The sequence below is a fragment of the Hydrogenophaga sp. genome (genome assembly GCF_050250835.1).
Lineage (GTDB): Bacteria > Pseudomonadota > Gammaproteobacteria > Burkholderiales > Burkholderiaceae_C > Hydrogenophaga.
Window position 1 is genome coordinate 1 of the sequence record NZ_JBFWNX010000005.1, and the last position, 112,878, is coordinate 112,878.

Below are 112,878 nucleotides of genomic sequence, written 5' to 3' on the forward strand. Positions count from 1 at the left end.
TCCCGCTCCAGATTCAAAAAGGGAAGCTCTGCTTCCCTTTTTTGTCAGAGTTTCAGTTCGGCGCTCCACGTGCCGATCCTGATGGCGCGATAGCAAAGCGGTTATGCCCCGGATTGCAAATCCGGTTAGTCCGGTTCGACTCCGGATCGCGCCTCCAGATTCCCTCCCCCGTCTTTATTTTTTGTTGCCGGTCAGCCGATCCAGGCGGGCGCGGATCTCTTCCAGGGGCTGCGGGCTGTTGATGGCCATGCTTCGTGCGCGCTCCAGTGCCAGGGCCTGGGCCACTGGCAGCAGCGATTCTTCGTCCAGCAGCGCCTTGTAGGCCTTGAGGCTTTGGGGGTCGGCCTGGAGCATGTCACGCGCCATGGCTTGTGCGAAAGGCAGCAAGTCTTCGTGCGGGACGACGTGGTTGACCAGGCCCAGGTGCTGGGCTTCTTCGGCACTGAACATGCGTGCGGTGAGCGCAAGCTCCTTGGCCTTGGCAATCCCGACTCGACTCAACAGCCGCACCGAGCCGCCCCAGCCGGGCAACAGGCCCACGCGCACATGTGTGTCGGCGAACCGTGCGCGCTCGGAGGCGATGATCAGGTCGCACGCCAGCACCACTTCAAGCCCGCCCGTGATCGCCGGGCCATTGACGGCGGCAATCACCGGCCCACGAAACTGGAGCAGGGCCGCCACTGCGTCGTGGCGATAGGCCGCTGCTGCGGGGGCGGCTGCGGCACTGTGCCATTCGTTCAGATCGAGTCCAGCCGTGAACATCTTGCCCGCGGCGGTCAGGATGAGCACATGGATGGCCGGATCCTGCTCCAGTGCCGCCACCTCGCGCTCCAGAGCCTGGCGCAGCTGGATCGACAGGGTGTTGAGCCGTTCAGGACGGTTCAAGGTGAGCACGGCCCAGCCCTCCGGCGAGCGCTCGACGGTGACACAGGCTTCTTCGCTCATCTCAGCGGCCCTGGAACACGGGCTTGCGTTTTTCAAGCTGCGCGCGAATGCCTTCCCTGGCGTCTTCGGTGGCCGAGATGCGCGCCAGCGTCAAGGCTTCGTCCTCCAGCATCGCCTCCATGGGAATGGCACTTGCGCGCAGGAAGAGGCGTTTGATCTCGCCGTAGGCCCGCGTGGGGCCCTGCGCCAGCCGCTGCGCGGTGACCAGCGCCTCGCGCGTGAGGTCGGCGTCTTCCACCACCATGTCCACGAGACCTGCGTCCAGGGCTTGCTGGCTGCTCAACACTTCGCCCAGCATCACGAAGCGCCTGGCGCGGGCCATGCCCATGCGGGCGCTCAAGGTCACGGTGCTGCCCGAGTCGCAGCTGAATCCGATGTGCGCGAAAGCCGAACCGATGCGCGCGGACTTGCCAACGATCACGATGTCTGCACCGGCCAGCAGCGCGACGCCGCCGCCCATGGCCCAGCCCTGAACCTCGGCCACGATGGGTACGGGCAACTGCCAGAGCCGCTGCAGGCCCATGTGCAGATCGGCGGTCCAGCCGCGCACGAGCGTGGGCAGCTGGTCGAGTTGGGGTCCGAAAGTCTTGAGGTCGCCGCCGAAGCTGAAGTTGGCGCCTTCAGCGCGCAGCAGCACCGCCCGCAGATGCGGCGCTTCCCAGAGATGGAGGATCGCGTCCTTGGTCTCTCTGATGAAATTGCCGTCAAAGGGATTGCCCCGGTCTGGCTGGGTCAGGCTGAGCGTGGCCAGGCCGTCGGCGGAGATTGCCACTTTTACGGCGGTGCTGGATGTCATGGTGGTCTCCTGTCGTTCTGATGGAATGAAGTGAAGTGCTCGATGGCTATCTGGTATGGTAAATTATCGTACACTAACGCAATAAAATTGACGAGACGACGGAGACCCGAATGCTGACCGGACAGGACGACCTGATCGGGCACCAGTTGCCCACCACATTCGACCAGATCGACAACAGCGATCCTGCCTGGATGGAGCGGCTCTGGTACACCGGGCACCCCATCGACTCGCTGGACATCATCTTCGACATCGGCCTGGGTTACCACCCCAACCGAAACGTGATGGATGCGTTCGCTGGCGTGGCCGTGGCGGGGCGCCAGTGGAACTTTCGCGTCTCGCGCCAGTTGCGGCCGGATCCGCTGGCCACCACCGTCGGACCGTTGAAGATCGTCGTCATCGAGGGTTTGAAGCGGCACCGCCTGGTGCTGGACGCCAACGAGTCCGGGCTGCGGTTTGACATCGAGTTCCTAGCCTCCATGAACGCGCATGAGGAAACGCCGCACTTGCGCCGCCGAGACGGACGCATTACCGAGAACATGGCGCGCGCCCAGCAACTGGGCCGCTACAGCGGATGGCTGGAGTTCGACGGCCGGCGCATCGAGATCGACCCCGATCGCTGGTACGGCCAGCGCGACCATTCATGGGGCGTGCGATCCGAGATGCGCAGCGACGAGACCTCTCCCCCGCTGACGTTCTACCCGGCCTTTCTCTACGCCTGGACCACCGTGCAATTCAAGGACCGGGGCCTGCATGTTTTCTTCAAGGAACGTGCGCCCGGCAACAAGATCTACCTGTCGGGCGAGGAAGTGTTTCCCCTGGGGACGCGCGCCAGCAGCCGCAACCAACTGGTCGATGTGTCGCACCACATGATCTGGCACGACGACCCTCACGGCCAGTCGCTGGACCGCGCGCGCCTGGACCTGGTGTTTGCCGATGGCCGTCAAAAGACCCTCGAAGTGCGCACGCTGCCGGCGAAGTATTTTCTCAAGGGCGGCCTGTATGGCGGGCTTGACGGCTGGTTCCATGGAGACGCGAAAGGCAAGCTGTACGCCGAGCACGAAGTGTGGAACCTGAACGACCCTGCGACCCGCCGCAAGGTGCGCACCCTGGCCGACCAGGTCATCGAAGTGCGCGACGGCGACGACGTGGGTTATGGCATCGTCGAATACGGCGTCGGTCAAGGCTATGCACTTTACGAGTCGGTGCAGAAGCACCCGGCGATCTGACGCCATGACAGTGAAGCTGGAACCCCACGAGGACGGCGTCTGGGTGTTGCGCCTGAGTCGGCCGCATTGCCTGAACGCGCTGGACGACGACACCGTGCATGAGTTGCATGCGGTCTTGTCAGGGCTGGTGAGGGAGCGGGCCTGTCGAGTGCTGTTGCTCACCGGCGAGGGGCGCGGCTTCTGCGCGGGCTTTGACCTTTCGCTTGCCGACAGCGCGCCGGGCATCGAAAACGGCGAGACACAGGCCTGGATGGCCCGGCAGGAACTCTTCGCCAGCGTCCTCCTGCGCCTGCGTGAGTTGCGCCAGCCGGTGATTGCCGCGGTGAACGGACCAGCGAACGGCGCCGGGCTCGGGCTCGCCTTGGGCGCCGACCTGCGCATCGCGTCGACCGCCGCAAGCTTCAACGCGGCTTTCATCAAGGTGGGCATGTCGGGTTGCGACATTGGCGTGAGCTACCTGCTGCCACGTTGCGTGGGGGTGTCGCGCGCCAACGAGATCATGCTCACGGGGCGCATGGTGAACGCCGAGGAGGCTGAACGCATCGGGCTGGTGAGCCAGGTTGCACCACCCGATGCATTGTTGGAGGTCGCCCGCGGCCTTGGGCGGGAGATCGCGGTGCACGACGACTTCGCTGTCTGGATGACCAAGCGGGGCATGTGGACGAATCTCGAGGCATCCAGCCTGCAGGCGGCGCTGGAGCTGGAAAACCGTACCCAGATACTGACTCGGACGACAGGAAAGCTCGCCGCTGCGGCTCAGGCCATGAAATCGCGCAAGCGCCCGGGCTGAGGCCGACTCGCACTCAGGGGAACTACGGATGGCGTACGTGGTACGCTAGCGTAAGATATGGCAATGTACGCATTTCTGGCGGTGCAAGGCCGCCCGGATTCCCATCTCACCCCAGTTGGAGCATTTCAATGGTTTTGACCGAGGATCAGCGCGCCTTGCTGGAGACCGCCCAGCGCTTTTCCCGTGAGCGCTTGCTGCCTCACTACCAGCAGCGCGAACGCGAGGGGGTGCTGGACCGCGCCCTGATTGCCGAAATGGGTGCGCTGGGCTTCCTGGGCATGGATCTGCCAGAGCGCTACGGCGGCCTGGGTGTGGACAGCGTGACCACCGGCCTGGTGGCGGAAGCGCTGGCCTATGGCGACTTCAACATCAGTGCGGTGCCGGTGGGCATTTCACTCAACGCGGCCATCCTGATCCGGCATGCGCAGCCGGCGGTGGTCGAAGAGTGGGTGCCGCGCATGACCCGTGGTGAGGCCATCGTGGCGATCTGCCTGACCGAGCCGCGCGGGGGCTCGGACGCGAGCAACCTGCAACTCAAAGCCCGGCGCGACGGTGACGGCTATGTGATCAGTGGAGAAAAAACCTCCATCACGTTTGCCGACCGTGCCGATGCGTACCTCGTCTTTGCGCGCACCGGCAAACCGGAGGACGGCGCGCGCGGCGTTTCGGCCTTTTTCATTCCTGCCGGTACGCCGGGCCTGTCGGCCACGCACTTTGACGATGTCGGCAGCATCATCGTGGGCCGCGGCTCGGTGTTCTTTGACGACGTGCGCGTGCCAGAGAGCCACCGCCTGGGCGATGAAGGCAAGGGTTTCACGCAGGTGATGCAGGGCTTCGACTACAGCCGTGCCCTGATAGGGCTGCAGTGCTGCGGTGCCGCGCAGGCATCGCTGGACGAGGCGTGGGCCTATGCCCGGGAGCGCGAGGCATTTGGCCGCCCGATCGGTCAGTTCCAGGGCGTGTCTTTCCCGCTCTCCGAGGGCGAGTCCCAGATCGCCGCGATCCGCCAGCTGTGCCTGCACACCCTGGCGTTGCGAGACGCCGGCCAGCCCCACACAGCCGAGGCCGCGATGTGCAAGTGGATGGGGCCTCGCCACGCGTTCGACATCATCCACCAGTGCCTGCTGACCATGGGTCACTACGGCTGGACCAAGGAAACCCCGCATCAGCAGCGCTTGCGCGATGTGATGGGCCTGGAGATCGGTGACGGCACCGCCGGCATCATGAAACTCATCATCGCGCGCGAGAAGATCGGCAAGGTCGCCGTTCAGTACTGAACGCATTTCGAGTCACGCAACGAGGAAACGCCATGGCCTACCAATCCGTCTTTCGTCCTGGCCTGTTCGATGGCCAGGTGATCATCGTCACCGGGGGCGGCAGCGGCCTGGGCCGATGCACCGCGCACGAACTCTCTGCGCTGGGTGCGCATGTGGCCATCGTCGGCCGCAACGAAGAAAAGCTTCAGAAGGTGCGCGCCGAGATCCTTGCCGACGGCGGCCGCGTAAGCACACACGTGTGTGACATCCGCGAGGAGGCCCAGGTCTGTGCCACCATTGACGCCGTGTTGTCCGGGCAGGGCCGCATTGACGGCCTGGTCAACAACGCGGGGGGGCAATACCGTGCGCCCATGCACACGATCTCGACCAAGGGTTTCGAGGCCGTGGTGCGAAACAACCTCACCGGCGGCTTCATTTTCATGCGCGAGGCCTACAACCGCTGGATGGCCGAGAACGGCGGCGCGGTGGTGAACATCATTGCGGACATCTGGAACGGCTGGCCCGACTTCGCGCACTCGGCGGCGTCGCGCGGCGGCATGCTCACGCTCACCGAGACCGCCGCGTGCGAATGGGGCGCCAGCGGCGTGCGGGTGAATGCGGTGGCGCCCGGCGGCATTGCCTCCAGCGGTTTCGACACCTACGCGCCCGAGGCGAAGGCCAAGATTCTGGAGTTTCCGCCCACGGTCCCCTTGCAACGCTTTGGCACCGAATCGGAAATCTCCGCCGCCATCGTCTTTCTGCTGTCACCTGCGGCGGCTTACATCACGGGATCATGCCTGCGCGTGGACGGCGGAACGCCCAATGCGCGAGGCACCTGGAAGCTCCAGCCGGCGCGGCGCGAGCAGCCGTTCAACGGCTTCCACCGCACCGAAACGCCTGAGCTCCTGCGTGGAGAAGGTCCACGCGCCTGAGCGCGGGACCCGGCAGATGAACGATCCCTTGCACAACGATGAGCTCCTGCGCGAGCGCATCGCCAGCTACCTCCAGAGCCAGGTGGGAGCGCCTGTTGCCATCGGAACGCTCAAGCGTTTCGCGGTCGGGTTTTCCTGGCGAACCTATCTTGTGCCCGTGAGCGGCCTGCGGGGGTATCCGCAGACGCACGAACTCATCTTGCGGCTGGGCCCCGACTACGGCCTGTTCGCGCCCTACAGCGCCATGCCCGAGTGGCTGGCCATGCGCTCGCTCGAAGGCAGTGCCGTGCCAGTGCCCAAGGCCTACTGGGCGGGAGATGAAGCGGGCGTTTTCGGCGCGCCATTTCTTTTTGGTGAACGCATGCTGGGCGACGCGGTGGTGCCGTGGGTGCCCGCCAACACCCCCCCACTGGACGAAACCTACCGCCGCTCGCTGGGCGCACAGTTCATTGACGCGCTTGCCGCGCTGCACCGCGTGGACTGGCGCGACAAGCCCATTGCCGCCATGGGCGAGGGCATCGACACCGCGAACGCCGCCCTGCGCACCGTGGCCGACTGGGAAGCGCGCATCGCACGCTGGGCCATGCGCCCCTACCCGGCAGCCGATTGGGCCGTGCGCTGGCTCAAGGACAACTGTCCCACCGCGCCGCGTGTGTCCATCGTGCACGGCGACTACCGCACCGGCAATTTCCTGGAGCGAGACGGCCACATCACCGCCATCCTGGACTGGGAGCTGGTTCATCTGGGCGATCCGCACGAAGACCTGGGCTGGGCCAGTCTGCCGATGTACATGGGTGGCAGCAAATTCATCAGCAGGCTTTGCGAACCCGAATGGTTCTACGAACGCTACAGCGAGAAGGTGGGCTTTGAAGTGTCGATGGCCTCGGTGCGCTACTACCGCGCGTTCTCGCTGCTCAAGCTGGCGGCCACCCACATGGCCGCCGCTCGCTGTTTCGAGGAAGGCCGATTCAACGACATGCGCATGCCCGCCATGGGCAGCCAGATCGGCACCTGCCTGCGGCAATTGGAAAAGACCATAGAGGCCCAGCCATGAACAACTCTTTTGCCCGGTTGATCGACGGCATGTGCTCCACGCTCCGAGGCGAAGTGCTGGAGCGCCTGGAGGACGAGTTTGCCCGTGGTCAGGTGTTTGGTGTGATCAACCTGCTCAACACGTTCAAGGTGCGCGCCGACTGGTCGCCCGAGTGGCTCACCTTGCAGATTCAGGCCCAGTGCGCGGCCCTCGATCAGGCGCGCAGCCACCTGCAGGGAGTGGCGGGTGCCCCGTTGCCACCGCAGCGCCAGGCCCCCGCGCCGGTATCGGCAGCCGAACTGCTGGCGCAGCGCGACGAAGGCAATCGCCAGGTGGGTGAGGTCATGGCCTGGGTGGCCGATCACCGGGATCGTCTTTCGTCTGACGCGGCGCAGGAGATCGAGCGAGCCCTGCGCCAGGCGATGCGCACCGAGATCGAGATCGAGCTGAAGTACTCGCCGCGCCCGCTCTTCGCCGAGATGTCCAGCGGGCGAGAGAATCAGGCGTAGATCGCCTCGATCACGTCGGCATACTTCTCGTAGATGCTCTTGCGCTTGACCTTCATGGTGGCGGTCACTTCGCCATCGTCGTGGTCAAGTTCTTTCACGAACAGGTGGAACTTGCGCACATGCTGCACCTGGGGCATCTGTGCATTGGCCGCGTCCACCTCCTTCTGCACCAGGTCCTGCACGGTCGGGTTCTCGACCAGGCTGCGGAAGTTGGTGAAGATCAGGCCTTGCTCGGTGGCCCACTTGCTCACATTTTCGAAGTCGATCTGGATCAGGGCCGCGACGAAGCGGCGACGATCGGCCACCGCGATGGCTTCCTTGACGTAGGGTGAGCACTTCATGGCATTTTCGATCTCGGAGGGCGTGATGTTCTTGCCACCAGCCGTGATCATGATGTCTTTCTTGCGGTCGATGATGCGAAGTTCGCGGCCCGCCGGGCCATCTTCCCAGCGTGCCACGTCGCCGGTGTGCAACCAGCCTTCGGCGTCGATGGCTTCCTGCGTCGCGGCGTCGTTCTTGTAGTAGCCACGGAACACCACATCGCCCCGGATGAGGATCTCGCCGTCTTCCGCGAGCTGCACCTCGATGCCGGGGTAGGGAACGCCCACGGTGCCCACGGGCGACAGGTCCGACGGTTGCATCGTCGTGGCGCCGGAGGCTTCGGTCAGGCCATAGGCCTCGCGGATCGGCAGGCCCAGGATGCGGAAGAACTTCAGGATCTCGGGGGCGATGGGGGCGCCTGAAGAAATGGCCACCTCGCACCGGCGCAGGCCGATGAAGTTGAGCAGTGCGCGCAAAACCACCACGTACCAGAGGCCCCAGCGAATTTTCTCCACCAGGTTCCACGCCGATCGCGGTCTCTGGCCCATGTCGGAGAGGTCGCGCATGGCCAGCCGGTACACCCCATGCCTGAACGCGCCTGCTTCGCGCATCTTGCTCTGGATGGAAGAGTGGAATTTTTCCCAGATGCGGGGCACGCCAAAGAAGATCTTTGGGGAGAGTTCGCGCAGGTCTTCCTGGATGGTGCGCAGGCTTTCAGCGAAATTGACCACGGCGCCAGTGGCCACGGGAATGTGGATGGAAAACATCTGCTCCGCCACATGGCAGAGCGGGAGGTAGGACACCAGGGAGCTTTGCTCGGAGCACTTGAGCACGCTGTTGAGCCCACGCGCCGCCACCCCCAGGCCTCGCCAGGACATCATGGCCGCCTTGGGCCGCCCTGTGGAGCCAGAGGTGAACACCATCAATGCGATGTCGTCCAGCAGCGGGCCTTCGAGGGCGCGGGCTGCGGCCTGGGCCTGTTGCTGTTCATACTGGCGACCCAGTTCCGAGACTTCCGCGAATTCGTGCAGGCCCGTGCGGTCGTAGTGACGCAGCCCGCGCGGGTCGATCACGACGATCGAACGCAGGTGAGGGAGCTTGTGACGGATGCCCAGCACCTTGTCGAGTTGCTCCTGGTCTTCGCAGACGACGATGGGCGCTTCCGCCAGTGCCAGCAGGTACTCCACCTCGGGCGCCGGCGAGGTGGGGTAAACGCCGGCCGTGATGGCGCCCACCATGGCAGCGCCCAGTTCGGCGTAGACCCACTCTTTGCAGTTCTCACCCAGCACCGCCAGGCATTGCCCGCGTTGCAGACCCAGCTGGAGCAGGCCGAGGCCGAACCAGCGCGACTGGCGTTCGTACTCGGACCAGGAAATGGCTTGCCAGACACCAAAGGTTTTCTGGCGCAGGGCGGTGTCGTCGGGTCGCGTTCGTGCCCAGTAGCGCAGTTGCTGCGGCAAGGGCATATCGGCGAGAACGGGTTCTTGAGCGGTCATGTTGCTTGATCAGGAAAGCCAGCGTTTGCGCCGCTTGTAATGCTTGACGTCGCGAAAACTCATGTGGGTTTCGCCATGGTCGCCGCCACCGAGGTAGAAGCGCTGCACGTCCGGGTCGTTCACCAGCTTCTCGGTCGGCCCGTTGATGACGATGCGGCCGTTTTCCATGATGTAGCCGTAGTGGGCGACCCGCAGGGCCACGTGGGCGTTTTGTTCCACCACGAGGATGGCGACGTTCTGCTCGCGGTTGATGCGGGCGATGATCTCGAAGATGTCCTTCACCACCAGGGGCGCGAGCCCGAGCGACGGTTCGTCGAGCAGGATGAGACGGGGGCGACCGATGATGGCCCGCCCGATGGCCAGCATCTGCTGCTCGCCACCCGAGAGGTAGCCCGCCACCTGTTTGCGCCGCTCGGCCAGGCGAGGGAAGTAGGTGAACACCAGGTCGATGTCCAGCGGCCCTTTGACCCGACCGGTGAGCGCGTTGCCCGCGGCGATCAGGTTTTCTTCCACGGTGAGGTCGGCGAAGATGTGGCGCCCTTCGCGCACGTGGGCCAGGCCCTGGCGGGCCAGTGAATGTGCGGCATGGCCATCAATGTTCTTGCCGTAGAAGCGGATCTGGCCAGCGGCCAGATGCCCTTTCTCGAACGGCAGGATGCCCGAGGCGGCTTTCAGCGTCGTGCTCTTGCCGGCTCCGTTGGAGCCCAGCAAGGCCACGATCTTGCCGTCGGGCACCTCGATCGAGAGGCCGCGCAGCGCCTGCACGCTGTGGTTGTAGACCACCTCGATGTTTTCGATGGCCAGTGCCGCATCCGTCATGCCTTGATCCACTCCCCTGCGGGCTCCATGGCCTTCTTGGCCGGGTTGTAGCGGATGACTCGGCCAATCTGCGTTTCATGGGCGCTCAGATCCACCGGCAGGCCGATCAGGCCGCCCGTGTCCCAGCCCTTGATCGACTCCATCGCAGCCTTCATGTTGTCCAGCGTCAGGGCCTTTTTGTCCTTGAGGCAGCGGTCGGCGATTTCGGCGAACACCATGCCGCTGAACCACGCAGAGATGTAGAACGGGGAGATGTGGGCGGTGCCGGGGCGCGCCTTGTTCAGGTAGGCGCGGATCTCGCGGATCATGGGCACGTCTTCGTCACCTGTTGCGTAGGGGCTCACGCCGGTCAGGTTCTCACCCACGGCGGCCAGGCCATCGAACGCGGGTTTGTCCAGTCCCCAGGCCGTTCCGTAGATCTCCACGTCCATGGCCGCCTCCTTCATCTGGCGGGCGAACTCCGGCATGGGCGAATTGATGTAGCCCTGGAAGACGACGATGTTGGGGCGCGCGCGGCGCAGCTTGGCAACTTCGGTGGACACGTCCACGCCCACGCCACCAGGTTTGGTGATCACCTCGGCAACGATGGGCAGGCCCAGCTTCGCCGCACGCGCCTTGGCCGCAGGAATCCCGTCGATGCCGAACTCGGCTTCGGTGTAGACGTAGGCGATGCGCGGCTTCTCCGCACCCTTCCAGGTCTTGTTCACGTGCTCCATCAGCACCTCGTGCAGGCGGCTGTAGGTAGGTCCTGGCACGAAGTTCTGCGGTGTGTTCACCGCATCGGCCACCGCCGCTGCCAGCGAGGTGGAGGAGGTCATCACGTGCTTGGAGTCCACCGCATCGCGGGTGATGGCTTTCACCAGCGGCGTGCCGTCGCAGTAGAAGAAGTTGGGTTTGTCCGAAGCCATGATCTTCTTGAAGATGGCCACCCCCTGGTCTACCTTGAAGCCACTGTCCTCCATCACGTAGCGCAGCTTTCGCCCCTGAACGCCGCCTTTTTCGTTGCGCCATGCCACGTAGTCGTTCATGCCGTAGTGCATCTGGGTGCCGGCGAACGCAAACACGCCGGTGACGGGCTGTGCCGCGCCGATGACGATGTCACCCTGCTGGGCGAGGCCAGAGGCATGGTGGGCGAGGATGGGGCTGAGGGCGGCGGCACCCATGCCTTGCACGACCTGTCGGCGATTGAGTCCATTCATGAGAGTCTCCTTGTGGTGGTTGAGAAAAAATGGCCTCAGGTCTTGAAGGGCCACAGGTGGAACAAGCGTTTGGTTCGGCGCCAGATGGCGGTGATGCCGTGGGGCTCGAACACCAGGAAGACGATGATCAGCAGCCCGAAGACCACCTGGCCCATGGGCAGCACGACCCCCGCCAGACCGGGATACCACTGCGCGCCAATGTTGGCCACCAGCCGCAGCGCTTCGGGCACGAAGGCCATGAACACCGCACCGAAGATGCTGCCCAGCACGCTGCCCAGGCCTCCCACGATGACGGCGGCGAGGTAGAAGATGGACAGCGTGAGCGTGAAATATTCGGGTGTGATGGCGCCATAGAAATAGCCCAGAACGCCGCCCGCCACGCCAGCGTAGAAGGCGCCGATGGCGAAGGCCAGCAGCTTGGTCTTGAGCAGGTTCACACCCAGGATCTCGGCCGAGATGTCGCGATCGCGCACCGCGATGAAGGCCCGTCCGATATAGGTGCGGCCCAGGTTGCGCGCCATGATGCCCATGACGAACGCGACGCCGAAGATGAGGTAGAAGTGGTCGCGGTCGCCGGTGAGCTGGTAGCCGAAAAGCTCCGCCTTGGGAATGCTGGTGCCCTGGATGCCGCCGGTCACCGGCGTCCATTCGCGGAACACGAAGGACAGGATGAAATGCGCGGCGAGGGTGGCAATGGCCAGGTAGATGCCCTTGACCCGCAAGCTGGGCAGGCCCACGATCACACCCAGCCCGGCGGCGATGCAGCCCGCAATGGGCAGGGTGATGTAGAAGGGCACGCCCAGTTTGCCCAGGTAGGCCACCGTGTAGCAGCCCACGCCGAGAAAGGCACCATGGCTGAGCGAGATCAGGCCGGTGTTGCCCGTGGTCAGGTTCAGCCCGAAGGTGGCGATGACGTGGATGCCGATGATGCAGGCGATGGCCAGCACGTAGTTGGAGCCCCACCAAGGCAGCGTGAAGAGCGAGACGGCAAACGCGGCCATCCACCAGCGCGAGGCTGGCGAGTTCCACAACCGTTCTTCGGCCTGGAAGGTTTCGAAAAAGACGCCCGTTCTCACTTCACAGCCTTTCGATGGTGCGGGTACCGAAGATGCCGTAGGGCCGAACGATCAGGATCAGCAGCACCACCACGTACGGAACGATGTCCCGCGCCTTCCCGCCCAGGTAGCCCGCTGTCAGCGACTCGGCCAGGCCGATCACCAGGCTGGCGACGATGGCGCCAAGCACACTGTCCATGCCTCCCAGGATGATGGCGGCGAAGACACCCAGTGCCGCTGCGGCCAGCGCCGGTGACAGGCCGGCGGAACTGGAGATGAGGACGCCTGCCACCGTGCCCACCGAGCCGGCGAGCATCCAGGTGAGGCGCGACGCGAAGTTGATGTTGATGCCCAGCGTGGCTGCGGTCACCGGGTCGCTGGCGGTGGCGCGCAGTGCCACGCCGGTGCGCGAGTAGCGGAAGAACAGCAGGAACGCGGTGATGAGCACCGAGGCCACCGCAAAGTTGCCCAGCACCGTGCCTGGAATCAGGATGTCGCCAATGAACAGGGGCGTGCGTGGGAGCAGGCTGGGAGGCGAGTAGGTGTCGCCGCCCCACACCGCCTCCACGCCACCATGGATGATGGCGGCCATGCCGATCGTGGCCATCATCACCGAGACGCCGGGTTGGCCCGAGAGCGGGCGCAGCACGGCGCGTTCCACCAGGATCGCAAACATGGAGATCACCGCCATTGAAATCACGAAGGACACGATGGGCGGCAGCTCGAAGGTGACGGCACAGGCGTAGTAGATGTAGGCGCCGAGCATCATGACCTCGCCCACCGCGAAGTTCACCACGCCCGTGCCCTTGTAGACCAGCACGAAGCTCAGCGCGATGAGGGCCATCACGCCGCCGCTGAGCAGGCCCAGGATGCTGTATTCGATGAATTCGATCATGGTGGTTACGCGCTGTCCGCGCCGAGGTAGGCTTCGATGACCTGGGGATGGCTTCGCACCTCGGCCGGTGTACCGGAGGCGATCACCTCGCCGAAGTTGAGCACCACCACATGGTTGGAGATGTCCATCACCATGCCCATGTCGTGCTCCACCAGCAGCACCGTCACGCCCCATTCCTCCTGCACATCCAGGATGAATCGCGCCATGTCTTCGGTTTCCTCGCGGTTCATGCCGGCGACCGGTTCGTCGAGCAGAAGCACGCGCGGTCGCATGGCCAGGGCGCGTGCGAGTTCCACGCGCTTTTGCAGGCCATACGGCAACACATCCACCGACTGGTGCCGGATGTGGTCGATCTGCAGGAAGTCGATCACCTTGCGCTCGACTTCCTCGCGCAACTTGAGTTCCTGTTCGCGCGCCGCGCGGGAGTAGGTCAGGGCGGACAGCACGCCGGTGGACATGGTGTGGTGGCCGCCGAGCTTGATGTTCTCCAGCACACTCAGGCCATGGAACAGCGCAATGTTCTGGAATGTGCGCGCCAGGCCCATGCCGGCGCGTGCGTTCACCGGGGTGCGCGTGATGTCCTGGCCACCCAGCGACACCGTGCCGCTGGTGGGCGGGTAGAAGCCTGAGATGGTGTTGAACACGCTGGTCTTGCCGGCGCCGTTCGGGCCGATCAAGGCGGTGATCTGGCCGGGTTCGGCGGAGAAAGACACGTTCCGCAGTGCGTGAATGCCGCCGAATCGCAGAGCCACATCGTTGACCGAAAGAGATAGCCCTGGACTTTCTCGTCCCTTGGAAGCGGGGGCTGCCGGGCTGGCGATCGCATGCATCAGGCGCTGTCCTCGTCGGGCCCGCGGGCCGCGTTCATATGGGTTCGTGAAGTTGCGCAATGTGAAGGTGCGCTACGGGTATATACACTACCGTACGATATGCATGAGGGTCATCGGTATTTACCCTGAACGCACCTCAGGCCCGCACGTCAGCGAAGGCCCTGGCCTGCTCCTTGAGCTTGAATTTCTGCACCTTGCCCGTGGGAGTGGCGGGCAGGCTGTCGAGCACTTCGAGCCGCTCCGGCCAGTACTGCCTGGCCACCTTGCACTGCAGCATGTGCGCCTGCACATCGCTCAGGCTGAACGTCTGTCCGGCGCGCAGCACCACGAAGGCGCAGGCGCGTTCACCGAGGCGGGCATCGGGGTAGCCGACGATCGCGGCCGACAGCACCGCCGGATGCTTGAGCAGCAACCCTTCGATCTCCACCACCGGGACGTTTTCGCCGCCCCGGATGAGCACGTCCTTGGTGCGGCCGCAGATGCGGATATAGCCTTCGTCGTCTTCCCACGCGAGGTCGCCGGAATCGAACCAGCCCTGGTCGTCGAAGGCCACGATGTCGGGTCGGTGGAGGTAGCCCAGGAACATCTGGGCGCCCCGGACCTTGAGGCGCCCCGGCTGCCCGCGCGGTACCGCCCGCCCGTCGTCGTCGGTGATGCGAATCTCCATGCCTTCGAGCGGCCGGCCATCGGTCGCGGCCGATTTCTCGGCCGCGCGCTGAGGTTCGGTGAGCGTGCCCGAGAGCACTTCGGTCATGCCCCAGAGCGAACACACGGTGATGCCGACCGCGTCTCGCGCCTTCTCCACCAGCACGGTCGGAATCGGTGCTCCGCCGCAGAGAAAGAAGCGCAGGGCGGTGGGCCCGGGTTGCCCCTGGGCGACGGCATCGCACACGTCATTGAGAAATGGCGTGGAGCCTGCGAAGTAGGTGACCTTCTCCTCGCGCATGATGGCCACGCCCTTGCGGCCTTCCCACAGGTCTTGCATGACCACGGTTCCGCCTTGTCGCAGGCCGATGAGCACCACCGCGACGTGGCCGGTCGTGTGCCCCACCGGTGTGGAGGCCAGGTACACATCGTCCGCACCGACGCCGAAGCGCTCGCTCAGGGCGCTCATGCACGCCATCAGGGTATTGCTGCTGTGCATCACGCCTTTTGGCGAACCCGTCGTGCCCGAGGTGAACATCAGGCCCGCGAGGTCATCGGGGGCCAGCGGCGAAGCGCCCTCGGGCACGACGATGCCTCTCGTGGGTGCGCCCGCCTGCAGGAGGGCTTCGAAGCCATCGGGTCCTTCGCCATCGACGACCACGGTGTGGCGCAGGGTGGGCAGGCGGGCCTGCAGGTCACGCGCCATGCGCTCGTGGTCAAACCCTCGGTAGTTTCGTGGCACCACCAACACCTTGCTCTGTGCAGCCTCCAGCATGTAGCCGAGTTCGCGCTCGCGAAAGATCGGCATCAGGGGATTGAGTGCTGCGCCCACGCGCCCGCAAGCCAGCGCGAGCACCGCGAACTCCCACCAGTTGGGCAACTGCACGGAAACCACATCTCCACGGCGCACGTCCATGCGGTGCAGTGCGGCTGCCGCACGGTTCACGCGGTCGGCCAGTTGGCGGTAAGTGAGGCGAAATGGCTGGTCGCGGTCCACTCGGTAGCCGACGACCGCCTCCTTGTCCGGGAACGTCGCGAGGTGCGTGCCCAGGAAATCGTCCATCGTCTTGTCGATCCAGAGGCCGGCGGCGCGCATGGCCTTGCCTCGGTTTTCCAGGTTGTACTGCACGGTCTCCATGGGCCTTGTTCCTGGATTGGCCTTTGCCCACACCATGCGCTTGCGATGGTCGTCCCGCCCGCCAGGGGAAGGTCAGGGCTCGGCGTTGTTGAGGTAGTCGAGCAGGTTGTGTTTCATGATGTCCAGGGTCAGCGCGGTCGCTTCCAGCTCCGCCTCGCCCAGACCGTTGAGGATGCGCTCGTTCATGCGGTGGCTGACCTTGCGCATCTTCGCAATGAGCTGCTTGCTCTGCGGCTCCAGGAAAACGCGGTTGACCCGCCGATCGGTGGCGTCCGCCTGGCGCCTCACCAGGCCGGATTTCTCCAGCCGGTCGATCAGGCCGCCAATGGCCACCTTGCCCAGGTCCAGCTCTACGGCCAGCTGCGACTGCGTCATGCCGTCTTCTCGCGAGAGGTAGGCCAGCACCCACCATTGGGAGCGGGTCACGTTCAAGGGCTTGAGGCAACGGTCGAAGGCACTGCGGCGCAGTCGGGAGACGTCGTGGATCAGGAAGCCAAGACGCAACTCCCAGTCGGTGGTGGTCGCTGGAACGGACATGTCGGTCGTCTGAGTCATGAGGAGCTCAGCCATAAAGTAAGGAAGCGTACATTCTAGGGCGCAGCGCTCTCCGAAGAACCTTCGCCCTTTGGGCTGCGGTGCGAGCTTGCTTGGGAGCGGCCCGGCGCTGCGCTCATACCGGGTCCCAGGTGAAGATGTCGCCCGAACGATCCAGCGAGAAGAAGTCGGCGCTGAGCATCGGGATGGCGGTGTCCAGCACGGATTGCGGTGTCCAGCCCTCGCTGCGGTGGGCGCTGCGGATGGGGCGGGGCTGGCTGAACAGGAAAATCTCGTTGTTGCGCACACCAAAGATCTGCCCGCTCACCTGGCGGGCTTCGTCGGCGCACAGGGCCACCACGAACGGTGCCACCTTTTCCGGCTCCAGCTTTTTCAGGCCCTCGACGCGGCGCTGCTGTTCCGGTGTTTCGGCGGGAATCGAGTCGATCATGCGCGTCCAGGCGAAAGGCGCCACCGCATTGGAGCGCACGCCGAATTTCTGCATGTCCAGCGCGATGGACTTGGAGAGGGCGGCGATGCCGAGCTTGGCGGCACTGTAGTTGGCCTGTCCGAAGTTGCCGATCAGGCCGGCAGTGGACGTCATGTGTACAAAGGCTCCGCCGGCCTGTTCCTTGAAGAATGGTGCTGCCGCCCGGCTCACATTGAAGCTGCCCTTGAGGTGTACGGCAATCACCTGGTCGAACTCGGGCTCTGACATGCGGTGGAACATCACGTCGCGCAGGATGCCCGCGTTGTTGACGACGATGTCGATTCGGCCGAAGGTGTCCACAGCGGTTTTCACCATGCGCTGCGCCTGGTTCCAGTCCGACACCGAACCTCCATCGGCCACGGCTTTTCCGCCCATGGACTCGATGGCCGCGACCACTTCGGCGGCAGGTTGCCCGGTCTCCGGCTTGCCATCCAGCGTGGCACCCAGGTCGTTGACGACAACGCTGGCGCCAGCCTCCGCCATGGCCAGCGCGATGCCACGGCCCACGCCGCGACCGCCCCCGGTGACCAGCGCCACTTTTCCTTCCAGCAGTTTCTTCATGAAGTTTCCTTTTGATGCTCGGGCTGGCGTGCCGCAGCGAAGCGTTCGAACCAGTCGAAGGCGACGGGGTTGGCGCAGGCGTCCTTGTTGACGACCTCGGCCAGCTTGCGGCCCAGAAGCAGTTTCTTGATCGGCAGTTCCTGCTTCTTCCCTGTCAGGGTGCGCGGGATCTCGGGGACTTGCAGGATGTCGTCGGGCACGAAGCGCGGCGAGAGGCCTTCGCGGATCGCCTGTCGGATGCGGGCGCGCAGGGCCTCGTCGAGCGAAGCGCCCTCGCGCAGGGTGACGAACAGCGGCATGTAGCTCGGCTGGCCCAGGTACTCGATGTCCACCACCAGGCTGTCGAGCACCTCGGGCAGCGCTTCCACGGCGCGGTAGAGCTCGCTGGTGCCCATGCGGTGACCATGGCGATTGAGCGTGGCATCGCTGCGTCCGTACACCACTGCGCCGCCGCTGGGCGTGATGCGCAACCAGTCGCCGTGCCGCCAGACACCGGGATACAGATCGAAGTAGCTGTCGGTGTAGCGGCGGTGCCCCGCGTCGCCCCAGAACATCAGCGGCATCGACGGCATGGGCTGCAGGCAGACCATCTCGCCCACGTCGTCCCACACCGGCCGGCCTTGATCGTCCCAGGCCTGGATGTCGGCGCCCAGGGCGCGCGCCTGCATCTCGCCGGGCACGGTGGGCAATTCGGGCGTGCCGGCCAGGAAGGCGCTGGCCAGATCGGTGCCACCCGAAATCACCGCCCACCAGATGTCGTCACGCACCACCTCCTGCCCCCAGCGGTAGGCCTCGGCGGGCAAAGGCGAGCCAGTCGACCCGAGGCCCCGCAACGCGCCGATGCCGGGCAACTCGCCAGGATGCAGGCCGTTCTTCATGCAGGCCGTGTAGTAGGCCGCGCCAGCACCGACGAAGGTGGCGCCGGTGTCGGAAGCGAAGCGCCAGAGGGTGTCAGTTTCCGGCAGAGAGGGGTGACCGTCGTACAGGCAGACCGTGGTGCCCAGCAGCAGCGCCGACACCTGCAGGTTCCACATCACCCAGCCCGAGCTGCTGTACCAGTGAAAGCGGTCACCGGTCTCTGCACTGGGGTCCAGGTTGAGGTGCAGATGGTGCAGCTTGAGCATCTCCAGCACCACGCCGCCGTGGCCATGCACGATGGGCTTGGGCATGCCGGTCGTGCCGCTGCTGTAGACGATCCAGAGCGGGTGCTCGAACGGCACGGGTTCGATGTGTTCCAACGGCGCGTGGCGCAGGCATTCGTCCCACACGTGGCGGTGGCCAGGCCAACTGGCGGGATTCGTGGCAGTCACCGTGGCCCCGGCCTGCGCAAGGTAGGGCACCAGCACCAGGTGCTCCACGGTCGGCAACTCCGCCAGCAACTCTTCCAGCAAGCCCTGGCGATCCACCGCTTTGCCGCCGTACACGGTGCCATCGCATCCGATCAGCACCTTGGGCTCGATCTGGCGGAACCGGTCGCGCACGGTTGCCACGCCCATGTCGGGGGCGCACAGGCTCCAGATCGCACCCAGCGAGGCGCAGGCCAGCAGGCCCACCACCGCCTGGGGAACGTTGGGCAGGTAGGCCGCCACGCGGTCACCCCGCTGCACGCCCATGGCTTGCAGCGCGCCGGCCAACGCCAGCGCCTGGCCGGCCAGCTCGTCCCAGCCAATCTCCATCGAGCGAGCCTCGCGTTGCAGCCGCTCGTTGCGAAACACGATGGCGGGGGCATGTGCCGCCCGCGCCGCCGCACTGTGACGAAACACCTGCGAACTGTAGTTGAGTTGCGCGCCCGGGAACCAGCGGGCGCCCGGCATCGCGGGCGAGGGCAAGGGGGCTGGCGCCGGGGTGGGCGAGAACAGTTCAAAGTAGTCCCAAACTGCTTGCCAGAACGCGCCCACATCGGCCACCGACCAGCGCCACAGCGCGTCGTAGCTGCCCAGGGCAAGGCCATGCCGGGCATTCACCCAGTCGCGAAACCGCTGCGAATTCGCCTTCATGTTGTCTCCGGAATCGGTGCTCTGCCATCCAGCCTTCCATCGGGAAAACCCTAGCGATCAAGCCATGGAAACGCCGGTCGATTTTGTTGTTCACTAGTGTATCATGTGGTGTAGCAAAGTTCTTAATGCATATCAAGATTACAACGGAACATGAGCACCCTACAAGAGCACGGCCTGCTCGCCACCGGCCGCTACGTGCCCCGGCTTCGGCTTGAGCGCACCGAGATCTATGCGCAGCACCGCTGGATGGCCCCTGGCCTTAAGTCGCTGGCCAGAGGACAGCGGTCCATGGCCAACTGGGATGAAGACGTGGTCACGATGGCCGTCGAAGCCGTTCGGGGTGGCGCTGGCGGTGTGCAGGGCGCATCTGCGCTGACGCTGGCGTCCACCTCGTTGCCGTTTGCCGAACGCATCAACGCTGGCATCGTGGCCAGTGCGCTGGGCATTCAGGATGAAGCGCAGGTGCGCGACGTCACCTCCAGCGCGCGCGCGGCGACCACCGAGTTGCTGGCCGCCCTGAACACGCCGGTGGCGGGCGCGGCGCCACGCTGGATCGTGGCGGCCGAACGCCGCGTGCAGCGGCCCGCCAGTGGGCTGGAGATGGTGTGTGGCGACGGGGCGGCCGCCGTTTCCGTGGGGCAGGGTGCGGTCATTGCCACGCTGGTCGGCTCGCACACGGTTCATGCCGACTTTGTGGACCACTTCCGGCAAAGCGGTGAGCGCTACGACTACGGTTGGGAAGAACGCTGGGTGCGTGAAGAGGGCTACCTGAAGATCGCGGCCGGCGCGATCCGCGAAGCCTTGCATCGCCATGGCATCGAGGCCACCGCGGTGGACCATTTCGTGATGCCCGCCGTGATGGCGCGGGTGAACGAAGCGGTGGCCAAGCGTGTGGGTGTGCGCCCCGAAGCCGTGGCACCCACGCTGGCAGACACCGTGGGGGACCTCGGGTGTGCGCAGCCCCTGGCCATGCTCGACGCGGTGCTGCGCCGCGCCGAAGCCGGCGAACTGATCGCGCTGGTGGCCTTCGGTGGCGGTTGCGATGTGCTGCTGCTGCGGCGCACCGCGCAGCCCTGCCCGGGCGCGGTACCCGACGCGGGCAAACCCGAGACCAGCTACCTCAAGTACCTCGCGTTCACCCAGCAGCTCGAACTGGAATGGGGCATGCGCGCGGAGATGGACAACAAGACCGCGCTCACCGCTGCGTGGCGGGACCATGAGCGGGTGGAGCGGTTCATGGGCGGGCGTTGCAAACAGTGCGGCACAGTGCAGTTCCCCGCCTCCCGGGTCTGCGTCAACCCGGCCTGCAACGCGCAGGACAGCCAGGAACCGGTGAGCCTGGCCGATGCACCGGCGCGCGTGCTCTCGCACACCAGCGACTTTCTGGCCTACACGCCGCATCCGCCCTTCCAGTTCGGGCACATCGACTTCGACGAGGGCGGACGCGTTCTGATGGAGTTCACCGACACCGACCAGGACGAACTCAAGCCCGGACTGGCCGTGCGCATGGTGTTCCGCATCAAGGAATACGACAGCAAGCGGGGCTTTCGCCGCTATTTCTGGAAGGCCACGCCAGTGCGTGCCGCCGCCTGAGCAGGGAGATCATCGTGGCCAGTGGAATTCGGGACAAGGTTGCCATCATCGGCATGGGGTGTTCGAAGTTTGGGGAGCGCTGGGACAGCAGCCCTGAAGACCTGGTGCTGGAGGCCTTCAACGAAGCCGTCGCCGATGCCGGCGTCGGCGTGAAGCAGATCGAAGCGGCGTGGCTGGGCGTGTGCCTGGAAGAGAACAACGTGGGCAAGACCGCCGGGCCGCTGGCGCAGGCCTTGCGACTGCCCGGCATTGCCGTGACGCGGGTGGAAAACGCCTGCGCCACCGGCAGCGAAGCCTTGCGCGGTGCCGCCTATGCCGTGGCCTCCGGTGCCTACGACATCGTGCTGGCCCTGGGTGTGGAGAAACTCAAGGACACCGGCTACGGCGGCCTGCCGGTGCGCACGCGCGGCGTGAACAACGATCTCTGGCTGCCCAACAGCACCGCCCCAGGTGCATTCGCCCAACTGGCGTCGGCCTACGCGGCCAAACACGGCGTGGACCCGCGTGATCTCAAACGGGCCATGGCGCACGTGTCCGTCAAGAGCCACGACAATGGCTCGCGCAATCCCAAGGCCCACCTGCGCAACCGCATCACTGAAGACGATGTGCTGCGAGCTGCCACCATTGCCGCGCCGCTGGGCCTGTACGACTGCTGCGGCGTGAGCGACGGCGCGGCCTGCGCGATTGTCACCACGCCCGAGATTGCGCGCGCGTTGAAGCCTGGCCAGGAACTGGTGACCATCAAGGCGCTGGACGTGTCGGTGAGCAACGGCGAAGAGGCGTCGTTCCAGCAATGGGACGGTGCCAGCATCGCCACGGCGCGGCGCGCCGCCGCCCGCGCCTACGCGGGGGCCGGTGTGAGCGACCCGCGCACACAGATTCACATGGCCGAAGTGCACGACTGTTTCTCCATCACCGAGGCGGTGCTGATGGAAGACCTGGGCTTCAGCGAGCCCGGCCGGGTGGTCCACGACATTCTCGATGGCGCCTTCGACCGTGATGGTCGCCTGCCGGTTCAGCCTGATGGCGGCCTCAAGTGCTTTGGGCACCCCATCGGCGCCTCGGGTTTGCGCATGGTCTACGAGATCTATCTGCAGCTGCTGGGCCGCGCTGGGGATCGGCAGCTCGACAGGGTGGATCTGGGCCTGGCCCAGAACCTGGGCGGCCATCCCCATCAGAATGTGTGTTCCGTGTCGATCGTGGGCCGCCACGGCGCTTGATCGCCGTCAGCGGTTCGCTACTGTTTTCATATTTCAATCAGGAGACTGTTCATGCGAGGACTGAAGGGAAAGACCGCGATCGTGACCGGTGCGGGCAGCGGCATCGGGCGAGCCATCGCCCAGCGGCTGGGAGCCGAGGGCGTCACCGTGGGTGTGTTCGACATCAACCCCGGCGGTGCCGCTGAAACGGTGAGCGCCATCACCGCCGCTGGTGGCAAGGCGGTGGCCGTCACCTGCGACATCACGGACTACGCCGCGGTCACGGCTGCCGTGGCCAGCTTCGAGGGACAGGCCGGTGCCGGCACCGACATTCTGGTCAACAACGCCGGCTGGGACACCCCCATGCCTTTCCTGAAGACCGATGAGACTTTCTGGAAGAAGGTCACCGCCATCAACTGGTTCGGTCCACTTCACATGACGCACGCCGTGGCCCAGGGCATGGCCGCGCGCAAGAGCGGTCGTATTGTCAACATTGCCTCCGATGCCGGGCGCGTGGGCTCCACCGGCGAAGTGGTGTACTCAGGCTGCAAGGGAGCCACCATTGCATTCTCCAAGGCGCTGGCGCGCGAAGTGGCGCGCAGCAACGTGACCATCAACACCGTGTGCCCTGGTCCCACCGACACGCCCGCCATGGACGCCTTCGTGGGCACCGGCGAGCAGGGCCAGAAAATCCGCGACTCGATGGTGCGCGGCGTGCCGCTGGGCCGCATTGGCGTGCCCGACGACTACCCCGGCCTGGTGGCCTTTCTGGCGAGCGACGACGCCGCTTTCATGACCGGCCAGACCATCAGCGTCTCGGGTGGTCTTTCGATGCACGGATAAGAACTGGAGACAACGATGAGCAAGACCTATAAAGACATCCTCTACGACGTGCGCGACGGTGTCGTTCACATCACCATCAACCGCCCGGACGTCTACAACGCCTTTCGCAACCAGACGCTGGAAGAGCTCATCGACGCGCTGCGCCGCGCCGATGAAGAGAAGAGCGCCAACGTCATGGTGCTCAGTGGCGCGGGCGACAAGGCCTTCTGCACCGGGGGCGACCAGAAGGTGCACCTCAGCGAAGACGGGCTGTATGGGCCGCGCGGCACCGTGGGCATGCCCATCGAGGAAATGCAGACTGCGCTGCGCGACCTGCGCAAGGTCTCCATCGCCAAGGTACAGGGCTTTGCCATTGGCGGTGGCAACGTGTTTGCCACCATCTGCGACCTCACGATCGCCAGCGAGAAGGCCACCTTTGGCCAGGTCGGCCCCAAGGTCGGCTCGGCCGATCCGGGCTGGGGCACGGCCTACCTCGCCCGCATCGTCGGCGAGAAGAAGGCGCGCGAGATCTGGTTCCTGTGTCGAAAGTACAGCGCCGTCGAGGCCGAGAAGATGGGCCTGGTGAACAAGGTGGTGCCGCACGACCAGCTCGACGCCGAAGTGGCGCAGTGGTGCAAGGAGATCAACGAAATGAGCCCGACGGCGCTGACCATCGTCAAGCGCTCCTTCGCGGCCGACACCGAGCACATCCGCGGCATCAGCTTCCTGGGCATCCAGACCGTCAAGCACTACTACCAGACCGAGGAGTCGAAGGAAGGCGTTCGCGCTTTCAACGAGCGCCGCAAACCCGACTTCAAGAAATACGCGAGCTGAGGCTTCGTCGAAGGCCACCCGTTCCCGAGGAGACACCCTTGACCGAGTTGATCCGCTCCGTGCTGGAGACCGACGGTGTGCTGCTGGCCACCATCGACATGCCCGATCGCACCATGAACGTGTTTTCGTTCGAGCTCATGGGCGCGCTGGACGCGCTCATGGACCGGGTCGAAAGCGATGAGGCGGTGCGTGCCGTCGTGCTGACCTCGGGCAAGTCCAGTTTTCTGGCCGGTGCGGATCTGGTCATGGTCAGGGGGTACTGCTCGGAAGCGCGCCGCGAATCGCACGAACACATGTTTGAGCGCTGTGGCCGCCTGGGGCGCCAGTTCGTGCGGCTGGAAGCGAGCGAAAAGCCATGGATCGCCGCCGTCAACGGCCTGGCCATGGGCGGTGGTCTGGAGCTCGCGATGGCCTGCCGCGCTCGCGTCGTGGCCGACGACGCCCGGATCCAGCTGGCGTTGCCCGAAATCCGCTGGGGGCTTTTGCCCGGCGCCGGTGGCACGCAACGCCTGCCGCGCCTCGTGGGTTTCGAGCTTGGGCTGGACCTGCTGCTGACCGGGCGCTCGCTCTCGCCGGCCGAGGCGGTGCGGGCGGGCTTGTTCGCGCACGCGGTGCCGGCCGATCGACTGCTGGAACAAGCCCGCACGATGGCACGCAACCTGATGGGACAGGCTTACGACCCCCGGCTGAAATTCGCTCATCTGGCGCAGGCCGACGTGCCTGTACACGGCGACGAGACTGCACGTGCCCTGGCGTTGCACCATGGCGTGAGCGATGACACCTTCAGCCGCTACCCCGCCTACAGCGCCATCGTCGACAGCGTGCTCAAGGGCGCGCGCCTGCCGCTGGCCGAGGCCACGGCGGTGGAGATGAACCAGTTCCTGCGCCTGATGTTCAGCCCCGTGGCCGGGCGCATGGTGCGTACCCTGTTCCTGGAGCGTTTGCGGGCCGAACGCGAGCTGGCGCCGCCCAGGGACACGCAGCTCGCCTCCATCCGGCACGGTGCATTCAGCGCCGGACGGCAAACCTGGGCGCAGGCGCTGGCGCGGGTGAAGGTGCCTTGCACGCAGGACGACGCGCTGTCCGCCGATTCCTTGGCGCTGACCGATTCGCTGGGCCACACGTACAGCGTGCGGGCACGCGTGCTGGGCGATGCCGCGCAGGCCGGGGAGGGCGAGACCGTGGTGGTGCTGGCTCCGGCCGGCGCCTACGGCCGCGTGTTGGAAATCGTGGGTCGAGCGGATGAACCGGCAGCGGCCCTGGCCGCCGCATTGGCGCAGCGCCTCTGGGCGGTGCCCTGGCGCTCCAACGGCACCACCGGCCTGCTGCAGTCGCTGGTGGGCAAAGACCTTCCCGAGCAGGCTGCGCTGGCGCTGCGCTGGGCAGCACGACCCGGTGCGGGCGATCCAGCGTTCCTGGATGTGGCGGCCTGTCTCTCGGGCGTGGCGCCCGGGTGGAGCGGCGGTCCCCTGGCCTGGCTGTGGGACGAACAGGCGCGGGTGCAACCCGCACTGGATGCTTCCGCAAGCGCCGCGTGGGAGGTGCTCAAGCCGCGTCTCGCGCAGGACTTTGCCTGATGGATCGCGGGCACATCGGCTTCACCACGGCGCCCAGCGAGGCGTTGATCGACGCCTGGCGCGTCAAGCTGTTCTGCCAGTCGATCGGCGAAGACAATCCCGTGCATTGGGACCCGCAGGCTGCGCGAGAGGCTGGCCTGCCTGGCTGCGCCGTTCCGCCCACGTTTCTCAAGGCACTCGAAGGCGAACACTTCAGCAGCGTGGCCCTCCTGAAGCTGCTGAAGGTGCCGATGAACCGCGTGCTGCATGCCGAGCAGACCTTCGACTACCTCGCGCCGGTGTCGGTCGGCGATCGTGTCTCGATCAGGCGCCGCATCAGCGACATCCAGGACAAGAAGGAGGGCGCGATCACCTTCGTGATCGTGGACACGGACTACCGCGTTGGCGATCGCGCGGTGGCCAGCAGCCGGCAATCCATCCTGGTGCGAAACCCGAACAAGGCCGCGTGATGCCTGCCGCCGAGTTCCCCGAAACGCTGGACCTGTCCTGTGGGCCGGTCACCGCCGTGGACCTGGCCCTGTTTGCTGCGGCATCGGGCGACCACAACCCATTGCACCTCGACGCCGACGTGGCACGCGCCGCCGGCTTCGAACGCCCCGTGGTGCATGGCATGCTCACCATGGCCTTCGCGGGCCGATTGATCACGAGCCATTTTGGGCCGGGTTCGCTGGTGCGGCTGCACACCCGCTTCACAGCGGCGGCAAGCCTGGGCGACACCATCAGCCTGCACGGCGAGCGCGCGGAGTTGAACAGCGGCCTCGCCCGCTACCGCGTGCAGGCCACGAACCAGAAGGGCACGGCGCTGATGAACGGCGAAGCGCTCGTTCGATCCCGCACCTCGACATGACACAGCTGCGACTGATCGAAGGCCTTCGCCCCGGCATGCGGGTGTTCCAGCCGACCATGGCCAACCAGTCGGCCTTGCTGGTTCGCGAACTGAGCGCGGACCCCGAACGGGCGGCGGGCGTCACCTTCTGCGGCGTGCAGTTCCCCGGCATTGACACCTTCGATCCGCTCGCCCTGCATCCCCAGGTTCGGCAGTGGTCGGCTTTCATGACGCCCGGTCTGCGGCCCGGTGTGCGCGAAGGTCGCGCGGCGCTGGTGTCCATGGACTACCTGGCGCTGACACGGCAACTGCTCAACGGTCCGCCCATGGACCTGGCCATTGCCCACCTGAGCGAGCCCGATGCCGATGGCTGGTGCTCCCCGGGCCTCTCCGCCGATTTCCTGCCGCTGGTGTGGCCGCGTGCGCAACGCCGTGTCGCGCACCTGAATCCGCTGATGCCTCGCCTGCCCGGAAGCTTTCGTGTGCATGTGTCCGAACTGGATGCGCAGGTCGTTTCCCCCGAACCCCTGCTGGATTTCAAGGAACCCGTCGAGGGCGAGATTGAACGGCGCATCGGCGAACACGTGGCCGGCCTGGTGCGCGATGGCGACACGTTGCAGTTCGGCATAGGCTCCGTGCCGCTCGCTTTGGCCAACGCCTTGCGCCAGCACCGTCGCCTGCGTTTCCACGGCGGCCTCATCAGTGGCGGCGTGCAGACCCTGTGGGAGGCGGGTGCGATGCACGAGCCTTCCCGCATCACCACCGGCGTGGTGCTGGGCTCGGCAGCCCTGCGCAGCTTCGTGTCGGAACTGCGCTCCTTGTGGCTCACCTCGGTGGACCACACCCATCGGCTTGCCGCGCTGGCCGACATTCCGCGCTTCATGGCGATCAACAGTGCGGTGGAGGTGGACCTGTTCGGCCAGGTGAATGCCGAGCGCATGGCCAGCGGCCTGCAGGCAGGCCCCGGTGGCTTGCCCGCCTTCGCGCTGGGCGCGCAGGCTTCGCCAGGCGGTCGCCTGCTGATCTGCCTGCCCGCCACCGCGCGTGGCGGCCAGCTCTCGCGCATCGTGCCCAGCCTGGGGGCCGGTGGCTTGTGCACCTTGCCGCGCCACATGGCCGACGTGTTCGTCACCGAGTTCGGCGTGGCCGATGTGCGCGACCTGGATGTTCATCGGAGGGCCGAAGCCCTCATCGGCATTGCGGCGCCTGAACACCGCGACACACTCGCCGATGCCTGGGCGCAGACAGGCCGGGCACTATGAGCGGCGCATCGCAGCCCCCTGAAGGTTTTCAACTCGCGCCCGTGGGCGGAGCCTTTGCCACCCACAATGGGCCGCTGTACGCTCGCTGGGCCGATCAACACCTTGTGCTGGGCTTTCGCGTCGAGCCGCGCCACACCAATCCCGGCAACCACTGCCATGGGGGCATGCTCAGCCTGTTTGCGGACATCTTCATCTCCACTGCCGCGCAGTACCAGACCGACATCCCTCGGCAGTTTCTGCCCACCATCAGCCTCGACATCGACTTCCTGGCTGGAGCGCCGCTGGGCAGCTGGGTGGAGGGCAGGGCGGAGGTCCTCAAGGTGACGCGAAACCTGATCTTCTCGCAAGGCCTCATCACCGCCGACGGCGACATCGTCGTGCGCGCCAGTGGCGTCTTCCGGCGAGGCCCGCTGTTGCCGGAAAGCGCTGCTGACACCTTCCTCAACTTGCCGGGCATGCCGGTCAAGTGAGCCATCGTCTGCCACGCGTCAGGGTGCGTTGGCAATCCGGATCAGCCGCTTGCCCCGGTTTTCGCCCCGGTAAAGGCCCGCAATGGCGTCTGGCGCCTGTTCCATGCCGTCGAGCACGTCTTCCTGATAGACGAGGCGTCCTTCGCGGATCCACTGCGCCAGGTCGCGCCGGGCCTGGGGATGGTGCTCTGCGTGGTCGAAGATCACAAAGCCGGCCATGCTCGCGCGCTTGACCAGCAGGTGGCGCTCGACCCTCGGGCCCTGCGGCCATGGATCCCAGCTCGACAACGACGCAGTGCCACAGACCACGACCCGCGCCCGGTTGGCGAGGTGGCGCATGACGGCATCGCTGATCGGCCCCGCCGTGTTGTCGAAGTAGACGTGTACGCCGCCCGCGCAGGCCTCGGCCAGCCGATCGGAGAAGTCCGCCGCCTTGTAGTCCACCGCCGCGTCGAAGCCGAACTGTTCCACGCACTGCCGCGTTTTCTCCGCGCCCCCCGCAATGCCAACCGCTCGGCAACCCATCAGGCGCGCGATCTGGCCCACGCAGGAACCCACGGCGCCAGCAGCCGTGGAGACCACCACCGTCTCACCCGGCAGGGGACGCCCCATTTCGCGCAGACCGTAGTGCGCGGTCACGCCGTTGATGCCCAGGACGCCCAGGTAGGTAGAGAGCGGGAGGTCGTTGTCGGTGATCACCTGCTCGATCGCGCTCACGTCCGCCACCGCGAAGTCCTGCCAGCCGAAAAGGCCGGTCACGCGCGTGCCGACGGGATAGTCTGGATGGTTGGAGCGGTGAATCCAGCCGGCGGTGAACGAGCGCATGACGCCCCCGATGGGAACGGGTTCCGAATAATTGGGCACCGCGCTGACCCAGCCGCGCATCGCTGGTTCCACCGACAGGAAGGCGTTGCGCACCAGCACCTGTGCCGGACCAGGCTCGGGAACGGGTCGGCTGACCAGCTCGAAGTCGCCGGCCTGAGGAATGCCGCTCGGGCGCCTGGCCAGCAAGATCTGGCGGTTCACGGGTGATGTCATGGATGTCTCCGGTTATGGTTTCTACCAACATGTGGATTGTACCTGTGTGGTAAAGTACGCAGGCGTACGATACATGTACGTACTCTACTGAAATCACAAGACGGAAGACAAGCACATGGCAGGGTTGTGGTTTGGTGAATTCACGGTCGGGCAAGCATTCGATCACGAGATCCGTCGCACGGTGACCGAGGCGGACAACATGTGGTTTTGCAACGCCACCTACAACCCGGCGGCCATTCACATCGACGCCGAGTACTGCCGAACCACCGAGTTCGGCCAACCGCTGGTCAACAGCATCTTCACCCTTGGCCTGGTGATCGGCCTTTCGGTACAGGACACCACGCTTGGCACCACGGTGGCCAACCTGGGCATGACCGACGTGGTGTTTCCCAAGCCGGTGTTTGCCGGTGACACGCTGCGCTCGCGCACCACGGTGCTGGAGACTCGGCCCAGCAAGTCACGGCCCAACGCTGGCATCGTGACCTTCCTGCACCAGGGCTTCAACCAGCATGGCGACGAGGTGGCCAGTTGCAAGCGCCAGGCGCTCATGCTCAGGCAGGTAGCGTGATGCCCCTGCGCTCTTTCCTTTTCGTGCCGGCCGACAGCGAACGCAAGCTGGCCAAAGGCTTGGCCAGTGAGGCCGATGCCCTGATCCTGGACCTTGAAGACGCCGTGGCCTGGACGAACAAGCCGCAGGCACGCCGCATGGCCAGCACCTGGCTCGAACAGCGCGCGAGCGACACCGCCGGGCCGCGCCGTTTCGTGCGCGTCAATCCGCTTGATTCCGGACTGGCGCTGGATGACCTGGCGGCCGTGGTGCAACCCGGCCTGCATGGCATCGTGCTGCCCAAGCCCACTTCGTCTGCAGACCTTCTTCGGTTGCACCACGTGCTTGAGGCGTTGGAAGCCCGGGCCGGCATGGTTGTGGGCGAGGTGTCGGTGCTGCCCGTGATCACCGAAACGCCGCAGGCCATGCTGAACATGAACACCTTCAGCGTGCCGCAGCCCCGTGTGGTGGCGGTGACCTGGGGCGCAGAGGACCTGTCGGCCGCCATTGGTGCCGTGAGCAACCGCGACGAGGACGGGCCACTGGCGCCACTTTACGTGTGGGCGCAGTCGCTGTGCCTCTGTGTGGCCGCCAGTTCCAGTGCGGTGGCCATTGACACGCTCTATGCGGACTTTCGAGATGCCGCGGGCCTGGCCGCTTCGTGCCGACAGGCGCGCCGCCGCGGATTCGGGGGTCGCATCGCAATTCACCCCGACCAGGTCGAGGTGATCAACACCGCGTTCAGCGCGACCGAAGCAGAGCTGGCGCACGCCCGCCGCGTGGTGGAAGCCTTCGAGCAGCAGCCGAACGCCGGCACCCTGAGCCTGGACGGTGTGATGTACGACATGCCTCACCTCAAGCAGGCCCGAAGGACGCTGGGCCTGCCCACCTGAAAACCCCGACAAGACACGAGACACAGGAGACAGCGGGATGGACTTTTCTGTCAGCGAAGATCATCGGGCGATCCGCGATGGCGTCAGCGCGGTGGTCAGGCGCTTTGGCGACGACTACTGGCTTGAACGCGACGAAGATGGTGAATTTCCCCGCGCGTTCCACCGCGCGATGGCCGATGCCGGCTGGCTTGGCATCACCATGCCGGTGGAATACGGTGGTGCTGGCCTGGGCGTGACCGAGGCGGTCATCATGATGCACGAGGTGGCCAGCCATGGCGGTGGCATGGCGGCCACTTCCACCGTACACATCAACCTGTTCGGTCCACATCCCATCGTGGTTTTCGGCACCGACGAACAGCGCCAGCGCTGGTTGCCGCGGCTCATTGCGGGTGAGGACCAATGCTGCTTTGGATTCACCGAGCCAGATGCGGGCCTGAACACCACGGCGATCAAGACTTTTGCTGAAAAGGTGCCCGGTGGCTACATCGTGCGCGGCCAGAAGGTCTGGACCTCCACCGCGCAGGTGGCCAACAAGATCATGCTGCTCACGCGCACGACGCGCATCGAGGACTGCAAGAAGCCCACCGATGGCATCACCATCTTCTACACCGACCTCGACCGCAGCAAGATCGAGGTGCGCAAGATTCCCAAGATGGGTCGAAAGGCGGTGGACTCCAACGCCATCTTCATCGACGGCCTTTTCATTCCTGATGAAGACCGCATTGGCGAAGAGGGCAAGGGTTTCGGCTACATCCTGCACAGCCTCAACCCCGAACGGCTGCTGATCGCCGCAGAGGCCATCGCCATCGGACAGGATGCCCTGCGCCGGGCCACTCAGTACGCGCGAGAGCGCATCGTATTTGACAGGCCGATCGGCATGAACCAGGGCATTCAGCATCCCCTGGCCGAGCGCTGGATGTCGCTGGAGGCGGCCTGGGCCATGACCATGAAGGGCGCCTGGCTCTACGACAGCCACCAGTCCTGCGGCGCCGAGGCGAACACCGCCAAATTCCTCGGCGCGCGTGCTGGCTACGACGCCTGCTTGCAGGCGGTGATGACGCATGGCGGCTTTGGCTATGCCAAGGAATACCACGTGGAACGTCTGTTGCGCGAAGTCACCATCACCCGCATTGCGCCGATCACCGAACAGCTCATCCTCTCGTTCATTGCCGAGAAGGTGCTGGACCTGCCGAAGTCCTACTGAGCGCACCCACCCACCGCGAGGCCCATCATGATCAAGAGAGAACTGTTCAACGAGGAGCACGAGGCCTTTCGCGACACTGTGAGGCGCTTCGTCGACAAGGAGATCGCTCCGCACCACGCAGAGTGGGAAGAAGACGGCGTGGTGCCGCGCAGTCTCTGGCTCAAAGCCGGCGAGGCAGGCATGCTGTGCTGCACGATCCCTGAGGAATACGGCGGCCTGGGGCTGGACTACCTCTTCGACGTCGTCGTGTTCGAGGAAATGGCCCGTTCGGGCTACACCGGCCCCGGCTTTCTCATCCACTGCGACCTGGTGGCCACGTACATCAAGTCTTTCGGATCGGAAGAGCAAAAACAACAATGGCTGCCCAGTATGGTCCGGGGCGAGGCGATCGGCTCACTGGGCATGACCGAGCCCCACGCGGGCTCAGACCTCAAGGCCATTCGCACCCGAGCGGTGCGCGATGGCGACGACTTCGTCATCTCGGGCCAGAAGGTCTTCATCTCCAACGGCCAGCTTTGCGATGTGATCGTGCTGGCCACCAAGACCGATTCCAGCGCTGGTGCCAAGGGTGTCACGCTGTTCCTGGTCGACACCAGCCTGCCAGGCTTTCGCCGCGGCAAGAACCTGCAGAAGCTGGGCATGAAGGGCCAGGACACCTCCGAGCTGTTCTTTGACGAAGTCCGCGTGCCGGCGTCGGCCATGCTGGGCAACGAAGGTGAGGGCTTTCAACTCATGATGACCAAGCTGCCGCAGGAGCGCCTGGCGCAAGCGATCCGCTCAGCCACCGTGTGCGAGACTGTCATCGACTACACCGTGGCCTACACCGCCGAGCGCAAGGCCTTCAACCAGACCATTGCCGACTTTCAGAACACCCAGTTCAAACTGGCCGAGCTCAAGACCGAGGCCGTGGTCGGACGGCAGTTCACCGACAAGTGCATCCAGCTTTTCATGCGCGACGAGCTCGACTCGGTGGATGCCGCCATGGCCAAGATGTGGCTCAGCAATCTGCATTGCAAGGTGGTCGACGAATGCCTGCAGCTGTTCGGCGGCTGGGGCTACATGTGGGAATACCCGATCGCACGCGCGTATGCTGATGCGCGGATCGTCAAGATTGCCGGCGGCTCGATCGAGGTCATGAAGCACATCATCGGCCGCCAGCTCATCGCCGACTACCGCCGAAACAACGCCTGAGCGCTGGTGGCACCACACCGCCCACGCATCACCATCGAATCCAAGAGGTCATTCATGTCTGTTCCCGACAAGCAACCTTTCCGCGCGGACGTTCTGAAGGGCAAACGCATCCTGATCACTGGTGGCGGCACCGGCTTGGGCAAGGAGCTCGCGCGCGCTTTTGTTTCCCAAGGTGCGGCGGTCTATATCTGCGGTCGCCGCGAGGCCGTGCTTGAAGCGGCGGTGGCCGAACTCATGCAGAGCGCCGCGCACGGTGGGCGTGTGGCGTATCACATCTGCGACGTGCGGGAAGCGGAACAGATCGAGGCCATGATCGACAAGATCTGGCAGGACGGCCCGTTGACGGGCCTGGTGAACAACGCCGCCGCCAACTTCATCTCACCCTCGGTGGACATCAGCCCTCGCGGCTTTGCCGCCGTTCGCTCCACAGTGATGGATGGTGCGCTGTTCGCCACGCTGGCCTGTGGGCGGCGCTGGATTGCCCAGGGTTTGCCAGGTTCGGTCGTCAGCATGCTGGTGACCTGGGTGTGGACCGGTTCGGCCTACGTGCTGCCCTCGACCATGGCCAAGACCGCCGTGCATGCCATGACCATGTCGCTCGCTGTCGAATGGGGGCGCCACAACATTCGCGTCAACGCCGTGGCACCCGGGCCTTTCCCCACGGAGAGCGCCTGGGAGAAGCTGGCCCCCATTCCCAAAGCCAATGTGGGCGCGGCGTCGGCCGACCAGGTGCCGCTGGGCCGATTTGGCCGCATGCCGGAACTGTGCAACCTGCTCACCTTCCTGCAATCCGATGGCTGCGACTACATCACCGGTGCCAACATCGCCATCGACGGTGGTCATCACCTCGCGGCGCCCAGCACCTTCGCCGAGCTGGGCAAGCTCACGCCAGAGGATTGGGCGGAGGCCAAAGGCATCGTGCGCGGCCGCGCAGAACAGGAAAAGGCGCAGCGCAGCGCCGGGTGAGCGAGAGCTCAGGCCGCCTGTCGTTCAGCGGCCTGCAGCGTGTTCACCAGCAACATGGCTCGTGTCATCGGGCCCACGCCCCCCGGCACGGGCGTGATCCAGCCAGCAACCTCCTTCACGCCTGCAAAGTCCACGTCGCCGCAGAGCCTGCCTTCGTCGTTGCGGTTCATGCCCACGTCGATCACCACTGCACCGGGTTTGACCATATCCGCCGTCAGCACGTTGCGCTTGCCCACGGCGGCGACGATCACGTCGGCCTGAAGGGTCATCGCCTTGAGGTCGCTCGTGGCACTGTGGCAGATGGTCACGGTGGCGTTTTTCTGCAGAAGCATCAGCGCCATGGGCTTGCCCACGATGTTGCTTCGACCGATCACCACCGCATGCTTGCCTTTGAGGTCGTAGTCGATGCTCTCGAGCATCTTCATGCAGCCATAGGGCGTGCAGGGCCAGAAGCCGGGTTGACCGACCATCAGCGCACCCGCGCTCGAGATGTGAAAGCCGTCCACGTCCTTGGCCGGCGATATGGTCTCGATGACCTTGTTTGCGTCCATGTGCCGCGGCAGTGGCAACTGCACGAGGATGCCGTGGACCGCTGGATCGCGGTTCAGGGCTTCGATGCGCGCGAGCAACTCGGCTTCGGCCATGTTGGCCGGGTAGCGCTCCAGCGTGGCCAGCAAGCCGGTCTCCGTGCTGTCGTTGACCTTGTGCTTCGTGTAGACCTGGCTCGCTGGATCCTCGCCCACGAGGATGATCGACAGCGCGGGCACGACGCCTCGAGCCCGAAGCGCAGCAGTGCGGCCGGCAACGTCGGCGCGGATTTTTCTGGAAAGGGCGTTGCCGTCGATCAGTTGGGCGGTCATGTCGAAGTGTGAAACAGCAGTTGAAAAAACGGAAACGCCCGCCGGGTGGAGGGCGGGCGTTGCAATGAGGGCGTGACGGGTGTGAATCAGGCCTTGGCGGGCGTCTGTCCCAACGCAATCTTGAGCAGGTCTGCCACGGTGTTCGCACCCAGCTTTTCCATGATGTTGGCGCGGTGCGCCTCCACCGTCTTGATGCTGATGCCCAGATCGTCGGCGATCTGCTTGTTCAGGCGACCCGCCACGATGCGTTCGAGCACCTGGGCTTCGCGGCTGGTGAGCTTGGAGAGCAGGGCGTCTCGACTGACCGCCTGCTGATGCGTGGCGAAGGCTTCGCGTGCGTGCTCGAGCATGCGCTCGACGAGCGCCACAAGCTGGTCTTCCTTGAACGGCTTCTGGATGAAATCGAGCGCACCCTTCTTCATGGACTCCACCGCCATGGGCACGTCGCCGTGGCCGGTGATGAAGACGATGGGCAGGGGTGACTGGCGCTCGATGAGGCGGTCCTGCAGCTCCATGCCGGTCATGCCGCCCATGCGGATGTCGGCGATCAGGCAGGCCACTTCGCGGGCATCGTAGCGGCTCAGAAAGGCTTCTGCAGATTCGAAACAGCGGACCCGGAAGTCCTTGCCTTCGAGCAGCCATTGAAGTGAGTCGCGCACCGCCTCGTCGTCATCGACCACGTAGACGCTGCCTTTCTTGGGGATCAAACTCATCTCGCTCTTTCTGTGTCCGTCAGCGGCTCTGTGGCGGGCCCAGCCGCGGCGCTGTGGTTCTGCAGCCGCGAGATCACGGGGATCCAGAAGCTGAAGCAGCAGCCCACCACCTCTTCGCCATTGTAGATGTTCTGCACCTGCATCCTGCCGTGGTGCGATTCCACGATGCTGCGGCAGAGTTTGAGGCCGATGCCCATACCCTCGCTCTTGGTGCTGTAGAAGGCTTCGTAGATGCGTTCGATCAATTCGTCGGGCACCCCGTTGCCCGAATCGCGCACCGAAAACTCAACCACGTCCTGATCGTCCAGATGCCTGGGGCCGACGCGAAGCTCCACGTACCGCTCGCCCGGCAGACGACCGGCCTGCGCAATCGCCTCGCCAGCGTTCTTGAGCAGGTTGATGAGCACCTGCTCGATCAGGATGGGGTCGACCATCAGGCTGGGCAGTCGAGCCGCCACGTAGGGCGACAGCCGAACCTGATGACGGCGCAGTTCGATTTCTGCAAGCTCGATCGCGTTGTTGACCATCTGCGCCACATCCGACAGGGTGGGGTTGGGCTCGCTGCGCTTCACGAAGGCGCGGATGCGCTGGATGATCTGACCGGCGCGCTGAGCCTGACGCGAGGTTTTGTCCAGCGCACCCAGGAGTTCGTCAGGGCTGATGCGCTGCTCCTGAAGGCGCGAGATCATGCCGTTGCAGTAGTTGGTGATGGCGGTGAGTGGCTGGTTCAGCTCATGGGCCACGCTGGAGGCCATTTCACCCATGGTGATCAGGCGGCTGGCGGTCTGTGCGCGCTCTGCCTGACGCGAGGCCTGCTCTTCGGCAAAGCGGCGCGGCGTGATGTCGCTGGCGATCACCATCTGCGCCAGCCGGCCATCGACCCAGGTCAGGTAGCGCGTGCGCACCTCCAGCCAGCGGTCGAGTTCTTCCACGAACACCTCGGCGTTCTCGGCCCCGGCGTCGGTCAGCGTTTCGGTGGGCATGCCGGCAAACGCGTCCACGGCGTCGCCGTCGTCCGGGCTGGGGGAGGGCTGGTTGCCCGCCAGATCGACGAGGTGCCGGTGGCCCAGGCCGCGTGTGCCAAACCACAGCCGGTACATCTTGTTGGCGAACAGCATTTCATCGCTGCCCAGTGGCGCTACCGACACGGCCGAGTCCAGCGATTCGAGCACCGTGGTGAAGCGCTCGTAAGACGCGGAAAGCTCCTCGCGGATGCGCTTGGGCTCGGTGATGTCGGTCATCGAGGTCATCCAGCCGGTCTGATGTCCTTTGGGGTCGATCAGTGGAGAGACGTACATCCGCGCATCAAAGATGCTGCCGTCGCGCCGACGCACCCGCACCTCGAAACCACCAGGCGTGGAGCGCCCGCGAAGCTCATCTTCGAGCCGCGCCGCCAGTTGGTCGTGGTCCTCTTCGGGCCAATAGGGAAATGGCGCCGTTCGCCCCACCAGTTCGCCTTCGGTCCAGCCCGTCATGGAGCAGAAAGCCGGATTCACGTAGGTGATGCGGCCTTGCATATCCAGCGCGCGCATGCCAGTGAGCATGGAGTTTTCCATGGCACGGCGAAAGTTGGTCTCGGCCATCAGTGCTTGCTGCGCCTGTACACGGCGCCGCGTGTGCCGCCAGGTGCCCAGCAGCATCCATACGGTCAGCGCGCTCAGCGCACCGATCACCCAGAAGAAGCCGCTGCCCACGATGTCTTGCGATGTGCGGTATCCCTGGGCCTTGAGAATCAAGCCATTTCCCACCGGCGAAACCGGCACCGCGTGCTCCAGCGGCGGATTGGACCAAGGCAACAGACGCAGCACGGATTCGGGCGTCTGAAGACTGCCGGCGAGCACGCGGTCCCGGTCGTCCACCAGCGCCACCGCGTACCGCGCCATGATCTCTGGCGGAATGCCGAAGCGCATCAGGCCGTCGATCGAATATTCGCCCATGATCGTGCCGGAAAAGCGCCCTTGCTCGCTCAGTGGGACGTGCAGCATCAACCTGGCGTTTCGAGCGTCGTCACCGAAGGGCCGGGAATACACCGGTTGCCGCAGGTCGCGAGCGAGCTCGAAAGTGCCGTCGGTCTCGCCTGCAGACAGCGAGCTGCCCACTGCACGGGTGAGTGCCACGGGCGCGCTGGGAGAGGCGTAGCTGGCCTGCACATTGCGCCGGCTGTCCACCCAGCTGATGGCCAGCATCTCGGGGAACTGGCTGACCAGCGATTCGACCTGGAACTCGAACTCCTCGCTCTCGATTTCCTTGTTGCTCACCTCGCGCGCCAGGCGCATGAGCTGCTCCTGCCTTTCCAGCAGCCTCAGGCGCAGGCGTTGCTGCGCGTACTCCACGTCCCGCGTGACGGCTTCCTGCTCGCGCTCGAGTTCTTCATAGCGCAGGTAGGTGATGGCGACGACGATGGCCGAGAGGAACAGCAGCACAGCCAGCAAGGGTCCGAGCGTGGCGAAGCGGTCCTGGCGAGAGGGCGGAAGGCGACGCCACCAGCGTTTCCACCACGCTGCCTGTGCAGGCGGCTTGTTCGTGGTAGTCGGCGACGGTAGCGGCTTCATGGAGGGCTCGAGTCTACGTGAGAGGACCTGGAACACCACACCACGTTCATGGACAATTGTCATTATATGAAATGTTGAAGCACATATTGAAATTGAAAACCTTTTGTGGAAAAATCCGTGACACTGCGGAGAGACCTCCGTAAGCTCGATTGAAACCAACAGGAGACAAGCATGTCAGCGAACGACGCTCTCAAGGGCCAAGGTGCCGGGGATGTGGACGCCCAGGAAACCCGTGAATGGATGCAGGCCCTGGCCGCCGTGATTGAGCGCGAAGGCCCCGAGCGGGCGCACTTTCTGCTTGAGCAACTTTTGGAAGAGGCCCGCCAGCACAGCATCGACCTGCCGTTCTCGGCCACGACCGGCTACGTCAACACGATCGAGCCCGACCAGGAGGAGCGTTGCCCCGGCAACATCGAGATCGAGGAGCGTCTGCGGGCCTACATGCGCTGGAACGCCATGGCCATGGTCGTCAAGGCCAACCGGCACAACCCGGAGGACGGTGGCGACCTCGGCGGCCACATTGGCTCCTTTGCCTCGCTGGCCCACATGTTTGGCGCCGGCTTCAACCATTTCTGGCACGCCGAGAGCGAGAACCATGGCGGAGACTGCCTCTACATCCAGGGTCACGTATCGCCTGGTGTGTATGCCCGTGCCTACCTGGAAGGGCGCCTGACTGAAGAACAGTTGATCAATTTCCGCCAGGAGGTGGACGGCAAGGGTCTTTCGAGCTACCCGCACCCCAAGCTCATGCCCGAGTTCTGGCAGTTTCCCACCGTCTCCATGGGCCTGGGCCCGCTGATGGCCATCTACCAGGCGCGCTTCCTGAAATACCTGCACGCACGTGGCATTGCCAACACTGAGAACCGCAAGGTCTGGGTGTTCTGCGGCGACGGCGAGATGGACGAAGTCGAATCCCTCGGTGCCATCAGCCTGGCCGCTCGTGAGAACCTGGACAACCTGATCTTCGTGGTGAACTGCAACCTGCAGCGCCTGGACGGCCCGGTTCGTGGCAATGGCAAGATCATCCAGGAGCTCGAAGGTGAATTCCGGGGTTCCGGCTGGAACGTCATCAAGCTCCTGTGGGGCAGCGAGTGGGATTCCCTGCTGGCGCGCGACAAGGACGGCGCCTTGCGCAAGATCATGATGGACACGGTCGACGGCGACTACCAGTCCTTCAAAGCCAACGACGGTGCCTACGTGCGCAAACACTTCTTTGGCCGCGATCCCAAGACGCTGGAGATGGTGGCGCACCTGAGCGACAACGACATCTGGAACCTCAAGCGTGGTGGCCACGATCCACAGAAGGTCTACGCCGCTTACCACAAGGCCGTGAACCACAAGGGCCAGCCCACCGTGCTGCTGATCAAGACGGTCAAGGGCTTTGGCATGGGCAAGTCGGGTGAAGGCAAGAACACGGTCCACCAGACCAAGAAGCTCACCGACGAGGACATCAAGATCTTCCGCGATCGCTTCAACCTCCCGATTCCGGACAGCGAGCTGCCCAAGATTCCGTTTTACAAACCGGCCGAAGACACGCCGGAGATGAAATACCTGCACGAGCGCCGCAAGGCGCTGGGCGGCTATTTGCCCAAGCGTCGCGTGAAGGCCGATGAAAGCTTCACCGTGCCTTCTCTGGACACCTTCAAGGCGGTGCTCGAGCCCACGGCCGAAGGCCGCGAGATTTCCACCACCCAGGCATACGTGCGCTTCCTCACCCAGTTGCTGCGTGACCAGGCGCTGGGCCCGCGTGTGGTGCCCATCCTGGTGGACGAAGCGCGCACCTTTGGCATGGAAGGACTGTTCCGCCAGATTGGCATCTACAACCCGCACGGTCAGCAATACACCCCGGTCGACAAGGACCAGGTGATGTACTACAAGGAAGACAAGGCCGGCCAGATCCTGCAGGAAGGCATCAACGAAGCGGGCGGCATGAGCAGCTGGATTGCGGCGGCCACCAGCTACAGCACCAGCAACCGCATCATGGTGCCCTTCTACGTGTACTACTCCATGTTCGGCTTCCAGCGCATCGGCGACCTGGCCTGGGCGGCGGGCGACATGCAGGCGCGTGGCTTCCTGCTCGGGGGCACCTCGGGTCGCACCACGCTCAACGGCGAGGGCTTGCAGCACGAAGATGGACACAGCCACATCCTGGCCGGCACCATTCCGAACTGCATCAGCTACGACCCGACCTTTGCGCACGAGGTCGGCGTGATCCTTCACCATGGCCTGAAGCGCATGGTGGAGAAACAGGACAACGTTTTCTACTACCTGACGCTGCTCAACGAGAATTACGCGATGCCCGGCCTTCAGCCCGGCACGGAAGAGCAGATCATCAAGGGCATGTACTACTGCAAGCAGGCGCCGGCGCTGAAGAAAAACGCGCCGAGCGTGCAGTTGCTGGGCAGCGGCACCATCCTGCGCGAGAGCATCGCCGCACAGGAGCTGCTCGAGAAGGACTGGGGCGTGAGTGCTGGCGTGTGGAGCTGCCCCAGCTTCAACGAACTGGCCCGCGATGGCCAGGACGCCGACCGCTGGAACCTGCTGCATCCCACCGAGACGCCGCGCGTGCCTTTCGTGGCGCAGCAACTCAGCGCGATCAGCGGTCCGGTGGTGGCCTCGACCGACTACATGAAGAACTACGCCGAGCAGATTCGCCCCTTCATTCCAAAGGACCGCACCTACAAGGTGCTGGGTACCGACGGCTTTGGCCGCAGTGATTTCCGCAGCAAGCTGCGCGAGCACTTCGAGATCAACCGCCACTACATCGTGGTAGCCGCGCTCAAGGCGTTGAGCGAAGAGGGCAAGGTGCCTGCGGCCAAGGTCGCCGAGGCGATCAAGAAATACGGCATCCAGACCGACAAAGTGAACCCGCTCAACGCCTAACCCGGAGACAAGAACATGGCACTGATTGATGTGAAGGTCCCGGACATTGGGGATTTCGACGAGGTGGCGGTCATCGAGCTGCTGGTGAAGGTGGGTGACACGGTCAAGGCCGAGCAGTCCCTGATCACGGTGGAGTCCGACAAGGCGTCGATGGAGATCCCGTCGAGCACGGGGGGTGTGGTCAAGGAAATCAAAGTGGCGCTGGGCGACAAGGTGAAGGAAGGCTCGGTGGTGCTCGTGGTCGAAGCGGCGGGTGAAGCTGCTGCCGCACCGGCGCCAGCAGCGCCCCTTACTTCCGTTCAGGCTGAGCCGGTCGAAGCTCCTGCCCAGGTGCAGGCGAGCCCTTCGACAGGCTCAGGGCGAACGGAGGTTGCGGCTGCTGGCCCGGTCGAGGTGCGCGTGCCCGATATTGGCGACTTCAAGGATGTTGCAGTCATTGAGGTGCTGGTCAAACCAGGCGACAAGATCGCGGTCGAGCAAAGCATGATCACGGTGGAGTCCGACAAGGCTTCGATGGAGATTCCATCTTCGGCCGCTGGCGTGCTGAAGGAACTCAAGGTCAAGGTCGGCGACACGGTCAACATCGGAGATCTGCTGGCGGTGCTCGAAGGCGTCGTGGCGGCGCCTTCTGCATCCGTTCGGGCTGAGCTTGCCGAAGCCCCGGCCAAGGTGCAATCCAGCCCTTCGAAGGGCTCAGGGCGAACGGAGGCGGCGCCTGCCGCTGCCGCACACAACCCGGCCGCAGCCACCACCGTGGGCCTGCCCCATGCCTCCCCCTCGGTGCGCAAGTTCGCACGCGAACTCGGCGTGCCGCTCGAAGAGGTGAAGGGCAGCGGCCCCAAGGGCCGCATCACACAGGAAGATGTTCAGGGCTTCACCAAGGCCGTCATGTCGGGTACGGCGCAAACCAAGGCGCAGGCCGCCAAGGCCCCTATGGGTGGTGGAGGCGACGGCGCAGGTCTGGGCCTCATCCCCTGGCCCAAGGTCGATTTCGCCAAATTCGGTCCGATCGAACGCAAAGAGATGGGTCGCATCAAGAAGATCAGCGGCGCCAATCTGTTGCGCAACGCGGTCATGATCCCCGCGGTCACCAACCACGACGACGCCGACATCACAGACCTCGAAGCCTTCCGGGTCTCGACCAACAAGGAAAACGAGAAGAGCGGTATCAAGGTCACCATGCTGGCCTTCCTGATCAAGGCTTGCGTGGCCTCGCTCAAGAAGTTCCCCGAGTTCAACAGCTCGATCGACGGTGACTCGCTGATCTACAAGCAGTACTGGCACATCGGCTTTGCCGCCGATACGCCCAACGGCTTGATGGTTCCGGTGATCAAGGACGCCGACAAAAAGGGCGTGCTGCAGATCAGCCAGGAAATGGGCGAACTGGCCAAGAAGGCGCGTGAGGGCAAGCTGAGCCCGGCTGAAATGAGCGGCGCCACCTTCACCATCTCCAGCCTGGGCGGCATCGGCGGGCGCTATTTCACGCCCATCATCAATGCGCCCGAGGTGGCCATTCTCGGCGTGTGCAAGAGCCAGATGGAGCCGGTGTGGGATGGCAAGGCCTTCCAGCCACGCTTGATGCTGCCGCTTTCACTGACCTGGGATCATCGGGTGATCGACGGCGCCGCCGCGGCGCGCTTCAACGCTTACCTCGGCCAGATCCTCGGCGATTTCCGTCGTGTTCTTCTCTAAGGAATGACGATGGCACTGATTGAAATTCAAGTCCCCGACATCGGCGACTTCGACGAAGTGGCCGTGATCGAGTTGCTGGTGAAACCTGGCGACACCGTGAAGGCCGAGCAATCGCTCATCACCGTCGAGTCCGACAAGGCGTCGATGGAGATTCCGTCCTCGCAGGCCGGGGTGGTCAGGGAACTCAAGGTCCAGTTGGGCGACAAGGTCAGGCAGGGCAGTGTGGTGTTGACGCTGGAGTCGGCAGGTGCCTCACCAGCAGCGCCTGCGCCAACTTCCGTGCGCCCTGAACCCGCCCATCGGCAAGCTCAGGACGATCGGGGATCAGGGGCTTCGACGGGCTCAGCCCGAACGGAGGTGGTCGCTGGTTCCAGCTTTGCAGGAACGGCCGACCTCGATTGCGACGTGCTCGTGCTCGGCGGCGGTCCTGGCGGGTACAGCGCGGCCTTCCGCGCCGCCGATCTGGGCCTCAAGGTTGTGCTGGTCGAGCGCTACGCCACGCTGGGCGGCGTCTGCCTGAACGTAGGCTGCATTCCTTCCAAGGCTTTGCTGCACGTGGCCGCCGTGATGGATGAAGTGAGCCACATGGCCGCGCTTGGCGTGTCCTTCGGCGACCCCGTGCTCGACATCGACAAGCTGCGTGGCCACAAGGAAAAGGTGATTGGCAAGCTCACGGGCGGTCTTGCGGCCATGGCCAAGATGCGCAAGGTGACCACCGTGCGTGGCTATGGTGCTTTCGTCGGAGCCAACCATCTGGAGGTGGAGGAAACCACGGGCAACGCGCAGGACAAGACCGGCAAAAAGCAGGTGATCGCGTTCAAGAAGGCGATCATCGCCGCCGGTTCGCAAGCGGTGCGCCTGCCTTTCATGCCCGAGGATCCCCGCGTGGTCGACAGCACTGGCGCACTCGCGCTCAAGGAAGTGCCCAAGCGCATGCTGATCCTGGGCGGCGGCATCATTGGGCTGGAGATGGGCACGGTCTACAGCACGCTGGGCGCACGCCTGGACGTGGTGGAGATGCTCGATGGCCTGATGCAGGGTGCCGACCGCGACCTGGTGAAGATCTGGCAGAAGATGAACGCCAAGCGCTTCGACAACATCATGCTCAAGACCAAGACGGTTTCGGCCAAGGCCACGCCGCAGGGTATCGAGGTGACGTTTGCCGCTGCAGAGGAGGGCGGCACTGCCCCTGCACCGCAGACCTACGACCTGGTGTTGCAGGCGGTGGGCCGCAGCCCCAACGGCAAGAAGATTGCGGCCGACAAAGCCGGCGTGGCCGTGACCGATCGGGGTTTCATCAACGTCGACATCCAGATGCGCACGAACGTGCCCCACATCTTCGCCATCGGTGACATCGTGGGCCAGCCCATGCTGGCGCACAAGGCGGTGCACGAGGCGCACGTGGCTGCCGAGGTGATTGCCGGTGAGTTGCAGGGCAACCCGGAGCTGGCGAGCGCCGCGTTCAATGCGCGCGTCATCCCCAGCGTGGCCTACACCGACCCGGAAGTGGCCTGGGTGGGTCTGACCGAGGACCAGGCCAAGGCTCAGGGCATCAAGGTGAAGAAGGGCTTGTTCCCCTGGACCGCCTCAGGCCGTGCCATTGCCAACGGGCGAGACGAGGGCGTGACCAAGCTGCTGTTTGACGATTCGCCCGAGGCGCACGGCCACGGCAAGATCCTGGGCGGTGGCATGGTGGGCACGCATGCGGGTGACATGATTGGCGAGATTGCGCTGGCCATCGAAATGGGGGCCGATGCCGTGGACATCGGCAAGACGATCCATCCGCACCCGACGCTGGGTGAGAGCATCGGCATGGCCGCCGAGATCGCACACGGCTCGTGCACCGACGTACCGCCGCAGCGCAAGTAAACGAGGACATGCCCCAATGAACAAACCCGGCCATGGCCGGGTTTGTTCATTGGGGGCGTGCGGTCTCAGCGCTGGTCCGGGGCGGCCAGAGGCACGCGGCGCGCGCCGTTGAAGCGCTTGCTCCAGTAGGACACGCGCATGTCCTCCACCCGCACCTGCGCGCCGGCGCGTGGCGAGTGGATGAACTTGCCTTCGCCCATGTAGATGCCCACGTGGCTGAAAGCGCGCCTCATGGTGTTGAAGAAGACGAGATCGCCCGGCTTGAGGTCGCTGCGGTCGATTTCCTGGGTGGCCGCAGCCTGTTCGTCTGAGCGGCGCGGCAGCACCTTGCCCATCGACTGTTCGTAGACGGCACGCACGAAACCACTGCAATCAAAGCCGGTTTGTGTGTTGTTGCCGCCGTAACGGTAAGGAATGTCCAGGAAGGCGAGGGCGTTGATCACCAGGCTGGAAGCCTGTTCGCTCACGGTGTCCCGGGTTTGCTGGATCTGTTCGCCCATGCGCGACATCAAGCCCTTTTCGACCAGCAGGCCGTCGATGTCGTTGAAGCTGGTGCCTCCCGGCGAGGCGTGGGCCACGGCCGAGAAGCTCAGGATCAGGACGGGAAGCCAGCGGGTCATGTCGTGCAGCGTAGACGGGCCAGCGTTCGAAGTCAAGTTAGAAGTTTCCAGCAAGCCGTTGATTTGCCTGACATTTTGGATGCTTTCCCCCGCATCGACTCGCCACCCGGTCTTGCTGGGCCGACCAAGGGATGCGTCGGCGCTGCGAGAATGCCGCACCCCTACCTGATTCGAAAGAAAGAAAAAGATGCTGCTGGACGCCTCCGAATCCCAACTGGTGCTGGTGGATTACCAGGCCCGCCTGATGCCGGCGATCTTCGATGGCCCGGAAGTGGTGGCCAATGCCCTGCGCCTGGCCCGCCTGGCCAAGCTGCTGGATGTGCCCGCCTTCGGCACCGAGCAGAACCCCGACAAGCTCGGTTCCAATCTTCCTGAACTGCGCGAGCTTTGCAGCAAGACGTTGTCCAAGATGCACTTCAGCGCGGTGGCCGACGGTCTGGCCGACTGGCTTCGCCCACCCGTTCGACCAGGTGGCGGAAATGCACGCAGCCTGCCCAGGCACCTGCAGAAAGCAGCAGCTGCGCCTGCCGCAGATCGGTCGACGATCGTGCTCGCCGGCTGTGAGGCCCATGTGTGTCTGCTGCAGACCGCGCTGGAAATCATCGAACAGGAATTTGATGTCTGGGTCGTGACCGATGCGTGCAGCTCGCGCACCGAACGCAATCGGGACGCTGCCTTCGACCGCCTCGCTGGGGCGGGCGCCGAACTGGTCACCACGGAAATGGTCGCCTTCGAGTGGCTCCGCAGCGCGCAACACCCGGCCTTTCGCGATGTTCAAGCCTTGATCAAGTAAGCCCGCCAAGGGGCGCATCGTCAGCCTATCGAAAGGCTGGCTCTCATAATTATGAATTCAGTTTGACCCGCCGCCCAGCATCCACCCGCAGGAGACCACCATGAAGCAACCCCACGGCTACGCCGAGTTCTACCGTCGCTCGATGGAAGACCGAGACGCGTTCTGGACCGAGCAGGCCGCACTGGTGGACTGGAAGAAGCCCTTTGATCGAGTCTGCAACCACGACAACCCGCCGTTCGCGCGCTGGTTCGAGGGCGGCCAGATCAACCTGTGCCACAACGCGGTGGACCGGCACCTGGAGGAACGGGCCGATCAGAACGCGCTGATCTTTGTGTCCACCGAGACCGATATCGAGCGCACGTACAGCTTTCGGGAGCTGCACGCCGAGGTGCAGCACATGGCAGCGGTCCTGCTGGACCAGGGCGTGAAAAAGGGCGACCGGGTATTGATCTACATGCCCATGATTCCTGAAGCAGCGTTTGCCATGCTGGCATGTGCGCGCATCGGTGCCATTCACTCGGTCGTGTTCGGTGGTTTCGCCAGCCATTCACTGGCCAACCGCATCGAGGATGCTTCGCCGGTGGCCATCGTCAGTGCCGATGCGGGATCGCGTGGCGGCAAGGTGGTGGAGTACAAGCCGCTGCTCGACGAAGCCATTCGACTCTCCAGCCACAAACCGAACTCAGTGATTCTGGTCAATCGCGGGCTCGCCAACTTGAGCCTTGTGCCGGGGCGCGACCACGACTACGCCGCGTTGCGCGAACGGCAGCTTGGTGCGCAGGTGCCCTGCGAATGGCTGGATTCCACCGACATCAGCTACACCATCTATACCAGCGGAACGACTGGCAAGCCCAAGGGCGTGCAGCGCGACACCGGTGGCTACGCCGTGGCGCTGGCCGCGAGCATGAAACACATATTCATGGGCGAGCCGGGAGAAACCTACTTTTCCACCAGCGACATCGGCTGGGTCGTGGGCCACAGCTACATCGTCTACGGCCCGTTGATCGCGGGCATGGCCACCATCATGTACGAGGGGCTTCCCATCCGTCCAGATGGCGGCATATGGTGGAGCCTGATCGAGAAGTACAAGGTCTCGGTGATGTTCAGTGCTCCCACCGCCGTGCGGGTGCTGAAGAAGCAGGACCCGGCCTACCTGAAGAAATACGACCTCTCCAGCCTCAAGGCACTGTTCCTGGCCGGCGAGCCGCTGGATGAACCCACCGCCCGCTGGATCAGCGACGGCCTGCGCGTGCCCATCATCGACAACTATTGGCAGACTGAGAGCGGCTGGCCGATCCTGACGATTGCCAATGGCGTCGAGAAGAAGCCCAGCAAGTTCGGCAGTCCGGGCGTGGTCATGTATGGGTACGGCGTGAAGCTTCTGCACGAAAACACCGGCGAGGAACTCACCGCCCCGAACGAAAAGGGGGTGGTCGTGATCGAGGGCCCCACGCCCCCGGGTTTCATGCAGACGGTCTGGCGCGACGATGCGCGATTCGTCAACACCTACTGGAAAAGCATCCCGGGCAAGCTGGTCTACAGCACTTTCGACTGGGGCATTCGCGACGAGGACGGCTACTTCTACATCCTGGGCCGCACCGACGACGTGATCAACGTCGCCGGCCACCGCCTCGGGACGCGGGAGATCGAAGAGAGCATATCCAGCCACGCCAATGTCGCCGAGGTGGCCGTGGTGGGGGTGGCCGACACGCTCAAAGGCCAGGTGGCCATGGCCTTTGTGGTGGCCAAGGACGCCTCTGCACTGGCGGGTGAAGCCGCGCGCCTCAAGCTGGAGGGCGAGATCATGAAGGTGGTGGACGAGCAACTCGGCGCTGTGGCCCGTCCAGCTCGCGTGCGTTTCGTGACTGTTCTGCCCAAGACGCGCAGCGGCAAGCTGTTGCGTCGCGCCATCCAGGCCGTATGCGAGGGGCGCGACCCGGGCGACCTGACCACCATGGACGACCCTGCCGCCTTGCAGCAGATCAAGGACTTGCTGGCCTGAGGACTGAGCGCGCGCCTGTGGCGGGTGGCCCTTTGAGGTCTTTATAAGTATGATTCATGCTTATATAGACACTAGCGAAGATCGCCATGGACCAAATGATCGAGACCCCAGGGCAGGTGGAAAAGGTGCGGGTGTTCGAGCTGGCCGCCGAGCTGTTCGGGGTGCTGGCCACGCCCATGCGCCTGCGCATCCTCAGTGCGTTGTGTGATCGTGAGAAGTCCGTCTCGCAGCTGTTGCAGGAGATCGACACGACCCAGCCCAATCTGTCGCAGCACCTGAATCTTCTTTACCGCGCCGGCGTGCTGGCCAAGCGCAAGGAAGGCACGCAGGTGATCTACCGCGTGCAGAGCGAGAAGGCCGTCACCCTGTGCCGCACGGTCTGCACGCAGATCGCCATTGAAATGGACGAGCCCAGTTCGGTGCCGGCGTCCGAGCGGCTCTCGCCTCGCGTTGCATCCTGACGCACATTTGAAACAAACAAAGCGCATTCTTCTCCCTTGTTCTTCGCCAAGGTGGCACAATCCTTGGTTGCAGTCAGGTCCTTCCACAGTCACTGTCGCATCCGCCTAACGGTTCAGCCGTGCCGCGGGAGGTTTTCTTAACCAGCTAATGTTTCCCGAAGGGAAACGGAGGTCAGCGGATTCATGAGCGATACCCCATCGAACGGGGGCAACGTTTACGTTGCCTACAAAGGCAACTCGTATCTCTTCGGCGGCAACGCGCCGTACGTGGAAGAGATGTACGAGAACTACCTCGAAAATCCGGGCAGCGTGCCCGACAACTGGCGCGGCTACTTCGACGCGCTGCAACATGTCCCCGCTGTTGACGGCTCCGATGCTCGCGACGTCCCTCACCAGCCGGTCATCAATGCTTTCGCCGAACGCGCCAAGCAGGGCGGCACCAAAGTCGTCGTGGCGACAGGCGCCGATTCCGACCTGGGACGCAAGCGCGTCGCCGTCCAGCAGCTCATTGCCGCTTACCGCAACGTCGGTGCCCGCTGGGCCGATCTCGATCCCCTGAAACGCGCCGAGCGCGACCACATCCCGGAACTCGAACTCTCGTTCTACGGCTTTTCAGACGCCGACCTCGAGACCGTGTTCAACACCAGCAACACGTTCTTCGGCAAGGAAACCATGTCCTTGCGCGAACTGCTGAACGCGCTGCGTGAAACGTACTGCGGCTCCATCGGTGCCGAGTACATGTACATCACCGACCAGAGCCAGAAGCGCTGGTGGCAGGAGCGCCTGGAGGTCACGCGCTCCAAGCCCGCCTTCAACGCAGAAAAAAAGAAACACATCCTTGACAGGCTCACCGCTGCAGAGGGCCTGGAACGCTTTCTGCACACCAAATACGTGGGTCAGAAGCGTTTCTCGCTTGAGGGTGGCGAGAGCTTCATTGCGTCCATGGACGAACTGATCCGCCAGGCGGGTCAGGTTGGCATCCAGGAGATCGTGATCGGCATGGCGCACCGTGGCCGCCTCAATGTGCTCGTCAACACCCTGGGCAAGATGCCCAAGGACCTGTTTGCCGAGTTCGATCACACCGCACCCGAGGAACTGCCGGCCGGTGACGTGAAGTACCACCAGGGTTTCAGCTCGGACGTGACCACCCCTGGCGGTCCGGTGCATCTGTCGCTTGCCTTCAACCCCTCGCACCTGGAGATTGTCAACCCGGTGGTCGAAGGCTCGGTGCGCGCCCGCATGGACCGCCGTGGCGACCCGTTGGGCAAGCAGGTGCTGCCGGTGCTTGTGCATGGCGATGCCGCCTTTGCCGGGCAGGGCGTGGTCATGGAGACCCTGGCGCTGGCCGAGACCCGTGGCTACACCACTGGTGGGACGGTACACCTGGTCATCAACAACCAGATCGGCTTCACCACCTCCGACCCGCGCGACAGCCGCTCGACGCTGTACTGCTCGGACGTCGTGAAGATGATCGAGTCGCCGGTGCTGCACGTCAACGGCGACGACCCCGAAGCCGTGGTGTACGCCACCCAGCTCGCGCTGGAGTTCCGCATGGCCTTCCAGAAGGATGTGGTGGTCGACATCGTGTGCTTCCGCAAGCTCGGCCACAACGAGCAGGACACGCCCAGCCTGACCCAGCCGCTGATGTACAAGAAAATCGCGGCTCACCCCGGCACCCGCAAGCTGTACGCCGACAAACTGGCCGCTCAGGGCCTGGGTGAAACGCTCGGCGATGACATGGTGAAGGCCTACCGCGCCGCGCTTGACGCAGGGCGTCACACCGTGGATCCGGTGCTGACCAACTTCAAGAGCAAGTTTGCGGTGGACTGGAGCCCCTACCTGGGCAAGAAGTGGACCGACAACGCCGACTCCGCCATCCCCATGGCTGAGTGGAAACGCCTGTCGGATCGCCTCACGACCATTCCCGACAACGTGACCCCGCACCAGCTCGTCAAAAAGGTCTATGCCGACCGTGCAGCCATGGGCCGCGGCGAAATCCCGGTGGACTGGGGCATGGGCGAACACATGGCTTTTGCCTCGCTGGTGGCCAGCGGTTTCCCGGTGCGGCTTTCGGGTGAAGACTGCGGCCGCGGTACCTTCACGCACCGCCACGCCGTGATTCACGACCAGAACCGCGAGAAGTACGACGAAGGCATCTACGTGCCGCTGCAGAACGTGGCCGACAACCAGGCACCGTTCGTGGTGATCGACTCCATCCTCTCCGAGGAAGCTGTGCTGGGCTTCGAGTACGGCTATGCGTCGAACGATCCCAACACGCTGGTGATCTGGGAAGCGCAGTTCGGCGACTTCGTCAATGGCGCGCAGGTGGTGATCGACCAGTTCATCGCCTCGGGTGAAGTCAAGTGGGGCCGCGTCAACGGCATCACCCTGATGCTGCCGCACGGCTACGAAGGCCAGGGTCCGGAGCACAGTTCGGCTCGACTGGAGCGGTTCATGCAATTGGCGGCCGACACCAACATGCAGGTGGTGCAGCCAACCACGGCCAGCCAGATCTTCCATGTGCTGCGCCGTCAAATGATTCGCGGGCTGCGCAAGCCGCTGATCATCTTCACGCCCAAGTCGCTGCTGCGCAACAAGGACGCCACCTCGCCGCTGTCCGAATTCACCAAGGGCGGTTTTCAGACCGTCATTCCCGAGCACGATGCCGACGTCATCAAGAAGGCCGAGAAGGTCAAGCGCGTGATCTGCTGCTCCGGCAAGGTGTACTACGACCTGGTGAAGAAGCGCGAGGAGCGCGGCTCGGACGATGTCGCCATCCTGCGCGTGGAGCAGCTCTATCCTTTCCCGCACAAGGTGTTCGGTGCCGAGATGCGAAAGTACCCCAACGCCACCGACGTGGTCTGGTGCCAGGACGAGCCACAGAACCAGGGCGCCTGGTTCTTCGTGCAGCACTACATCCACGAGAACATGCTCGAAGGCCAGAAGCTCGGTTACGCCGGCCGCGCGGCGTCTGCCTCTCCTGCGGTGGGATATGCCCACCTGCACCAGGAGCAGCAAAAGACGCTGATCGAAGCCGCGTTCGGCAAGCTCAAGGGCTTCATCCTCACCAAGTGACGTGCAACGCACAACCCAGGAAAAGAAATGGCAATCGTAGAAGTCAAAGTCCCGCAACTCTCCGAATCGGTGGCCGAGGCCACCCTGTTGACTTGGAAGAAAAAGGCTGGTGAGTCCGTCGCTATCGACGAAATCCTGATCGAAATCGAAACCGACAAGGTGGTGCTTGAAGTGCCTGCCCCCGCCGCCGGAGTGCTGGTCGAGCTGGTGCAGGCCGATGGCGCCACCGTCGCGGCCGAGCAGCTGATCGCGCGCATCGACACCGAGGCGGTGGCGGGTGCTGCGGCTCCGGCTGCCGCACCAGCGCCTTCGGCTCCAGCCGCAGCGCCCGCAGCCGCTGCGCTCTCGCAGTCGAAGGCCGGCGTGGCCATGCCCGCAGCCTCCAAGCTCATGGCCGACAACAACCTGGCCTCTGGTTCGGTGCCTGGCACCGGCAAGGACGGTCGCGTGACCAAGGGCGACGTGCTCTCCGCCGTGGCCGGTGGTGCAACCGCCACTCCCGCGCCCAAGGCGGTGGCCGCGCCCGTGGCCATTCCCACTGGCGCGCCGGCCAGGGTGCTGCCCCAGGTGCCAGTGGTGGCACCCGACCTGGGCGACCGCCCGGAGGAGCGCGTGGCCATGACCCGCCTGCGCGCCCGTGTGGCCGAGCGTTTGCTGCAGTCGCAATCGACCAACGCGATCCTGACCACGTTCAACGAAGTGAACATGGCCCCGGTGATGGAGATGCGCAAGAAGTTCCAGGAAAAGTTCGAAAAGGAACATGGCGTGAAGCTCGGCTTCATGAGCTTCTTCGTCAAGGCGGCAGTGCATGCGCTCAAGAAGTACCCGATCATCAACGCCTCGGTGGACGGCAACGACATCGTCTACCACGGCTACTTCGACATCGGCATTGCCGTGGGCTCGCCCCGAGGTCTGGTGGTGCCCATCCTGCGCAATGCCGACCAGATGAGCTTTGCCGATATCGAGAAGAAGATCGCCGAATTCGGCCAGAAGGCCAAGGACGGCAAGATTGGCCTGGACGACCTCACCGGTGGCACCTTCTCCATCTCAAACGGTGGCACGTTCGGTTCCATGCTGTCCACGCCCATCATCAACCCTCCGCAGTCGGCCATCCTGGGCGTGCACGCCACCAAGGACAGGCCGGTGGTGGAGAACGGTCAGATCGTGATCCGCCCGATCAATTACCTGGCCATGTCCTACGACCACCGCATCATTGATGGTCGCGAGGCTGTGCTGGGTCTGGTCGCCATGAAAGAGGCGCTGGAAGACCCCGCCAGGATCCTGTTCGACATCTGATCGGCAAGCCTTCCCGCCAACGCCCCGACAGGGGCGTTGGCCCATTGAATTCAGGAAAACAACATGTCCCAAGCATTTGACGTCGTCGTGATCGGCGGCGGCCCCGGTGGTTACATCGCCGCCATTCGCGCCGCCCAGCTCGGCTTCAAGGTGGCCTGCATCGACGAATGGAAAAACGCCGCCGGTGGCCCCGCCCCGGGCGGCACCTGCACCAACGTGGGCTGCATTCCCAGCAAGGCCCTGCTGCAGTCGTCCGAGCATTTCGACCACGCCAACCACCACTTTGCCGACCACGGCATCAGCGCGAGCAACGTCAAGATCGACGTCACGAAAATGCTTGCTCGCAAGGATTCGGTGGTCAAGCAGAACAACGACGGCATCCTCTACCTGTTCAAGAAGAACAAGGTCACGTTCTTCCATGGCCGGGGATCGTTCGTGAAGGCGGTGGAGGCAGGTTACGAGATCCAGGTGGCCGGTGCTGCCGCAGAACTCATCACGGGGCAGCAGGTCATCGTGGCCACCGGCTCCAACGCGCGAGCACTGCCGGGTGTGCCGTTCGACGAAGAGACCGTGCTGTCCAATGACGGCGCATTGCGCGTCGGTGCCGTGCCCAGGAAGCTGGTGTTGATCGGCTCTGGCGTGATTGGCCTGGAAATGGGTTCGGTCTGGCGCCGACTCGGCTCGGACGTGACCATCCTTGAAGGCCTGCCTACGTTCCTGGGGGCTGTGGACCAGCAGATCGCCAAGGAAGCCAAGAAGGCGTTCGACAAGCAGGGCCTGAAGATTGAACTCGGCGTGAAAGTGGGCGAAGTCAAGGCCGGGAAAAAGGGTGTGAGCGTGGCCTACACCAACGCCAAGGGCGAAGAGCAGGCCGTCGATGCCGACAAGCTCATCGTTTCCATCGGCCGTGTCCCCAACACCATCGGCCTCAACGCCGAGGCCGTGGGCCTGCAGCTCGACGAGCGCGGTGCCATCCTGGTGGACGACGATTGCCGCACCAACCTCAAGGGCGTGTGGGCCGTGGGTGACGTGGTGCGGGGGCCCATGCTTGCGCACAAAGCCGAGGAAGAGGGTGTGGCCGTCGCCGAACGCATTGCTGGCCAGCATGGACACGTCAACTTCAACACCATTCCATGGGTGATCTACACCAGTCCTGAAATTGCATGGGTCGGCCGCACGGAGCAACAGCTCAAAGCCGATGGTGTGGCTTACAAGGCCGGCACCTTCCCGTTCCTGGCCAATGGCCGCGCACGCGCGCTGGGTGATACCACAGGCATGGTGAAGTTCCTCGCCGACGCTACCACCGACGAAATCCTGGGCGTCCACATCGTGGGGCCCATGGCATCGGAGCTGATCGCCGAGGCCGTCGTGGCCATGGAGTTCAAGGCCAGCGCCGAAGACATCGCGCGAATCTGTCATGCGCATCCCTCGCTCTCGGAGGCGACCAAGGAAGCCGCCCTGGCGGTGGACAAGCGCACGCTGAACTTCTGACCCGGCGATCTTGAGCGTCCGCAGCACCTACGAGGCCGTGCTCCGGGAGCGCGGCTACACGTCCGACCCGGCGCAGGAGCGCGCGGTGGATGCGCTGGAGCGGTGCGCGGCAGAGTGGGCGACGTACAAGCAGCGCCGCTCCAACTCGCTCAAGAAGCTCTTCGTCAACCCGGAGATTCCGCGCGGCGTCTACATGCACGGTGGGGTGGGGCGCGGCAAGAGTTTCCTCATGGAGTGCTTCTTCGAAGCGGTTCCGCTCAAACGCAAGACACGCCTGCACTTCCATGAGTTCATGCGCGAGGTGCACCGGGAGCTGCGCGAACTCCAGGGCACCGTCAACCCGCTGGACGAACTGGGCTCGCGCATCGCCAAGCGCTACAAGCTGATCTGCTTTGACGAGTTCCATGTGGCGGATGTGACCGACGCCATGATCCTGCACCGTCTGCTGGATGCGCTGTTCAAGGCCGGTGTGGGCTTCGTCACCACCTCCAACTTCCACCCCGACCATCTCTACCCAGACGGTCTGCACCGAGACCGCATCCTGCCAGCCATTGCGCTGCTCAAGGAGCGGCTTGAAGTCATCAGCGTGGACAACGGTACCGACTACCGCCAGCGCACGCTCACGCACATCCAGCTCTACCACTGCCCGCTGGGTCCACAGGCCGATGCGGCGATGGAGGCGACCTTCGCGCAACTGGCCGAGGTCGGTGATCAGGACCCGGTCATGCACATCGAGGAGCGCCAGATCCATGCCTTGCGCCGCGCCGGTGGCGTGATCTGGTTCGACTTTCGAACCCTGTGCGGTGGCCCCCGCTCGCAAAACGACTACCTGGAGATCGCCACGCAGTTCCACACGTTGATGCTCTCCAACGTGCCGCAGATGTCGGTGCGGCAGGCCTCGGAGGCGCGTCGCTTCACCTGGCTGGTGGACGTGCTGTACGACCGACGGGTCAAGTTCGTGATGTCAGCCGCCGTGCCGCCCGAGGAACTCTACCTGGAAGGTCCCATGTCGCACGAATTCCCGCGCACGGTTTCGCGCTTGGGCGAAATGCAGTCGGCGGAATTTCTGGCGCTGGAGCACCGGCTGGTGGACACCGGACTGACCTGAGCACTAACCCAGGGGCTCGAGCTTCACGATGGTGAGCGACAGGTTGTCGCCCATGCCCTTGGCGCGCGTGCGCGCCTTCTGGATCAGGAACTCGCAGGCTTCGCGCGGTGACAGCATGGCGATGGTGCTGGAGAGCTCTTCCGGGGTGAAGTAGTGCCAAACACCGTCGCTGCACGCCATGAGCGCATCGCCCGGGTGCAGTTGCGGCACGACGTGAATGTCCACCGGTGGATCGTTTTCGGTCCCCAGGCATCCCATGAGGATGTTGGCGTGCGGATGGTCAAGCGCTTCCTCTTCGCTGATCTCGCCCTGGTTCACCAGTGTCTGCACGTAGGAATGATCCATCGTGCGGAAGATCATTTTGCCGTTGCGGAAGTGGTAGATGCGCGAATCGCCCGCATGCACCCAATGGCTGTCGCCTCCGGGATTGATGAGGAACGCGGCGATGGTGCTGTGAGGCTCCTGTTCGGCCGACACGGCGGTCAGCTTGATCACCAGGTGCGACTCCTCGACGATCTGGCGCAGCAGGGAACCGGCGTCGTCGGTCTCGGGGTCGTAGCGCTCGAACAACTGGCGCGCGGTGAGCATCACCTGGTCCGAGGCCTTGCGCCCCCCGCTGCGCCCACCCATCCCGTCGGCCAGCACGGCCAGCATGCAGCTGCCGTGGCGCGGATGGTGCAGCAGGCAGACCTGATCCTGCTGGTAGTCGCGGTCGCCCCGGTGGATGCCGGTGGATGCCTGGATGCGGTAGCCTTTGGACATGTGGCGTTGAAACGGTCGGTAGGGTGTGCAGAAGAAAAAGTGATCGCCGGCGATGGCGCAAGCGCGTCCAGCCTATCATCAAACGCGTGACAACTGGCGCCGCTGGACAGCGCCAATGCGCCGCCTGTGACTTTGTCCACCGTGGACGATGCGTGGCGCCGACGGAGGCACTCTGAACACACTGGAAACCGGGGTCGCGGCGGCGTTTGCCGCCGATGGCGCGCTGAGTCGTGCCGGGCTCGGGCTGCGCGCACGGCCCGGGCAGCGCGACATGGCGCTGGCGGTGGCTCGCGCCATCGAGGCGGGTGAGCACCTGGCAGTGGAAGCCGGCACGGGCGTGGGCAAAACCTTCGCCTACCTGGTGCCCCTGCTGCTCAGCGGGCAACGCGCCCTCCTGTCCACCGCGACCCTGGCCTTGCAAGACCAGCTCTTCACGCGCGACATTCCCGCCGTGGTCAACGCGTTGGGCGTGCCGGTGCGTGTGGCTTTGCTCAAGGGGCGATCCAGCTACGTGTGCCTTCATCGGCTGGAACAGGCGCTGCATGGACCTGCGGCCCGAGGACTGCGCGACCCCGCCGTGGCGGCCTCCCTGTCACGGGTGATGGCATGGGCCCGGCATTCGCGCAGCGGTGATCTCGGCGAGCTCGATGGCCTGGACGAACGCTCGCCCTTGCGGCCGATGATCACCTCGACGCGTGAAAACTGCCTGGGCGCCGCCTGTGCGCGCCTGCGTGATTGCCATGTCCATCGAGCGCGCGGCGAAGCCCTGCAGGCCGATTGGGTGGTGATCAACCACCATCTCTTTTTTGCCGATCAGCTCATGCGTGAAACGGGTGTAGCCACCTTGCTGCCCACGACCGGTGTGATCGTCTTCGACGAAGCCCATCAGCTCAACGACACGGGCATTGGCTTTCTGGGCCGGGCCATCGGGTCTGCTCCGTTGCGCGAACTTGCGCACGACCTGGCCTTGCAGGGGCCGCAATGGGCGCGCGGCCAGCGGCCCTGGGCCCATCTCGCCCTCAGCCTGGAGCAGGCCGGAAAGGCATTCCTGAGTATGCCGCGCGTGGCCTCACAGCGCAGCCGCTGGCCGGGCTCGTCGCCCGAGGGCGTGGATGCGGCGCGTTGGACCGATGCGGTGACCAGCCTGGAGGTGGCGCTGGCGGCCATCGTGCAGGCACTGCAGGCCACCGCCCAAGCCAGTGCCGAACTGGAAAGGCTGTACCAGCGAGCGCAGGCCATGCGAGGGCTGTGGCGCGAGCTCCTCACGGGCCAGGCCGAAGGGCAGGGTGTGCGTTGGGTGGAGTGGAGCGAAGGGCGTTCCTGGCGAGTGGTTCGCTCTCCATCCGACAGCTCGACCGTGTTTCGCGCGCTGCTGGGACCGGATGCGCCAGGTGGGCAAAGCTGGATTTTTTCTTCCGCCACGCTGGGCACCGAAGAGAAGCTGGACTGGTTCACCGGCGGCCTTGGTCTGACGGACCTACCCGCCTTGCGGGCCCTGCAGGTTCCCAGCCCGTTCGATCATGCGGTGCAAGCCGCGCTGTATGTGCCCGAAGATCTGCCGGAGCCGAGCGATGAAACCCACACGCCGGCGCTGGCCGAAGCCGTGGCGCGCTGGGCCTCTCGCCTGGGTGGCCGCACCCTGGTGCTCACCACCACCTTGCGTGCGGCAGATCGCATGGCTGCGCGTCTGGCGGAGTTGATTGCGCAGGGCGGTTGCGCGCCATTGCAGGTGCTGGCGCAGGGGCGTGGATCCCGGCGGGCCTTGCTCGATCGTTTTCGCACAGCGAGGGAGCCCTCGGTGCTGGTGGCTTCGGCATCGTTCTGGGAAGGCGTGGACTTGCCAGGCGATGCACTGCAACTGCTCGTGATCGACAAGCTGCCGTTTCCTCCGCCCGATGATCCCCTGATGGAAGCACGGGCGCGCCAACTGGCAGCGCGCGGGTTGAATGCCTTTACCGATGGTTTCCTGCCCGAGGCTGCCATGGCCCTCAAGCAGGGCGCCGGTCGTTTGATCCGGGCGGAATCAGACCGGGGGGTGCTGGTGATTGGAGATCGTCGGCTGCTCAGTCGCTCTTACGGCAACCGCCTGTTGGCGGCCTTGCCGGTCATGCGCCGGCTGTGGGACGAGACCGAGATGGCCGAGGCGCTCGATGCGCTGGTGCTTACCAGAGCTTCCACCATGGGTTGTCCGCCGACTTGAAGCCCTTGCTCAGGTACTCGCTGCGAGGGTAGCTGGCCTGCATCACGCGCCGCGCATCGTCGCGCAGCTGGGTCATGCCCAGCGCATCGTAGGACTGCACGATGATGAACAGAGCTTCTTCCAGCGCAGGTGCGTCGGTGTAGTCGGTCAGGGCGGACTGCGCGCGGTTGATGGCGGCCACATAGGCGCCGCGGGTGTGGTAATACCGCGCCACGTGTACCTCGTATTGCGCCAGCGAATTCACGATGTAGGTCATGCGCAGACGGGCGTCCGGGCTGTAGCGCGAGTCGGGAAAGCGGCTGGCGAGTTCGCGGAATGCCTCGAACGACTCTTTGGCCGCCTTCTGGTCCCGCTCGGACAGGTCCTGCCGTGCCAGCGAACCGAACAGGCCGAGGTTGTCGTTGAAGCTGACCAGGCCCTTGAGGTAGAGCGCGTAGTCCATGGCCGGGCTGGTGGGATGGAGCTTCTGGAAACGGTCCAGAGCGGCCAGAGCCTGCGCCTGTTCGCCGGCCTTGTAGTGCGTGTAGGCCTTGTCGAGCTGGGCTTGCTGCGCCAGCGGCGTGCCCGCTGCGCGTCCTTCGAGTTTCTCCAGCAGTGTCACGGCCTTCTCGTAGTTGCCGGCCGAACGCTCTTCGTTGGCTTCGCTGTAGATGCGATTGGGGCTCCAGCCGGCCGTCTCGTCCACGGGCTTCGTGCTGCACGCCGACAACACCAGCGCCGCTGCCAACACACAGGAGGACACAGCCGATAATCTGAAACTAAGCATCAAGGATGCACCTTTACAACGGGACAATGGGTTTGGCAACGCAAATTATATCGGCGGGGGATGTGCCTGAAGGTTCGCCACAGGGGCTTGTTGACGAGCTCGCTCCTGAAGTGGAGACCCGCGTCTGCGACGTGCCCGCCGACATGCACGGCTGGCGCATCGACCGCGCCCTGGCGGCGCTGATCCCCGAGTTCTCGCGTTCCTACCTCCAGCAACTCATGGCCAACGGCGCCGTCGTGCTTCGGGAAGCGCCGCTGCGCAAGCCCGCAGCGCGCATTGCCGCAGGGGACCGGCTGATGGTGGAGCTTCGCCCCACTCAGCAGGCGCAAGCGTTCGTGCCTCAGCCGATGGCACTGGACGTGGTTTTCGAAGACGCCGACCTGCTGGTCATCGACAAGCCGACAGGCCTGGTGGTGCATCCCGCCGCCGGAAACTGGAACGGCACCTTGCTCAACGGTCTGCTCGCCTACCACCCCGGCGCAGCCAGCCTGCCTCGCGCCGGCATCGTGCACCGACTGGACAAGGACACCTCGGGCCTCATGCTCGTGGGCAAGAGCCGGCAGGCCATGGAGGCCCTCGTGCGCGCCATTGCCGCCCGCGACGTGAACCGCCAATACCTCGCCCTCGCGCACGGTCGCTGGCAGGGTTTCCTGGAACGGGGTGTTGACCAACCCATCGGTCGCGACGTGAACAACCGCTTGCGAATGGCGGTGGTGCGGGCGGACAGTGGCAATGGGAAATCGGCGCAGACCACGGTGCGCCTGATCGACGGATCGGACCAGGCGTGCCTGGTGGCCTGCAAGCTCCACACCGGTCGAACCCATCAGATTCGTGTGCATATGGCCTGGATGGGGCATCCCCTGGTGGGCGACACGTTGTATGGGGGGCGGGTCCAGTGGGGCATGAACCATCAGGCGTTGCACGCAGCGCGTCTGCGGCTGCGGCACCCGATCTCCGGTGCCGCCCTCGACTTCCGGAGCACTCCGCCCCTGGACATGCGCTCTGCCATGGCCGAATGTGGCCTCCGCTACAATGAAGATCGAGTGGCCAGCGGTTTTCTGGATTGATCGCCGCCCCCGCCGCAGACCTCGCGGCGGCGCTGGCTCTCCTGATCCCACAAACCCATTGGCGTTGCCCGATTCGGCAACTGGTTGTCCCCCGTCGATCCGAGACCCCGGTCACCGTGGCCACCGTGATCGCAGCGGACCCGACGCCTTCCTGTACCGTCCCGGCGGCTAGCCGGTTTTTGACCGACCGACACCATGAACACCACGGATGCCAAGCGCGTCCTCGAGACGGCCTTGATCTGCGCACCCCAGCCGCTGTCGGTGCGCGAACTCGGCACGCTGTTCGATGACGAAGTTTCTGCCGACACGCTCAAGTCGTTGCTGGCCGATCTGCAGCTCGAGTGGACCGGGCGCGGGGTGGAGCTGGTCAAGGTGGCCACGGGCTGGCGTTTCCAGAGCCGGCCCGAATTGCGTCCCTTCCTCGATCGCCTGCATCCCGAGAAACCACCGCGCTACAGCCGCGCCACCATGGAAACGCTGGCCATCATTGCCTATCGCCAGCCCGTCACGCGGGGCGACATGGAAGACATCCGGGGTGTGACCATCAACTCGCTGATCATCAAACAGCTTGAGGACAGAGGCTGGATCGAAGTGATCGGGCATCGGGAGACGGTGGGTCGCCCTGCGCTGTTCGCCACCACCCGCCAGTTCCTCGACGACCTCGGCCTTGCCTCGCTGGATCAGTTGCCGCCGCTCGAAGGCAGTGATGTCCAGGAGTCTGCCCTGGATCGGCTGGATTTCGACACACTCTCGGCCAGCTTGCAACCCGACCTCCACGACGCGTCCGAGCCCGCAGACCTGGCGTCTGACGCCGCCACTCCCGCCAGCGATCCGCCGGCGCAGGAAAACTCCTTACAGGAACCCCATGAACCCGGCGAATCCCCACTCCCTGCCACCTGATCCCGACGCCGAGGCGGGCCGGGAGGCCGGTGCCGAAGCCGTTGCACCCTCGCCGCTGAACGCGCCAGTGCCAGCCGCCGACAAGTCTGCTGCTGCACACGCCTCCGGGCTGGAGGCGCTGCGCTTTGACGACGTTGTCAGTGGAGCCTTTGATGCCGAGCAGGAACAGGATCTGCCCCTGCCCACCAAACGGGTGCTCAGCGCCCAGCCCGAATCGCCCAAGTTGCACAAGGTGCTGGCTCAGGCGGGCATGGGCTCGCGGCTGGAGATGGAGCAGCTCATCCTGGAGGGGCGCATCTCGGTCAATGGCGAGCCGGCCCACATCGGCCAGCGCATCCAGTTCGGAGACACCATCAAGGTCAATGGCAAGCCAGTGCGCGTACGCATGACGCCTCCACCACCGCGCGTGCTGGCTTACCACAAGCCGGCGGGCGAGGTGGTCTCCCACGACGATCCCCAGAACCGTCCCACAGTGTTCCGGCGTTTGCCACGCCTCCTGCAGGGCAAGTGGCAGTCGGTTGGACGGCTCGATCTCAACACCGAAGGCCTTTTGTTGCTCACGAGTTCGGGCGAGCTGGCCAATCGGCTGATGCACCCTCGCTTCGGTTTGCAGCGCGAGTACGCCGTGCGCGTGCTCGGGGCCCTGTCCAACGAAGAAAAGCAGCGCCTGCTCGATGGCGTGCGCCTTGATGACGGCATGGCCCAGTTTGCCTCCATCGAGGACGGTGGCGGCGAGGGCGCGAACTGCTGGTACCGCGTCACGATCGGCGAAGGCCGCAACCGTGAGGTGCGCCGCATGTTCGAGGCTGTCGGCCATGCCGTGAGCCGCCTCATCCGCATTCGTTACGGGGCCATGATGCTGCCGCGGGGTCTCAAGCGCGGCGCCTGGGTCGAGCTCGACGACCGTGACATTGGGCGTCTCACGGCTGCGGCAGGCATGCCGGAGGGCGACGACAGCGCCGCAAAGCGACCGCGTACGCCCGGACGGCATCCGACGCAGCAGCCGATGCGCCGGAGTCAGGCCACGCGCGGCCAGGGAAAACCGCCGGGCAGCCGGTCGGAAGGCCCAGGTTTTGATGATCGGCGTTCCGGCGGCTACGGCATGGGTGGAGCCCCCGCAGGGCAGGGTGGCAAGGGCAAGGGTCGAGGAGGCAAGGTCGCCGGCAAGGGCCAGGGTGCCGGCCAGGCGCAGCCTGATCCCATGAAGACCTCCTTCGGCTACATCGGCCAGGACGCCCTGCAACGACGTCGCGAGCAGAACGCCGGCCGAGGAGGGCCTCCTCCCGGAGGGCGCCGTCGTGGTGGGGGTGGCGGGGGCGGTCGCTCCGGTGGCCGCTGAGCTCCGCAACTGGCCCACCCCACTGGCCCGACCGAGGTAGAATCATGGGCTTTGCGAGGTGTCTCTTACCTCGGTTGATTGACCCAACAACTTCAGGATTTCCATGGCCATCGAACGCACCCTCTCGATCATCAAGCCCGACGCCGTCGCCAAAAACGTCATCGGCCAGATTTACGCCCGCTTCGAAGCCGCCGGCCTGAAGGTTGTGGCCGCCCGTATGGCTCACCTCTCGCGTGGTGAAGCCGAAGCCTTCTACGCCGTGCACAAGGCCCGTCCCTTCTTCAAGGACCTGGTCGACTTCATGATCTCCGGCCCGGTGATGATTCAGGTGCTTGAAGGCGAAGGCGCCATTGTCAAGAATCGCGACCTGATGGGGGCCACCGACCCCAAGAAGGCAGCCGCCGGTACCATCCGCGCCGACTTCGCCGACAGCATCGACGCCAATGCCGTGCATGGCTCCGACGCGCCCGAGACCGCCGCCGCAGAAGTGGCATTCTTCTTTGCCGGTCTCAACGTCTACTCGCGTTGATCATGTCATGACGGCCAACCTGCTCGACTTCGATCTTGAGGGTTTGGCCGCCTTTTGCGAGCAGCTGGGCGAGAAGCGCTTTCGCGCGGTCCAGTTGTTTCGCTGGATTCATCAGAAGGGCGCGGCGGATTTCGCCGACATGACCGACCTCGCCCGCAGCCTGCGCGAGAAACTGCCCGGCATCTGCACCATCGCCGATCTCCCGGTCCTGTCACGCCAGGAGTCCACCGACGGCACCATCAAGTGGCTGTTCGACGTGGGTGACGGCAACGCCGTGGAAACGGTCTTCATCCCTGAAGACGACCGAGGCACGCTGTGCATTTCCTCCCAGGCGGGCTGTGCCGTCGGTTGCCGCTTCTGTTCCACTGGCCACCAGGGTTTTTCGCGCAACCTCACCACTGGCGAAATGGTTGCGCAGCTCTGGCATGCCGAACGCTTCCTGCGCCGCCACCTGAAGACCGCCGAACGGGTCATTTCCAACGTGGTCATGATGGGCATGGGGGAGCCTCTGCAAAACTACGGCGCCCTCGTACCTGCATTGCGCGTCATGCTCGACGACCATGGCTACGGTCTCTCCCGTCGGCGCGTGACCGTGTCCACCTCTGGCGTGGTGCCCATGATCGAGCGGCTGGCTCAGGATTGTCCAGTGGCGCTGGCGGTTTCGCTGCACGCGCCCAATGATGCGCTGCGCGACGACCTTGTGCCGCTCAACCGCAAGTACCCCATCGCCGAATTGCTCGACGCCTGCCTGGGCTACCTGCCTGCCGCACCGCGCGACTTCGTCACCTTTGAATACTGCATGCTCGATGGTGTGAACGACCAGCCCGAGCATGCCCGCCAGTTGCTGGCTTTGATCCAGGGACATGGCACACGCGGTGTTCCGTGCAAAATCAATCTGATTCCCTTCAATCCGTTTCCCGATTCAGGTCTGACGTGTTCGCCGCGTCCCGTGGTGCTGCGATTCGGCCAGATCCTTAACGAAGGAGGGGTGGTGACCACCGTGCGCAAGACCCGGGGTGACGATATCGACGCGGCGTGCGGTCAACTGGCAGGCGACGTGCTGGACCGCACCAACGCTGCCAGCCGTCTGGCACAGCGTCGAGAGTCAACGGCTACACCCATTCGCATCGTCCGCAAGGAAAGGCAGGCATGACCCAAGCGCTCCGCATCTCCGACCCGAGTTCCCGTTCCTGGTTGCCCTGGCCGCTTGCTCTGCTGCTCGCGCTCACTATGTTCGCCCTGCTGTCCGGATGTGCTCAGAACCCCGGCGCAGCGGGCATGTCGGGGCCTTCCGTGGGCCGAACGGCCGAACCGCTCACGGAATCCGATGAGCCCGAGGCTCGAAAACGGGCGCGAATCCGCCTGGAACTCGCTGCGGGTTATTTCGAACAAGGGCAGACCACGGTGGCGCTTGACGAGATCAAGCTCTCGCTGGCCGCCGACCCGACCTACGCGTCGGCCTACATGCTGCGTGGCCTGGTGTATTCGCGCATGAACGAGATTCCGCTGGCCGAGGAAAGCTTCCGTCGGGCCCAGCAGCTCAATCCGCGAGATCCCGATGTGCTGCACCACTACGGCCTGTTTGCCTGCCAGCAAGGGCGCTATGCGCAGGCGATCGAGCTGTTCCAGCAAGCGATGGCCAGTCCGGTGTACGGCGGACAGGCCAAGACCTTGATGGCCAAGGGAGTGTGTCAGGTGCGCGCCGGCCAGCTGGCCGAAGCCGAAGGCAGCCTGGCGCGTGCCTATGAGCTTGACGCGGGGAATCCCATTACCGCCTACAACCTGGCCGCGCTGCAGTTTCGACGCGGCGAGAACGAGAAGGCGCAGTTCACCATTCGCCGATTGAACAACTCCGATCTGGCGAACGCAGAAACCTTGTGGTTGGGCATCAAGGTCGAGCGCCGGGTGGGCAACACCGAGGCCATGCGCCAGCTTGCCCAGCAACTGGGTCGCCGCTACCCCGATTCCCGCGAATGGGCGTCCTACCAGCGGGGGGCCTTCGATGAATGACGCCCTGACCGCGCCGGAAGCGGCGAGCCGACCCGTGCTGCTGCGTGCCGCCCGCGAAGCGGCCGGCTTGCACATCGCCGCGCTGGCGGCTGCGCTGAAAGTGCCGGTGCGCAAGCTCGAGGCGCTCGAAGCAGGGCGCTACGACGAATTGCCCGACCTCACGTTCGCGCGTGCCCTGGCGTCCAGCGCCTGTCGCCAGCTCAAGGTTGACCCCGCACCCATCCTGGAGCAGATTCCTCAAGGCGTGGCGCCCGAACTGGGTGATTCACGTCATGCAATCAATGCGCCTTTCAAACCAGCCAGCGATCCTGCGCCGGTCAATCCCCTGTCCTGGCTCTCCCGCCCAGCGATGCTCGCCGCCATCGTGCTGTTGCTTGGGGCCCTGGTCATCGTGTTTTTGCCGCGCGCCCAGGAGCCTCCTGCCGCTGCGGTGGGCGCCGACACCGTGGTTTCACCGGTGGAGCCGGTGGCCGCTGCGGAGCCGGTTGCCGCACCGCTGCCGCAGGAGCCCGCTGTGGCACCTGGCATCCCATCCGAGGCAGTGGCTGCTGCCACGCCAGCGGCTGACGCAACGCCCGCACCCGCTGCGCCGGCCACACCGAATGCCGCCGCAGCGCCCGCGACCACAGAGCCTGCCGCAGCGGGCAGCTTGTTGACGATCGCTGCCACCGGCGAGTCGTGGGTGGAGGTCACCAACGGATCGGGCAACGTGGTCATCCAACGCATGCTTCAGGCGGGTGATGCCGTGGATTTCTCCAGTGCCCCCCCGTATTCCGTGGTGCTTGGGCGTGCCGAGTCGGCCCGGGTCACGGTGCGTGGCCGGCCATTCGACGTGAACGCCATCGCCCGCAACAACGTGGCGCGATTCGAGGTGAAGTGACCATGGACGACGTTGTTCGATCTGTCGGCGCCTGCGAACCCATCCCGCTGTCCCTTGCTCAGCCCCGACGTTCGCGGCAGGGTGTGGTGGCCTGGGGGGCCAACCGAGTGACGGTTGGTGGCAATGCGCCGGTGCGCGTGCAGTCCATGACCAACACCGACACCGCCGATGCAGTGGGTACCGCGATCCAGGTCAAAGAACTGGCATTGGCGGGTTCAGAGTTGGTGCGCATCACCGTCAACAACGACGAGTCGGCCAGGGCGGTTCCCTATATCCGTGAACAACTCGACCGCATGGGTGTCGAAGTTCCTCTCGTTGGTGATTTTCATTACAACGGCCATCGGCTGCTGAGCGACCACCCGGCCTGTGCCGAGGCGCTGTCCAAGTACCGCATCAACCCAGGCAACGTGGGACGAGGCGACAAAGGCGATCGCCAGTTCGCACAGATGGTCGAGATCGCTGCGCGTCACGACAAGGCGGTGCGCATCGGTGTGAACTGGGGCAGCCTCGACCAGGACCTGCTTGCACGACTGATGGATGAGAACGCCAGCCGCTCCGAACCGTGGGACGCGCGCCAGGTGATGTACGAGGCGCTGATCACCTCGGCCATCGAATCGGCCAGGCGCGCAGAGCGCATCGGGCTCAACGGCAACAACATCTTCCTTTCCTGCAAAGTCAGCGCGGTGCAGGACCTGATCGCCGTGTACCAGGCGCTGGCGCAACGTTGCGATTACGCGCTGCACCTGGGCCTGACCGAGGCCGGCATGGGCACCAAAGGCACCGTCGCCTCCACGGCGGCGCTCGCGGTGCTGCTGCAGCAGGGCATTGGCGACACCATCCGCGTTTCGCTCACTCCGCAGCCGGGTGAAGCGCGCACGCAGGAGGTGGTGGTCGCCCTGGAGATCCTGCAAGCTCTGGGCATGCGATCCTTCGTGCCTTCGGTCACCGCCTGTCCGGGGTGCGGCCGCACGACCAGCACCACCTTTCAGGAACTGGCCAAACAGATTGACGACTACCTCCGTGCTTCCATGCCGGTGTGGCGCGCACGTTATCCAGGCGTGGAGGGCCTCAAGGTGGCGGTGATGGGATGCATCGTCAACGGACCGGGCGAAAGCAAACACGCTGACATCGGCATCAGCCTGCCGGGCACGGGTGAGGCCCCGGCAGCGCCGATCTTCATTGACGGGCAGAAGGCCATGACCCTGCGTGGCGAGGGCATCGCCCGCGAATTTCAGACCATCGTCGAAAACTACATCGAGAAGCGGTTCGGCACGACTGCCTGAACCGGTCCAAGCACATGGCAGAGAAACTGAGCGCCGTCAAAGGCATGAACGACATCGCCCCTCCCGCGTCTGCGCACTGGGAGTGGCTCGAAGACACCCTTCGGGGCCTCATGCGCCGCTACGGCTATCGCAACCTGCGTACGCCCATCGTGGAGCCCACGGCCCTTTTCGTTCGTGGCCTGGGGGAGGTGACCGACATCGTCGAGAAGGAGATGTATTCCTTCGAAGACCGGCTCAATGGCGAGCAGCTCACGCTGCGGCCCGAGAACACCGCTGGCGTGGTGCGCGCCGCGCTGGAGCACTCGATGCTGTACGACGGCCCCAAGCGGATCTACTACATGGGTCCCATGTTCCGCCATGAGCGGCCGCAGCGAGGGCGCTATCGCCAGTTCCACCAGTTTGGGGCGGAGGCCCTGGGATTTGCCGGGCCCGATGTGGATGCCGAGCTCATCGTGCTGGCCTGTGACCTTTGGGCCGAGCTTGGTCTCGAAGGCGTCGAGCTGGAAATCAACAGCCTGGGCCAACCCCCGGAGCGGCTGGCTCATCGCCAGGCCCTCATCGCCTACCTCGAGGTGCATGCGGATGAGCTCGACGAGGAGGCCAAGCGGCGCCTGTACAGCAACCCGTTGCGCATCCTGGACACCAAGAACCCCACCATGCAGGCGCTGGTCAATGCCGCGCCTCGCCTGATGGATCATCTGGGCGCCGAGTCGCTCGATCACTTCAACCGCCTGCGCGGCCTGCTGGATGCGCATGGCATTGCCTACCGCATCAATCCTCGTTTGGTGCGCGGCATGGACTACTACAACCTCTCGGTTTTCGAGTTCGTCACCACCCAGCTGGGTTCGCAGGGCACTGTGTGTGCGGGCGGCCGTTACGACGGCCTGTTTGAACAGATCGGTGGCAAGTCTGCACCCGCCGTGGGCTGGGCGCTTGGCATGGAGCGGATCCTGGAGCTGCTCAAGGAGCAGGATCGGCTGCCGGCGCAGCCTGTCCCGGACGCCTATGCGGTGGTGCCCAATGTGGCCCGCGTGCCCGAGGTGATGCCGGTGCTGCGCGCACTGCGCCGCCATGGCGTGTGCGTGCAGATGCATGCGGGTGGATCCGAAGGCATGGGCAGCATGAAGTCGCAGTTCAAGAAGGCCGATGCCAGCGGTGCGCGCCACGCGCTCATCTTTGGCGAGCAGGAGATGCTGCAAGGTCAGGTGGCGCTCAAGTCTTTGCGAGGGCCGCGCATCGAAGGGCAGGGCGCCTCGTCCGAGGCGGCCCAGAGCCTGCTGCCTTTGGCGTCGGTGGCCGAGTGGGCTGCACGCCTTCGTCAGCCCTGACGTCCATCCTCTGGGTGGCTCGCCCGCCCGCCTACAATGCTCCGTTGCGCATTCGGCGCACGACCCGCAGCTCGATATCCACCATGGCCAAACACCTCGACCTCGAAGAGCAGGAACAGCTCGACCAGATCAAACATTTCTGGACCCGTTACGGCAACCTCATCAGCTGGGTGTTGATCGTCGTGTTCGGCGCGTTCGCGGCCTGGAACGGTTGGAACTGGTGGCAGCGCAATCAGGCAGTCAAGGCGGCGGCACTGTACGACGAAGTCGATCGCGCTGCAGTGGCCAAGGACGCGCAGCGCATGGAGCGCGCGCTGGCCGACATGCAGGCCAACTTTGGCGGCACCACTTTTGCCAGCCAGGCGGCCCTGCTCGCAAGCAAGACCCTCTTTGACGCCGGGCAAGCCGACAAGGCGCGTGCGGCACTGACCTGGGCGGCCGAGAAATCGGGCGACGCCTCTTACCAAGCCGTGGCGCGTCTGAGGCTGGCCGCACTCGACCTGGAGGCGCAAGCCTTTGATCAGGCACTCAAGACACTCGAAGCCCCTGTCCCCAAGTCGTTCGAACCACTGGTGGCCGACCGCCGAGGCGACATCTTCATGGCTCAAGGCAAGCCCGACGAAGCCCGTGGGCAATACCAGAATGCCTGGAAGGCCCTGGGAGAGCGTACCGAATACCGCCGCCTGGTCGAGGTGAAGCTCGCCGCACTGGGCGTGAACGTATCCAGCCTGACCTCCACTGCGCCCTGAACCCCTGAACGCCATGCAGACCTGCCCGAACTTTCGCTTCCAACCCCTGGGGCGCCACACGATGGCCGTGTGGGGCCTCACCTTGACCGTTCTGCTGGCGGCCTGTTCCTCGGGTCCTGAAAAGCCCAGGCCGACCGAGCTGGCGCCCGTTGCGGCGCTGATGGGCACCAGCGTGGCCTGGTCTGCCCAGGTGGGGGCGGGACATGCGTCGCTCGTGCCCCGTGTGGCGTCGGATCGTGTGTTCGTGGCCAGCGAGTCGGGCACGGTCGCTGCGCTCGATGCAGCCAACGGTCGGGACGTCTGGCGCCTGAACCTCTCCACCCGCATCGCCGCGGGCGTGGGCTCCGATGGCCAGACCGCTGCCGTCGTCACACGGGAAAACGAACTCGTGGCGGTTGCCGATGGGCGCGAACTCTGGCGCGTGCGCCTGCCGGCGCGCGCTTTTACCGCCCCCCTGGTCGCGGGAAAGCGTGTCTTTGTGCTCACCGCCGACCGCACCGTGATCGCATTTGATGGCGCCAATGGCGCGCGCCTCTGGAGCCAGACCCGTCCGGCCGAACCGCTGGTGCTCAGCCAGAGCGGCGTGCTGCTGGCTGTGGGCGACATGCTGGTGGCCGGGCTTTCAGGGCGGCTTGTCGGACTGAATCCGCTGAATGGCGTGATCCGCTGGGAGGCCCCCGTGGCCACCTCACGCGGTACCAACGAGGTGGAGCGGCTGGTCGACATCGTCGGTCCCGCCAGCCGCATCGGCAGCAGCGTCTGCGTGCGTGCCTATGGTGCGGCAGTGGGCTGTGTCGACGCGACTCGTGGAACCTTGACCTGGACCCGAACCTCACGTGGAATCACGGGCTTGCACGGCGACGACCGGCTGGTGTTTGGCGCTGAAACCGATGGCAAGTTCCAGGCCTGGCAGCGAGGCACCGGCGAACCCGCCTGGAGCGTGGACCGCCTCAAGTACCGCGATCTGAGCGCGCCGCTGGCGTTGGGTCGTGTGGTGGCCGTGGGCGACGGAGCGGGCCTGGTGCACCTGATTTCACGCGAAGACGGCAGCGAGATGACGCGCCTGACAACCGATGGTTCGCCCATCCTGTCGGCTCCCGTGCTGGCAGGCAATGCGCTGGTGGTGCAGACGCGCAATGGCGGCGTCTACGCCTGGCGCCCCCAGTGAAGCCCGTCATCGCCCTGGTGGGTCGCCCGAATGTGGGCAAGTCCACCCTGTTCAACCGCCTCACCGGCACGCGCGATGCGATCGTGGCGGACTTTGCAGGCCTCACCCGCGATCGCCACTACGGCAACGGCCGACTCGGGCGGCGCGAGTACATCGTCATTGATACCGGCGGCTTCGAACCCGAGGCCAGCGAGGGTATCTACAAGGAAATGGCCAAGCAGACCCGCCAGGCCGTGGCCGAGTCCGACGTGGTGATCTTTGTGGTGGATGCGCGCGCCGGCATCAGCGCGCAGGACCACGAGATTGCCCAGTACCTGCGCCGCCTGGGCAAACCAACCGTGCTGGTGGCCAACAAGGCGGAGGGCATGACCCAGGGCCTTCAATTGGTGGAGTTCTTCGAGCTGGGCCTGGGTGAGGTGCTGCCGGCTTCCAGCGCACACGGCCAGGGCATTCGCTCCGTGCTGGAGACCGCGCTCGAGCGCATCCAAGGCCTGCCGCCAGAAGACGAAGATGAACCTGAAGCAGAGGCTGGCGTGATCCGCCTGGCCGTGGCCGGCCGTCCCAACGTGGGCAAGTCCACCCTGATCAATGCCTGGCTGGGTGAGGAACGCCTGGTCGCCTTCGATCTTCCCGGCACCACCCGCGATGCCATCGCCGTGCCCTTCGAGCGCGGTGGACAGAAGTTCGAGCTCATCGACACCGCCGGCATCCGTCGCAAGGGCAAAGTGTTCGAGGCGATCGAGAAGTTCTCGGTGGTCAAGACGCTGCAGGCGATCGAGAACGCTCACGTCGTGTTGTTGCTGCTCGATGCGACCCTGGGTGTGACCGATCAGGACGCGCACATCGCAGGCTACATCCTGGAGAGTGGCCGCGCCGTGGTGCTGGCCATCAACAAATGGGACGCGGTCGACGCCTACCAGCGCGAACAGATCGAGCGCCAGGTCGAAACCCGCCTGGCCTTCCTCAAGTTCGCCTCGATGCATCTGATTTCAGCGAAGAAGCGCCAGGGCCTTGGCCCAGTCTGGAAATCCATAGCCCAGGCGCATGCCTCGGCCATGCGCAAAATGTCCACCCCGGTGCTCACACGTCTGTTGCTCGAAGCGGTGGCCTTCCAGGCGCCCACGCGCAGTGGCATGTTCCGGCCCAAGATGCGCTACGCCCACCAGGGTGGCATGAATCCGCCAGTGATCGTGATTCATGGCAATTCACTGGAGCACGTGCCCGACGCCTACCGCCGCTTTCTCGAAGGGCGCTTCCGCAAGGCCTTTGACCTGGTGGGCACGCCCCTGCGGATCGAGTTCAAGACCTCGGCCAATCCCTTCAAGGAATAAGAATTTCCGGTTACCTGAGGTTCTCCGCCGGTGCTGTGGTAAGGTCCGCTCTTCATTAACTTTCGTTGAACACGGAGCATATCGTGAGCAATAACAAAGGCCAGCTCTTGCAAGACCCTTTTCTGAACCAGCTTCGCCGGGAGCATGTGCCCGTGTCGATTTATCTGGTCAATGGCATCAAGCTGCAGGGTCAGATCGAGTCCTTCGACCAGTACGTCGTGCTCCTGCGCAACACGGTCACGCAGATGGTCTACAAGCACGCCATTTCCACCATCGTTCCGGGTCGCCCCGTGCAGTTCTCGGCGGTCGGCGCGGACGATTCCGCCCCCTGATTCAGAACCTGAATCACACGGAGTCCGCGCAGCAAACCTGCCGGACCCGCAACGCCCTGCGCGTTGCTGCCCCAACGATTTGAACCCACCCGTCCCCTCCCCAACGTCCACACCATCGGTCATTCTGGTGGGTGTGGACTTTGGTGTTCCCCATTTTGACGCTGGCCTCGAAGAGCTGGGCTTGCTGGCTCAGACCGCAGGCTATCGGGTGGCAGAGCGCGTGACCTGCAAGCGCCGGGCACCCGATCCGGCGTTGTTCGTCGGTTCGGGCAAGGCCGAAGAAATCAAGATGCTGGCTCAGGCCGCCGGCGCTGCCGAAGTGCTGTTTGATCAGTCCTTGAGCCCGGCACAACAGCGCAATCTGGAGCGTCACCTCGGCCTGCCGGTGAACGACCGCACCTTGCTGATTCTTGAAATCTTTGCCCAGCGCGCCCGCAGCCACGAGGGCAAGCTGCAAGTTGAATTGGCCCGACTGCAATACCTCTCCACCCGTCTGGTGCGGCGCTGGTCGCACCTGGAACGCCAGAGCGGCGGCATCGGCATGCGCGGTGGTCCGGGCGAGACCCAGATCGAGCTGGACCGCCGGATGATCAGCGAGGCGATCAAGCGCACCAAAGATCGACTGGAAAAGGTCAAGAAACAACGCGCCACCCAGCGCCGCCAGCGGGAGCGCCGCGACACGTACTCCATTTCGCTTGTGGGCTACACAAACGCCGGCAAGTCTTCCCTTTTCAACGCTCTGGTCAAGGCGCGCGCCTATGCCGCCGACCAGCTCTTCGCGACACTGGATACGACCACCCGGCAGCTCTACCTGGGCGAAGCCCATCGCTCGGTCTCCCTGTCGGACACGGTCGGGTTCATCCGCGACCTGCCGCACGGCCTGGTCGACGCATTTGCCGCCACGCTGCAGGAAGCCGCCGACGCCGACTTGCTGCTGCACGTGGTCGACGCATCCAACCCAGCACACCCCGAACAGATCGCCTCGGTCATGGGCGTGCTCAAAGATATCGGAGCCGACCATGTGCCGCAGATCCTCGTTTTCAACAAGCTGGATGCCGTGGAACACGCCAATGCGCCGCGCGCTCTGAGCGACGCCATGGAACTGGAAGGGCAGTCGGTCCCTCGAATCCACGTCAGTGCCCACACCGCAGAGGGCTTGCCGGCCTTGCGAGCACTGCTTGCCGAGCGAGTGCTGGCGCAGACAGAAGATCCAGGCCACATGACCCCCGGGGCTTCACCTGAAATCGGCAACCCGGTCTCCTGATTGGGCACAATGTGATTGTTTTGTTCCTTGCACCGAAAAGAGTTGGCAACCCATGGATGTGAATCTGCAATCCCCCGCACACGGCGCAGACGCCTCTGCGCAGCCCTTCCGCCGTCGGGGGTGGCGACGCTGGCTGGGCATGTTCAACCTGAACGATCCACGCTGGGGTCGAGGCGATGACGCATCCCGCCCTGAAGGTTCGAAGGACGGGCAGGAGCCAGGGCGCGATGACGATTCGCGCCCGCCGCAACGTCCGCCGCGCGGACAGGGCCCCAACCAGGGTCCTCCCGACCTTGACGAACTCTGGCGCGATTTCAACCGCAAGCTCGGTGGTCTGCTGGGCAACAAGGGCGGACGTGGCGGCGGCACAGGCGGGGGCAACGGCTCTGGCGGAGGCATGCCGGGCTTCACGCCCAATCCCAAGACCACCGGCATCGGCGCCGGCCTGATCGTAGGTGTGGCGGTTCTGATCTGGCTGGGCACCGGTTTCTTCATCGTGCAGGAAGGCCAGCAGGCCGTCATCACGCAGTTCGGCAAGTACCACAGTTCGGTGGGCGCGGGTTTCAATTGGCGCTTGCCCTACCCGATCCAGCGCCACGAAACCGTGTTCGTGACCCAGATCCGCTCGGTCGACGTGGGGCGAGACAACGTGGTGCCCGCCACCGGTCTGCGTGAGTCGGCCATGCTCACCGAAGACGAGAACATCGTCGAGATCAAGTTTGCCGTGCAGTACCGCCTCAACGATGCGCGCGCCTTCCTGTTCGAGAGCCGCGACCCTGACGCCTCTGTCGTCAAGGTCGCCGAGACCGCGGTGCGCGAAGTCGTCGGCAAGATGAAGATGGATGCCGCATTGGCCGAAGAGCGCGACCAGATCGCACCGCGCGTGCGCGCCCTCATGCAGAACATCCTCGACCGCTACAAGGTCGGTATCGAAGTGGTTGGCATCAACCTGCAGCAAGGCGGCGTGCGGCCGCCAGAGCAGGTGCAGGCGTCCTTCGACGACGTGCTCAAGGCCGGCCAGGAGCGCGAGCGGGCCAAGAACGAGGCTCAGGCCTACGCAAACGACGTGGTGCCACGCGCGCGAGGCGCCGCCTCCCGCCTGACCGAGGAAGCCGAAGGCTACCGCGCACGCATCGTGGCCCAGGCCGAAGGTGATTCGCAACGTTTCCGCTCGGTGCTGACCGAATACCAGAAGGCGCCCCAGGTGACGCGCGAGCGCATGTACACGGACGCCATGCAGGAGATCTACTCCAATGTGACCAAGGTGCTGGTGGATTCCAAGTCGGGATCCAACCTGCTGTACCTGCCGCTGGACAAGCTCATGCAGATGACCGCCCAGACTGGTGTGGCCACCACACCTGCGACGACCGTTCCGGCGCCCAGCGCTGGCACCACCTCCACGCCCGCTAGCCGCAGCCTCGACAACACCGCGCGCTCGCGTGAGCGCGAAGTCCGCTGAGCCGCCCCACGCGACCCGAGAGCACTCACATGAACAAACTGGGTTTCATCCTTACTTCTCTCATCGTGGCCCTGGCGATTGCCAGTTCCATGCTGTTCGTGGTCGACCAGCGCCAGTTCGGTGTGGTTTTCCAGCTTGGGCAGATCAAACAGGTGGTCACTGAGCCGGGCCTTAACTTCAAGCTGCCCCCACCGTTCCAGAACGTGTCGTATATCGACAAGCGTCTGCTCACGCTGGAGAGCACCGACACCGAGCCAACGCTGACTGCCGAGAAGCAGCGCGTGGTGATCGACTGGTATGTGCGCTGGCGCATCAGTGAGCCGCAGGAATACATCCGCAACGTTGGCATCACCGAGCGTGCGGGCGCCTTGCAGCTCAACCGGGTTGTTCGCAACTCTTTCCAGCAAGAAGTGAACAAGCGCACCGTGAATGAGCTGCTCTCCACGCGGCGAGAAGAACTCATGGCCGACGTCAAGCGCGAAGTGCTGGCCGCCGTTCGTGGTGCAGACAAGCCTTGGGGCATGGACGTGGTGGACGTGCGCATCACGCGCGTGGACTATGCAGAGAGCATCACGGCTTCGGTCTACCAGCGCATGGAAGCTGAACGCAAGCGCGTGGCCAACGAGTTGCGTTCCACCGGCTTTGCCGAGGGCGAGAAGATTCGTGCCGACGCCGACCGGCAGCGCGAGGTGATCGTCTCCGAAGCCTACCGGGCCGCGCAGCTCATCAAGGGCGAGGGCGATGCCAAGGCCGCCGCAGCGTTTTCGGATGCCTTTGGCCGTGACCCGGCTTTTGCCCAGTTTTACCGCAGCCTCGACGCCTACAAGGCCAGCTTTGCCGGCAAGGGCGATGTGCTGGTGGTGGACCCATCGTCCGATTTCTTCAAGGCCTTGCGCAGCAGCAACCTCGCACCCGCCAACCGCTGAGCGCGGGCGGGCCCGGGGCTCCGTTCCCACGCGGCGCCTCCTTGATCCACCGGATCGGTCATGTCTGAACTGTTCTGGCCCGTGCTGGCCCTGGTGCTGATCGTCGAGGGCGTGCTCCCGCTTCTGGCACCCGGTCTGTGGCGTCGCATGTTCTCGGAATTGCTGCGAATGCGAGACGGGCAACTCCGATTCTTTGGTCTCATGAGCATCATTGGCGGTGCTTTGCTCTGGTGGCTGCTCGGCTGATTTCACGCCGGACCCAGGTACCGGGGCCGGTAAAATCACGTTTTTAACAGCTCCTGAAAATGCCCATGTCTGCCTGGGTCCTCCCGGATCACATCGCCGATGTCCTGCCTTCCGAGGCTCGCCACATCGAAGAACTTCGCAGGAGTTTGCTCGACACCGCTCGTGGCTACGGCTACGAGCTGGTGATGCCGCCACTGCTGGAGCACCTGGAATCGTTGCTCACCGGAACCGGCGAAGCCCTCGACCTGCAGACCTTCAAACTGGTTGACCAGCTGTCCGGGCGCACGCTCGGCCTGCGTGCGGACAGCACGCCGCAGGTGGCGCGCATCGACGCCCACCTGCTCAATCGCCAGGGGGTGGCGCGGCTGTGCTACTGCGGCCCGGTGGTGCACACCCGCACCGACCGCCCCTTTGCAAGCCGCGAGCCACTGCAGTTTGGAGCGGAAATTTATGGTCACGCGGGTCAGGAGGCAGACCTCGAAGCCATCGAACTCGCGCAGGCCTGCCTGCGCAGCGCAGGCGTTCAGGGCCTGCAGCTCGACATGGCCGATGTCCGCGTGATCGACGCCGTGCTCGCACCGGTGACACTCAACGCGGCCGACGAAGCGCGCATCCATGCCGCGCTCAACGCCAAGGACGCCGCCGGGCTCGAAGCCTTGGCGAGTGGACTGCCCGATCGCGTGCGCCATGACCTTTGCGCGCTGCCGCGCCTCTTCGGTGGAGTGGATGTGCTGGATGAAGCCCAGCGCATCCTGCAGCCTTCCGAGGCCCTGCACACGGCGCTCCAAGGCCTGCGCTGGCTGGCCTCGCATGCCACGGGCCTGAAGGTCTCGATCGACCTGGCTGATCTTCGTGGCTACGCGTATTACACCGGCATGCGCTTTGCGCTTTTTGCCCACCAGGCGGAAGGTGGAGCAGGGCAGTCGCTCGAGCTCGCGCGCGGCGGCCGCTACGACGAGGTAGGTGCGGTGTTTGGCCGCAACCGCCCTGCCGTGGGTTTCAGCCTCGACCTGAAAGAGTTGGTGGCTGCAGTGGCGCCGCGTCCCCTCAAGGCCGCCATCCGTGCGCCCTGGGGTATGGATGGCGGCCTGCGAGAGGCCATTGCCAAGCTTCGCCGCGAAGGTCACACCGTGGTGTGCGTGCTCCCCGGACACGAACACGAAGTCGACGAATTCCACTGCGACCGCGAACTGGTCGCCGACGCTCGCCAACGCGGGCAATGGTCAGTGCAACACATTCAAACGGAAACCAGCAAATGACGAACAGCAACAGCGCCGTGACCCCAGGGCGCAATGTGGTGGTGGTGGGCACCCAGTGGGGTGACGAGGGCAAGGGCAAGCTGGTCGACTGGCTCACCGAAACCGCCACCGGTGTGGTGCGTTTCCAGGGCGGTCACAACGCCGGTCACACCCTGGTCATCAACGGTGTGAAGACCGCACTGCACCTCATTCCCAGCGGCATCATGCGCGCTGGCGTGAAGTGCTATATCGGCAACGGCGTGGTGCTCTCGGTGGGCAAGCTGTTCGAGGAAATTGCCGGGTTGGAGAAAGCCGGGGTGGAGGTGCGCTCGCGCCTGCGTGTGAGCGAAGGCTGCCCCCTCATCCTGCCGTTCCACGCTGCCATAGACATCGCGCGCGAGGCCGCCAAGGTCAAGGCCGGCTCCGAGAAGATCGGCACCACCGGCCGAGGCATCGGTCCGGCCTACGAAGACAAGATCGCGCGCCGAGCGCTTCGCGTGCAGGACCTGAAATACCCCGAGCGTTTCGCCGCCAAACTGCGCGAGCTGCTCGACCTTCACAACCACCTGCTCACCACCTGGCTGCATTCGGCCGACATGGCCTGGGACGAGAAGATCGCCGCGTACATGAAAGATGGCGCGATCCAGTTCGAGCCGGTGTATGCCGAGGCCATGCGACAGGCCGAGCTGCTAAAGCCCATGATTGCCGACGTCTCGCGCGAACTCAACGAAGCGCACCGCTCCGGCGCCAACCTGCTGTTTGAAGGCGCCCAGGGCACGCTGCTCGATATCGACCACGGTACCTATCCCTTTGTCACTTCCAGCAACTGCGTTGCCGGCAACGCTGCGGCCGGATCGGGCGTAGGCCCCGGCCTGCTGCACTACGTGCTGGGCATCACCAAGGCCTATTGCACCCGCGTGGGTGGCGGACCGTTCCCCACCGAACTGGAATGGGAAAAGGAAGGCACGCCCGGCTGGCACATGGCCACGGTGGGGGCCGAGAAGGGCGTGACCACCGGCCGCAGCCGCCGTTGCGGCTGGTTCGATGCGGCGCTGCTCAAACGCTCGGCGCAGGTCAATGGCCTGACGGGCCTGTGCATCACCAAGCTGGATGTGCTCGATGGCCTGGAGGAGTTGAAGTTGTGCACCGGTTACCGGCTTGACGATGAGGTGATCGACATCCTGCCCATGGGAGCCGAGGACATTGCGCGTTGCGAGCCGATCTACGAAACCTTGCCGGGCTGGAGCGAGACTTCCGTGGGCGTCACTTCCCACGAGAATCTGCCGCTGAATGCGCAGCGCTACCTCAAGCGCATTGAAGAAACCACCGGCGTGCCGATCCATGTGGTCTCGACCAGTCCTGATCGTGACCACACCATCCTGCTCGTCAATCCTTATCATGGCTGAGCGTTTCGCTTGCTTCCCGGACCCCACGTTCGTGCAAAATCCCCTTCCAGCCCCACTCCCGGAGTCCGCATGCTGACCGAAGACGGCAAACACCTCTACGTTTCCTACGATGAGTACCACAACCTGATCGAAAAGCTCGCACTCAAGGTCTACCAGTCCGGCTGGGAGTTCGACACCATCCTGTGCCTGGCGCGGGGCGGCATGCGCCCCGGCGACATCCTTTCCCGCATCTTCGACAAGCCGCTGGCCATCATGTCCACCAGCTCCTACCGAGCTGCTGCCGGCACGCAGCAGGGCAACCTCGACATCGCTCGATACATCACCACGCCCAAGGGCGAGATCGCGGGTCGTGTCTTGCTGGTGGATGACCTGGCCGACTCGGGTCACACGCTCAAGGCCGTGATCGACCTGCTCAAAAACAACTACAAGCCCATCACCGAGATGCGCAGCGCGGTGATCTGGACCAAACAGCTTTCGGCCTTTACGCCCGACTATTCGGTGGAATTCCTACCCACCAACCCCTGGATCCACCAGCCGTTCGAGGGCTACGACAGCATGCGTCCGGCTCAACTCCTCGAAAAGTGGAAGCTCTAGTGGCTGTTTCCACCCCATTCGCACTTGGAAAAATTGTGTGAACAGTCCCTAGTCCAAGTGGCCCCCATGTTCCGCCGCTGCGCGGGTCGCTGCCCCCCCGGGGAACGCTTGTCGCCTTGGGTCGGCCCGCCGGCAAAACATTCATGAACGACGACCTCTCCACCCGCCTGATCCACCACCCGTACAAGCCCCCCGAGGGTTTCGAGGCCGTGGCGCCGGGCGTTCACAAGGCGTCCACCGTCCTCTTTCCCAACGTTCAGGCCCTGCGCACCTACGACTGGAAAGACAAGAGCGGCTACACCTACGGCCTGCACGGAACGCCTACCACCTTCACGCTCGAAGAACGCCTGGCCACGCTGGAGGGCGGCACGCATTGCCTGCTCGCGCCCAGCGGGCTGGCCGCGATGACGCTGGTGGACATGGCTCTGCTGCGAAGCGGCGACGAGCTGCTGATTCCGGACAACGCCTACGATCCCGGCAAGACGTTCGCCGGCGCGGAGCTCGCCGCATGGGGCATCACGCACCGCTTCTACGACGCCATGGACCCCGGAGATCTGGCGAGAAAGATCGGTCCGGCCACTCGCCTGGTGTGGCTGGAAGCGGCCGGTTCCATCACGCTGGAGTACCCGGACATTCCCGCCCTGGTCGAGCAGGTGCGCCGGGCCAACGCCGTGCGCGACCCCGCGCAGGCGATCGTGACCGCGCTGGACAACACCTGGGGAGCGGGGATTGCCTTCAACGCCTTCGATCTGGGTGTGGATGTTTCGGTACACGCCCTCACCAAGTACCCCAGCGGCGGTGCTGACGTGCTCATGGGCTCGGTCATCACCCGCGAACTGGCTTTGCACCGCAAGATCTTGCTGACCCGCATGCGCCTGGGGTTGGGCGTGGGCGCCAACGACGTCGAGCTCGTGCTGCGCGGCCTGCCCAGCATGGCCCTGCGCTACCACGCGCAAGACGCCAGCACACGCGAACTGGCCCGCTGGATGCAGCAGCAGAGCGGGGTGGTGCAAGTCTTGCACCCATCGCTGCCCGGCTCGCCTGGTCACCAGGTATGGCAACGCGATGCTCGCGCGGCGGCATGCCTCTTCAGCGCGGTGTTCGACCCGGCCATATCACAGACCCGCATCGACGCTTTCTGCGACCGCCTGCGCGTGTTTCGCCTTGGCTGGAGCTGGGCTGGCCCCATCAGCCTGTGCGCACCCTATCGGATGACGTCCTCGCGGCAACTGGCCTGGCCGCACGCCGGCGGTCTGGTACGCTTTGCCGTGGGGTTGGAAGCTTTGCATGACTTGCGCGCGGACCTGGCGCAGGCGCTGGAGGCCTTGCAGGCCTGACCCCTTTCCTCACCACAGACCCGAAAGATCGAATTGGCTACTCCCAACTACGGATACGAAAAACGCCAGCGCGAGCTTGCCAAGAAAAAGAAGAAAGAGGAGAAGCTCAAGGCCAAGGCAGCCGGCCGTCGGCACGATGACAGCGACGCGCCCCAGAGCGACGACGCTGGTGCGCCCGATGTGCCCGGGGATGCGCCTGCTGCGGGCGAGGGCTCCGGCAGCGCGGACTGAGTCCCGTCCTTCCCGCACTGCGCATGCGCTCAGGCGTGTGCGGTCGCGGGTGTTTCGCTGGCAATGAGCGCCCTGGCCGCTTCTGCCAGCGCCTGCGGTGAGCGGTCGCGCAACTCGCAGGGCAGGGCCCGCGCGAATTGGCTGAAGTTGCGTGCGATCGACTGACCGTACGTGGGGTCGTAGTGCAGGCGCAGCAAATCGAGCACCACGCCGGGTACCTGCCCGTCATGCACCTGTGCCACCCAGCGCGACACCGTCTCCTTGCCACGCAGTTCCGTCAACGCCTGCAGACGTTCACTGAAGGCCTCGGGGTCCTTCACGAAGAAATCGTAGTCCTCCAGCAGCAGGGCCACTCGCTCCTCGTCACCCAGCCGAAGGTCGATGCAGGGGCTGGCGCGCATGGCGTCCATCAGCGCGTCGGGCACGCGCACATTGCCCACTTTTTTGCTCTCGCTCTCCACGTACACCACGCGCGTCGGATCAAAGGTGCGCAGCGCGTCCCAGATCAGCGTGTCGAAGCGCTTCTGGCTGGGTTGCGCCTGTCCCGGAATGTGGCCTAGCACCGAACTGCGGTGGCAGGCCAGTGCTTCCAGGTCAAGCACTTGAGCCCCCTGCGCCGCCAGTGCATGCAACAAACGTGTCTTGCCACTGCCCGTGGGACCGCAGACCACCCGGTAGGCAAGGCCGCGCGGCAGGTCCGCAAGGTCCTGCACCAAAGCCGCGCGCCAGGCCTTGTAGCCGCCTTCCAGAAGCGTGACGTGAAAGCCGATGGCACTCAGTATGGTGGCGAGCGCACCACTGCGGTTGCCGCCGCGCCAGCAATACAGCAGCGGTTTCCATTCACGTGGCTTGTCGAGCACTTCGCGGTCGATGTGGGCGGCGATGTTCCGCGCCGAGATCGCCGCGCCGCGTTTGCGGGCCTCGAACGGGCTGACCTGCTTGTACATGGTGCCCACGGCGATGCGTTCGGCGTTGTTCAGCGTGGGCCAGTTGATGGCGCCCGGCACGTGGTCGAGCGCAAATTCGTCCTCGGTTCGCGCGTCAATGATGGCGTCGAATTCGGCCAGGCGATGGGTGGCCAGTGCGGCATTCAGGGTGTGGACGGGCATGGTGCCGCGATTATCCGCGTGGCAACAGCTTGCGAAGCTCTGGCCAGACGTTGTCGCGCATGAGCGGCTGCGCCTGTTCATTGGGATGGATGCGGTCACTCTGGAACAGGGCCGTGGGGTCCTGGGTGTCGGCCACGCCCTTGAGGAAGAAGGGCACCAGCGCGGCCTTCTCGGCCTGGGCCACCGTGGTGAACACCTGCCGAAACTCCTGCGCATATTTCGCGCCGTAGTTCGGTGGCATCTCCATGCCCAGCAGCAAGACCTTGGCGCCCGCCTCGCGCGATGAGCGAGCCATGGCGGCCAGGTTGTCACGCGTCATGTGATTGGGCAGGCCGCGCAGGGCGTCATTGCCTCCGAGCTCAATCACCACGACGGCTGGCTTGTGCTGCCTGAGCAAAGCCGCCAGGCGCGAGCGCCCACCCGAGGTGGTGTCGCCGCTGATGCTGGCATTCACCACGCGGGCCTGAACTTTCTCCCGCTTCAGGCGCTCTTCCAGCAGGGCCACCCAGCCCGTGCCGCGCTTGAGCCCATATTCCGCGCTCAGCGAGTCACCCACCACCAGAATCGCGGGCGCGGGTGCCTGAGCTAAGGTGGGAGCCGCCCACCCGGCAAGGGCCAGCACGTTAAAGTGACGACGTTTCAACTTGAGAATTCCTTCCATGGCCGATTCGATGATTGCGGTGCAGCACGTGTTCAAGACGGTGACCGACTCCACCGGTACCCTGACGATTCTGCGTGATATTGATTTCACCCTGAACAAAGGGGAAACCGCCGCCATCGTGGGAGCCTCGGGCTCGGGCAAGAGCACCCTGCTGTCGATCATTGCGGGGTTGGATACGCCCAGCACGGGAACGGTTCACATTGATGGTGTCGATCTCTTCGCCATGGACGAGGACCAGCGCGCCGCGCTGCGTTCGCAGAAGGTGGGGTTCGTGTTCCAGAGCTTCCAGTTGCTGGGCAACCTGACGGCGCTGGAAAACGTGATGCTGCCCCTGGAGCTGGCCGGGCGGCGCGATGCCCGCGCCACTGCCACGCAGATGCTGCAGCGAGTGGGCCTGGGCGAGCGGCTCTCCAGCTACCCCAAGGTACTCTCGGGTGGCGAGCAGCAACGCGTGGCGCTGGCGCGGGCCTTCGTGGTGCAGCCGTCGGTGCTGCTGGCCGACGAGCCCACGGGCAGCCTGGATTTCGCCACCGGCGGCAAAATCATGGAGTTGATGTTCGACCTCAACCGCGAACAGGGCACCACACTGGTGCTCGTCACACACGACCGCGCCATCGCCCGGCGCTGCGAGCGCCGCATCACCATCGAGGCCGGGCAGGTGTTGGCAGAGGCGCTGGTCTGACGAACCGTCAGCGCGATCCACGCAGTTGCCGAACGTCCAGGGCGCTCACCGGCGCAGCCAGATTGCCCCATTGCGTGCGTGCGTAGGTCAGCACGTCGGCAATGTCCTGTTCGCTGAGTTCCAGCACGAAGGGCGGCATGCCGAAAGGGCGCGGGTGGCCGGCGGTGGAAGGGCCAAAGCCGCCCTGGAGCACGGTCTGCAAGGCATTGGCGGGTGAGGCCATGAGCAGCGTGCGGTTGCCCGCCAGGGGTGGGTAGAGTCCAACCCCTTCGCCCTGTGGGCCGTGGCACTGCGCGCAGTGCTGTTCGTAGCGTTCCCCCCCGACGCGAAGGGCGCGTTCATCGGGTGCGTCGGTCGGTGGCGGCGCTGCCACCTGTTGGCGAGGCAACTGCTGCAGGTGGATTGCCATGGCGCGCAGGTCCTCCGGCGTCCAGTGCTGCGTGCTGTGCTGCACCACTTCGGCCATGGGTCCGCTGACACTGGCGCTGCCGGTGCGGCCGTCGCGAAACAAGGCCACGATGGCCTCGAGCGTCCAGTCCTGCACGCCCGCTTCCGCCGGGTCGAGCAGCGATGGTGCGTACCAGTTCTGCAGCGGAATCAGGCCGCCGGCAAGATCGAGCATGTCTCGGTTGCCGCTCAGTGCGTTGCGCGACACGTGGCAGGCGCTGCAATGGCCCAGACCGTTGACGAGGTAGGCGCCACGCCGCACCTCGTCAACCGCCACTGCGTCGTTCGCCGCAGCGGCTGCATCGCCCTGAACGAAGTACAGTGCGCGCCAGACCCGCAAGGCGAGTTGCGTGTTGTAGGGCCAGCGCAGCTCGTCGGCTGGCACGGGAGCATCCGACGGTGGCAGGTTGCTCAGGTAGGCGAACAGCGCGTCGCTGTCCGCGCGGGCGATGCGCGTCGTGTTGTTGAAGGGGAACACCGGGTTGAGCCATCGGCCATCTCGTGACTGGCCATGGTGCAATGCCCGCCAGAAATCATCGGCATTCCACCCGCCCAGCCCTGCTGCGCTGGGGGTGAGGTTGGCGCCAAAGACCTTGCCATACGGGGTGTCGATGGCGCGGCCGCCTGCGAAAGGCGTGCCACCGCGCGCGGTATGGCAACCCTGGCAGTTGCCTTGCACGGCCAGGTAACGGCCACGTTCGATGGTGGTGGTGTCGGGCATCGCCAAAGGGTTGACCGGGGTGATGGCGATGGGCGCAGCGGGCCAGGCCAGCCAGACGCCCACGGCGACCATCGCCAGGGCGGTGATGCCCGTCCGCAGCGAAAACAGTGAGCGCGGCTTCATCGCTGCGCTCCGGGGGGCAGAGCGCTGCCGCAATGCATGGGCAGCGGCGAGGCATCGGGCCGCACAGCATGGGCCTGGGCCGGTACCGGCCGGGAAGCCAGCCAGGCGCTCACGGCGGCAATGTCTTCAGGCGCCAGGCGCTTGGCGACGTCGGCCATGCAATCGGGCGCATGGGCCTGGCGCAGGCCGGTGCGCCAGGCGCCGAGCTGGGCGTTGAGGTAGTCGCGCGGCAGACCCAGCAGACCGGGCGTGGCCGGCAACACGCCGGTGAGCGCCGCGCCGTGGCAGGCCGCACAGGCTGGCAGCTGGCGCGAGGCATCGCCCCGCAGCGCGAGTTGCTCGCCGCGCTGTCGCTGCGCCGGGGTTGCCTGCACGGGCGTTGGTGCCGGGTAGGGCACGTCCAGTGCGGCGAAATATTCGGCAATCTCCAGCAGGTAGGCCTCGCTCAGCGGGTCGACCATCTGCGTCATGAGCGGGTATGCGCGATGGCCATCGCGGAAATTCAACAACTGGTTGTAGAGGTAGCCGGCGGGTTTGCCGGCCAGGCGCGGGTAGTAGCCATCGGCGGCGGCGCGTCCTTGCGGACCATGGCAGGCGGTGCAGGCGATCAGGCGCTGCGCCATGGTGTCTTCGAATGAGAGGGAAGCGGCCGGTTGGGACATCACCCAGCCTGCAGCCAGGACCAAGGCCCGCCAGCCTGGGAAGCGAAATTGGAATTGCATGTTGCGTCGATCATGTCAAAGCCTGATCTGATGCGCAATGTTCAGATATATTGAAAATTCACCATATCAGATGCCATGAACCCTCCCCGTGTTGCCCGCTACCAGCAATTGGCCGAAGAACTCGCCGATGGCATCCGTGCCGGCCTGTTCCGTCCGGGCGAGCGTCTCCCGTCGGTGCGGCAGACCTGTGCGCAACGCGGTGTGAGTCCGTCCACGGTCTTCCAGGCCTATGGGCAACTGGAATCGCAGGGCCTGGTGGAGGCGCGGGCCCGCTCGGGTTTCTATGTGCGGGCGGGCCGGCGCGCGCCGCGTGCCGTGCCGATGGCGGCCCGCCCGCGCGACGAGGCCACCCCGGTGGCGGTGAGCGAACTCGTGTATGCGCTGCTGGACTCCACCCGCGACGCAGACGTGATCCCGCTCGGATCGGCATTTCCAGCGGCGCACCTGTTTCCTTTCGACGCGCTCGCGCGCAGCGGCGCGCGGGCCATGCGCCGGCTACCGGCGGCGCGCATCACCGGCGCACTGACAGCGGGCGACGCGGGGCTGCGGCAGGCGCTGCGGCGGCGCTATGCCTTGCATGGCGTGCCCCTGGGCGAAGACGAGCCCATCATCACCAACGGTGCCATGGAAGCGCTGAACCTGTGTCTGCAGGCGGTGACGAAGCCGGGCGATCTGGTGGTCGTGGAATCACCCACCTTCTACGCCGCGCTGCATGCGCTGGAGCGATTGCACCTCAAGGCCGTGGAGGTGGCCACCGACCCGCGCGAGGGCGTGGATCTGGACGCGCTGGCCGCGTTGCTGGCGCGTCAGCCCGTGGCCGCCTGCTGGTTCATGCCCAGTTTCCAGAATCCATTGGGCGCGCTCATGTCTGCGGCGCGCAAGCAGGCGCTGGTGGAACTGCTGGCCCGCCATCGTGTGCCGCTGATCGAGGACGACGTCTATGGCGAGCTGCATGCAGGCACACGGCGCCCACCGCCGGCCAAGGCGTTTGATCGGGAGGGTTGGGTGCTGCACTGCTCGTCGTTCTCCAAGTGCCTGGCCCCGGGTTACCGCGTCGGCTGGGCTGCCGCAGGGCGGTTTGCGCCCGCGGTGGAGCGGCTGAAGATGATGAGCTCGCTCGCCACCGCTCTGCCGCCGCAACTGGCCCTGGCCGACTACCTGGCGCAAGGCGGATACGACCGACACCTGCGCGGCCTGCGTGAGGCACTCGCTACGCAGCAGCAGCGGGCCTTGCGTCTGGTGGAGCGGCATTTCCCGACCGGCACCCGCGTCACACGCCCACTCGGTGGCTACTTCCTTTGGATGGAGCTGCCCCCCACGGTGGACGCGCTCGCCTTGCACCACCGCGCACGCGAACACGCCATCAGCACCGCACCCGGCGTGCTGTTTTCCGCCGACCGGCGTTTTACCCACCACCTGCGCCTGAACGTGGGCTACCCGGGCGATGCACGCTTCGATGGCGCCTTGCGCCTACTGGGTGAAATGGCCAACGGCACTTGAGCACGGATAATCCGGGCATGTCATCCCCCAAAGTGCTGTTCGGCTTTCACGCCGTGGGCGTGCGCCTGAAGACCGCGCCGCAATCCATCATCGAAATCTATTTCGAGCCCACGCGGCGCGACGCGCGCATGCGCCAGTTTCTGGACAAGGTGCGCGAGGCCAATGTGCGCCTGATCGAAGCCGACGGCCTGCGCATCGCCAAGCTGGCCGGTAGCCATGGCCACCAGGGGGTGGCCGCTCGCGTGGAGGCTGTGGACCAGGCGCGATCGCTCGACGACCTGCTGGAGCAGCTTGAACCCACCGGCGTTGCACCCTTGCTGCTGGTGCTCGACGGCATCACCGATCCGCACAACCTCGGCGCCTGCCTGCGCGTGGCCGATGGTGCCGGCGCCCACGCCGTGATCGCCCCCAAGGACCACGCCGCCGGCATCAACGCCACGGTGGCCAAGGTGGCCAGCGGCGCGGCAGAGACCATGCCGTACTTCATGGTGACCAACCTCGCCCGCACGCTTGGCGAGCTCAAGGAGCGCAACATCTGGGTCATCGGCACCAGCGACGATGCGCCCAGGACGCTCTACCAGGTCGACCTCAAGGGGCCGGTGGCACTGGTGCTCGGTGCCGAAGGCGCGGGCATGCGGCAGCTCACACGCAAGACCTGCGACGAGTTGGTGAGCATTCCCATGGCGGGTGCTGTGGAGAGCCTGAACGTGTCGGTGGCCAGTGGCGTGTGCCTGTACGAGGCGCTGCGGCAGAGAAGCTGAACCGTTCTGGCGTCGGAGGCCGCGTTTCGAGCCCATCCGCAGTGCTTGTGGCGCTGGAACGCCCATCGGAATGGAAGAGTCGTTGCGCGTGCGTGAGGCCAAGGGTTTGGGCGCTGGTGAAAGGCCGTCGACGATCGGAAAATTCGGGCATGACCTACCTGTATCTCGCCATTGCCATCGCCGCCGAAACCATCGCCACCAGCGCGTTGAAGCTGTCCGACAACTTCAGCCGCCTCGTGCCCAGTCTCGTCACCGTGCTGGGCTATGTCATCGCCTTCTATTTTCTGTCGCTGGTGCTGCGCACCATGTCCACAGGGGTGGCGTACGCCATCTGGTCGGGGGTGGGCATCGTGCTCATTTCGCTCATCGGCTGGCTCTGGATGGGGCAGACGCTGAGCGTGCCGACGATGTTCGGGATGGGACTGATCATCGCGGGCGTCGTGATCGTCAACCTGTCTTCCACCGCGCACTGAGTACGGCCACAATGGCCGCTCGCCCACCATACGGAGACACCTATGCCGATCGCCACCCTCGACCTCTGGCACGACCTGGTGCAGACCCGCAATGCCAGAGGCCTGCGCGACCTGCTTGCCGAGGATGTGATTTTCCATTCACCGGTCGTGCACACGCCACAGCCTGGCAAGGCAGTGACCACGCAGTACCTGGCGGCGGCATTTCAGGTGTTCTTCAATGCCTCCTTCCGTTATGTGCGGGAGGTGGTGGGGCCACGCGACGCGGTGCTGGAATTCCAGGTGGAAATCGACGGCATCACCGTCAATGGCGTGGACATGATTCGCTGGAACGATGAAGGCCGCATCGTCGACTTCAAGGTGATGATTCGTCCGCTCAAGGCGATCAACCTGATCCACCAGAAAATGGCGGCCATGCTGCAGGCGAACCAGTAGCCTTTGTCGCGGTCCGGGCGGTCCGGGCGGTCAGACCAGACCCAGGGCGCCGAGCACCGCGCCTGCGCCAATCATCCAAAGCAAGTGCAGCTTCGTGCGCCACACCAGCAGGGTGGCCACTGCTGTGAGCAGCCACAGCCGCCAGTCGCGAGCGGGGTGGTCGTGTGAACCTGTGAGCAGCCAGCCCGTGGCGATCAGCAAGGCAATGACGATGGGCGCCATGCCGGTCTTGAAGGCGCGCACGGCGCGCAGTTCGCGGTTCTGGTGCGCCCAGCGCGTGGCGGTGTAAGTGAGCACTGAAGACGGCAGCAGGATGGCCACCATCGTCACCAGCACGCCGAAAAAGGCCAACGCCCAGGCGACGCCACCGGCCGCGGGGCCACCGCCAGCGTTGAGCCCGACGTTCCAGCCCAGCAGAGCGACGAAGAGCACATTGGGCCCGGGAGCCGCCTGCGAGAGCGCAATGGACGAGGTGAACTGCGAATCGCTGAGCCAGCCGTTCTGGTAGACGAGGTAGCGGTGCATGTCTGGCGCGGTGGTGATGGCTCCACCCACGCCCAGCAGCGACAGCGAAGCGAAATGCGTGAACAGATCGAGCCAGTTGGCGGCGGTGGGTGCCATCATCCCCTGGACTCCTTCTGGCGGTCGGCATCCACGTCGGACAGCACGCGATAGGCCCAGACACAAGCGCCGCCACCGATGCCCAGCAACACCCACAGCAGCGGCCAGCGCAACAGCGCAATGGCCACGAAGGTGAGGGTGGCCAGACCGATGCACACGGCGAGTCCCATGGCGTTTTTGTCGAGCGCGCTGATGAGCTTGATGCCGGTGGCGGTGATGAGGCCGGCGGCCACGGCGCCCATGCCTCGCAACGCGTTCTGAGCCATGGGGTTGTCCGCCACGTTGCCGTAGAGCACGGCCAGCAGCAGCACCGCGACCATGGGAGCGGCCAGCATGCCGGCGAGCGCGGCGAGAGCGCCCGGCAGGCCGAAGTAGCGTCCTCCGATCATCATGGAGAGGTTGACCACGTTGGGCCCCGGCATGATCTGCGCCACGGCCCAGTCCTCCACGAATTGCTCCCGCGTCATCCAGCGTTTTTTCTCCACCAGCTCGCGTTGCACCACGGCAAGCACGCCGCCAAATCCCTGCAGGGCCAGCCAGGTGAACGAGAGAAAGAGGTCGGTTTTCGAGGAGGGCTGCTGCTGTTCCGGGGCGATGGGGGGCTGGGGCTCGGGCATGGTGGCGCTGATTATCGGCGCCACCAGTCGGCCACGTCGTCTCAAAGGTTCAGCGCCCAGGTCTCGCCCACCAGATCTTGTCCATACCCTCGGTAAGGCTCGCTGTGCTCCAGCACGAAACCGCGCCGGGCGTAGATGGCGCGTGCGGCAGTCAGGTTGCTGTTGGTCCACAGCACCATGCGGCGGTAGCCCTTGGCGCGGGCAAAGGCCAGGCACTCATCCGTGAGGCGTGCGCCCAGCCCCAGGCCGCGGGCAGCGGGGCTGAGGATGAGCAGGCGCAGTTGCGCCTCGGTCTCGCTCTTGCGCACCACGAACACGGCGCCCACGCGTTCGCCATTGAGTTCGGCGATCCAGCCGCGTTCGTACACAGGGTCGTGCTGGCGGATCATGCCGGCCACGATTTCGGCGACCAGCGCCTCGAACTCGTTGTTCCAGCCGTACTCGCGTGCGTAGATTTCACCGTGTTGCTGCACCACCCAACCCATGTCCCCTGGGCGTGGGTCGCGCAGCACGGCGGTGTGGGAAGACGGCGCGCCTTGAGACTCCAGCAGGCCCTGGGCTCGGGCGAGTGACGACACCAGCGCGTCGCGCTGCGCCGCTGGCAGCGGGGCCAAGAGGCGGGCGGCTTCTTCACGCGAACGCTGCTGAAGAGGTTCGAACACGGCACGGCCCTCCGGCGTGAGGCTCAGGGCGAGTTGCCTGGCGTCCACCGTGGAGCGTGATCGCGCCACCCACCCGGCTGCGCCAAAGCGTCGCAGGATGCGGCTGAGGTAGCCCGCGTCCAGCAGCAACCGGCGCTTGAGTTCGCTGGCGGTGCAGGGCGCATGGTGCGCCAGCTCATAGAGCACCCGTACCTCGGTGAGCGAGAAATCGCTGCCGAGGTACGGGTCGAGCAGGCCGGTGCGCTGGGTGTAGAAGCGGTTGAAGGCGCGCAGGGCGCGAACTTGCAGGGGATCCACCGGGGCGGTCGTTTCGGGCGGGGTCATGGCCCACATTTTCATCCATATGGTTGACTATGGCAACTATATGGATGTCGTTAGCAATGAAATCAGACCGACATGCCGCCCGACACCTCGATCACCGCGCCATTGACATAGCTGGCCTCGTCGCTGGCCAGGAAAGCGTAGACGTTGGCAATTTCCTCAGGCTGGCCCAGGCGGCGCAGTGGCACCCGGTGCTCCATCTCGGCGATCACTTTGTCGGGGATCGTGGAGAGGATGGGGGTGGTGATGAAGCCGGGCGCCACCGCATTCACACGCACGCCCTTGGGCCCGAGTTCGCGGCTCCAGGTCTTGGTGAAGCCAATCACGCCGAACTTGCTGGCCGCGTAATTGGTCTGCCCGAAGTTCCCGTAGATGCCCACCACCGAGGACGCATTGAGGATCACGCCGCTGCCTTGCCGGGTCATGCCGTCGGCCACCGCCTGCGCGCAATGGAACACGCCCCGCAGGTTGACGTCGATCACGCGATCGAACTGCTCCAGCGTCATCTTCTGCAGGCGGGCGTCCTGCGTGATGCCGGCGTTGTTCACCAGCACGTCGATGCGGCCCAGGCGCTGCTGCACCCGTGCCACGACGTCGTCCACCATGGCGCGCTGGGTCACGTCCATCACGAAACCCATCGCCTGCACGCCCAGGCCTTCGCACTGCTTCACCGCTGCATCCACCCCTGCCTGCTTCACGTCGCAGACCACCACGGTAGATCCTTCCTGGGCGAACTTGCGTGCGGTGGCCAGGCCGATGCCCTGTGCCGCGCCCGTGATCAGGCTGACTTTTGCTTCGAGTCGTTTCATGTTTTTTGTTTTCAGTACACGGGTTGGTGCATGCGGATGGCGTCCTTGTCGGCCTGAGTGAGTTCAAAGCCCTTGCCGTAGGTGGCGGCCAGACTCGCGCAACGCTGCTCGAATGCCTCGATGCCGGTGCCGTAGATGAACTGCATGGCGCCTCCCGTCCAGGCTGGAAAGCCAATGCCAAACAGCGAGCCGATGTTGGCATCGTGCACGCTGGTGAGCACGCCCTCGGACAGGCAGCGCGCGGTCTCCACCGCCTGGCGGTAGAGGAGCCGATCTTTGATGTCCTGCAGATTCCAGGTGAGCGTGGGTTTCTCAAAACGTGCCTTGAGCTCGGGCCAGAGGTGCTTTTTCTGGCCGCTGGGGTACTCGTAGAAGCCGCCGCCGCCGGCGCGGCCGGGGCGCTTGAATTCCTTGACCATGCGCTCCACCAGCCGCTCGCCGGGCGAGGCCTCGTAGGTCCGGCCTTCGCGTGCGAAGTCGGTGCGCGTCTGGTCCAGCACATGCACCGAGAGCGAGAGCGCGGTTTCGTCCAGCACAGCCAGCGGCCCCACCGGCATGCCCACCTGCATGGCTGCGTTCTCGATCACCGGCGCGGGAATGCCTTCGCCCAGCATGGCGGCACCTTCCATGACGAAGGTGCCAAAGGTGCGGCTGGTGTAGAAGCCGCGCGAGTCGTTCACCACGATGGGCAGCTTGCCCAGCGCCTGCACGTAGTCATAGGCGCGGGCCACGGTCTCGTCGTCGGTCTGCTTGCCTCGGATGATCTCCACCAGCTTCATCTTGTCGACCGGGCTGAAGAAATGAATGCCCACGAAGCGCTGCGGCCTGTTGCTGGCTTTCGCCAGGCCCGAGATCGGCAGCGTGGAGGTGTTGCTGGCGAAGAAGCCGCCAGCGGCCAGCATGGGCTCTGCTTCGCGGGTCACGGCGGCCTTGAGTTCGCGGTTCTCGAACACGGCTTCGATGATGAGGTCGCAACCTTTGAGATCGGCGACGTACTGGGTGGCCGTGATCCGATCGAGCACCGCCTTCTGCTCGAACGGGCTCATCTGGCCCTTTTCCACGCGCGGGTCGGTGATCTTCAGGCTGTACGCCTTGCCACGCTGCGCGTTCTCCAGGCTCACGTCTTCCAGCACGGTGGTGATGCCTCGGCTGGCCTGCACGTGGGCGATGCCCGCGCCCATCATGCCGGCACCCAGAATGCCCACGCGTCGCGGAACGTATCGCTGGATGCCCTTGGGGCGCGAATGCCCGCTGCGGATCGCGTTCATGTTGAAGAAGAACGTGTTGATCATGTTCTTCGCCACCGGGCTCACGATGAGCCGCGCCAGGTATCGGCTTTCGATGCGCAGCGCGGTGTCGTAGTCGACCAGTGCGCCCTCGACCATGGCCGCCAGCGCCGCTTCGGGGGCGGGGTAGAGGCCGCGCGTCTTTTGCTTGAGCATGGCAGGCGCCACTGCAAGCATTGCAGCGATCTTCGGGTTGGCGGGCGTGCCGCCGGGCATCTTGTAATCCTTGGCGTCCCAGGGGTGGCGTGGCCTGGGATTGGCCGCGATCCAGGCCAGTGCGGCGCTGCGCAACGCGGCTTGCACGTCGCCTTCGGCCGATACGAGCTCGTGTACCAGGCCGAGGTCGAGTGCCTCGCGCGGGTTGAACAGTTTGCTCTCCAGGATGTAAGGCTGTGCGCCGACGATGCCGAGCAGGCGCGTCATCTTGGTGATGCCTGTGGCGCCGGGGATCAGGCCCAGCGTGATCTCCGGCAGGCCGAGCTGGATCTTCGGATTGTCGACAGCGATGCGGTAGTGCCCCACCAGCGCCACCTCCCACCCGCCGCCGAGTGCCGCACCATTGATGCAGCTCACCACCGGCACGCCGAGGGTCTCCAATGTCCGGAAGTTCTTCTTGGTCTGCTCGATCTCGGTGAACACGCGCGATGCGTCGCTGGCCTTCAGGCGCATGGTCCCCTTGAGGTCGGCACCGGCGAAGAACGTGGATTTGGCCGAGGCCAGAATGATCCCCTTGATGTTGGCCGCATCGCGCATCACCTGCGCCGTGGCCTCGGTCAGGTCGAGCTGCCAGTCGGCGCACATGGTGTTCACCGGCGAGTCGGGCTCGTCAAAGGTGAGGGTGGCGATGCTGTCGGCGAGTTCGTAGCGGATGGTTTTCATGGAGTTTGAGTCTCTGAGTTCACCGTTCGCCCTGAACTTGTCGAAGGGCAGGCGCGTTGCTTCGCATGAAGGCTTCGACAGGCTCAGCCCGAACGGGCTGGGTTGGTGTTCCGATCATCCTGAGCTTGTCGAAGGGCAGGCTCAGCCCGAACGGGCTGGGTTGGTGTTCCGGTCATCCTGAGCTTGTCGAAGGGCAGAGGCGCTGTCCGAACGGCAGTGGGTTAGACGCGCTCGACGATCGTGGCGATGCCCATGCCACCGCCAACGCAGAGCGTGGCCAGGCCGTAGCGCAACTGCCTGCGGTGCAGCTCGTCCACCAGCGTGCCCAGGATCATGGCGCCGGTGGCTCCCAGCGGATGGCCCAGCGCGATGGCTCCACCGTTCACGTTCACCTTCTCGTGCGGCACGCCCATCTCCTTCATGAATTTCATGGGCACGGCTGCAAAGGCTTCGTTCACTTCAAACAGGTCGATCTGGTCGATGGTCAGGCCCGCCTTGGCCAGCGCCTTGCGGGCCGCCGGCATGGGGCCGGTGAGCATGATGGTCGGGTCCGCACCCGAGAGCGCCACCGATACGATGCGCGCGCGCGGCGTGAGGTTGTGGGTCTTGCCTGCGGCCTCGCTGCCGATCAGCATGGCGGTGGCGCCGTCCACGATGCCCGAGGAGTTGCCTGCGTGGTGCACATGGTGAATGCGCTCGACCTGTGGGTAGCGCTGCATGGCCACCGCGTCAAAGCCCATGCCGCCGAGTTGATCGAACGCCGGTTTGAGCGAACCCAGTCCTTCCAGCGTGGTGTGTGGCTTGATGAACTCGTCTTCTTCCAGAATGGTCTGGCCGAGGAAGTCGGTGACAGGTACCACCGAGCCTCTGAAGTGACCGGCCGCGCGCGCGGCAGAGGCGCGCTTCTGGGATTCGAGTGCGAAGGCGTCCACGTCCTCTCGGCTGAAGCCTTCAAGCGTGGCGATCAGATCCGCGCCGATACCCTGCGGCACGAACAAGGTGTCGCTGTTGGTCTGCGGGTCCTGCGCCCAGGCGCCGCCGTCGGAGCCGATGGGCACTCGGCTCATGCTCTCCACGCCGCCGGCCACCACCAGGTCCTCCCAGCCGCTCTTGACTTTCATGGCTGCCAGGTTCACCGCTTCCAGACCGGAAGCGCAGAAGCGGTTGAGTTGCACGCCGGAACAACGCCAGTCCCAGCCGGCCTTGAGCGCGGCCACCTTGGCGATCACGGAACCCTGTTCGCCGATCGGCGAGACCACGCCCATGACGACGTCGTCCACCGCACCGGTGTCGAAACCGTTGCGCTGCTGCAGCCGGGCCAAAACCCCGGCGAGCAGATCGACCGGCTTGACCTCGTGAAGGCTGCCGTCTTTCTTGCCCTTGCCGCGCGGCGTGCGCACGGCATCGAAAACGAAGGCTTCGCTCATGGTGTCTCCTGGGGGAATGCGGATACCGCGAACGAGTATAGACTTTCGCCAAGCAACTGCTTTGTAAAATTCCCCGACACAGTCTGATAGGTGACACCGCCATGATCGACCGCACGCTATTCAACGCCGACCACGAGGCCTTCCGCGACAGTTTCCGCAAGTTCGTGGACAAGGAAATCGCGCCGCACCACGAGGCATGGGAGGAGCAGGGCTACGTGGACCGAGGGGTGTGGCGCAAAGCCGGCGAGAACGGTTTTCTCTGCATGACGCTGCCCGAAGCCTACGGTGGCTCAGGGGTCGACAAGCTCTATTCGGTGGTGCAGATGGAGGAGATCGCGCGCACCGGCTTCTCTGGCATCGGCTTTGGCCTGCACAGCGAGATCGTGGCACCGTACATCCTTCACTACGGCACGGAAGATCAAAAGAAAAAGTACCTGCCCCCGCTCGCCAGTGGCGAGATGGTGGGCGCCATCGCCATGAGCGAGCCCGCGGCCGGCAGCGACCTGCAGGGTGTGAAGTCCACCGCCATTCGGCAAGCCGACGGCAGCTACCTGCTCAATGGCAGCAAGACCTTCATCACCAACGGCTGGCACGCCGACCTGGTGATCGTGGTCGCCAAGACCGACCCCGCCGCAGGCGCCAAGGGCACCAGCCTGCTGCTGGTGGAGCGCGGCATGGCAGGCTTCGAGAAGGGCAAGCGCCTGAAGAAGCTGGGCATGAAGGCGCAGGACACCTCCGAACTCTTCTTCGACAACGTGAAGGTGCCGTCAGAGAACCTGCTCGGTGGACCAGCCATGGAGGGACGCGGCTTCATCTGCCTCATGGAGCAACTGCCCTGGGAGCGCTTGCAGATCGCCATTGGTGCGGTGGCAGCGGCGCAGGCGGCGATCGACTGGACGGTGCAGTACACCCAAGACCGCAAAGTCTTTGGCCAGAGCGTGGCGCAATTTCAGAACACGCGCTACACGCTCGCCGAGTTGCAGACCGAGGTGCAGGTGGCGCGTGTGTTTGTGGACAAATGCTGCGAACTCCTCGGTGGCGACAAGCTCGACACCGCCACGGCGAGCATGGCCAAGTACTGGTGCTCTGACCTGCAGTGCAAGGTGATGGACGAGTGCCTGCAACTTCACGGCGGCTATGGCTACATGTGGGAGTACCCGATCACCCGTGCCTACGCAGACGCACGGGTGCAGCGCATCTATGGCGGCACCAACGAAATCATGAAAGAGGTGATCTCGCGCGGCATGGGGCTGGGCAGCCGCTGACCGCGCATTGAGCTCCGGATCGCGAGAGGGCTTGTTTGCCAACGGCGATCGCCCGCAGGGCATCGGGCCCAGTCGCAACTTTTTACAGAAAAGCCGTCAGATTTCGATGCTGCTGGCCAGCACCACGCCTTCAGGTGCCTCGTGGTCCGCCAGCAGCCAGGCGCGACTGGGGTGGCTGCTGGCGTCCTGAAGCAGCTCACGCAGGAAACGGATGGAGGGCGCGTCCAGTGCGGCGAAGGGCTGGTCGATCAGCGTGAGCGGCGTGCCCGCAGACAACGCGGCCGTGAGCCAGACCTTGCGCCGGCTGCCCGTGGAGAGCATGTACATGGGTTTGCCCAGGTGAGGCCGCAGGCCAAAGCCGTCCACCAGCTCGTTCAGTGTCTCTTTGTCGAACCCTGGATAGTGGTGGCTCAGGCTTTCCAGGTAACCGCCGGCGGCCAGGGCATCGTGCGCTTCGGTTTGTGGGTCGATCCAGAACACGCGGTGGCGGTAGGCGTCGTGCTGGCTGCGCAACGTCACGCCCTGCACGATCAGCTCACCCGCCTCGGGCGCCAGCGCGCCGGCAATCAGGGCGAGCAGGGTGCTCTTGCCGCTGCCGTCGTCACCCCGCACCAGATTCACGCCGGGCGGAAGATCGAAGGACAGGCCGTCAAACAGGAGCCGGCCGGGCCAACTGAATCGCAGGTGACGCACCTGCAACACCGGGTCAATGGGATCGACATTCAAGTCAGTGCTCCAGGAGGTTGAGAGACGAATCGCCAGAAGTGCCCCCCTGCAGTGACCGCGAGGGACGGCTGTGCCGGCCCAAGCTGCTGTTCCCCTTCCCTTCGGGTTGCGGCCAAAAAGGCCTTGCGCGGTGTTGCGAAGCCTTGCCGGGGGAAAACCCCGGCTGCGTTTCGCGCCTTGCGCATGGCCTTTTTGATCCGCAACGCATCTTTGAAAAATAGTGTGAACAGGCCTTAGTACCCGATCGAGTAGCGCAGCCCCTGGTGGTTGAGCACGGCACTGCGCTGACCGATGGTCTCCAGCCTCAGGCCGGGAGCGATCTCCTGGCCTTCCTGCACCACCTTGCCATTGACGATGAGCATGCGCACGGCGGCGTCTTTGGAGTAGGTGGCGCCGCTCACGTTGACGGCGGGCAGTTGGGCACGTGCTTCGGGCGAGAGTTCAGCGAAGCTGCGCACCGGCGCCGTGGAAGCCGGTTCGGCGGGACCCTGCGCGGTTGAAGCGTTCGCTGCGGGCGCAGGCGCCTTCGCAGTGGCCGTCGCATTTTTGGGTGGAGCAACCGGCTCGGCACGTGGCGGCGCGAGGATGGGCAACACCGGTTCAGGCCGTGCGGCCACGGGCGGTGGGTTGATCACGGTGGGTGCCGGTTCCTGCGAGGTGGGCGCTGGCGGGGCTATTGGAGCGGTGGGCATGGATTCCACCGAGGGTGGTTGCCACCACCACAGTGCCAGCACCACGCACAGGCCCATGCCCACTGCCAGCACCACATGCCAGGGGCGCCAGCGCCGCGTCTGCACGGGCTTTCGGCTGGCCGGTGGGACCCGCTGGCTGTTGAGGCCGGGCACATGGCCGCGCTCGCGCTCGGCGTCGGCGCGTTGGAGTGCATCGAGGATGTAGGACATATCGGGCAGATGAACTCAGGAACCCGGCGCGGACAGGCGCGGCTCGTCCACACCGCTGGCCTGGTTCACCTGCATGAAGGTGATAGGCCCGGCCAGCCCTGCGGCGTCGATGCCATTGACGCGCTGGAAAGCCTGGATGCGGGCGGTGAGATTGTTGGACGTGGGCGGTACCTTGCCGATCGCCTGCAGGCCAGCAATGCGACTGCCCAGCCATTCCCCTGCCGCACCAGTGCGCCCGTCCACCAGGCGCCCTTTCTGGCCAGGCGGCGTGCGCCACAAAGTGACAAAGTCGCCGCGCCAGACATCGGCCAGCGCGGTCAGCGGCATCAGCCAGCGCTGCCCCCGCGCCTGCAGCGTGACCGCGTCGCCGGTCAGTGAGGTCACAAGCGCCAGCCCAGTCCCTTCGGGCAGCCGCAAGGTGACGATGCCAGGCCGGTCGAGCTGGTGCAATCCACTCAAGGTGAGGCGGTCGGTGCGGTAGCACTGGAGTTCCGCGCGCTGGGCAATGGCGCAGGGCTCGCCAGATTCCAGTTCCTGCCCCCAAAGCGGGCCGAGCTCTCGCAGCGCCTGCGCTTCAGCGGTGTGGAGATCGGCCACCGGGGGCGGCCCGCTGGGCAGGGCGGCAGGTGCGGTGGCGGGTGGAGGATCTGCGGGCGCCTGTGCCGCCACCGGCGCGCTGGCCGCCGGAGCGGCAGGCACCGCTTGGGCTTGCGCGGGCGGCTGGGCCGAGAGCGCTGCGCCAGGGCGGGTGTGTGGCTGGTTCCAGAACCAGAAGGCGGCACCCGCGAGCACCACCCCGGCCAGCAGGCCTGCGCCCAGCAGGCCCACGGTCGAGGTTCGCGCCGGGGCACGTGCGGCGCGGCGGCGCACCACGGGCGCCGGCGCATCGGACTCGAAGACCTCGCGGGCCGCCTTGTCCACCACCACACGGTCCACGCGCGGCTGGTGCGTGGCATAGGCGCCGAGCAGGGCGCGGTCGCAAAGCAGGTTGATGCGGCGCGGCACGCCGCGTGCAATCTCGTGGATGCGCTGGATGGCCTGGCTGGAGAAGGGCAAGGGACCGCGCAGGCCTGCAACCTGCATGCGGTGCTGGATGTACTGCAGCGTCTCGGCTTCGTTGAGCGCGCCCAGGTGAAAGCGTGCAATCACGCGCTGGGCGAGTTGTTCGAGCTCGGGTCGCGCCAGCACGGAGCGCAGCTCGGGCTGGCCGATCAGGATGATCTGCAGCAGCTTGCGTTCGCTCGTCTCAAGGTTGGTCAGCAGGCGGAGCTGTTCCAGCACATGGGGCGTGAGGTTCTGTGCCTCGTCAATGATGAGCACGTTGCGCTCGCCGTTCGCATGGCTCTTGAGCAGGTACTCGTTGAGCGGGTCGAGGTAGTCCTTGATGGTGGCTGGGCCAATGCCCTCGTGCCGCACCTCGACGTTGAACTCGTGGCAGATGGTCTTGAGCAGGTCGCCAACGGTCAGCTTGGGGTTGAAGATGTACGCCACCCGGCAACGCTCGGGGATCTGCTCCAGGAAGCAGCGACAGATGGTGGTCTTGCCGGCACCAATCTCGCCACTGAGCAGCACGAAGCCGCCGCCGCCCCGGATGCCGTAGAGCAGGTGCGCCAAGGCCTCGCGGTGGCGCTCGCTCATGAAGAGGTAGCGCGGGTCCGGCGCGATGGAAAACGGGTCCTGCTTCAGCCCGAAAAATTCGGCGTACATCCCCAGAGCATAACGGCGCACCCTGGGGTGGGCAACGCCGGGCGGCCAGCGAGCCGCCCCAGCGCAGCGGGAAATGCGGGTCAGGCCGCCAGTGCCATGGCGTGCTGCTTGTTGCCCTGCGCCTTGCTGGTGGAAGTCACCGTGCACTCGATGTCGCCCGAAAGCTGGCCACCTTCCTCGATAACCACCTTGCCGTAGCGGATCTTGCCGGTGACCTTGCCGGTGGCGTAGATCACCAGCTTCTGCCGCACAGTGAGATTGCCGTCGAAGGTGCCGCGGATTTCGGCAATGTCGATCTCCACCGAGCCCTTGAACGCACCCTGTTGTGCGATCTGGATCACGCGCGAGTCCATGGTCGCCTCGACCAGCCCCTCGACCACCAGCGTGTCGCAATCCGTGATCTCCACGCCTTTGAGCTTGATGTTGGGACCCACGGTGAGCTTGCTGCCGCCTTCGGGCACCTTGGAGGCCTCCGGGGCGGAAAGGGGCAGGTCCAGGTCGGGCGTGGTGGTGGTGTTCGGCTGCGTCGCGGTCTGTGCCTGGGCGCTCGACGGCTGGGTGGCGGGTTGGCCGTAACGTTGTGTGGCCATGCCCGTGTTGAGGGACTTGGGTTGTTCGGTTTCGCGCTTGCCAAAATGCAGTGCCATGCCAGCTCCTTCTAAAAGTGAAGCGGTCATGCTAAGCGGGGTGCGTCTTACATTCAGAGCGGTACCGTAAGAGGGGTAACGAGATGAACCGTACATGCGGTTTCATTTTCCCGCAGCATCCCTCTTGCGCCTGGCGGCCAAACCAGACCACTTCCGGGTTGTGGCGCGAAATGCCATCGAATGCCGTGACCTTGGTCTGCGCCCGCTCCAGGCCCCTGGTGAGCACCCCATCCCCATGCCTTGCCGTTGCTGCGCGGTCTCGCCTCGTTGGCCATTCCCTGGCGGCGACAGTGCCGTTTCCATTGCTGTTGAAATAAAGTTGCGTGCGCAACCATTTATCTCTATAGTTGCGAGCGCAACCAGATTGAACACAATGAAAAATGCGCTTCCCTCCACCATTCCCGTGCTCATTGCCGGCGGTGGCCCGGTGGGCCTGACGCTCTCGGCACTGTTGTCCAGCCAGGGCATTGCCAATCTCGTGATCGAGGCCGACGACGGGTATTGCAGTGGCAGCCGCGCCATCTGCATGTCGCGCCGCTCGCAGGAAATTCTGGGCTGGGTGGGGGCCGACCGGCCCTTGGTCGAGAAGGGGCTGAGCTGGGTGGGCGGTCGCAGCCACTGGCGCAACACCGAAGTGCTGCATTTTGAAATGCCCAGCGAACCCACTCAGCGCTTTGCGCCCATGGTGAATATCCAGCAGTTCTACGTGGAAGAGTTCGCCCACCGCGCCGCCCAGGCGCAAGGCGGCAGCGCCCAGGTGAACTGGGCCAGCCGCGTGAGCGCGGTGCGACCGCGCGCCGACGGCGTGGCAATCGACGTGGACACGCCCGAGGGCATGCAGACCGTGAGCGCCCAATGGCTGGTGGCCTGTGACGGAGGGCGCAGCACCGTGCGCGAGCAACTTGGCTTGCAACTCGAAGGCACGCAGTACGAAGGCCGTTACGTGATCGTCGATATCGTTCAGAAGACGCAACGCGAGGTGGAGCGCCTGGCGTGGTTCGATCCGCCGTCCAACCCCGGCTCCACCATCCTCATGCACCGTCAGCCCGACGACGTCTGGCGCATCGACTACCAGATTCGCGACGATGAAGACCCGCTGGAAGCGGTGAAGCCCGAGAACGTGTTGCCGCGAGTGCAGAGTCACCTGGACATGATCGGCGAGACCGAGCCGTGGGAGCCGCTGTGGATTTCGATCTACAACGCCAAATGCCTCACGTTGCCCAGCTACCGGCAGGGCCGCGTGCTCTTTGCCGGCGACGCGGCCCATCTGGTGCCGATCTTCGGTGTGCGCGGACTCAATTCCGGGCTGGACGATGCAGGCAACCTGGCCTGGAAACTCGCGCGCGTGGTCCAGGGCCGATCTCCCGATGCCTTGCTCGACTCCTATTCGGTCGAGCGCGTCCACGCCACGCGGGAAAACATCGCGTACGGCGCCAAGAGCACCGAATTCATGGCGCCGCCCAACTTCGCCTACCGCCTCATGCGCGAGGCCACGCTGCGTCTGGCGGTGAGCGATGCCCGGGTGCGTTCGCTGATCAACCCGCGCCAGTCTTCTCCCATCACGTACGTGGGCTCGCCCCTGAACGCGACACAGCCGCAGACGTGGGTCAACGAGCAGGCGGCGCCGGGCGCACCCGCACCCGAAGCCTTGTTGCAAGGACCCCAGGGGGCCTTTCACCTGAGCAGCCGTTTCGGCCACCATTTCGTGGTGCTGGCTTTCGGCGGCGATCCGCAACGGTCGCTGCCCGATCTGGAGGTGCTCGCCATCACGCCGGCGATGGACGTGCGGAATCAGGCCTGGCAGCGCTTCGGCCTGCGTGAACCCGACCAGCCCGCGCTGGTGCTGGTGCGACCGGATGGCTATGTGATGGGCCGCTGGCACGGTCTGGACCCGGCGCCGCTGCGCGCCACCTTGAACGAAAAGAGGGTGCTCGCATGACCGATTCCGACCTGGACCAGAGCTACAGCGCCGTGTGCGAGGCATTGACGCGGGTGGGTGAGGCGGGCACGCCAATGTTCCTTTCCATGTTGTGCCTCTCGCTCATGAGCCGTTTCGAGCGCGCAGACCAGGTGTTGCCGCTGATCCAGAATGCGCTGGCACAAAGCGACGGGGCAGGACGATGAGCGCGGAACTGCCGCCGTTGCAGGATTTCCTCACCTACCGCCTGCACCAGCTCAACAAGCTCACCGACCGCCACAGCAGTGAGGCCTACGCGACCGAACTGGGACTGGGCGCGGGCGAGGCGCGGTGCCTGGCCGCCATCGGGCAGTTCGCGCCACTTTCGGTGAACGACCTGGCTGCACGCGCCAACCTCGACAAGGCGCAGGCCAGCCGTGCGGCACAGATGCTGGTGGCGCGCGATCTGGTGCAGAAGGCGCCCTGCGACACCGATGCGCGTGGCGTGGTGCTCACGCCCACGCGAAGCGGCAAGCTGCTTTACAAGCGCGTGATGCGGTTGATCTCGCAACGCAACGCCGACATCTTTGGTTGCCTTTCCGCCGATGAGCAGCGACAGCTTGAAACTTTTTTTGACCGCTTGATTGCGCACGCGCGGCGCCAGAGCGTCGAGTCGTGAGGGCCAGGGGTAGCCCTTAAAGCCCCGGAAAAGAGGGTGGCCCGGTAAAATGACCGGTTTTCCACCCACCCGCGCTCCGGGTCTGTGCCAGCCCCATGAACGCCCCTCTCGACGTTTCCTTCTTCGCGCGAGCCGCCAAGCCGATCACCAGCTACCGCCCGTACTGGGCCAAGCGGTTTGGCGTGGCGCCATTCCTGCCGATGAGCCGCGCAGAAATGGAGCAGCTTGGCTGGGACAGTTGCGACATCGTCCTGGTGACGGGAGACGCCTATGTGGACCACCCCAGCTTCGGCATGGCGGTGGTGGGGAGGGTGCTGGAGGCACAGGGTTTTCGAGTGGGCATCATCGCCCAACCCGACTGGACCAGTGCAGAGGCCTTCAAGGCTCTGGGCAAGCCCAACCTGTTCTGGGGCGTGACAGCGGGGAACATGGACTCCATGATCAACCGCTACACCGCGGACCGCAAGATCCGCAGCGACGATGCCTACACGCCGGGCGACGTGGGCGGCAAGCGGCCAGACCGCGCTGCCATCGTCTACAGCCAGCGCTGCCGAGAAGCCTTCAAGGACGTGCCCATCGTGCTTGGCGGCATCGAAGGCAGCCTGCGCCGCATCGCTCACTACGACTACTGGAGCGACAAGGTGCGCCGCAGCGTGGTGGTGGACAGCAAGTGCGATCTCCTGCTCTATGGCAACGCCGAGCGCGCCCTGGTCGAGGTGGCGCACCGCCTTGCCGCGCGCGAGCCCATAGAGCAGATCACCGATGTGCGCGGCACGGCCTTCGTGCGCCGGCCGGGCGACCCGACCGCTGCGGGCTGGATCGAGATCGACTCGAGCGAGGTGGATGTGCCTGGGCGCATCGAGAGCCACATCAATCCCTACCTGACGACCAGCGAGCAGGCACAGGCGCAAGGCAGCTCCTGCTCGAAAGAAGACCCCCCCGATCGCCCTGAGCCTGCCCTTCGACAAGCTCAGGACGATCGGGATTCTGGGGCTTCGACAGGCGCAGCCCGAACGGGGATGGGTGCGGCCATTCAGACACTGAAGTTCGTGCCCAACCCGGCTTTGCAAGGCAAGCGCAAACCGCCCGCCCGCGACCGGTCGGTGATCCGCCTGCCCAGCTACGAACAAGTCAAGAGCGACGCCGTGCTCTACGCCCACGCCAACCGCGTGCTGCACGTCGAAGCCAACCCGGGCAATGCGCGCGCGCTGGTGCAGGCCCACGGCGAAGGCGCGACCGCGCGCGACGTGTGGATCAATCCGCCGCCGATTCCGTTGACCACCGCCGAGATGGACCATGTGTTCGACCTGCCATACGCCCGCAGCCCGCACCCGGTGTACGCCGACGAACATGGCAAGCACGACGGCTCCACCAAGATCCCTGCCTGGGAGATGATCCGCTTCAGCGTGAACATCATGCGCGGGTGCTTCGGCGGCTGCACTTTTTGTTCCATCACCGAGCATGAGGGTCGCATCATCCAGAGCCGCTCGGAAGAATCCATCATCAAGGAAGTGGAAGACATCCGCGACAAGGTAGAGGGCTTCACCGGTGTGGTGTCCGACCTTGGCGGCCCCACGGCCAACATGTACCGGCTGGGCTGCAAGTCGCCCGAGATCGAGGCCGCCTGCCGCAAGCCGAGCTGCGTCTACCCCGGCATCTGCTCCAATCTGCACACCGATCACGGTCCGTTGATCAAGATCTACAAGCGGGCGCGGGAGCTGCGGGGCATCAAGAAGGTGCTGATCGGGTCCGGACTGCGCTACGACCTGGCGATCAAGAGTCCCGAGTACGTGAAAGAACTGGTACAGCACCACGTGGGTGGCTATCTCAAGATCGCACCCGAGCACACCGAAGGAGGTCCGCTCTCCAAGATGATGAAGCCGGGCATTGGCAGCTACGACAAATTCAAGCAACTCTTCGAGAAGTTCAGCGAAGAGGCCGGCAAGAAGCAGTACCTCATTCCCTACTTCATCGCCGCCCACCCGGGCACCAGTGACGAGGACATGATGAACCTGGCGGTGTGGTTGAAGAAGAACGGCTTCCGGGCCGACCAGGTGCAGACCTTCTACCCCAGCCCCATGGCCACGGCCACGGCCATGTACCACACCAGCCTGAACCCGCTCAAAGGCATTCACCGAGATGATCGCGGCGAGCGCGTGGACATCGTGCGTGGGGACAAGCGACGCCGCCTGCACAAGGCTTTCCTGCGCTACCACGACCCGAACAATTGGCCACTGCTGCGCGAGGCGCTCAAGAGCATGGGCCGCTCCGACCTCATCGGCAACGGCAAGCACCACCTCATTCCCACGTTCCAGCCGCTGACCGACGGCAGCTACCAGAGCGCGCGCCGCAAGAACAGCACGCCAGTGGACGGCACGCCGTCGAAGGGGCGGTTGCTCACGCAGCACACGGGTCTGCCGCCTCGCGCCACGGGTGCGGGCCGACCGGGGTCGCCGGTGGGTGCGGGCAAACGCAAGCCTCGCTGAAGCGAGGGTCAGGCTCCGGCCGGACCCATGAACAGTGGCCAGCAGATCCAGGCCAGCAGCGCGGCGAAGTTCAGGGCCACGGTGCCCCAATACATCAGTTGAAAACGCATCTTGGCGGTCTTGTGCCGCAGGATGTGCTGTGCGAACCAGCCACCGGGCCAGCCGCCGGCCAGGCCCAGTCCGTGCAGCCAGTCTTCAGGCACGCGCTGACTCTCGGTGATGGCCGCGTCCTTGTCGCGCCAGTACATGTAGAAGGTGGTCAGGTTGATGATGACCACAGCGGTAAGGACCACCCAGGGGAAGCGTCCGAACCCGATCCCGATCAGCCACAGCAGAAGCCAGAGTCCGATCAGGCCCAGGCCGATCCAGAGGGGCAGTTCTTCGCGGCGCTTCTCGTGCGGTGTGCGCGAGCGGCGGGCGGGCGCCGCCTTGGGCAGTATCTCTGCCTCGGCAGCCAGGGGCAGGGGAGCGGCGTCCAGCGTCGAGGCCACCGCGTTGCGCAGTGGCTCCACCGACAGCGCCCGGGGCCCCTTGCCGCCCACGTGGATCTCCTCGAACGTCACCTCCATGCCTTCGGCGGGCGGGTTGTGTCCGCTGAAGTCACGGGTGTGGAAGAAGACGTCGGCGGCGGTGTCGGGGCTGCGAATGAAGCCAAACGCGCGCTCGCGGTCCCAGCGCATCACGGTTCCCTGTTTTCTCATGGCGGTTTTTCGAAGTCGATCAAGCAATGGGCCAAAAGGTCGGTGGTTTCCATGGGATCCATCGTGGCGCAAATGCACCAAAAGGAGTTTTCGCCATGGCATCCTCCAGCACCGCATTCTCATCGGTCAAGCTGCCTGCAGGGCTGATTCAGCAAGCCCGTGAGGCGGCGCAACCACAACGCCGGTCGGTTGCAGGCCCGATCGGGTATTGGGCCACGCTCGGGCGCATCGCCGAGAAGTCCGGCCTCACGGTTCAGGAAGCCCGCGAAGCCATCTCTTGCGACGACGCCGCGGCCCGTCAGGCGATTGCACCCGAGTTGGTCGACGCGATCGTCCGGGTGGCTGACGCTGGCGCCGGGCGCTGCTCAAGCGTCTTTATCGGATGGCCTGCGTGCTTCCCGCGCGATGCGTTCCGCCTTGGCCTTCTTCACATCCCACAGCTGCCAGAGGCCGAAAGCCAGCACGACCAGGAAGATGCCGAGTTCCATCCAGATGGCCATGGGGGGGCGCCTTGTTTGGGTTGAAGCGCCGCATGTTGCCCGAAGGCGTTCGGCGTTGCAATACAGTCCGGTATGTCCGACGAATCCCAGATTGAAATTCCACCATCCTTCATGGCGCTCTACCTGGCGCCGGGCGGGCAGAAACCGTCACTCCCGCGCGCCGAACTGGCCGCTCGCTATGAGTTGTGTGAAGACCTGGCGCAGATGCTCACCGACACCGCCCGCAACATGGAGTTCAGCCTGGGCATCACGGCAGCCGATGTGCTGGCGCGATGCCTGCAAGGCCTGCGGGTGGAGCCGGCGGTGGTCACGGTGGCCGAGTCCACATGGGTGATCACGCGCCTGGCCGAATTGTTGAACAAGCCCTAGCCGATGTCGAAGGCGTGGAAGCCGAAAGCGCCCCGGCGCCGATCTTCGAAATAGTGCTCCAGCGTTTCCTTGACGGTGCGAAACGCGATCTCGTCCCAGGGAATCTGTTCTTCGGTGAATAGCCGGGCCTCGATCGTTTCGTGGCCGGGATTGAAGCGGTCGCTGAGCAGGCGGGCTCGGTAGTAGATATGGACCTGGCCCACGCGGGCCACGTTCATGAGCGTGAAGATATCGCCCAGCTCGAACTGGGCGCCGGCCTCTTCGTCGGTTTCACGCGATGCGCCTTCGGCGGTGGTCTCGCCCAGCTCCATGAAGCCGGCAGGCAGCGTCCATTTTCCCCAGCGCGGCTCGATGTTGCGCTTGCACAGCAGCACGTACTGACCCGCATCGCCCCACACTGGCACCGTACCCACCACGTTGAGCGGGTTGTCGTAGTGCACGGTGAGGCACGCGGGGCACACGGCGCGTGGCCGGGTGTCGCCGTCGTCGGGCAGCCGCAGTTGCACGGCGGTGCCGCAGTTGCGACAGTGTTTGGCGGGAGTGCGGAGCATTGCGGCAGTTTAGGGGGACAAAAAAATGCCGGGCTTTCGGCCCGGCATTTCACTGACGAAAGCGATCAGGCCTTCTTGCCGTGCTTGGCGATCAAGGCCTTGGCGGTGTCCAGCAGTTCTTTGCCGTTGAAGCCGCGCTTGTCCATGTCCTGCACCCATTCCACTTCCACGAGGCGCGCCTTGCGCTTGAATTCCTGCGCTTCCGCTGCGGGAATCGTGTAGATGCTGTTGCCCTGCTTCACGGCCTGTTCGCGGCCCGGGCCGTCACCGGCCTGCTGCACCTTGCCCAGCCAGCCGGACGTTTCCAGGCCGGAGTTCTTGTCGATCACGGCCTTGAGGTCTGCCGGCAACGAGGCGTATTTGTTGCGGTTCATCGCCATCACGAAGGTGGTGGTGTAGAGCGCGCCGCCCGCAGGGTCGAATTCGCTGTGGAACTTGGTGAGTTCGTGGACCTTCACCGACGGCACCACTTCCCATGGAATCACGCAGCCGTCGATCACACCCTTGGAAAGCGCATCGGGGATCTGCGGCAGCGGCATGCCCACTGGCGTGGCGCCCAGGTAGCCCAGCATCTTGGTGATCTGGCGGGTCGGGCCGCGCACCTTGGAACCGCGCAGGTCCTCGGCCGTCTTGATCTGCTTGCTGCGCATGTGGAACATGCCCGGGCCATGCACCTGCAGGGCGATGGGATGCGTGTCTTTAAATTCGTCCTTGGCAACCGTCTGCACGTATTCCCAGTAAGCCTTCGACGTGGCTTCGGCGTTGTTCATCATGAACGGCAGCTCGAAGGCCTCGATGCGGGGGAAGCGGCCCGGCGTGTTGCCTGGCAGCGTCCAGACGATGTCGACCACGCCGTCGCGCGCCTGGTCGTACAGCTGGGCCGGCGAACCGCCCAGCTGCATGGCCGGATAGCCCTCGAACTTGATGCGACCGCCCGAGTCTTTCTCGACCTTGTCCATCCAGGCCTTGTGCATGTTGAGCCACACATTGGATTGCGGGGCCATGAAGGTGTGGAACTTGAGCGTGACGCTTTGCTGCGCCAGGCCCGCAAAGGCGGGTGCGCCGAGGGCCACGGCGGCGCCGGACTGGAGCAGGGTTCTGCGTTGGATCATGGGAAGGTTCTCCTGGGTGCTGTGAAAAAATGGAGCAAGGATACGCCGGAGCGCAGGGATTCTTGAGAGGTCTAACCCTCAGTCTGGGGGGTGGACGACCTCAGGCGACCTTCACCGAAATCGGTGTGAGGCCATCGACGCCGCCGGTCATGGTGTCGCCACGCACCACGGCGGCCACGCCTTCGGGCGTGCCTGTGTAGATAAGGTCGCCGGGCTTGAGTTCCCACGCTTGCGACAGGTGCTCGATGGTCTCTGCCACGTTCCAGATCAGTTTGGCCACGTTGCTGCGCTGGCGGTCCGTGCCGTTCACCTGCACCCAGATGGCGGCGTGATTCACGTCGCCCGCTTGCGCTGCCAGGGTGATGGGACCGATGGGCGCCGACTGGTCATAAGCCTTGCCGATGCACCAGGGACGGCCCTGCTTCTTCATGTCGGTCTGCAGGTCGCGGCGCGTCATGTCCAGCCCCACGGCGTATCCGTAGATGTGGCTGGCGGCATCGGCGGCCTTGATGTTCCTGCCACCCACGCCAATGGCGACCACCAGCTCGATCTCGTGGTGCAGGTTGGCGGTGAGCGTGGGATACGGGATGGTGGCGGTCTGGCCAGGCTCCGCCACCACGATCGCGTCGGCGGGCTTGAGAAAAAAGAAGGGCGGCTCGCGGCCGGTGAAGCCCATCTCCTTGGCATGTTCTTCGTAGTTGCGGCCCACGCAGTAGATGCGGTGCACGGCGAAGCGCTCGGCGCGGCCCTGCACGGGCACGCTGACGACGGCGGGAGGGGCGAAGGCGTAGGTGGGTTCGGTCATGGTGGGCGGGCAAGGAAGCGAGGGAAGTCAGTGTACTCAGTGTTGCGTGGCGGGCAGCCGCACCACCAGGCCATCGAGCTCCGGCAACAGCCGGATCTGGCACGACAGGCGGCTTTCTGGCCGCACCGGGCTGGAGGCGAAGTCCAGCATGTCGACCTCGTCGGGCACGGGTGGCGGCAGCCGGTGCGCCCACTCGGGCGCCACCATCACGTGGCAGGTGGCGCAGGTCAGCGAGCCGCCGCAGTCGGCTTCAATGCCGGCCACGTTGGCGTCCACGGCAGCCTTCATGAGACTCTGGCCGGGTTCGGCCTGGATGTCCTGCACACGCTCGTCGGCGTGGATGAATCGAATCGTGATCATGGGGCAGATTCAGGTTCGGCTGAAATACTCTCGGCGTTCGAAATCGGTCTTGTCTTCGGCCAGTGCGTGGCGGTCGATCTCGCTCTGCTTGATGCGACTGTAGTACCGCACGAAGCCCTCGCCCAGGCCTGCGCACAGCGCGGCGCTGGCCTGCAGCGCGGTGAGGCCTTCTGACAGCGAGGTGGGAATTTTCTCGCCGCCTTCTGCATAGGGCGTTTCGCTGGCTGGCGGAGCGCACAGGCCGCGTGCGAGGCCGTCGAGCCCGGCGTGGATCTGTGCGGCCATGTAGAGGTAGGGGTTGGCGCTGGGTTCACCCACACGGTTCTCGATGCGGGTGGCTCCGTCACCCGCCGCGCCCACCACGCGCAGCATGGCACCCCGGTTGTCCTGGCCCCACAGCACCGCTTGCGGTGCGAGTGCATTGGGCCGAAAGCGGGCGAAGCCGTTGATGGTGGGCGTACAGAGCACCGTCATGCCGCGCGCGTGGGCCAGCAGGCCCGCGAGCCAGTGCGCGCCTGTCTTGGAGAGCGTGTGGGTGGCGTCGGCTGGGGTGGAGCCTGTTGCAGGTGTTTCGCGCACAAAGGCGTTGCGCCCTGTCTCCAGATCCACCAGCGACTGGTGCAGGTGCCAGCCGCTGGACATGATGTTCGGAAAGGGCGGACGGCACATGAAAGTGGCGTGGTAGCCCGCGCGTCGCAGCGCCTGGCGCACGCCATTGCGGAACAGCACCATCTGGTCAGCGGCGGTGAGCGCGTCGGTGGCGTCGAACACCGCTTCCACCTGGCTCGGGCCGAGTTCGATCTCCAGTGATTGCAATGGCAGGCCCAGTGCCTGTGCGGTGCGTTGCACGATGCGCAGCGGTGCGTCGGCCAGATCGGCCATGGCCTCGGCCTGCAGGTTGTAGCCGGGGTGGATCATCTCCACCGTCGGCGGCAGACCGGGCCAGGCGGCGAGTTCGGGGTCAAGCTGGGGCCCGGCGTCGGTGATGCGGTAGATGTGAAACTCCACCTCAAGCCCGGTCTTCAGGCCGAAGCCCACCTGCCGCAGGCGGCCCAGCGCGTTCTGCAGCACGCGCCGCGTGTCCAGCGGCACCGGTGTGCCGTCGGCGTACCAGGGCTGGCAGCGCAGCCAGCCCGTGCGGTCCAGCCAGGGCAGGGCGGTGAAGCTCTCCGGGTCGGGCAGCAGCATGAGGTTGGCCGCCCCCGCGAAGCCGGGCAGATCGTCGCCCGCCCCGGGATCGAACACTTTCCAGGCGGTGCGGTCGGCCGTGTCCTTGAGCATGAGCGTGCCCACCATGCCCACGCCGTCGCGCAGCGCGCGCAGGGCCGCAGATGCCGTGAGCGTCTTGCCGCGCAACATGCCATGTGCATCGCACCAGCCAAATCTCACCAGCTCGATACCGCTGTTCGCCATAAGCCTTGCCAGGCGCTGGCAGCTTTCTTCGCGCGCGGCGGTGTGAATGCCGCTGCGTTCGGCGAAATGCGTCATCCAGCGTTCTCCGTGTGCCCTGTCCCTGTGTTTTTCGTTCGCCCTGAGCTTGTGCTTTCTGTTTGCCCTGGGCTTGTGCTCTCCGTTCGCCCTGAGCTTGTCGAAGGGCTCGCTAGCACCTGGGGATGGGCTTCGACAGGCTCAGCCCGAACGGAAGGTGGCTCAGCCCGAACGGAAGAAGTCTCAGCCCGAACGGAAGGTGGCTCAGCCCGAACCGAAGGTGGCTCATCGCGAACGGAAGGTGGCTCAGTCGGAACGGAAGAAGCCTCAGCCTGCAAAGAAGGTGGCTCTGCCCGAACAGAAGATGACTCTGCCCGAACAGAAGAAGTCTCAGCCTGAACGGGTGCGGTGTGCCAGGGTGCGTTCTCGCGTCTGGCGCGAATGCTGTCCAGCCACCATGCCTGCCAACTCCTGGCGGGGGCGATGCCGTCGACCGTGTCGGGGCCATGAATCGCTTCATGCAGGGAGGCATCGGCGATACCGGGGGGCGTGCCGCCTTGTTCCACGGTGTCGATGGCCTGCTGCAGCAGGCGCCGGTTGGCCATGATGACGCGGTCGGTGGTGCCCAGATGTTCTCGGGTGCGGTCCTGGATGGCTCCCATGCTTTCGCAGGCCCACTGGTCGTGCACGTTGATGTCGTCTTCGCCCATGCCGAGGTAGGTGCGTGTCTGCTGTTCCTCGGCGTTGAAGCCCCAGTGGTTGTGGCGCCCCGATTTCGGGAGGTAGTCGGGCAGCGTGACCGCTTGCAGGCGCTGGTTTCGCATGGCGTCCTTGTCGACCGGGCCGTCGAAGCTGGTGAAGAATGCGTACCAATAGTTGTGCGTGTCGTCCACCGGTACATGCATCTGCGTGATGGTCATGGTTTCCGACAGCGGAATCACGAAGGTCTGCGGGAAGACGGCGTTGGTGATGCGCACATGGGTGAGCTCGTCCGTCATGGGGCGCAGCGCGGTGAGCTGCAGGCCATAGGGCCGGGGTTCAAAGGAAATCTGCGGCTGGCCGAATTCGCGCATCACACGCGTCATGGGCCAGCGCTGGCCGCCCACGTCGCCCGCACTGGCGCCCCGGAACTGTTTGCCGTAGCTGTCTTCCAGCGAGGCGTCATTGAAAAAGCGGTGCAGGTAGGAGGCATGCGCCGGGTCAATACCCACCTCGAACGATTGCAGCCAGTTGCAATGCCACAGGCCTTTGAACGCAAAGGTGTGGGAGCCGGGTGCGGAAAAGCAGTCCAGGGCGGGCAGCGGAGGTGGCGTCTGGCCCTCTGGGCCAAGCCAGGCAAAGAGAACGCCACTGGCCACTTGCAGCGGGTAGCTGCGCTGGCGGATGCGGGTGCAAAGGGTGCTGCCCGCAGGTTCTGCGGGCGTTTCGATGCACTGGCCCTTGGTGTCGAACTTCCAGCCGTGAAAAGGACATCGCAAGCCATCGCCCTCGTTGCGGCCAAAGGTCAGGTCGGCGCCGCGGTGCGGGCAGTCTCGATCGAGCAGCCCGTACTGGTCTTTCGCATCCCGGAACAGCACGAAGTCCTGCCCCAGGAGGCGCACTGCTTTCACCGGGCGCACCGCCATGCGGGGGTCCAGCACGGGATCGAATTCGTCGAGCAAAGCGACGGGTTGCCAGTAGCGGCGTAGCATTTCACCGCCGGGGGTGCCAGGGCCGACCTGGGTGAGGCGTTGGTTGAGTTCGGCTTTCATGTTCAGGGCTCCAGTGCGGTGCGATTGCAAAACGGTATCCCGTTTCTAAAATTCAGTGTACAGTTTGCGCCATGAGCTTGCAAGAAACCG

Annotated in this window: 104 protein-coding genes, 1 tRNA gene and 2 pseudogenes (1 of these 107 only partly in view); 67 read left to right on the forward strand and 40 right to left on the reverse strand. The window is 65.0% G+C overall.

Annotated features, from left to right (window positions below):
* The first annotated feature begins 83 nt into the window (after positions 1-83).
* A tRNA-Cys gene (locus AB7F11_RS08325) sits at positions 84-157 on the forward strand.
* A 17-nt stretch (positions 158-174) separates the two neighbouring features.
* Here AB7F11_RS08325 and AB7F11_RS08330 read toward each other — a convergent pair.
* Together AB7F11_RS08330 and AB7F11_RS08335 are read right to left on the reverse strand one after the other, a co-directional pair.
* On the reverse strand, positions 175-945 hold the full coding sequence (locus tag AB7F11_RS08330; protein ID WP_428289988.1) for an enoyl-CoA hydratase: 771 nt from the start codon (positions 943-945) through the stop codon (positions 175-177).
* 1 nt (position 946) lies between these two features.
* Positions 947-1,741, reverse strand: a complete 795-nt coding sequence (locus AB7F11_RS08335; protein WP_428289989.1) for an enoyl-CoA hydratase/isomerase family protein — start codon at positions 1,739-1,741, stop codon at positions 947-949.
* Positions 1,742-1,851: 110 nt separating this feature from the next.
* Here AB7F11_RS08335 and AB7F11_RS08340 point away from each other — a divergent pair, with 110 nt between their 5' ends.
* From AB7F11_RS08340 to AB7F11_RS08365, 6 genes are all read left to right on the forward strand, one after another.
* Entirely contained in the window at positions 1,852-2,967 is a 1,116-nt protein-coding gene (locus tag AB7F11_RS08340) for a hypothetical protein (RefSeq protein WP_428289990.1), read from the forward strand.
* Between the two features lie 4 nt (positions 2,968-2,971).
* Positions 2,972-3,757 (forward strand): enoyl-CoA hydratase/isomerase family protein, encoded by a 786-nt coding sequence (locus AB7F11_RS08345; RefSeq protein ID WP_428289991.1) that lies wholly within the window; start codon positions 2,972-2,974, stop codon positions 3,755-3,757.
* Between the two features lie 128 nt (positions 3,758-3,885).
* Positions 3,886-5,034 (forward strand): acyl-CoA dehydrogenase family protein, encoded by a 1,149-nt coding sequence (locus AB7F11_RS08350; protein ID WP_428289992.1) that lies wholly within the window; start codon positions 3,886-3,888, stop codon positions 5,032-5,034.
* Positions 5,035-5,066: 32 nt separating this feature from the next.
* Entirely contained in the window at positions 5,067-5,945 is an 879-nt protein-coding gene (locus tag AB7F11_RS08355) for an SDR family oxidoreductase (RefSeq protein ID WP_428289993.1), read from the forward strand.
* A gap of 16 nt (positions 5,946-5,961) precedes the next feature.
* On the forward strand, positions 5,962-6,999 hold the full coding sequence (locus tag AB7F11_RS08360) for a phosphotransferase family protein (protein WP_428289994.1): 1,038 nt from the start codon (positions 5,962-5,964) through the stop codon (positions 6,997-6,999).
* Complete coding sequence (locus AB7F11_RS08365; RefSeq protein ID WP_428289995.1) at positions 6,996-7,487, forward strand: hypothetical protein; 492 nt, start codon at positions 6,996-6,998, stop codon at positions 7,485-7,487. The genes AB7F11_RS08360 and AB7F11_RS08365 overlap by 4 nt, the downstream gene beginning before the upstream one ends.
* Here AB7F11_RS08365 and AB7F11_RS08370 read toward each other — a convergent pair.
* The 10 genes and pseudogenes from AB7F11_RS08370 to AB7F11_RS08415 all read right to left on the reverse strand — a co-directional run.
* Positions 7,478-9,304 (reverse strand): AMP-dependent synthetase/ligase, encoded by a 1,827-nt coding sequence (locus AB7F11_RS08370; protein WP_428289996.1) that lies wholly within the window; start codon positions 9,302-9,304, stop codon positions 7,478-7,480. The genes AB7F11_RS08365 and AB7F11_RS08370 overlap by 10 nt on opposite strands.
* 9 nt (positions 9,305-9,313) lie before the next feature.
* Positions 9,314-10,123 (reverse strand): ABC transporter ATP-binding protein, encoded by an 810-nt coding sequence (locus AB7F11_RS08375; RefSeq protein ID WP_428289997.1) that lies wholly within the window; start codon positions 10,121-10,123, stop codon positions 9,314-9,316.
* On the reverse strand, positions 10,120-11,322 hold the full coding sequence (locus tag AB7F11_RS08380; protein WP_428289998.1) for an ABC transporter substrate-binding protein: 1,203 nt from the start codon (positions 11,320-11,322) through the stop codon (positions 10,120-10,122). Before AB7F11_RS08380 ends, AB7F11_RS08375 begins: the two co-directional genes overlap by 4 nt.
* A gap of 35 nt (positions 11,323-11,357) precedes the next feature.
* On the reverse strand, positions 11,358-12,398 hold the full coding sequence (locus AB7F11_RS08385) for a branched-chain amino acid ABC transporter permease (RefSeq protein WP_428289999.1): 1,041 nt from the start codon (positions 12,396-12,398) through the stop codon (positions 11,358-11,360).
* 1 nt (position 12,399) lies between these two features.
* Positions 12,400-13,272 (reverse strand): branched-chain amino acid ABC transporter permease, encoded by an 873-nt coding sequence (locus tag AB7F11_RS08390; protein WP_428290000.1) that lies wholly within the window; start codon positions 13,270-13,272, stop codon positions 12,400-12,402.
* A 5-nt stretch (positions 13,273-13,277) separates the two neighbouring features.
* Positions 13,278-14,102 carry an ABC transporter ATP-binding protein gene (locus AB7F11_RS08395; protein WP_428290001.1) on the reverse strand — a complete coding sequence of 275 codons (825 nt, stop codon included), beginning with the start codon at positions 14,100-14,102 and terminating at the stop codon, positions 13,278-13,280.
* Positions 14,103-14,238: 136 nt separating this feature from the next.
* Positions 14,239-15,885, reverse strand: coding sequence for an AMP-binding protein (locus AB7F11_RS08400; RefSeq protein WP_428299923.1), 1,647 nt, complete (start codon positions 15,883-15,885; stop codon positions 14,239-14,241).
* Positions 15,886-15,957: 72 nt separating this feature from the next.
* Positions 15,958-16,440, reverse strand: a complete 483-nt coding sequence (locus tag AB7F11_RS08405; protein ID WP_428290003.1) for a MarR family winged helix-turn-helix transcriptional regulator — start codon at positions 16,438-16,440, stop codon at positions 15,958-15,960.
* A 115-nt stretch (positions 16,441-16,555) separates the two neighbouring features.
* Positions 16,556-17,461 carry an SDR family NAD(P)-dependent oxidoreductase gene (locus tag AB7F11_RS08410; RefSeq protein ID WP_428290023.1) on the reverse strand — a complete coding sequence of 302 codons (906 nt, stop codon included), beginning with the start codon at positions 17,459-17,461 and terminating at the stop codon, positions 16,556-16,558.
* A 5-nt stretch (positions 17,462-17,466) separates the two neighbouring features.
* Positions 17,467-19,476 (reverse strand): annotated as a pseudogene (locus tag AB7F11_RS08415) (acetoacetate--CoA ligase); the annotation flags it as partial.
* 141 nt (positions 19,477-19,617) lie between these two features.
* On the opposite strand from AB7F11_RS08415, the gene AB7F11_RS08420 reads away from it, so the two are divergent.
* The 9 genes from AB7F11_RS08420 to AB7F11_RS08460 are packed head-to-tail and all read left to right on the forward strand — an operon-like array spanning position 19,618 to position 28,050.
* Positions 19,618-21,060: a 3-oxoacyl-[acyl-carrier-protein] synthase III C-terminal domain-containing protein gene (locus tag AB7F11_RS08420; RefSeq protein WP_428290004.1), complete on the forward strand. Its 1,443-nt coding sequence runs from the start codon at positions 19,618-19,620 to the stop codon at positions 21,058-21,060.
* 14 nt (positions 21,061-21,074) lie between these two features.
* On the forward strand, positions 21,075-22,280 hold the full coding sequence (locus AB7F11_RS08425) for an acetyl-CoA acetyltransferase (RefSeq protein WP_428290005.1): 1,206 nt from the start codon (positions 21,075-21,077) through the stop codon (positions 22,278-22,280).
* A gap of 51 nt (positions 22,281-22,331) precedes the next feature.
* Positions 22,332-23,102: an SDR family oxidoreductase gene (locus AB7F11_RS08430; RefSeq protein ID WP_428290006.1), complete on the forward strand. Its 771-nt coding sequence runs from the start codon at positions 22,332-22,334 to the stop codon at positions 23,100-23,102.
* 15 nt (positions 23,103-23,117) lie between these two features.
* A complete protein-coding gene (locus AB7F11_RS08435) occupies positions 23,118-23,915 on the forward strand; it encodes an enoyl-CoA hydratase-related protein (protein WP_428290007.1) in 798 nt (265 codons plus the stop codon).
* 38 nt (positions 23,916-23,953) lie between these two features.
* Positions 23,954-25,492: an enoyl-CoA hydratase/isomerase family protein gene (locus tag AB7F11_RS08440; protein ID WP_428290008.1), complete on the forward strand. Its 1,539-nt coding sequence runs from the start codon at positions 23,954-23,956 to the stop codon at positions 25,490-25,492.
* On the forward strand, positions 25,492-25,941 hold the full coding sequence (locus AB7F11_RS08445; protein WP_428290009.1) for an FAS1-like dehydratase domain-containing protein: 450 nt from the start codon (positions 25,492-25,494) through the stop codon (positions 25,939-25,941). Before AB7F11_RS08440 ends, AB7F11_RS08445 begins: the two co-directional genes overlap by 1 nt.
* Positions 25,941-26,339: a MaoC family dehydratase gene (locus AB7F11_RS08450; protein WP_428290010.1), complete on the forward strand. Its 399-nt coding sequence runs from the start codon at positions 25,941-25,943 to the stop codon at positions 26,337-26,339. Before AB7F11_RS08445 ends, AB7F11_RS08450 begins: the two co-directional genes overlap by 1 nt.
* Entirely contained in the window at positions 26,336-27,580 is a 1,245-nt protein-coding gene (locus AB7F11_RS08455) for an acetyl-CoA hydrolase/transferase family protein (RefSeq protein WP_428290011.1), read from the forward strand. The genes AB7F11_RS08450 and AB7F11_RS08455 overlap by 4 nt, the downstream gene beginning before the upstream one ends.
* Positions 27,577-28,050: a PaaI family thioesterase gene (locus AB7F11_RS08460; protein WP_428290012.1), complete on the forward strand. Its 474-nt coding sequence runs from the start codon at positions 27,577-27,579 to the stop codon at positions 28,048-28,050. The genes AB7F11_RS08455 and AB7F11_RS08460 overlap by 4 nt, the downstream gene beginning before the upstream one ends.
* Positions 28,051-28,068: 18 nt before the next feature.
* On the opposite strand, the gene AB7F11_RS08465 is transcribed toward AB7F11_RS08460, so the two are convergent.
* The gene (locus AB7F11_RS08465; RefSeq protein ID WP_428290013.1) at positions 28,069-29,088 is read right to left on the reverse strand and encodes an NADP-dependent oxidoreductase; all 1,020 of its coding nucleotides are present in this window, start codon (positions 29,086-29,088) and stop codon (positions 28,069-28,071) included.
* 115 nt (positions 29,089-29,203) lie between these two features.
* Between AB7F11_RS08465 and AB7F11_RS08470 the strand changes: the two genes are divergently transcribed.
* The 5 genes from AB7F11_RS08470 to AB7F11_RS08490 are packed head-to-tail and all read left to right on the forward strand — an operon-like array spanning position 29,204 to position 33,889.
* Complete coding sequence (locus AB7F11_RS08470) at positions 29,204-29,656, forward strand: MaoC family dehydratase (RefSeq protein ID WP_428290014.1); 453 nt, start codon at positions 29,204-29,206, stop codon at positions 29,654-29,656.
* Positions 29,656-30,528 (forward strand): HpcH/HpaI aldolase/citrate lyase family protein, encoded by an 873-nt coding sequence (locus AB7F11_RS08475; RefSeq protein ID WP_428290015.1) that lies wholly within the window; start codon positions 29,656-29,658, stop codon positions 30,526-30,528. The genes AB7F11_RS08470 and AB7F11_RS08475 overlap by 1 nt, the downstream gene beginning before the upstream one ends.
* 37 nt (positions 30,529-30,565) lie before the next feature.
* Positions 30,566-31,732 (forward strand): acyl-CoA dehydrogenase family protein, encoded by a 1,167-nt coding sequence (locus AB7F11_RS08480; RefSeq protein WP_428290016.1) that lies wholly within the window; start codon positions 30,566-30,568, stop codon positions 31,730-31,732.
* Positions 31,733-31,759: 27 nt separating this feature from the next.
* Positions 31,760-32,923 carry an acyl-CoA dehydrogenase family protein gene (locus AB7F11_RS08485; protein ID WP_428290017.1) on the forward strand — a complete coding sequence of 388 codons (1,164 nt, stop codon included), beginning with the start codon at positions 31,760-31,762 and terminating at the stop codon, positions 32,921-32,923.
* 54 nt (positions 32,924-32,977) lie between these two features.
* Positions 32,978-33,889, forward strand: a complete 912-nt coding sequence (locus tag AB7F11_RS08490; protein WP_428290018.1) for an SDR family oxidoreductase — start codon at positions 32,978-32,980, stop codon at positions 33,887-33,889.
* Positions 33,890-33,897: 8 nt separating this feature from the next.
* Here the strand turns inward: AB7F11_RS08490 and folD are convergent, their stop codons facing one another.
* The 3 genes from folD to AB7F11_RS08505 form a co-directional block, all read right to left on the reverse strand.
* Positions 33,898-34,749 (reverse strand): bifunctional methylenetetrahydrofolate dehydrogenase/methenyltetrahydrofolate cyclohydrolase FolD, encoded by an 852-nt coding sequence (gene folD / locus AB7F11_RS08495; RefSeq protein WP_428290019.1) that lies wholly within the window; start codon positions 34,747-34,749, stop codon positions 33,898-33,900.
* A gap of 86 nt (positions 34,750-34,835) precedes the next feature.
* Complete coding sequence (locus AB7F11_RS08500) at positions 34,836-35,462, reverse strand: response regulator transcription factor (RefSeq protein ID WP_086123488.1); 627 nt, start codon at positions 35,460-35,462, stop codon at positions 34,836-34,838.
* On the reverse strand, positions 35,459-38,014 hold the full coding sequence (locus AB7F11_RS08505) for a PAS domain-containing sensor histidine kinase (RefSeq protein WP_428290020.1): 2,556 nt from the start codon (positions 38,012-38,014) through the stop codon (positions 35,459-35,461). Before AB7F11_RS08505 ends, AB7F11_RS08500 begins: the two co-directional genes overlap by 4 nt.
* A gap of 171 nt (positions 38,015-38,185) precedes the next feature.
* On the opposite strand from AB7F11_RS08505, the gene aceE reads away from it, so the two are divergent.
* From aceE to lpdA (AB7F11_RS08520), 3 genes are read left to right on the forward strand one after another with little or no spacing between them, the layout of a single operon-like run.
* Positions 38,186-40,897, forward strand: coding sequence for a pyruvate dehydrogenase (acetyl-transferring), homodimeric type (gene aceE / locus AB7F11_RS08510; RefSeq protein WP_428290021.1), 2,712 nt, complete (start codon positions 38,186-38,188; stop codon positions 40,895-40,897).
* A 15-nt stretch (positions 40,898-40,912) separates the two neighbouring features.
* Positions 40,913-42,589 (forward strand): dihydrolipoyllysine-residue acetyltransferase, encoded by a 1,677-nt coding sequence (gene aceF, locus AB7F11_RS08515; protein WP_428299924.1) that lies wholly within the window; start codon positions 40,913-40,915, stop codon positions 42,587-42,589.
* A 9-nt stretch (positions 42,590-42,598) separates the two neighbouring features.
* Positions 42,599-44,458, forward strand: coding sequence for a dihydrolipoyl dehydrogenase (gene lpdA, locus AB7F11_RS08520; RefSeq protein ID WP_428291575.1), 1,860 nt, complete (start codon positions 42,599-42,601; stop codon positions 44,456-44,458).
* 65 nt (positions 44,459-44,523) lie between these two features.
* Here the strand turns inward: lpdA (AB7F11_RS08520) and AB7F11_RS08525 are convergent, their stop codons facing one another.
* The gene (locus AB7F11_RS08525) at positions 44,524-45,078 is read right to left on the reverse strand and encodes a C40 family peptidase (RefSeq protein ID WP_428291574.1); all 555 of its coding nucleotides are present in this window, start codon (positions 45,076-45,078) and stop codon (positions 44,524-44,526) included.
* Between the two features lie 187 nt (positions 45,079-45,265).
* Between AB7F11_RS08525 and AB7F11_RS08530 the strand changes: the two genes are divergently transcribed.
* From AB7F11_RS08530 to zapE, 7 genes are all read left to right on the forward strand, one after another.
* A complete protein-coding gene (locus tag AB7F11_RS08530) occupies positions 45,266-45,871 on the forward strand; it encodes an isochorismatase family protein (protein ID WP_428291573.1) in 606 nt (201 codons plus the stop codon).
* A 100-nt stretch (positions 45,872-45,971) separates the two neighbouring features.
* The gene (locus AB7F11_RS08535; protein ID WP_428291572.1) at positions 45,972-47,873 is read left to right on the forward strand and encodes a propionate--CoA ligase; all 1,902 of its coding nucleotides are present in this window, start codon (positions 45,972-45,974) and stop codon (positions 47,871-47,873) included.
* Positions 47,874-47,959: 86 nt separating this feature from the next.
* Complete coding sequence (locus AB7F11_RS08540) at positions 47,960-48,334, forward strand: ArsR/SmtB family transcription factor (protein ID WP_428291571.1); 375 nt, start codon at positions 47,960-47,962, stop codon at positions 48,332-48,334.
* A gap of 183 nt (positions 48,335-48,517) precedes the next feature.
* On the forward strand, positions 48,518-51,409 hold the full coding sequence (locus AB7F11_RS08545; protein WP_428291570.1) for a 2-oxoglutarate dehydrogenase E1 component: 2,892 nt from the start codon (positions 48,518-48,520) through the stop codon (positions 51,407-51,409).
* A gap of 27 nt (positions 51,410-51,436) precedes the next feature.
* Positions 51,437-52,705 (forward strand): 2-oxoglutarate dehydrogenase complex dihydrolipoyllysine-residue succinyltransferase, encoded by a 1,269-nt coding sequence (gene odhB, locus AB7F11_RS08550; RefSeq protein WP_428291569.1) that lies wholly within the window; start codon positions 51,437-51,439, stop codon positions 52,703-52,705.
* Between the two features lie 63 nt (positions 52,706-52,768).
* A complete protein-coding gene (gene lpdA, locus AB7F11_RS08555) occupies positions 52,769-54,196 on the forward strand; it encodes a dihydrolipoyl dehydrogenase (RefSeq protein WP_428291568.1) in 1,428 nt (475 codons plus the stop codon).
* 10 nt (positions 54,197-54,206) lie between these two features.
* Positions 54,207-55,304: a cell division protein ZapE gene (gene zapE / locus AB7F11_RS08560; protein ID WP_428299925.1), complete on the forward strand. Its 1,098-nt coding sequence runs from the start codon at positions 54,207-54,209 to the stop codon at positions 55,302-55,304.
* A gap of 3 nt (positions 55,305-55,307) precedes the next feature.
* Here zapE and AB7F11_RS08565 read toward each other — a convergent pair whose 3' ends face one another.
* Positions 55,308-56,066, reverse strand: a complete 759-nt coding sequence (locus AB7F11_RS08565) for a PP2C family protein-serine/threonine phosphatase (RefSeq protein WP_428289800.1) — start codon at positions 56,064-56,066, stop codon at positions 55,308-55,310.
* A 148-nt stretch (positions 56,067-56,214) separates the two neighbouring features.
* Here AB7F11_RS08565 and AB7F11_RS08570 point away from each other — a divergent pair, with 148 nt between their 5' ends.
* Positions 56,215-58,266, forward strand: coding sequence for an ATP-dependent DNA helicase (locus AB7F11_RS08570; RefSeq protein WP_428289799.1), 2,052 nt, complete (start codon positions 56,215-56,217; stop codon positions 58,264-58,266).
* Here the strand turns inward: AB7F11_RS08570 and AB7F11_RS08575 are convergent.
* Positions 58,229-59,032, reverse strand: a complete 804-nt coding sequence (locus AB7F11_RS08575; protein ID WP_428289798.1) for an outer membrane protein assembly factor BamD — start codon at positions 59,030-59,032, stop codon at positions 58,229-58,231. The genes AB7F11_RS08570 and AB7F11_RS08575 overlap by 38 nt on opposite strands.
* A 110-nt stretch (positions 59,033-59,142) precedes the next feature.
* On the opposite strand from AB7F11_RS08575, the gene AB7F11_RS08580 reads away from it, so the two are divergent.
* The 22 genes from AB7F11_RS08580 (at position 59,143) to AB7F11_RS08685 (ending at position 80,649) form a co-directional block, all read left to right on the forward strand.
* Complete coding sequence (locus AB7F11_RS08580) at positions 59,143-60,099, forward strand: RluA family pseudouridine synthase (protein ID WP_428289797.1); 957 nt, start codon at positions 59,143-59,145, stop codon at positions 60,097-60,099.
* Positions 60,100-60,294: 195 nt separating this feature from the next.
* Positions 60,295-60,999, forward strand: a complete 705-nt coding sequence (scpB, locus tag AB7F11_RS08585) for an SMC-Scp complex subunit ScpB (protein WP_428289796.1) — start codon at positions 60,295-60,297, stop codon at positions 60,997-60,999.
* Positions 60,965-62,338, forward strand: coding sequence for a pseudouridine synthase (locus tag AB7F11_RS08590; RefSeq protein WP_428289795.1), 1,374 nt, complete (start codon positions 60,965-60,967; stop codon positions 62,336-62,338). The genes scpB and AB7F11_RS08590 overlap by 35 nt, the downstream gene beginning before the upstream one ends.
* Before the next feature lie 103 nt (positions 62,339-62,441).
* Positions 62,442-62,867: a nucleoside-diphosphate kinase gene (gene ndk, locus AB7F11_RS08595; RefSeq protein ID WP_428289794.1), complete on the forward strand. Its 426-nt coding sequence runs from the start codon at positions 62,442-62,444 to the stop codon at positions 62,865-62,867.
* A gap of 7 nt (positions 62,868-62,874) precedes the next feature.
* A complete protein-coding gene (rlmN, locus tag AB7F11_RS08600; RefSeq protein WP_428289793.1) occupies positions 62,875-64,020 on the forward strand; it encodes a 23S rRNA (adenine(2503)-C(2))-methyltransferase RlmN in 1,146 nt (381 codons plus the stop codon).
* A complete protein-coding gene (gene pilW, locus AB7F11_RS08605) occupies positions 64,017-64,877 on the forward strand; it encodes a type IV pilus biogenesis/stability protein PilW (protein WP_428299926.1) in 861 nt (286 codons plus the stop codon). The genes rlmN and pilW overlap by 4 nt, the downstream gene beginning before the upstream one ends.
* On the forward strand, positions 64,870-65,757 hold the full coding sequence (locus tag AB7F11_RS08610; protein WP_428289791.1) for a helix-turn-helix domain-containing protein: 888 nt from the start codon (positions 64,870-64,872) through the stop codon (positions 65,755-65,757). Before pilW ends, AB7F11_RS08610 begins: the two co-directional genes overlap by 8 nt.
* 2 nt (positions 65,758-65,759) lie before the next feature.
* Positions 65,760-67,040: a flavodoxin-dependent (E)-4-hydroxy-3-methylbut-2-enyl-diphosphate synthase gene (gene ispG / locus AB7F11_RS08615; RefSeq protein WP_428289790.1), complete on the forward strand. Its 1,281-nt coding sequence runs from the start codon at positions 65,760-65,762 to the stop codon at positions 67,038-67,040.
* 14 nt (positions 67,041-67,054) lie between these two features.
* Positions 67,055-68,368 carry a histidine--tRNA ligase gene (gene hisS, locus AB7F11_RS08620; RefSeq protein WP_428289789.1) on the forward strand — a complete coding sequence of 438 codons (1,314 nt, stop codon included), beginning with the start codon at positions 67,055-67,057 and terminating at the stop codon, positions 68,366-68,368.
* 83 nt (positions 68,369-68,451) lie between these two features.
* On the forward strand, positions 68,452-69,117 hold the full coding sequence (locus tag AB7F11_RS08625; protein ID WP_428289788.1) for a YfgM family protein: 666 nt from the start codon (positions 68,452-68,454) through the stop codon (positions 69,115-69,117).
* Positions 69,118-69,130: 13 nt separating this feature from the next.
* A complete protein-coding gene (gene bamB / locus AB7F11_RS08630; RefSeq protein ID WP_428289787.1) occupies positions 69,131-70,285 on the forward strand; it encodes an outer membrane protein assembly factor BamB in 1,155 nt (384 codons plus the stop codon).
* Complete coding sequence (gene der / locus AB7F11_RS08635; RefSeq protein ID WP_428289786.1) at positions 70,282-71,616, forward strand: ribosome biogenesis GTPase Der; 1,335 nt, start codon at positions 70,282-70,284, stop codon at positions 71,614-71,616. Before bamB ends, der begins: the two co-directional genes overlap by 4 nt.
* A gap of 83 nt (positions 71,617-71,699) precedes the next feature.
* On the forward strand, positions 71,700-71,948 hold the full coding sequence (hfq, locus tag AB7F11_RS08640; protein WP_428299927.1) for an RNA chaperone Hfq: 249 nt from the start codon (positions 71,700-71,702) through the stop codon (positions 71,946-71,948).
* Positions 71,949-72,075: 127 nt separating this feature from the next.
* Positions 72,076-73,212, forward strand: a complete 1,137-nt coding sequence (hflX, locus tag AB7F11_RS08645; protein ID WP_428289804.1) for a GTPase HflX — start codon at positions 72,076-72,078, stop codon at positions 73,210-73,212.
* Between the two features lie 139 nt (positions 73,213-73,351).
* Positions 73,352-74,671 (forward strand): FtsH protease activity modulator HflK, encoded by a 1,320-nt coding sequence (hflK, locus tag AB7F11_RS08650; RefSeq protein ID WP_428289803.1) that lies wholly within the window; start codon positions 73,352-73,354, stop codon positions 74,669-74,671.
* 29 nt (positions 74,672-74,700) lie between these two features.
* Positions 74,701-75,597 (forward strand): protease modulator HflC, encoded by an 897-nt coding sequence (gene hflC, locus AB7F11_RS08655; protein ID WP_428289784.1) that lies wholly within the window; start codon positions 74,701-74,703, stop codon positions 75,595-75,597.
* A 60-nt stretch (positions 75,598-75,657) separates the two neighbouring features.
* The gene (locus tag AB7F11_RS08660; RefSeq protein WP_428289783.1) at positions 75,658-75,843 is read left to right on the forward strand and encodes a DUF2065 domain-containing protein; all 186 of its coding nucleotides are present in this window, start codon (positions 75,658-75,660) and stop codon (positions 75,841-75,843) included.
* 65 nt (positions 75,844-75,908) lie between these two features.
* Positions 75,909-77,102 carry an ATP phosphoribosyltransferase regulatory subunit gene (locus AB7F11_RS08665; RefSeq protein ID WP_428289782.1) on the forward strand — a complete coding sequence of 398 codons (1,194 nt, stop codon included), beginning with the start codon at positions 75,909-75,911 and terminating at the stop codon, positions 77,100-77,102.
* Entirely contained in the window at positions 77,099-78,487 is a 1,389-nt protein-coding gene (locus tag AB7F11_RS08670) for an adenylosuccinate synthase (RefSeq protein ID WP_428289781.1), read from the forward strand. The genes AB7F11_RS08665 and AB7F11_RS08670 overlap by 4 nt, the downstream gene beginning before the upstream one ends.
* A 69-nt stretch (positions 78,488-78,556) precedes the next feature.
* Entirely contained in the window at positions 78,557-79,081 is a 525-nt protein-coding gene (locus tag AB7F11_RS08675; RefSeq protein ID WP_428289780.1) for a phosphoribosyltransferase, read from the forward strand.
* Between the two features lie 143 nt (positions 79,082-79,224).
* A complete protein-coding gene (locus AB7F11_RS08680; protein ID WP_428289779.1) occupies positions 79,225-80,418 on the forward strand; it encodes a PLP-dependent transferase in 1,194 nt (397 codons plus the stop codon).
* A gap of 33 nt (positions 80,419-80,451) precedes the next feature.
* Positions 80,452-80,649, forward strand: coding sequence for a hypothetical protein (locus tag AB7F11_RS08685; protein WP_428289778.1), 198 nt, complete (start codon positions 80,452-80,454; stop codon positions 80,647-80,649).
* Between the two features lie 29 nt (positions 80,650-80,678).
* On the opposite strand, the gene mnmH is transcribed toward AB7F11_RS08685, so the two are convergent.
* On the reverse strand, positions 80,679-81,758 hold the full coding sequence (gene mnmH, locus AB7F11_RS08690) for a tRNA 2-selenouridine(34) synthase MnmH (RefSeq protein ID WP_428289777.1): 1,080 nt from the start codon (positions 81,756-81,758) through the stop codon (positions 80,679-80,681).
* A gap of 10 nt (positions 81,759-81,768) precedes the next feature.
* Positions 81,769-82,419 carry an arylesterase gene (locus AB7F11_RS08695; protein WP_428289776.1) on the reverse strand — a complete coding sequence of 217 codons (651 nt, stop codon included), beginning with the start codon at positions 82,417-82,419 and terminating at the stop codon, positions 81,769-81,771.
* Here AB7F11_RS08695 and AB7F11_RS08700 point away from each other — a divergent pair.
* Positions 82,418-83,101, forward strand: a complete 684-nt coding sequence (locus tag AB7F11_RS08700) for an ABC transporter ATP-binding protein (protein ID WP_428289775.1) — start codon at positions 82,418-82,420, stop codon at positions 83,099-83,101. The two genes, AB7F11_RS08695 and AB7F11_RS08700, sit on opposite strands and share 2 nt — an antisense overlap.
* Before the next feature lie 7 nt (positions 83,102-83,108).
* Here AB7F11_RS08700 and AB7F11_RS08705 read toward each other — a convergent pair whose 3' ends face one another.
* Complete coding sequence (locus tag AB7F11_RS08705) at positions 83,109-84,392, reverse strand: c-type cytochrome (RefSeq protein WP_428289774.1); 1,284 nt, start codon at positions 84,390-84,392, stop codon at positions 83,109-83,111.
* Positions 84,389-85,114, reverse strand: coding sequence for a c-type cytochrome (locus AB7F11_RS08710; protein WP_428289773.1), 726 nt, complete (start codon positions 85,112-85,114; stop codon positions 84,389-84,391). Before AB7F11_RS08710 ends, AB7F11_RS08705 begins: the two co-directional genes overlap by 4 nt.
* A gap of 75 nt (positions 85,115-85,189) precedes the next feature.
* Here AB7F11_RS08710 and AB7F11_RS08715 point away from each other — a divergent pair, with 75 nt between their 5' ends.
* The 4 genes from AB7F11_RS08715 to AB7F11_RS08730 all read left to right on the forward strand — a co-directional run bounded on the left by AB7F11_RS08715 (position 85,190) and on the right by AB7F11_RS08730 (position 88,280).
* Positions 85,190-86,614, forward strand: coding sequence for a PLP-dependent aminotransferase family protein (locus tag AB7F11_RS08715; protein WP_428289772.1), 1,425 nt, complete (start codon positions 85,190-85,192; stop codon positions 86,612-86,614).
* Positions 86,615-86,631: 17 nt separating this feature from the next.
* The gene (gene rlmB, locus AB7F11_RS08720; protein WP_428289771.1) at positions 86,632-87,375 is read left to right on the forward strand and encodes a 23S rRNA (guanosine(2251)-2'-O)-methyltransferase RlmB; all 744 of its coding nucleotides are present in this window, start codon (positions 86,632-86,634) and stop codon (positions 87,373-87,375) included.
* A gap of 149 nt (positions 87,376-87,524) precedes the next feature.
* A complete protein-coding gene (locus AB7F11_RS08725) occupies positions 87,525-87,848 on the forward strand; it encodes a DMT family transporter (protein ID WP_428289770.1) in 324 nt (107 codons plus the stop codon).
* Positions 87,849-87,890: 42 nt separating this feature from the next.
* Entirely contained in the window at positions 87,891-88,280 is a 390-nt protein-coding gene (locus AB7F11_RS08730; RefSeq protein WP_428289769.1) for a nuclear transport factor 2 family protein, read from the forward strand.
* Positions 88,281-88,310: 30 nt separating this feature from the next.
* On the opposite strand, the gene AB7F11_RS08735 is transcribed toward AB7F11_RS08730, so the two are convergent.
* From AB7F11_RS08735 to AB7F11_RS08760, 6 genes are all read right to left on the reverse strand, one after another.
* Positions 88,311-88,904, reverse strand: a complete 594-nt coding sequence (locus AB7F11_RS08735) for a chromate transporter (protein WP_428289768.1) — start codon at positions 88,902-88,904, stop codon at positions 88,311-88,313.
* Positions 88,901-89,518, reverse strand: coding sequence for a chromate transporter (locus AB7F11_RS08740; RefSeq protein WP_428289767.1), 618 nt, complete (start codon positions 89,516-89,518; stop codon positions 88,901-88,903). The genes AB7F11_RS08735 and AB7F11_RS08740 overlap by 4 nt, the downstream gene beginning before the upstream one ends.
* Positions 89,519-89,559: 41 nt before the next feature.
* On the reverse strand, positions 89,560-90,504 hold the full coding sequence (locus AB7F11_RS08745; protein WP_428289766.1) for a bifunctional helix-turn-helix transcriptional regulator/GNAT family N-acetyltransferase: 945 nt from the start codon (positions 90,502-90,504) through the stop codon (positions 89,560-89,562).
* A 62-nt stretch (positions 90,505-90,566) separates the two neighbouring features.
* Positions 90,567-91,310 (reverse strand): 3-oxoacyl-ACP reductase FabG, encoded by a 744-nt coding sequence (fabG, locus tag AB7F11_RS08750; RefSeq protein ID WP_428289765.1) that lies wholly within the window; start codon positions 91,308-91,310, stop codon positions 90,567-90,569.
* An 11-nt stretch (positions 91,311-91,321) separates the two neighbouring features.
* A complete protein-coding gene (locus tag AB7F11_RS08755) occupies positions 91,322-93,475 on the reverse strand; it encodes a 3-hydroxyacyl-CoA dehydrogenase NAD-binding domain-containing protein (protein WP_428289764.1) in 2,154 nt (717 codons plus the stop codon).
* Between the two features lie 221 nt (positions 93,476-93,696).
* Complete coding sequence (locus AB7F11_RS08760; RefSeq protein WP_428289763.1) at positions 93,697-94,902, reverse strand: acetyl-CoA C-acetyltransferase; 1,206 nt, start codon at positions 94,900-94,902, stop codon at positions 93,697-93,699.
* A gap of 101 nt (positions 94,903-95,003) precedes the next feature.
* Between AB7F11_RS08760 and AB7F11_RS08765 the strand changes: the two genes are divergently transcribed.
* Positions 95,004-96,167 (forward strand): acyl-CoA dehydrogenase family protein, encoded by a 1,164-nt coding sequence (locus AB7F11_RS08765; RefSeq protein ID WP_428289762.1) that lies wholly within the window; start codon positions 95,004-95,006, stop codon positions 96,165-96,167.
* Between the two features lie 96 nt (positions 96,168-96,263).
* On the opposite strand, the gene AB7F11_RS08770 is transcribed toward AB7F11_RS08765, so the two are convergent.
* From AB7F11_RS08770 to AB7F11_RS08785, 4 genes are all read right to left on the reverse strand, one after another.
* Positions 96,264-96,893, reverse strand: coding sequence for an ABC transporter ATP-binding protein (locus AB7F11_RS08770; RefSeq protein WP_428289761.1), 630 nt, complete (start codon positions 96,891-96,893; stop codon positions 96,264-96,266).
* A gap of 233 nt (positions 96,894-97,126) precedes the next feature.
* Positions 97,127-97,795, reverse strand: coding sequence for a general secretion pathway protein GspB (locus AB7F11_RS08775; protein ID WP_428289760.1), 669 nt, complete (start codon positions 97,793-97,795; stop codon positions 97,127-97,129).
* 15 nt (positions 97,796-97,810) lie between these two features.
* Positions 97,811-99,502 carry an ExeA family protein gene (locus AB7F11_RS08780; RefSeq protein WP_428289759.1) on the reverse strand — a complete coding sequence of 564 codons (1,692 nt, stop codon included), beginning with the start codon at positions 99,500-99,502 and terminating at the stop codon, positions 97,811-97,813.
* An 80-nt stretch (positions 99,503-99,582) separates the two neighbouring features.
* A complete protein-coding gene (locus tag AB7F11_RS08785) occupies positions 99,583-100,149 on the reverse strand; it encodes a bactofilin family protein (RefSeq protein WP_428289758.1) in 567 nt (188 codons plus the stop codon).
* A 373-nt stretch (positions 100,150-100,522) separates the two neighbouring features.
* On the opposite strand from AB7F11_RS08785, the gene AB7F11_RS08790 reads away from it, so the two are divergent.
* The 4 genes from AB7F11_RS08790 (at position 100,523) to AB7F11_RS08805 (ending at position 105,211) form a co-directional block, all read left to right on the forward strand.
* Entirely contained in the window at positions 100,523-102,088 is a 1,566-nt protein-coding gene (locus AB7F11_RS08790; RefSeq protein WP_428289757.1) for an FAD-dependent monooxygenase, read from the forward strand.
* Positions 102,085-102,273, forward strand: coding sequence for a hypothetical protein (locus AB7F11_RS08795; RefSeq protein ID WP_428289756.1), 189 nt, complete (start codon positions 102,085-102,087; stop codon positions 102,271-102,273). Before AB7F11_RS08790 ends, AB7F11_RS08795 begins: the two co-directional genes overlap by 4 nt.
* Positions 102,270-102,725, forward strand: coding sequence for a MarR family winged helix-turn-helix transcriptional regulator (locus tag AB7F11_RS08800; protein WP_428289755.1), 456 nt, complete (start codon positions 102,270-102,272; stop codon positions 102,723-102,725). Before AB7F11_RS08795 ends, AB7F11_RS08800 begins: the two co-directional genes overlap by 4 nt.
* Positions 102,726-102,820: 95 nt before the next feature.
* Positions 102,821-105,211: a YgiQ family radical SAM protein gene (locus tag AB7F11_RS08805; protein ID WP_428289754.1), complete on the forward strand. Its 2,391-nt coding sequence runs from the start codon at positions 102,821-102,823 to the stop codon at positions 105,209-105,211.
* 8 nt (positions 105,212-105,219) lie between these two features.
* Here the strand turns inward: AB7F11_RS08805 and AB7F11_RS08810 are convergent, their stop codons facing one another.
* A complete protein-coding gene (locus tag AB7F11_RS08810) occupies positions 105,220-105,912 on the reverse strand; it encodes a DUF1294 domain-containing protein (protein ID WP_428289753.1) in 693 nt (230 codons plus the stop codon).
* A 95-nt stretch (positions 105,913-106,007) separates the two neighbouring features.
* On the opposite strand from AB7F11_RS08810, the gene AB7F11_RS08815 reads away from it, so the two are divergent.
* Together AB7F11_RS08815 and AB7F11_RS08820 are read left to right on the forward strand one after the other, a co-directional pair.
* Positions 106,008-106,436 (forward strand): TA system antitoxin ParD family protein, encoded by a 429-nt coding sequence (locus AB7F11_RS08815; RefSeq protein WP_428289752.1) that lies wholly within the window; start codon positions 106,008-106,010, stop codon positions 106,434-106,436.
* A gap of 48 nt (positions 106,437-106,484) precedes the next feature.
* Complete coding sequence (locus tag AB7F11_RS08820) at positions 106,485-106,781, forward strand: ATPase with chaperone activity (RefSeq protein ID WP_428289751.1); 297 nt, start codon at positions 106,485-106,487, stop codon at positions 106,779-106,781.
* Here the strand turns inward: AB7F11_RS08820 and AB7F11_RS08825 are convergent.
* From AB7F11_RS08825 to AB7F11_RS08850, 6 genes and pseudogenes are all read right to left on the reverse strand, one after another.
* The gene (locus AB7F11_RS08825; RefSeq protein WP_428289750.1) at positions 106,778-107,332 is read right to left on the reverse strand and encodes an NUDIX hydrolase; all 555 of its coding nucleotides are present in this window, start codon (positions 107,330-107,332) and stop codon (positions 106,778-106,780) included. The genes AB7F11_RS08820 and AB7F11_RS08825 overlap by 4 nt on opposite strands.
* Positions 107,333-107,397: 65 nt before the next feature.
* Positions 107,398-108,444, reverse strand: coding sequence for a TRAP transporter substrate-binding protein (locus AB7F11_RS08830; protein ID WP_428289749.1), 1,047 nt, complete (start codon positions 108,442-108,444; stop codon positions 107,398-107,400).
* 100 nt (positions 108,445-108,544) lie between these two features.
* A complete protein-coding gene (locus tag AB7F11_RS08835) occupies positions 108,545-109,249 on the reverse strand; it encodes a fumarylacetoacetate hydrolase family protein (protein ID WP_428289748.1) in 705 nt (234 codons plus the stop codon).
* 36 nt (positions 109,250-109,285) lie between these two features.
* Positions 109,286-109,609, reverse strand: a complete 324-nt coding sequence (locus AB7F11_RS08840; protein ID WP_428289747.1) for a 2Fe-2S iron-sulfur cluster-binding protein — start codon at positions 109,607-109,609, stop codon at positions 109,286-109,288.
* 9 nt (positions 109,610-109,618) lie between these two features.
* Positions 109,619-111,097 (reverse strand): glutamine synthetase family protein, encoded by a 1,479-nt coding sequence (locus AB7F11_RS08845; protein WP_428289746.1) that lies wholly within the window; start codon positions 111,095-111,097, stop codon positions 109,619-109,621.
* Positions 111,098-111,450: 353 nt separating this feature from the next.
* Positions 111,451-112,788 (reverse strand): annotated as a pseudogene (locus tag AB7F11_RS08850) (Rieske 2Fe-2S domain-containing protein); the annotation flags it as partial.
* Positions 112,789-112,859: 71 nt separating this feature from the next.
* Between AB7F11_RS08850 and AB7F11_RS08855 the strand changes: the two are divergent.
* Positions 112,860-112,878, forward strand: the 5' end (the start) of a protein-coding gene (locus AB7F11_RS08855) for a GntR family transcriptional regulator (RefSeq protein WP_428289745.1). Its footprint extends 701 nt past the window's final position; only the first 19 of its 720 coding nucleotides appear in the window; it begins with the start codon at positions 112,860-112,862; the stop codon falls past the right edge of the window.

Bases quoted from the DNA above. Each gene is read 5' to 3' on its own strand.
- AB7F11_RS08330 (WP_428289988.1), bottom strand. From the start codon at position 945: ATGAGCGAAGAAGCCTGTGTCACCGTCGAGCGCTCGCCGGAGGGCTGG.
- AB7F11_RS08335 (WP_428289989.1), bottom strand. From the start codon at position 1,741: ATGACATCCAGCACCGCCGTAAAAGTGGCAATCTCCGCCGACGGCCTG.
- AB7F11_RS08340 (WP_428289990.1), top strand. From the start codon at position 1,852: ATGCTGACCGGACAGGACGACCTGATCGGGCACCAGTTGCCCACCACA.
- AB7F11_RS08345 (WP_428289991.1), top strand. From the start codon at position 2,972: ATGACAGTGAAGCTGGAACCCCACGAGGACGGCGTCTGGGTGTTGCGC.
- AB7F11_RS08350 (WP_428289992.1), top strand. From the start codon at position 3,886: ATGGTTTTGACCGAGGATCAGCGCGCCTTGCTGGAGACCGCCCAGCGC.
- AB7F11_RS08355 (WP_428289993.1), top strand. From the start codon at position 5,067: ATGGCCTACCAATCCGTCTTTCGTCCTGGCCTGTTCGATGGCCAGGTG.
- AB7F11_RS08360 (WP_428289994.1), top strand. From the start codon at position 5,962: ATGAACGATCCCTTGCACAACGATGAGCTCCTGCGCGAGCGCATCGCC.
- AB7F11_RS08365 (WP_428289995.1), top strand. From the start codon at position 6,996: ATGAACAACTCTTTTGCCCGGTTGATCGACGGCATGTGCTCCACGCTC.
- AB7F11_RS08370 (WP_428289996.1), bottom strand. From the start codon at position 9,304: ATGACCGCTCAAGAACCCGTTCTCGCCGATATGCCCTTGCCGCAGCAA.
- AB7F11_RS08375 (WP_428289997.1), bottom strand. From the start codon at position 10,123: ATGACGGATGCGGCACTGGCCATCGAAAACATCGAGGTGGTCTACAAC.
- AB7F11_RS08380 (WP_428289998.1), bottom strand. From the start codon at position 11,322: ATGAATGGACTCAATCGCCGACAGGTCGTGCAAGGCATGGGTGCCGCC.
- AB7F11_RS08390 (WP_428290000.1), bottom strand. From the start codon at position 13,272: ATGATCGAATTCATCGAATACAGCATCCTGGGCCTGCTCAGCGGCGGC.
- AB7F11_RS08395 (WP_428290001.1), bottom strand. From the start codon at position 14,102: ATGCATGCGATCGCCAGCCCGGCAGCCCCCGCTTCCAAGGGACGAGAA.
- AB7F11_RS08400 (WP_428299923.1), bottom strand. From the start codon at position 15,885: ATGGAGACCGTGCAGTACAACCTGGAAAACCGAGGCAAGGCCATGCGC.
- AB7F11_RS08405 (WP_428290003.1), bottom strand. From the start codon at position 16,440: ATGACTCAGACGACCGACATGTCCGTTCCAGCGACCACCACCGACTGG.
- AB7F11_RS08420 (WP_428290004.1), top strand. From the start codon at position 19,618: ATGAGCACCCTACAAGAGCACGGCCTGCTCGCCACCGGCCGCTACGTG.
- AB7F11_RS08430 (WP_428290006.1), top strand. From the start codon at position 22,332: ATGCGAGGACTGAAGGGAAAGACCGCGATCGTGACCGGTGCGGGCAGC.
- AB7F11_RS08435 (WP_428290007.1), top strand. From the start codon at position 23,118: ATGAGCAAGACCTATAAAGACATCCTCTACGACGTGCGCGACGGTGTC.
- AB7F11_RS08445 (WP_428290009.1), top strand. From the start codon at position 25,492: ATGGATCGCGGGCACATCGGCTTCACCACGGCGCCCAGCGAGGCGTTG.
- AB7F11_RS08450 (WP_428290010.1), top strand. From the start codon at position 25,941: ATGCCTGCCGCCGAGTTCCCCGAAACGCTGGACCTGTCCTGTGGGCCG.
- AB7F11_RS08455 (WP_428290011.1), top strand. From the start codon at position 26,336: ATGACACAGCTGCGACTGATCGAAGGCCTTCGCCCCGGCATGCGGGTG.
- AB7F11_RS08460 (WP_428290012.1), top strand. From the start codon at position 27,577: ATGAGCGGCGCATCGCAGCCCCCTGAAGGTTTTCAACTCGCGCCCGTG.
- AB7F11_RS08465 (WP_428290013.1), bottom strand. From the start codon at position 29,088: ATGACATCACCCGTGAACCGCCAGATCTTGCTGGCCAGGCGCCCGAGC.
- AB7F11_RS08470 (WP_428290014.1), top strand. From the start codon at position 29,204: ATGGCAGGGTTGTGGTTTGGTGAATTCACGGTCGGGCAAGCATTCGAT.
- AB7F11_RS08475 (WP_428290015.1), top strand. From the start codon at position 29,656: ATGCCCCTGCGCTCTTTCCTTTTCGTGCCGGCCGACAGCGAACGCAAG.
- AB7F11_RS08480 (WP_428290016.1), top strand. From the start codon at position 30,566: ATGGACTTTTCTGTCAGCGAAGATCATCGGGCGATCCGCGATGGCGTC.
- AB7F11_RS08485 (WP_428290017.1), top strand. From the start codon at position 31,760: ATGATCAAGAGAGAACTGTTCAACGAGGAGCACGAGGCCTTTCGCGAC.
- AB7F11_RS08490 (WP_428290018.1), top strand. From the start codon at position 32,978: ATGTCTGTTCCCGACAAGCAACCTTTCCGCGCGGACGTTCTGAAGGGC.
- folD (WP_428290019.1), bottom strand. From the start codon at position 34,749: ATGACCGCCCAACTGATCGACGGCAACGCCCTTTCCAGAAAAATCCGC.
- AB7F11_RS08500 (WP_086123488.1), bottom strand. From the start codon at position 35,462: ATGAGTTTGATCCCCAAGAAAGGCAGCGTCTACGTGGTCGATGACGAC.
- AB7F11_RS08505 (WP_428290020.1), bottom strand. From the start codon at position 38,014: ATGAAGCCGCTACCGTCGCCGACTACCACGAACAAGCCGCCTGCACAG.
- aceE (WP_428290021.1), top strand. From the start codon at position 38,186: ATGTCAGCGAACGACGCTCTCAAGGGCCAAGGTGCCGGGGATGTGGAC.
- aceF (WP_428299924.1), top strand. From the start codon at position 40,913: ATGGCACTGATTGATGTGAAGGTCCCGGACATTGGGGATTTCGACGAG.
- lpdA (WP_428291575.1), top strand. From the start codon at position 42,599: ATGGCACTGATTGAAATTCAAGTCCCCGACATCGGCGACTTCGACGAA.
- AB7F11_RS08525 (WP_428291574.1), bottom strand. From the start codon at position 45,078: ATGACCCGCTGGCTTCCCGTCCTGATCCTGAGCTTCTCGGCCGTGGCC.
- AB7F11_RS08530 (WP_428291573.1), top strand. From the start codon at position 45,266: ATGCTGCTGGACGCCTCCGAATCCCAACTGGTGCTGGTGGATTACCAG.
- AB7F11_RS08535 (WP_428291572.1), top strand. From the start codon at position 45,972: ATGAAGCAACCCCACGGCTACGCCGAGTTCTACCGTCGCTCGATGGAA.
- AB7F11_RS08540 (WP_428291571.1), top strand. From the start codon at position 47,960: ATGGACCAAATGATCGAGACCCCAGGGCAGGTGGAAAAGGTGCGGGTG.
- AB7F11_RS08545 (WP_428291570.1), top strand. From the start codon at position 48,518: ATGAGCGATACCCCATCGAACGGGGGCAACGTTTACGTTGCCTACAAA.
- odhB (WP_428291569.1), top strand. From the start codon at position 51,437: ATGGCAATCGTAGAAGTCAAAGTCCCGCAACTCTCCGAATCGGTGGCC.
- lpdA (WP_428291568.1), top strand. From the start codon at position 52,769: ATGTCCCAAGCATTTGACGTCGTCGTGATCGGCGGCGGCCCCGGTGGT.
- AB7F11_RS08565 (WP_428289800.1), bottom strand. From the start codon at position 56,066: ATGTCCAAAGGCTACCGCATCCAGGCATCCACCGGCATCCACCGGGGC.
- AB7F11_RS08570 (WP_428289799.1), top strand. From the start codon at position 56,215: ATGCGTGGCGCCGACGGAGGCACTCTGAACACACTGGAAACCGGGGTC.
- AB7F11_RS08575 (WP_428289798.1), bottom strand. From the start codon at position 59,032: ATGCTTAGTTTCAGATTATCGGCTGTGTCCTCCTGTGTGTTGGCAGCG.
- scpB (WP_428289796.1), top strand. From the start codon at position 60,295: ATGAACACCACGGATGCCAAGCGCGTCCTCGAGACGGCCTTGATCTGC.
- AB7F11_RS08590 (WP_428289795.1), top strand. From the start codon at position 60,965: ATGAACCCGGCGAATCCCCACTCCCTGCCACCTGATCCCGACGCCGAG.
- ndk (WP_428289794.1), top strand. From the start codon at position 62,442: ATGGCCATCGAACGCACCCTCTCGATCATCAAGCCCGACGCCGTCGCC.
- rlmN (WP_428289793.1), top strand. From the start codon at position 62,875: ATGACGGCCAACCTGCTCGACTTCGATCTTGAGGGTTTGGCCGCCTTT.
- pilW (WP_428299926.1), top strand. From the start codon at position 64,017: ATGACCCAAGCGCTCCGCATCTCCGACCCGAGTTCCCGTTCCTGGTTG.
- AB7F11_RS08610 (WP_428289791.1), top strand. From the start codon at position 64,870: ATGAATGACGCCCTGACCGCGCCGGAAGCGGCGAGCCGACCCGTGCTG.
- ispG (WP_428289790.1), top strand. From the start codon at position 65,760: ATGGACGACGTTGTTCGATCTGTCGGCGCCTGCGAACCCATCCCGCTG.
- hisS (WP_428289789.1), top strand. From the start codon at position 67,055: ATGGCAGAGAAACTGAGCGCCGTCAAAGGCATGAACGACATCGCCCCT.
- AB7F11_RS08625 (WP_428289788.1), top strand. From the start codon at position 68,452: ATGGCCAAACACCTCGACCTCGAAGAGCAGGAACAGCTCGACCAGATC.
- bamB (WP_428289787.1), top strand. From the start codon at position 69,131: ATGCAGACCTGCCCGAACTTTCGCTTCCAACCCCTGGGGCGCCACACG.
- hflK (WP_428289803.1), top strand. From the start codon at position 73,352: ATGTTCAACCTGAACGATCCACGCTGGGGTCGAGGCGATGACGCATCC.
- hflC (WP_428289784.1), top strand. From the start codon at position 74,701: ATGAACAAACTGGGTTTCATCCTTACTTCTCTCATCGTGGCCCTGGCG.
- AB7F11_RS08660 (WP_428289783.1), top strand. From the start codon at position 75,658: ATGTCTGAACTGTTCTGGCCCGTGCTGGCCCTGGTGCTGATCGTCGAG.
- AB7F11_RS08665 (WP_428289782.1), top strand. From the start codon at position 75,909: ATGTCTGCCTGGGTCCTCCCGGATCACATCGCCGATGTCCTGCCTTCC.
- AB7F11_RS08670 (WP_428289781.1), top strand. From the start codon at position 77,099: ATGACGAACAGCAACAGCGCCGTGACCCCAGGGCGCAATGTGGTGGTG.
- AB7F11_RS08675 (WP_428289780.1), top strand. From the start codon at position 78,557: ATGCTGACCGAAGACGGCAAACACCTCTACGTTTCCTACGATGAGTAC.
- AB7F11_RS08680 (WP_428289779.1), top strand. From the start codon at position 79,225: ATGAACGACGACCTCTCCACCCGCCTGATCCACCACCCGTACAAGCCC.
- mnmH (WP_428289777.1), bottom strand. From the start codon at position 81,758: ATGCCCGTCCACACCCTGAATGCCGCACTGGCCACCCATCGCCTGGCC.
- AB7F11_RS08700 (WP_428289775.1), top strand. From the start codon at position 82,418: ATGGCCGATTCGATGATTGCGGTGCAGCACGTGTTCAAGACGGTGACC.
- AB7F11_RS08695 (WP_428289776.1), bottom strand. From the start codon at position 82,419: ATGGAAGGAATTCTCAAGTTGAAACGTCGTCACTTTAACGTGCTGGCC.
- AB7F11_RS08705 (WP_428289774.1), bottom strand. From the start codon at position 84,392: ATGAAGCCGCGCTCACTGTTTTCGCTGCGGACGGGCATCACCGCCCTG.
- AB7F11_RS08710 (WP_428289773.1), bottom strand. From the start codon at position 85,114: ATGCAATTCCAATTTCGCTTCCCAGGCTGGCGGGCCTTGGTCCTGGCT.
- AB7F11_RS08715 (WP_428289772.1), top strand. From the start codon at position 85,190: ATGAACCCTCCCCGTGTTGCCCGCTACCAGCAATTGGCCGAAGAACTC.
- rlmB (WP_428289771.1), top strand. From the start codon at position 86,632: ATGTCATCCCCCAAAGTGCTGTTCGGCTTTCACGCCGTGGGCGTGCGC.
- AB7F11_RS08725 (WP_428289770.1), top strand. From the start codon at position 87,525: ATGACCTACCTGTATCTCGCCATTGCCATCGCCGCCGAAACCATCGCC.
- AB7F11_RS08730 (WP_428289769.1), top strand. From the start codon at position 87,891: ATGCCGATCGCCACCCTCGACCTCTGGCACGACCTGGTGCAGACCCGC.
- AB7F11_RS08735 (WP_428289768.1), bottom strand. From the start codon at position 88,904: ATGATGGCACCCACCGCCGCCAACTGGCTCGATCTGTTCACGCATTTC.
- AB7F11_RS08740 (WP_428289767.1), bottom strand. From the start codon at position 89,518: ATGCCCGAGCCCCAGCCCCCCATCGCCCCGGAACAGCAGCAGCCCTCC.
- AB7F11_RS08745 (WP_428289766.1), bottom strand. From the start codon at position 90,504: ATGACCCCGCCCGAAACGACCGCCCCGGTGGATCCCCTGCAAGTTCGC.
- fabG (WP_428289765.1), bottom strand. From the start codon at position 91,310: ATGAAACGACTCGAAGCAAAAGTCAGCCTGATCACGGGCGCGGCACAG.
- AB7F11_RS08755 (WP_428289764.1), bottom strand. From the start codon at position 93,475: ATGAAAACCATCCGCTACGAACTCGCCGACAGCATCGCCACCCTCACC.
- AB7F11_RS08760 (WP_428289763.1), bottom strand. From the start codon at position 94,902: ATGAGCGAAGCCTTCGTTTTCGATGCCGTGCGCACGCCGCGCGGCAAG.
- AB7F11_RS08765 (WP_428289762.1), top strand. From the start codon at position 95,004: ATGATCGACCGCACGCTATTCAACGCCGACCACGAGGCCTTCCGCGAC.
- AB7F11_RS08775 (WP_428289760.1), bottom strand. From the start codon at position 97,795: ATGTCCTACATCCTCGATGCACTCCAACGCGCCGACGCCGAGCGCGAG.
- AB7F11_RS08780 (WP_428289759.1), bottom strand. From the start codon at position 99,502: ATGTACGCCGAATTTTTCGGGCTGAAGCAGGACCCGTTTTCCATCGCG.
- AB7F11_RS08785 (WP_428289758.1), bottom strand. From the start codon at position 100,149: ATGGCACTGCATTTTGGCAAGCGCGAAACCGAACAACCCAAGTCCCTC.
- AB7F11_RS08790 (WP_428289757.1), top strand. From the start codon at position 100,523: ATGAAAAATGCGCTTCCCTCCACCATTCCCGTGCTCATTGCCGGCGGT.
- AB7F11_RS08795 (WP_428289756.1), top strand. From the start codon at position 102,085: ATGACCGATTCCGACCTGGACCAGAGCTACAGCGCCGTGTGCGAGGCA.
- AB7F11_RS08800 (WP_428289755.1), top strand. From the start codon at position 102,270: ATGAGCGCGGAACTGCCGCCGTTGCAGGATTTCCTCACCTACCGCCTG.
- AB7F11_RS08805 (WP_428289754.1), top strand. From the start codon at position 102,821: ATGAACGCCCCTCTCGACGTTTCCTTCTTCGCGCGAGCCGCCAAGCCG.
- AB7F11_RS08810 (WP_428289753.1), bottom strand. From the start codon at position 105,912: ATGAGAAAACAGGGAACCGTGATGCGCTGGGACCGCGAGCGCGCGTTT.
- AB7F11_RS08815 (WP_428289752.1), top strand. From the start codon at position 106,008: ATGGCATCCTCCAGCACCGCATTCTCATCGGTCAAGCTGCCTGCAGGG.
- AB7F11_RS08820 (WP_428289751.1), top strand. From the start codon at position 106,485: ATGTCCGACGAATCCCAGATTGAAATTCCACCATCCTTCATGGCGCTC.
- AB7F11_RS08825 (WP_428289750.1), bottom strand. From the start codon at position 107,332: ATGCTCCGCACTCCCGCCAAACACTGTCGCAACTGCGGCACCGCCGTG.
- AB7F11_RS08830 (WP_428289749.1), bottom strand. From the start codon at position 108,444: ATGATCCAACGCAGAACCCTGCTCCAGTCCGGCGCCGCCGTGGCCCTC.
- AB7F11_RS08835 (WP_428289748.1), bottom strand. From the start codon at position 109,249: ATGACCGAACCCACCTACGCCTTCGCCCCTCCCGCCGTCGTCAGCGTG.
- AB7F11_RS08840 (WP_428289747.1), bottom strand. From the start codon at position 109,609: ATGATCACGATTCGATTCATCCACGCCGACGAGCGTGTGCAGGACATC.
- AB7F11_RS08845 (WP_428289746.1), bottom strand. From the start codon at position 111,097: ATGACGCATTTCGCCGAACGCAGCGGCATTCACACCGCCGCGCGCGAA.